The 111,168-nt window shown below is 71.8% G+C and carries 108 protein-coding genes and 2 pseudogenes (1 of these 110 only partly in view); 61 read left to right on the top strand and 49 right to left on the bottom strand.

The genetic code is table 11. The features are described 5' to 3' along the window. Together QIS96_RS15465 and QIS96_RS15460 are read right to left on the bottom strand one after the other, a co-directional pair. Nucleotides 1-288 carry the 5' portion of a branched-chain amino acid transporter permease gene (locus QIS96_RS15465; RefSeq protein WP_282543156.1) on the bottom strand. 42 nt of this gene lie to the left of the window's left edge, so 288 of the gene's 330 nt are visible here — the first part of the coding sequence; it begins with the start codon at nucleotides 286-288; its stop codon lies beyond the left edge, outside the window. Further along, nucleotides 281-1,243, bottom strand: coding sequence for an AzlC family ABC transporter permease (locus QIS96_RS15460; protein WP_282543155.1), 963 nt, complete (start codon nucleotides 1,241-1,243; stop codon nucleotides 281-283). Before QIS96_RS15460 ends, QIS96_RS15465 begins: the two co-directional genes overlap by 8 nt. Before the next feature lie 62 nt (nucleotides 1,244-1,305). Between QIS96_RS15460 and QIS96_RS15455 the strand changes: the two genes are divergently transcribed. Next, nucleotides 1,306-1,764: an Lrp/AsnC family transcriptional regulator gene (locus tag QIS96_RS15455; protein WP_282543154.1), complete on the top strand. Its 459-nt coding sequence runs from the start codon at nucleotides 1,306-1,308 to the stop codon at nucleotides 1,762-1,764. A gap of 93 nt (nucleotides 1,765-1,857) precedes the next feature. Here QIS96_RS15455 and QIS96_RS15450 read toward each other — a convergent pair whose 3' ends face one another. Both QIS96_RS15450 and QIS96_RS15445 read right to left on the bottom strand, forming a co-directional pair. Further along, the gene (locus QIS96_RS15450; protein ID WP_282543153.1) at nucleotides 1,858-2,451 is read right to left on the bottom strand and encodes a 3'-5' exonuclease; all 594 of its coding nucleotides are present in this window, start codon (nucleotides 2,449-2,451) and stop codon (nucleotides 1,858-1,860) included. A 233-nt stretch (nucleotides 2,452-2,684) separates the two neighbouring features. Further along, nucleotides 2,685-3,338: an HdeD family acid-resistance protein gene (locus QIS96_RS15445; protein WP_282543152.1), complete on the bottom strand. Its 654-nt coding sequence runs from the start codon at nucleotides 3,336-3,338 to the stop codon at nucleotides 2,685-2,687. A 157-nt stretch (nucleotides 3,339-3,495) separates the two neighbouring features. Between QIS96_RS15445 and QIS96_RS15440 the strand changes: the two are divergent. Beyond that, a pseudogene (locus QIS96_RS15440) lies at nucleotides 3,496-4,076 on the top strand (sugar O-acetyltransferase). Nucleotides 4,077-4,089: 13 nt separating this feature from the next. Further along, nucleotides 4,090-4,638, top strand: coding sequence for a TetR/AcrR family transcriptional regulator (locus tag QIS96_RS15435; protein WP_282543151.1), 549 nt, complete (start codon nucleotides 4,090-4,092; stop codon nucleotides 4,636-4,638). A gap of 142 nt (nucleotides 4,639-4,780) precedes the next feature. Here the strand turns inward: QIS96_RS15435 and QIS96_RS15430 are convergent, their stop codons facing one another. After that, nucleotides 4,781-5,800, bottom strand: coding sequence for an LmeA family phospholipid-binding protein (locus QIS96_RS15430; RefSeq protein ID WP_282543150.1), 1,020 nt, complete (start codon nucleotides 5,798-5,800; stop codon nucleotides 4,781-4,783). Nucleotides 5,801-6,156: 356 nt separating this feature from the next. Further along, complete coding sequence (locus QIS96_RS15425) at nucleotides 6,157-6,921, bottom strand: TioE family transcriptional regulator (RefSeq protein ID WP_282543149.1); 765 nt, start codon at nucleotides 6,919-6,921, stop codon at nucleotides 6,157-6,159. A 70-nt stretch (nucleotides 6,922-6,991) separates the two neighbouring features. On the opposite strand from QIS96_RS15425, the gene QIS96_RS15420 reads away from it, so the two are divergent. Next, nucleotides 6,992-8,269 carry an erythromycin esterase family protein gene (locus tag QIS96_RS15420; RefSeq protein WP_282543148.1) on the top strand — a complete coding sequence of 426 codons (1,278 nt, stop codon included), beginning with the start codon at nucleotides 6,992-6,994 and terminating at the stop codon, nucleotides 8,267-8,269. Between the two features lie 49 nt (nucleotides 8,270-8,318). Here QIS96_RS15420 and QIS96_RS15415 read toward each other — a convergent pair whose 3' ends face one another. Continuing rightward, nucleotides 8,319-9,446: a sugar ABC transporter substrate-binding protein gene (locus tag QIS96_RS15415; RefSeq protein ID WP_282543147.1), complete on the bottom strand. Its 1,128-nt coding sequence runs from the start codon at nucleotides 9,444-9,446 to the stop codon at nucleotides 8,319-8,321. A gap of 239 nt (nucleotides 9,447-9,685) precedes the next feature. On the opposite strand from QIS96_RS15415, the gene QIS96_RS15410 reads away from it, so the two are divergent. Further along, nucleotides 9,686-10,312, top strand: a complete 627-nt coding sequence (locus tag QIS96_RS15410; protein ID WP_282543146.1) for a dihydrofolate reductase family protein — start codon at nucleotides 9,686-9,688, stop codon at nucleotides 10,310-10,312. A 315-nt stretch (nucleotides 10,313-10,627) separates the two neighbouring features. Here the strand turns inward: QIS96_RS15410 and QIS96_RS15405 are convergent, their stop codons facing one another. From QIS96_RS15405 to QIS96_RS15395, 3 genes are all read right to left on the bottom strand, one after another. Beyond that, nucleotides 10,628-11,122: a hypothetical protein gene (locus QIS96_RS15405; protein WP_282543145.1), complete on the bottom strand. Its 495-nt coding sequence runs from the start codon at nucleotides 11,120-11,122 to the stop codon at nucleotides 10,628-10,630. A gap of 140 nt (nucleotides 11,123-11,262) precedes the next feature. Then, nucleotides 11,263-12,276 carry a mechanosensitive ion channel family protein gene (locus QIS96_RS15400; RefSeq protein ID WP_282543144.1) on the bottom strand — a complete coding sequence of 338 codons (1,014 nt, stop codon included), beginning with the start codon at nucleotides 12,274-12,276 and terminating at the stop codon, nucleotides 11,263-11,265. 519 nt (nucleotides 12,277-12,795) lie between these two features. Next, on the bottom strand, nucleotides 12,796-13,695 hold the full coding sequence (locus QIS96_RS15395) for an inositol monophosphatase family protein (RefSeq protein ID WP_282543143.1): 900 nt from the start codon (nucleotides 13,693-13,695) through the stop codon (nucleotides 12,796-12,798). Nucleotides 13,696-13,763: 68 nt separating this feature from the next. Between QIS96_RS15395 and QIS96_RS15390 the strand changes: the two genes are divergently transcribed. The 5 genes from QIS96_RS15390 (at nucleotide 13,764) to QIS96_RS15370 (ending at nucleotide 17,343) form a co-directional block, all read left to right on the top strand. After that, nucleotides 13,764-14,573 carry a metalloregulator ArsR/SmtB family transcription factor gene (locus QIS96_RS15390; protein WP_282543142.1) on the top strand — a complete coding sequence of 270 codons (810 nt, stop codon included), beginning with the start codon at nucleotides 13,764-13,766 and terminating at the stop codon, nucleotides 14,571-14,573. A 155-nt stretch (nucleotides 14,574-14,728) separates the two neighbouring features. Further along, a complete protein-coding gene (locus QIS96_RS15385) occupies nucleotides 14,729-15,301 on the top strand; it encodes a dihydrofolate reductase family protein (protein ID WP_282543205.1) in 573 nt (190 codons plus the stop codon). Between the two features lie 72 nt (nucleotides 15,302-15,373). Beyond that, nucleotides 15,374-15,667: a hypothetical protein gene (locus QIS96_RS15380; RefSeq protein ID WP_282543204.1), complete on the top strand. Its 294-nt coding sequence runs from the start codon at nucleotides 15,374-15,376 to the stop codon at nucleotides 15,665-15,667. A gap of 144 nt (nucleotides 15,668-15,811) precedes the next feature. Continuing rightward, nucleotides 15,812-16,852 carry an NAD(P)-dependent alcohol dehydrogenase gene (locus tag QIS96_RS15375; protein WP_282543141.1) on the top strand — a complete coding sequence of 347 codons (1,041 nt, stop codon included), beginning with the start codon at nucleotides 15,812-15,814 and terminating at the stop codon, nucleotides 16,850-16,852. Between the two features lie 62 nt (nucleotides 16,853-16,914). Continuing rightward, on the top strand, nucleotides 16,915-17,343 hold the full coding sequence (locus QIS96_RS15370) for a DUF6892 domain-containing protein (protein WP_282543140.1): 429 nt from the start codon (nucleotides 16,915-16,917) through the stop codon (nucleotides 17,341-17,343). Between the two features lie 9 nt (nucleotides 17,344-17,352). Here QIS96_RS15370 and QIS96_RS15365 read toward each other — a convergent pair whose 3' ends face one another. Next, complete coding sequence (locus QIS96_RS15365) at nucleotides 17,353-17,895, bottom strand: MOSC domain-containing protein (RefSeq protein ID WP_282543139.1); 543 nt, start codon at nucleotides 17,893-17,895, stop codon at nucleotides 17,353-17,355. Between the two features lie 275 nt (nucleotides 17,896-18,170). Here QIS96_RS15365 and QIS96_RS15360 point away from each other — a divergent pair, with 275 nt between their 5' ends. After that, the gene (locus QIS96_RS15360) at nucleotides 18,171-18,542 is read left to right on the top strand and encodes a hypothetical protein (RefSeq protein ID WP_282543138.1); all 372 of its coding nucleotides are present in this window, start codon (nucleotides 18,171-18,173) and stop codon (nucleotides 18,540-18,542) included. Here the strand turns inward: QIS96_RS15360 and helR are convergent. Beyond that, nucleotides 18,539-20,683, bottom strand: coding sequence for an RNA polymerase recycling motor ATPase HelR (helR, locus tag QIS96_RS15355; RefSeq protein WP_282543137.1), 2,145 nt, complete (start codon nucleotides 20,681-20,683; stop codon nucleotides 18,539-18,541). The two genes, QIS96_RS15360 and helR, sit on opposite strands and share 4 nt — an antisense overlap. 256 nt (nucleotides 20,684-20,939) lie before the next feature. Here helR and QIS96_RS15350 point away from each other — a divergent pair, with 256 nt between their 5' ends. The 3 genes from QIS96_RS15350 (at nucleotide 20,940) to QIS96_RS15340 (ending at nucleotide 23,955) form a co-directional block, all read left to right on the top strand. Beyond that, nucleotides 20,940-21,788 (top strand): alpha/beta fold hydrolase, encoded by an 849-nt coding sequence (locus QIS96_RS15350; RefSeq protein WP_282543136.1) that lies wholly within the window; start codon nucleotides 20,940-20,942, stop codon nucleotides 21,786-21,788. Between the two features lie 85 nt (nucleotides 21,789-21,873). Next, complete coding sequence (locus QIS96_RS15345; RefSeq protein ID WP_282543135.1) at nucleotides 21,874-23,079, top strand: family 43 glycosylhydrolase; 1,206 nt, start codon at nucleotides 21,874-21,876, stop codon at nucleotides 23,077-23,079. 39 nt (nucleotides 23,080-23,118) lie between these two features. Beyond that, on the top strand, nucleotides 23,119-23,955 hold the full coding sequence (locus tag QIS96_RS15340; RefSeq protein WP_282543134.1) for a hypothetical protein: 837 nt from the start codon (nucleotides 23,119-23,121) through the stop codon (nucleotides 23,953-23,955). Nucleotides 23,956-24,107: 152 nt separating this feature from the next. On the opposite strand, the gene QIS96_RS15335 is transcribed toward QIS96_RS15340, so the two are convergent. After that, nucleotides 24,108-25,472, bottom strand: a complete 1,365-nt coding sequence (locus tag QIS96_RS15335; RefSeq protein WP_282543133.1) for an FAD-dependent oxidoreductase — start codon at nucleotides 25,470-25,472, stop codon at nucleotides 24,108-24,110. Between the two features lie 279 nt (nucleotides 25,473-25,751). Continuing rightward, nucleotides 25,752-26,150 carry an arsenate reductase ArsC gene (locus QIS96_RS15330; RefSeq protein WP_282543132.1) on the bottom strand — a complete coding sequence of 133 codons (399 nt, stop codon included), beginning with the start codon at nucleotides 26,148-26,150 and terminating at the stop codon, nucleotides 25,752-25,754. 120 nt (nucleotides 26,151-26,270) lie between these two features. Between QIS96_RS15330 and QIS96_RS15325 the strand changes: the two genes are divergently transcribed. The 3 genes from QIS96_RS15325 to QIS96_RS15315 all read left to right on the top strand — a co-directional run bounded on the left by QIS96_RS15325 (nucleotide 26,271) and on the right by QIS96_RS15315 (nucleotide 29,175). Next, complete coding sequence (locus QIS96_RS15325; RefSeq protein WP_282543131.1) at nucleotides 26,271-26,579, top strand: ArsR/SmtB family transcription factor; 309 nt, start codon at nucleotides 26,271-26,273, stop codon at nucleotides 26,577-26,579. After that, on the top strand, nucleotides 26,576-27,661 hold the full coding sequence (arsB, locus tag QIS96_RS15320) for an ACR3 family arsenite efflux transporter (RefSeq protein ID WP_282543130.1): 1,086 nt from the start codon (nucleotides 26,576-26,578) through the stop codon (nucleotides 27,659-27,661). Before QIS96_RS15325 ends, arsB begins: the two co-directional genes overlap by 4 nt. Nucleotides 27,662-27,807: 146 nt before the next feature. Further along, the gene (locus QIS96_RS15315; RefSeq protein WP_282543129.1) at nucleotides 27,808-29,175 is read left to right on the top strand and encodes an FAD-dependent oxidoreductase; all 1,368 of its coding nucleotides are present in this window, start codon (nucleotides 27,808-27,810) and stop codon (nucleotides 29,173-29,175) included. A gap of 49 nt (nucleotides 29,176-29,224) precedes the next feature. Here QIS96_RS15315 and QIS96_RS15310 read toward each other — a convergent pair whose 3' ends face one another. From QIS96_RS15310 to QIS96_RS15300, 3 genes are all read right to left on the bottom strand, one after another. Beyond that, the gene (locus tag QIS96_RS15310) at nucleotides 29,225-29,584 is read right to left on the bottom strand and encodes a hypothetical protein (protein ID WP_282543128.1); all 360 of its coding nucleotides are present in this window, start codon (nucleotides 29,582-29,584) and stop codon (nucleotides 29,225-29,227) included. Next, entirely contained in the window at nucleotides 29,581-30,321 is a 741-nt protein-coding gene (locus QIS96_RS15305) for a hypothetical protein (RefSeq protein WP_282543127.1), read from the bottom strand. The genes QIS96_RS15310 and QIS96_RS15305 overlap by 4 nt, the downstream gene beginning before the upstream one ends. Before the next feature lie 100 nt (nucleotides 30,322-30,421). Beyond that, complete coding sequence (locus QIS96_RS15300) at nucleotides 30,422-31,150, bottom strand: MBL fold metallo-hydrolase (protein ID WP_282543126.1); 729 nt, start codon at nucleotides 31,148-31,150, stop codon at nucleotides 30,422-30,424. Nucleotides 31,151-31,403: 253 nt separating this feature from the next. On the opposite strand from QIS96_RS15300, the gene QIS96_RS15295 reads away from it, so the two are divergent. Continuing rightward, nucleotides 31,404-32,420 carry a hypothetical protein gene (locus QIS96_RS15295; RefSeq protein ID WP_282543125.1) on the top strand — a complete coding sequence of 339 codons (1,017 nt, stop codon included), beginning with the start codon at nucleotides 31,404-31,406 and terminating at the stop codon, nucleotides 32,418-32,420. A gap of 160 nt (nucleotides 32,421-32,580) precedes the next feature. Here the strand turns inward: QIS96_RS15295 and QIS96_RS15290 are convergent, their stop codons facing one another. Continuing rightward, nucleotides 32,581-33,171 carry a TetR/AcrR family transcriptional regulator gene (locus QIS96_RS15290; RefSeq protein ID WP_282543124.1) on the bottom strand — a complete coding sequence of 197 codons (591 nt, stop codon included), beginning with the start codon at nucleotides 33,169-33,171 and terminating at the stop codon, nucleotides 32,581-32,583. Between the two features lie 278 nt (nucleotides 33,172-33,449). Here QIS96_RS15290 and QIS96_RS15285 point away from each other — a divergent pair, with 278 nt between their 5' ends. The 3 genes from QIS96_RS15285 to QIS96_RS15275 all read left to right on the top strand — a co-directional run bounded on the left by QIS96_RS15285 (nucleotide 33,450) and on the right by QIS96_RS15275 (nucleotide 35,166). Continuing rightward, complete coding sequence (locus tag QIS96_RS15285) at nucleotides 33,450-33,788, top strand: hypothetical protein (protein WP_282543123.1); 339 nt, start codon at nucleotides 33,450-33,452, stop codon at nucleotides 33,786-33,788. Nucleotides 33,789-33,823: 35 nt separating this feature from the next. Further along, entirely contained in the window at nucleotides 33,824-34,405 is a 582-nt protein-coding gene (locus QIS96_RS15280; protein WP_282543122.1) for a S1 RNA-binding domain-containing protein, read from the top strand. A gap of 74 nt (nucleotides 34,406-34,479) precedes the next feature. Further along, entirely contained in the window at nucleotides 34,480-35,166 is a 687-nt protein-coding gene (locus tag QIS96_RS15275) for a DUF899 domain-containing protein (protein WP_282543121.1), read from the top strand. Between the two features lie 63 nt (nucleotides 35,167-35,229). Here QIS96_RS15275 and QIS96_RS15270 read toward each other — a convergent pair whose 3' ends face one another. Further along, nucleotides 35,230-35,832, bottom strand: a complete 603-nt coding sequence (locus tag QIS96_RS15270; RefSeq protein WP_282543120.1) for a TetR/AcrR family transcriptional regulator — start codon at nucleotides 35,830-35,832, stop codon at nucleotides 35,230-35,232. A gap of 168 nt (nucleotides 35,833-36,000) precedes the next feature. On the opposite strand from QIS96_RS15270, the gene QIS96_RS15265 reads away from it, so the two are divergent. The 4 genes from QIS96_RS15265 (at nucleotide 36,001) to QIS96_RS15250 (ending at nucleotide 39,382) form a co-directional block, all read left to right on the top strand. Continuing rightward, entirely contained in the window at nucleotides 36,001-37,650 is a 1,650-nt protein-coding gene (locus QIS96_RS15265; protein WP_282543119.1) for an amidohydrolase, read from the top strand. Nucleotides 37,651-37,725: 75 nt separating this feature from the next. Further along, entirely contained in the window at nucleotides 37,726-38,346 is a 621-nt protein-coding gene (locus QIS96_RS15260; protein ID WP_282543118.1) for a TlpA family protein disulfide reductase, read from the top strand. After that, nucleotides 38,343-38,957, top strand: coding sequence for a hypothetical protein (locus QIS96_RS15255; RefSeq protein WP_282543117.1), 615 nt, complete (start codon nucleotides 38,343-38,345; stop codon nucleotides 38,955-38,957). The genes QIS96_RS15260 and QIS96_RS15255 overlap by 4 nt, the downstream gene beginning before the upstream one ends. 176 nt (nucleotides 38,958-39,133) lie before the next feature. Beyond that, nucleotides 39,134-39,382: an SCO4226 family nickel-binding protein gene (locus QIS96_RS15250; protein ID WP_282543116.1), complete on the top strand. Its 249-nt coding sequence runs from the start codon at nucleotides 39,134-39,136 to the stop codon at nucleotides 39,380-39,382. Nucleotides 39,383-39,479: 97 nt separating this feature from the next. Here the strand turns inward: QIS96_RS15250 and QIS96_RS15245 are convergent, their stop codons facing one another. Beyond that, the gene (locus QIS96_RS15245; protein ID WP_282543115.1) at nucleotides 39,480-40,073 is read right to left on the bottom strand and encodes a helix-turn-helix domain-containing protein; all 594 of its coding nucleotides are present in this window, start codon (nucleotides 40,071-40,073) and stop codon (nucleotides 39,480-39,482) included. Between the two features lie 117 nt (nucleotides 40,074-40,190). Here QIS96_RS15245 and QIS96_RS15240 point away from each other — a divergent pair, with 117 nt between their 5' ends. The 3 genes from QIS96_RS15240 (at nucleotide 40,191) to QIS96_RS15230 (ending at nucleotide 43,018) form a co-directional block, all read left to right on the top strand. Further along, nucleotides 40,191-41,333: an aminotransferase gene (locus QIS96_RS15240; RefSeq protein WP_282543114.1), complete on the top strand. Its 1,143-nt coding sequence runs from the start codon at nucleotides 40,191-40,193 to the stop codon at nucleotides 41,331-41,333. A gap of 97 nt (nucleotides 41,334-41,430) precedes the next feature. Then, nucleotides 41,431-41,727 (top strand): hypothetical protein, encoded by a 297-nt coding sequence (locus tag QIS96_RS15235; protein WP_282543113.1) that lies wholly within the window; start codon nucleotides 41,431-41,433, stop codon nucleotides 41,725-41,727. 58 nt (nucleotides 41,728-41,785) lie between these two features. Next, complete coding sequence (locus QIS96_RS15230) at nucleotides 41,786-43,018, top strand: hypothetical protein (RefSeq protein ID WP_282543112.1); 1,233 nt, start codon at nucleotides 41,786-41,788, stop codon at nucleotides 43,016-43,018. 13 nt (nucleotides 43,019-43,031) lie between these two features. On the opposite strand, the gene QIS96_RS15225 is transcribed toward QIS96_RS15230, so the two are convergent. The 5 genes from QIS96_RS15225 to QIS96_RS15205 all read right to left on the bottom strand — a co-directional run bounded on the left by QIS96_RS15225 (nucleotide 43,032) and on the right by QIS96_RS15205 (nucleotide 46,739). Further along, on the bottom strand, nucleotides 43,032-43,382 hold the full coding sequence (locus QIS96_RS15225; protein ID WP_282543111.1) for a hypothetical protein: 351 nt from the start codon (nucleotides 43,380-43,382) through the stop codon (nucleotides 43,032-43,034). A gap of 30 nt (nucleotides 43,383-43,412) precedes the next feature. Beyond that, on the bottom strand, nucleotides 43,413-43,826 hold the full coding sequence (locus QIS96_RS15220) for a VOC family protein (RefSeq protein WP_282543110.1): 414 nt from the start codon (nucleotides 43,824-43,826) through the stop codon (nucleotides 43,413-43,415). Next, nucleotides 43,823-44,407, bottom strand: coding sequence for a dihydrofolate reductase family protein (locus QIS96_RS15215; protein WP_282543109.1), 585 nt, complete (start codon nucleotides 44,405-44,407; stop codon nucleotides 43,823-43,825). Before QIS96_RS15215 ends, QIS96_RS15220 begins: the two co-directional genes overlap by 4 nt. 191 nt (nucleotides 44,408-44,598) lie before the next feature. Continuing rightward, complete coding sequence (locus tag QIS96_RS15210; protein WP_282543108.1) at nucleotides 44,599-45,918, bottom strand: MFS transporter; 1,320 nt, start codon at nucleotides 45,916-45,918, stop codon at nucleotides 44,599-44,601. 143 nt (nucleotides 45,919-46,061) lie between these two features. After that, the gene (locus QIS96_RS15205) at nucleotides 46,062-46,739 is read right to left on the bottom strand and encodes a metalloregulator ArsR/SmtB family transcription factor (protein ID WP_282543107.1); all 678 of its coding nucleotides are present in this window, start codon (nucleotides 46,737-46,739) and stop codon (nucleotides 46,062-46,064) included. A gap of 231 nt (nucleotides 46,740-46,970) precedes the next feature. On the opposite strand from QIS96_RS15205, the gene QIS96_RS15200 reads away from it, so the two are divergent. The 3 genes from QIS96_RS15200 to QIS96_RS15190 all read left to right on the top strand — a co-directional run bounded on the left by QIS96_RS15200 (nucleotide 46,971) and on the right by QIS96_RS15190 (nucleotide 49,701). Then, complete coding sequence (locus tag QIS96_RS15200) at nucleotides 46,971-47,111, top strand: hypothetical protein (protein ID WP_282543106.1); 141 nt, start codon at nucleotides 46,971-46,973, stop codon at nucleotides 47,109-47,111. Next, nucleotides 47,108-48,268, top strand: coding sequence for a C45 family autoproteolytic acyltransferase/hydolase (locus QIS96_RS15195; protein WP_282543105.1), 1,161 nt, complete (start codon nucleotides 47,108-47,110; stop codon nucleotides 48,266-48,268). Before QIS96_RS15200 ends, QIS96_RS15195 begins: the two co-directional genes overlap by 4 nt. Nucleotides 48,269-48,414: 146 nt before the next feature. Next, nucleotides 48,415-49,701, top strand: coding sequence for a lipase family protein (locus QIS96_RS15190; RefSeq protein WP_282543104.1), 1,287 nt, complete (start codon nucleotides 48,415-48,417; stop codon nucleotides 49,699-49,701). Nucleotides 49,702-49,832: 131 nt separating this feature from the next. On the opposite strand, the gene QIS96_RS15185 is transcribed toward QIS96_RS15190, so the two are convergent. Then, nucleotides 49,833-50,456: a TOPRIM nucleotidyl transferase/hydrolase domain-containing protein gene (locus tag QIS96_RS15185; protein ID WP_282543103.1), complete on the bottom strand. Its 624-nt coding sequence runs from the start codon at nucleotides 50,454-50,456 to the stop codon at nucleotides 49,833-49,835. Nucleotides 50,457-50,674: 218 nt separating this feature from the next. Here QIS96_RS15185 and QIS96_RS15180 point away from each other — a divergent pair, with 218 nt between their 5' ends. Both QIS96_RS15180 and QIS96_RS15175 read left to right on the top strand, forming a co-directional pair. Further along, nucleotides 50,675-51,046, top strand: a complete 372-nt coding sequence (locus QIS96_RS15180; RefSeq protein ID WP_349017383.1) for a hypothetical protein — start codon at nucleotides 50,675-50,677, stop codon at nucleotides 51,044-51,046. A 142-nt stretch (nucleotides 51,047-51,188) separates the two neighbouring features. Further along, nucleotides 51,189-51,893 carry a PepSY domain-containing protein gene (locus tag QIS96_RS15175; protein ID WP_282543102.1) on the top strand — a complete coding sequence of 235 codons (705 nt, stop codon included), beginning with the start codon at nucleotides 51,189-51,191 and terminating at the stop codon, nucleotides 51,891-51,893. 183 nt (nucleotides 51,894-52,076) lie between these two features. On the opposite strand, the gene QIS96_RS15170 is transcribed toward QIS96_RS15175, so the two are convergent. Beyond that, nucleotides 52,077-52,907, bottom strand: a complete 831-nt coding sequence (locus QIS96_RS15170; RefSeq protein ID WP_282543101.1) for a M55 family metallopeptidase — start codon at nucleotides 52,905-52,907, stop codon at nucleotides 52,077-52,079. A 133-nt stretch (nucleotides 52,908-53,040) separates the two neighbouring features. Between QIS96_RS15170 and QIS96_RS15165 the strand changes: the two genes are divergently transcribed. Beyond that, nucleotides 53,041-54,909 (top strand): hydroxysqualene dehydroxylase, encoded by a 1,869-nt coding sequence (locus QIS96_RS15165; RefSeq protein ID WP_282543100.1) that lies wholly within the window; start codon nucleotides 53,041-53,043, stop codon nucleotides 54,907-54,909. A gap of 26 nt (nucleotides 54,910-54,935) precedes the next feature. On the opposite strand, the gene QIS96_RS15160 is transcribed toward QIS96_RS15165, so the two are convergent. The 3 genes from QIS96_RS15160 to QIS96_RS15150 all read right to left on the bottom strand — a co-directional run bounded on the left by QIS96_RS15160 (nucleotide 54,936) and on the right by QIS96_RS15150 (nucleotide 57,486). After that, nucleotides 54,936-55,505 (bottom strand): NlpC/P60 family protein, encoded by a 570-nt coding sequence (locus QIS96_RS15160; protein WP_282543099.1) that lies wholly within the window; start codon nucleotides 55,503-55,505, stop codon nucleotides 54,936-54,938. Nucleotides 55,506-55,669: 164 nt separating this feature from the next. Beyond that, nucleotides 55,670-56,344, bottom strand: a complete 675-nt coding sequence (locus tag QIS96_RS15155) for a response regulator (protein WP_282543098.1) — start codon at nucleotides 56,342-56,344, stop codon at nucleotides 55,670-55,672. Next, nucleotides 56,341-57,486 (bottom strand): sensor histidine kinase, encoded by a 1,146-nt coding sequence (locus QIS96_RS15150; RefSeq protein ID WP_282543097.1) that lies wholly within the window; start codon nucleotides 57,484-57,486, stop codon nucleotides 56,341-56,343. The genes QIS96_RS15155 and QIS96_RS15150 overlap by 4 nt, the downstream gene beginning before the upstream one ends. Before the next feature lie 215 nt (nucleotides 57,487-57,701). Here QIS96_RS15150 and QIS96_RS15145 point away from each other — a divergent pair, with 215 nt between their 5' ends. After that, entirely contained in the window at nucleotides 57,702-58,151 is a 450-nt protein-coding gene (locus tag QIS96_RS15145; RefSeq protein WP_282543096.1) for a DUF6223 family protein, read from the top strand. 221 nt (nucleotides 58,152-58,372) lie between these two features. Then, a complete protein-coding gene (locus tag QIS96_RS15140) occupies nucleotides 58,373-59,782 on the top strand; it encodes a nucleobase:cation symporter-2 family protein (protein WP_282543095.1) in 1,410 nt (469 codons plus the stop codon). Nucleotides 59,783-59,987: 205 nt separating this feature from the next. Here QIS96_RS15140 and QIS96_RS15135 read toward each other — a convergent pair whose 3' ends face one another. Beyond that, entirely contained in the window at nucleotides 59,988-60,377 is a 390-nt protein-coding gene (locus tag QIS96_RS15135) for a winged helix-turn-helix transcriptional regulator (protein ID WP_282543094.1), read from the bottom strand. Nucleotides 60,378-60,528: 151 nt separating this feature from the next. Here QIS96_RS15135 and QIS96_RS15130 point away from each other — a divergent pair, with 151 nt between their 5' ends. Next, on the top strand, nucleotides 60,529-61,374 hold the full coding sequence (locus QIS96_RS15130; protein WP_282543093.1) for an NAD(P)H-binding protein: 846 nt from the start codon (nucleotides 60,529-60,531) through the stop codon (nucleotides 61,372-61,374). A 226-nt stretch (nucleotides 61,375-61,600) separates the two neighbouring features. Beyond that, nucleotides 61,601-61,969, top strand: coding sequence for a DUF4345 family protein (locus QIS96_RS15125; RefSeq protein WP_282543092.1), 369 nt, complete (start codon nucleotides 61,601-61,603; stop codon nucleotides 61,967-61,969). Between the two features lie 21 nt (nucleotides 61,970-61,990). On the opposite strand, the gene QIS96_RS15120 is transcribed toward QIS96_RS15125, so the two are convergent. Beyond that, a complete protein-coding gene (locus QIS96_RS15120) occupies nucleotides 61,991-62,902 on the bottom strand; it encodes a helix-turn-helix transcriptional regulator (RefSeq protein ID WP_282543091.1) in 912 nt (303 codons plus the stop codon). Nucleotides 62,903-63,089: 187 nt separating this feature from the next. On the opposite strand from QIS96_RS15120, the gene tkt reads away from it, so the two are divergent. The 6 genes from tkt to gnd all read left to right on the top strand — a co-directional run bounded on the left by tkt (nucleotide 63,090) and on the right by gnd (nucleotide 71,473). Further along, nucleotides 63,090-65,198, top strand: a complete 2,109-nt coding sequence (gene tkt / locus QIS96_RS15115; RefSeq protein WP_282543090.1) for a transketolase — start codon at nucleotides 63,090-63,092, stop codon at nucleotides 65,196-65,198. A gap of 85 nt (nucleotides 65,199-65,283) precedes the next feature. Then, entirely contained in the window at nucleotides 65,284-66,414 is a 1,131-nt protein-coding gene (tal, locus tag QIS96_RS15110; protein WP_282543089.1) for a transaldolase, read from the top strand. Further along, complete coding sequence (zwf, locus tag QIS96_RS15105) at nucleotides 66,411-67,958, top strand: glucose-6-phosphate dehydrogenase (RefSeq protein ID WP_282543088.1); 1,548 nt, start codon at nucleotides 66,411-66,413, stop codon at nucleotides 67,956-67,958. Before tal ends, zwf begins: the two co-directional genes overlap by 4 nt. After that, nucleotides 67,955-68,896, top strand: coding sequence for a glucose-6-phosphate dehydrogenase assembly protein OpcA (gene opcA, locus QIS96_RS15100; RefSeq protein ID WP_282543087.1), 942 nt, complete (start codon nucleotides 67,955-67,957; stop codon nucleotides 68,894-68,896). The genes zwf and opcA overlap by 4 nt, the downstream gene beginning before the upstream one ends. Continuing rightward, the gene (gene pgi / locus QIS96_RS15095; protein ID WP_282543086.1) at nucleotides 68,889-70,544 is read left to right on the top strand and encodes a glucose-6-phosphate isomerase; all 1,656 of its coding nucleotides are present in this window, start codon (nucleotides 68,889-68,891) and stop codon (nucleotides 70,542-70,544) included. Before opcA ends, pgi begins: the two co-directional genes overlap by 8 nt. 53 nt (nucleotides 70,545-70,597) lie before the next feature. Then, entirely contained in the window at nucleotides 70,598-71,473 is an 876-nt protein-coding gene (gnd, locus tag QIS96_RS15090) for a phosphogluconate dehydrogenase (NAD(+)-dependent, decarboxylating) (protein ID WP_282543085.1), read from the top strand. Nucleotides 71,474-71,565: 92 nt separating this feature from the next. Here gnd and QIS96_RS15085 read toward each other — a convergent pair whose 3' ends face one another. Continuing rightward, nucleotides 71,566-71,916, bottom strand: a complete 351-nt coding sequence (locus QIS96_RS15085) for a DoxX family protein (protein WP_282543084.1) — start codon at nucleotides 71,914-71,916, stop codon at nucleotides 71,566-71,568. A 214-nt stretch (nucleotides 71,917-72,130) separates the two neighbouring features. On the opposite strand from QIS96_RS15085, the gene QIS96_RS15080 reads away from it, so the two are divergent. Then, nucleotides 72,131-73,246, top strand: coding sequence for an alkene reductase (locus QIS96_RS15080; RefSeq protein ID WP_282543083.1), 1,116 nt, complete (start codon nucleotides 72,131-72,133; stop codon nucleotides 73,244-73,246). Here QIS96_RS15080 and QIS96_RS15075 read toward each other — a convergent pair. The 3 genes from QIS96_RS15075 to QIS96_RS15065 form a co-directional block, all read right to left on the bottom strand. Further along, a complete protein-coding gene (locus tag QIS96_RS15075; RefSeq protein WP_282543082.1) occupies nucleotides 73,180-74,607 on the bottom strand; it encodes an IclR family transcriptional regulator domain-containing protein in 1,428 nt (475 codons plus the stop codon). The genes QIS96_RS15080 and QIS96_RS15075 overlap by 67 nt on opposite strands. Before the next feature lie 118 nt (nucleotides 74,608-74,725). Beyond that, a complete protein-coding gene (locus tag QIS96_RS15070) occupies nucleotides 74,726-75,790 on the bottom strand; it encodes an alkene reductase (protein ID WP_282543081.1) in 1,065 nt (354 codons plus the stop codon). A gap of 211 nt (nucleotides 75,791-76,001) precedes the next feature. After that, complete coding sequence (locus tag QIS96_RS15065; protein WP_282543080.1) at nucleotides 76,002-76,430, bottom strand: hypothetical protein; 429 nt, start codon at nucleotides 76,428-76,430, stop codon at nucleotides 76,002-76,004. A gap of 88 nt (nucleotides 76,431-76,518) precedes the next feature. Between QIS96_RS15065 and QIS96_RS15060 the strand changes: the two genes are divergently transcribed. Beyond that, nucleotides 76,519-77,208: a helix-turn-helix transcriptional regulator gene (locus tag QIS96_RS15060; RefSeq protein WP_282543079.1), complete on the top strand. Its 690-nt coding sequence runs from the start codon at nucleotides 76,519-76,521 to the stop codon at nucleotides 77,206-77,208. A gap of 178 nt (nucleotides 77,209-77,386) precedes the next feature. Then, nucleotides 77,387-78,487 (top strand): NAD(P)/FAD-dependent oxidoreductase, encoded by a 1,101-nt coding sequence (locus QIS96_RS15055; protein WP_282543078.1) that lies wholly within the window; start codon nucleotides 77,387-77,389, stop codon nucleotides 78,485-78,487. 146 nt (nucleotides 78,488-78,633) lie between these two features. On the opposite strand, the gene QIS96_RS15050 is transcribed toward QIS96_RS15055, so the two are convergent. Genes QIS96_RS15050 through QIS96_RS15040 form a run of 3 tightly spaced genes read right to left on the bottom strand, consistent with a single transcriptional unit; the run spans nucleotide 78,634 to nucleotide 83,272 of the window. After that, nucleotides 78,634-80,208, bottom strand: coding sequence for a GMC family oxidoreductase (locus QIS96_RS15050; protein ID WP_282543077.1), 1,575 nt, complete (start codon nucleotides 80,206-80,208; stop codon nucleotides 78,634-78,636). Between the two features lie 44 nt (nucleotides 80,209-80,252). Next, complete coding sequence (locus QIS96_RS15045; protein WP_282543076.1) at nucleotides 80,253-81,806, bottom strand: APC family permease; 1,554 nt, start codon at nucleotides 81,804-81,806, stop codon at nucleotides 80,253-80,255. Then, the gene (locus tag QIS96_RS15040) at nucleotides 81,803-83,272 is read right to left on the bottom strand and encodes an aldehyde dehydrogenase family protein (RefSeq protein ID WP_282543075.1); all 1,470 of its coding nucleotides are present in this window, start codon (nucleotides 83,270-83,272) and stop codon (nucleotides 81,803-81,805) included. Before QIS96_RS15040 ends, QIS96_RS15045 begins: the two co-directional genes overlap by 4 nt. Before the next feature lie 577 nt (nucleotides 83,273-83,849). On the opposite strand from QIS96_RS15040, the gene QIS96_RS15035 reads away from it, so the two are divergent. Together QIS96_RS15035 and QIS96_RS15030 are read left to right on the top strand one after the other, a co-directional pair. Beyond that, nucleotides 83,850-87,824: an amino acid adenylation domain-containing protein gene (locus QIS96_RS15035; protein WP_282543074.1), complete on the top strand. Its 3,975-nt coding sequence runs from the start codon at nucleotides 83,850-83,852 to the stop codon at nucleotides 87,822-87,824. A gap of 51 nt (nucleotides 87,825-87,875) precedes the next feature. After that, nucleotides 87,876-88,364 carry a GNAT family N-acetyltransferase gene (locus tag QIS96_RS15030; protein WP_282543073.1) on the top strand — a complete coding sequence of 163 codons (489 nt, stop codon included), beginning with the start codon at nucleotides 87,876-87,878 and terminating at the stop codon, nucleotides 88,362-88,364. Between the two features lie 123 nt (nucleotides 88,365-88,487). On the opposite strand, the gene QIS96_RS15025 is transcribed toward QIS96_RS15030, so the two are convergent. Continuing rightward, nucleotides 88,488-89,471, bottom strand: coding sequence for a helix-turn-helix domain-containing protein (locus QIS96_RS15025; RefSeq protein ID WP_282543072.1), 984 nt, complete (start codon nucleotides 89,469-89,471; stop codon nucleotides 88,488-88,490). Nucleotides 89,472-89,625: 154 nt separating this feature from the next. On the opposite strand from QIS96_RS15025, the gene QIS96_RS15020 reads away from it, so the two are divergent. Then, nucleotides 89,626-91,050, top strand: coding sequence for an aminopeptidase P family protein (locus QIS96_RS15020; RefSeq protein ID WP_282543071.1), 1,425 nt, complete (start codon nucleotides 89,626-89,628; stop codon nucleotides 91,048-91,050). Nucleotides 91,051-91,155: 105 nt separating this feature from the next. Here the strand turns inward: QIS96_RS15020 and QIS96_RS15015 are convergent, their stop codons facing one another. The 3 genes from QIS96_RS15015 to QIS96_RS15005 form a co-directional block, all read right to left on the bottom strand. Further along, nucleotides 91,156-92,301, bottom strand: coding sequence for a Rieske 2Fe-2S domain-containing protein (locus QIS96_RS15015; protein WP_282543070.1), 1,146 nt, complete (start codon nucleotides 92,299-92,301; stop codon nucleotides 91,156-91,158). After that, nucleotides 92,298-93,947, bottom strand: a complete 1,650-nt coding sequence (locus tag QIS96_RS15010; RefSeq protein ID WP_282543069.1) for an FAD-dependent oxidoreductase — start codon at nucleotides 93,945-93,947, stop codon at nucleotides 92,298-92,300. The genes QIS96_RS15015 and QIS96_RS15010 overlap by 4 nt, the downstream gene beginning before the upstream one ends. A 193-nt stretch (nucleotides 93,948-94,140) precedes the next feature. Next, complete coding sequence (locus QIS96_RS15005; RefSeq protein WP_282543068.1) at nucleotides 94,141-94,755, bottom strand: PadR family transcriptional regulator; 615 nt, start codon at nucleotides 94,753-94,755, stop codon at nucleotides 94,141-94,143. 170 nt (nucleotides 94,756-94,925) lie between these two features. Between QIS96_RS15005 and QIS96_RS15000 the strand changes: the two genes are divergently transcribed. From QIS96_RS15000 to QIS96_RS14985, 4 genes are all read left to right on the top strand, one after another. Next, nucleotides 94,926-95,471, top strand: coding sequence for a VOC family protein (locus QIS96_RS15000; RefSeq protein WP_282543067.1), 546 nt, complete (start codon nucleotides 94,926-94,928; stop codon nucleotides 95,469-95,471). A gap of 109 nt (nucleotides 95,472-95,580) precedes the next feature. Then, entirely contained in the window at nucleotides 95,581-96,642 is a 1,062-nt protein-coding gene (locus QIS96_RS14995; protein ID WP_282543066.1) for a 2,3-butanediol dehydrogenase, read from the top strand. 515 nt (nucleotides 96,643-97,157) lie between these two features. Continuing rightward, nucleotides 97,158-98,438 (top strand): kynureninase, encoded by a 1,281-nt coding sequence (gene kynU, locus QIS96_RS14990; protein WP_282543065.1) that lies wholly within the window; start codon nucleotides 97,158-97,160, stop codon nucleotides 98,436-98,438. Then, nucleotides 98,435-99,871, top strand: coding sequence for an amino acid permease (locus QIS96_RS14985; protein ID WP_282543064.1), 1,437 nt, complete (start codon nucleotides 98,435-98,437; stop codon nucleotides 99,869-99,871). The genes kynU and QIS96_RS14985 overlap by 4 nt, the downstream gene beginning before the upstream one ends. A 13-nt stretch (nucleotides 99,872-99,884) precedes the next feature. On the opposite strand, the gene QIS96_RS14980 is transcribed toward QIS96_RS14985, so the two are convergent. Next, nucleotides 99,885-100,742 carry a PaaX family transcriptional regulator gene (locus QIS96_RS14980; protein ID WP_282543063.1) on the bottom strand — a complete coding sequence of 286 codons (858 nt, stop codon included), beginning with the start codon at nucleotides 100,740-100,742 and terminating at the stop codon, nucleotides 99,885-99,887. A 134-nt stretch (nucleotides 100,743-100,876) separates the two neighbouring features. Here QIS96_RS14980 and QIS96_RS14975 point away from each other — a divergent pair, with 134 nt between their 5' ends. Both QIS96_RS14975 and surE read left to right on the top strand, forming a co-directional pair. Continuing rightward, nucleotides 100,877-101,683, top strand: coding sequence for an aminoglycoside 3'-phosphotransferase (locus QIS96_RS14975; protein ID WP_282543062.1), 807 nt, complete (start codon nucleotides 100,877-100,879; stop codon nucleotides 101,681-101,683). Nucleotides 101,684-102,013: 330 nt separating this feature from the next. After that, nucleotides 102,014-102,979, top strand: a complete 966-nt coding sequence (surE, locus tag QIS96_RS14970; RefSeq protein WP_282543061.1) for a 5'/3'-nucleotidase SurE — start codon at nucleotides 102,014-102,016, stop codon at nucleotides 102,977-102,979. Nucleotides 102,980-103,075: 96 nt separating this feature from the next. Here the strand turns inward: surE and QIS96_RS14965 are convergent, their stop codons facing one another. Next, nucleotides 103,076-103,273 carry a hypothetical protein gene (locus QIS96_RS14965; protein WP_282543060.1) on the bottom strand — a complete coding sequence of 66 codons (198 nt, stop codon included), beginning with the start codon at nucleotides 103,271-103,273 and terminating at the stop codon, nucleotides 103,076-103,078. Nucleotides 103,274-103,559: 286 nt separating this feature from the next. On the opposite strand from QIS96_RS14965, the gene QIS96_RS14960 reads away from it, so the two are divergent. After that, on the top strand, nucleotides 103,560-104,159 hold the full coding sequence (locus tag QIS96_RS14960) for a hypothetical protein (RefSeq protein ID WP_282543059.1): 600 nt from the start codon (nucleotides 103,560-103,562) through the stop codon (nucleotides 104,157-104,159). A 132-nt stretch (nucleotides 104,160-104,291) separates the two neighbouring features. Beyond that, nucleotides 104,292-104,942 (top strand): TetR/AcrR family transcriptional regulator, encoded by a 651-nt coding sequence (locus QIS96_RS14955; RefSeq protein ID WP_282543058.1) that lies wholly within the window; start codon nucleotides 104,292-104,294, stop codon nucleotides 104,940-104,942. Nucleotides 104,943-105,009: 67 nt separating this feature from the next. Here QIS96_RS14955 and QIS96_RS14950 read toward each other — a convergent pair whose 3' ends face one another. Further along, nucleotides 105,010-105,690: an NAD(P)H oxidoreductase gene (locus QIS96_RS14950; RefSeq protein WP_282543057.1), complete on the bottom strand. Its 681-nt coding sequence runs from the start codon at nucleotides 105,688-105,690 to the stop codon at nucleotides 105,010-105,012. 116 nt (nucleotides 105,691-105,806) lie between these two features. Between QIS96_RS14950 and QIS96_RS14945 the strand changes: the two genes are divergently transcribed. Continuing rightward, nucleotides 105,807-106,739: an AraC family transcriptional regulator gene (locus QIS96_RS14945; RefSeq protein ID WP_282543056.1), complete on the top strand. Its 933-nt coding sequence runs from the start codon at nucleotides 105,807-105,809 to the stop codon at nucleotides 106,737-106,739. 34 nt (nucleotides 106,740-106,773) lie between these two features. On the opposite strand, the gene QIS96_RS37855 is transcribed toward QIS96_RS14945, so the two are convergent. Next, nucleotides 106,774-107,409, bottom strand: a complete 636-nt coding sequence (locus QIS96_RS37855; RefSeq protein WP_408907190.1) for a MurR/RpiR family transcriptional regulator — start codon at nucleotides 107,407-107,409, stop codon at nucleotides 106,774-106,776. On the opposite strand from QIS96_RS37855, the pseudogene QIS96_RS37850 reads away from it, so the two are divergent. Both QIS96_RS37850 and QIS96_RS14935 read left to right on the top strand, forming a co-directional pair. Continuing rightward, nucleotides 107,296-107,706 (top strand): annotated as a pseudogene (locus QIS96_RS37850) (amidohydrolase family protein); the annotation flags it as partial. The gene QIS96_RS37855 and the pseudogene QIS96_RS37850 sit on opposite strands and share 114 nt — an antisense overlap. A gap of 181 nt (nucleotides 107,707-107,887) precedes the next feature. Continuing rightward, on the top strand, nucleotides 107,888-109,843 hold the full coding sequence (locus QIS96_RS14935) for a WD40 repeat domain-containing protein (RefSeq protein WP_282543054.1): 1,956 nt from the start codon (nucleotides 107,888-107,890) through the stop codon (nucleotides 109,841-109,843). 62 nt (nucleotides 109,844-109,905) lie between these two features. On the opposite strand, the gene QIS96_RS14930 is transcribed toward QIS96_RS14935, so the two are convergent. Continuing rightward, complete coding sequence (locus QIS96_RS14930) at nucleotides 109,906-110,565, bottom strand: DUF1326 domain-containing protein (protein ID WP_282543053.1); 660 nt, start codon at nucleotides 110,563-110,565, stop codon at nucleotides 109,906-109,908. Nucleotides 110,566-110,694: 129 nt separating this feature from the next. Next, nucleotides 110,695-111,168 (bottom strand): DUF2182 domain-containing protein (locus QIS96_RS14925; protein ID WP_282543052.1); only part of this gene is annotated, 474 nt, incomplete at its 5' end.

Here is a 111,168-nt window from a genome sequence, read left to right as displayed (position 1 = left end):
GGTGCCGCCGAGGATGCTCAGGAGCGCGTTGCGCCGCCACAGGTGCAGTCCGACCGTCACGGCGAGGGCGATGACCGGGGCCAGGGCGCGGGTCTCGGTCAGGAGCAGATCGCGCAGGCAGTACACGAGCAGGATCACCATGATCCCCGCCGGCATCCGGGTGCTCAGGTATTGCACGGTGCTGCTCGCCCGCAGCGGCGCGAGGGCGGCGAACGGCAGGGCGCGCAGGGCCCACGTGACGGCGGCGGAGACCGCGACGGCGGCCAGCAGGTAGGGCGTGTCAGGCATGAGGGTTCCTTGCGCGGTCAACGGGGCGCCGCTCAACGGAGCGCCGGTCAGCCGGACTGTCGTCGGCGGGGATGAGGTCCGCAGGACGTTCGTCGGCGGGGACCAGGGCCGCGGGCATTTCGTCGGCCGGTATCAGGTCCGCGGGGCGACGGTCGGCCGAAAGCCGGTCATCAGGCTGCCGCTTGGCGAAGTGCCGGCTCGCGAAGTGCCGTACCACCAGCGCGACGGCGAACAGGGAGCAGGCGGCCAGCATCATCTGGGAGGGGGTGAGCACCCGGGCGATCACCGCACTGAGCAGGGCGAGCGCGGGTGTGGGCAGATCGTGGAGCCGGTCCCGGATCGCGTCGAGGGCGAGAACGGTGAACAGCGCGGTGAGGGCGAAGTCGAGCCCCGTGACCCCCTCGGGCACCAGCGAGCCGAGCAGCCCGCCGAGGGTCGCGCCGCCCACCCAGTACAGGTGCATGTACAGCTGCAGGAACACGATGCGCCGCCCCGGCCAGGCGCGGGCCCGTGCACCGGTGGCGAGCGCGAACGCCTCGTCGGTGAGGGCGAACGTGCTGTACGCCTTGGCCGTCCTGCCCTGTACGCGGTGCAAGGGGAAGGACAGCGCGTAGAAGACGTGCCGGATGTTGACCAGGAACGCGGACAGGGCCACGGTCCCCAGCGGCGCGACTGCCACGACGAGCCCGATGAGCAGAAACTCGAACGAGCCGGCGTAGATGAACGCGCTGAACGCCGTCGCCCACCACCAGGCCAGGTCGGCCTGCGTCACGAGGACGCCGAAGGCGAGCCCGAGCGGCACCAGGGCCAGGCCCACGGTGGCGGAGTCCTTGAGCGCGGAGAGCGCCGGCGGCGTGACGGCCCGCGGGGGCGCGACGGGGGCCGGAATCGTGGCGACCGGCAGCGGGTCGACGGGTCGGTCAGGAGCACCGACGACCGGTGTACGTATGGGCATGCCGCAATTTTAGAAAAGATTCGACCTAATTTGGTTGCTGATAATGGCCGTATGATCTCTGTATGGGCAATGAAGTGCATGTGGATGAGATCGACAGTGAAATCTTGTTTCAGCTGAGCCAGGACGGTCGGCTGACCAACGTCGAACTGGCCAAGCGGGTCGGGCTGACCCCGCCGCCCTGCCTGCGCCGGGTGAAGCGCCTGGAGGAGAGCGGAGCCATCTCCGGGTACCGGGCCGTGATCGACCCCGGGGCGCTCGGCCGCGGACTCGAAGTGCTCATCGACGTCGAGGTCAGCGCGAACGACCGCAAGACGTTCCTGGAGTTCGAGGAGACGGTGACGTCCTTCGAGGAAGTCGTGGAGTTCCGCCGCATGTTCGGCCGCCCCGACTACTTCATCCGCGTGGCGGTCGCCGACCACGCGGCCTACGAGGTCTTCCTCACCGACAAGTTGAGCGCCCAGGCGTGCGTACTGCGGGTGGTGTCCCACCTGACGATGAAGCGGATCAAGGGCGGTCCTTGAGGCCGGTCCGCTCAGCCCGCCGCCGACAGTCATGCCGATCCACCGGCGGCCCTGCGACATGCAGTACGGGCTGCGACTCGGCCCCTTCGGCGGCTAGAGGAAGCCGTCCGGCAACGTCGCGCCCGTGGAGCGCAGGTGCCGCAGTGCGGCCGCCAGGGAGTGGCAGTCGAAGAGCGCCGAATGTTCCTGCCCCGAGCCGGGCCGCGGCAGGCCGAGCACCCGCCACAGGCGCCCCACGTTCGCGGTGGCCGTCGTGGGGGCGACATGGTTCAACCACGGCCGTACGTTCAGGAATCGCGCCGCGAGCCAGCTGTGCTGCAGCTCCTCGCCGCGGGCCCGCGCCCAGCCGACGTTCTCGCCGAGCACCACCATGTCATTGCCGTACGACAGCACGGACTGGTCCTGGCAGAAGCCGAGGAGATCGCTGAGCGCACGCGCCGGAGCGACGCCCTCGCGGTCCACCTTCTCCTGCTGGATTCCGGTGAGTTCGGTGAAGTAGGGGGAGAGCCGGGGGTTGGTCACGGGGCGGACGAGCGTCTCGTACTCCTCGACCACGGCGTACCGATCGTCCAGGCGCAGCGCGCCGATCTGCACGATCTCCCGCAACTGGCCGGGTTCCTGCCAGTCCCCCTCCAGCGCGCCGGGCCATGAAGTGAACTCCAGGTCGAACAGTACGAACGTCGTCACAGTCTCCATGCTCCTTGAATCTGCGCGGCGGCGTCGGTCGCGTCGGCGGTGGACATCGTCCGTTCCAGGGAAGCACGGTCCGTCGCCGCACGCCGTGCATCCACCGTCACCAGGACGAAGGTCGTACGGAAAGGCCGCCGTCCCCGGGCGCGTACCGGAAAAGGCGGCCAACAGCCGGTGAAGCAACGGGACTTCACGCCCGGCCCCGGGGAATCGCGACCCCTACACGCCCTCTACACCCCCTCGGGAATCCGCTTCGCGCGGGAGCGGACCTGGAACGCCGTGACGATCTCGACCACGCCCATCACCACCAGCCACACCCCGCCCCACAGTGTGAGCACCGCGACCGACTCGAACGGCGACACGATCAGGACCACACCCGCGAGCGCGCTGACGACGCCGAGGAACACCTGCCAGCCGCGCGCCGGCATGCCCGGCTCGGAGAGCGCCACGACGGTCTGCGTGATGCCGCGGAACAGCCAGCCGATGCCGATCCACAGCGCGAGCAGCAGCAGCGACTGCATCGGCCCCCGGAAGCAGAACAGGCCGAGGAGCACCGACACGGCGCCGCTGATGAACGCAAGCACCCGCATCGCCACGGACACATGCGAACCGAACGCCGACACCAGTTGGAAGACGCCGCTCACCACGAGATACAGGCCGAAGAAGACCCCGGCCGCCAATAGCGAAGCGCCGGGCCACACCAGGACGAGGACGCCCAGGGTCAGCGAGGCCAGACCGGCGAGCAGCACGGCCTGCCAGGCCGACTTGGCGAGGAGGCCGAACACGCCGAGCGGCCCCGGCGGCGGCGACCGCCGCCCCTCGCGGTGCCGCTGCGTCGGGTCTGGCGCCTGAGGAGCCTGCGATTGGTGCGGAGCTTCAGTCATGTTCGACTGTTCGTTCAGCCGCAGACCCGTCGCGACCGGGCTTGGGCTGTACGGGTTACGCGTACGGGTTACGCGTACGGGTTATGAGTCACGAGCCGAACGGGACGCGTACGACAGTGAGTGTACGGTCGTACCTTCTCGGGTGTACGGTCGCCCCATGTCGAAGGATCACTTTGCCGACGACCCCAGGACCAACCTGGAGCGGATGCTCGCGGGCGACCTCTACATCGCCGACGACCCGGAGATCGGCCGACGCCAGCAGCGCGCCATGCGCCTGGCCGCCCAGTACCAGGAGCTGTACCTGGAGGACCGGGCCAAGGCCGGGCCCGTACTGGAGGAACTGCTCGCGGAGGTCGGCGAGGACGTCGATCTGCGCCCGCCGCTCCACGTCGACTACGGCAGCAACATCACCATCGGCGCGCGCACCTTCGTCAACTACTGCCTGACCGCCCTGGACGTCGCCGCGATCACCATCGGCGAGGACTGCCAGATCGGCCCGAACGTCCAACTCCTCACCCCCACCCACCCGGTGGAGCCCGAGGCCAGGCGCGACAAGCTGGAGGCGGCGCTCCCCATCACCGTCGGGAACAACGTCTGGCTCGGCGGCGGGGCCATCGTCTGCCCGGCGTGACCATCGGCGAAAACAGCGTGATCGGCACCGGAGCGGTGGTCACCAAGGACATCCCCGCCGACGTCGTCGCCGTGGGCAACCCGGCCCGGCCGATCCGCGGCGTCTGAGGAGGCGGCGACCATGGCCACCGGACACACGGACCCGCAGCGGCGCGCACGCATCCTCGCCGCCACCCTCGACCACATCGCCGAGGAAGGCGTCGCGGGCGTCTCGCACCGCAAGATCGCCACCCGCGCCGGGGTGCCCCTCGGCTCGATGACGTACCACTTCTCCGGCATCGACGAGCTGCTGCGCGAGGCCTTCACCGGCTTCGCGGACCACATCGTGACCGTCTTCGCGGAGCACCTCGACCGCGCCGGCACGCCCGACGAGGCCTGCGAGGCCGTCACGGACCTCGTGCACGCGCTGTCCGAAGGGTCCCGCCGCGACCTGGTCCTCACCCAGGAGCTCTACACCCTGGCCGCGCGCCGCCCCGAGTACCGGGAGCTCACCCAGGCCTGGATGCGCCGCAGCCGGCAACACCTGGAGCGGCACTTCGACCCGGACACGGCACGCCAACTCGACGCGCTGATCGAGGGGTTGACCCTGCACCGCGCCCTCGACCCGGCTCCGCACGACCGCGCCCTGACCCGCCGCGCGATCCACCGCATCACCACAGCGGACAGCTGACCGGCCGCCCCCCCCCGCAAAGCGGCCCATGAGAACGGCCCATGAAAACGGCCCGTGGGGCGCGGACCTGACACCGCGCCCCACGGGCATGAACCTTCGTATGCGCAGCCGTATGCGCGCGCCGCACGCGTCGTGGTGCGGGCTAGCCCACCTCGACCTCGTCGCCCGCCAGCTGCGCGAGCACGCCGTCCTTGGTGATGGACAGATCCTCGAGGCGCAGGTCGACCGGCATGTCGTCGGGCAGCTGGGCCGAGAACTCCATGGCCTCCGCGACCTTCGGCTCCTGGACCTTCTGCAGGCCCGCGATCAGCGACGGGTCGATGCCCGTGGGCTTCAGGAGCGACGGGTGCGCGACGAGCGCGTCCAGGGCGCGGCCCTTCAGGAGCTGGTCGGGGCGCGTCCGCTGCCCCGTCGCCTGCTGCAGCTCGCCCGCGTCCACCTTGCCCGCCGCGGGCGCCGCCAGCTGCAGGCCGCCGCCCTTGCCGGGGGTGTACGTCAGCAGGCCCGGCACGACGAGCCGGGCGTTCTCGACCTTCATCCGCACGCCGTGGTCGCCGGTGCGCTGCACCTCGGCGTCGGCCCGTACCTTGACCTGCTTGCCGGCCACCGGCATGTCGCCGTGCGCGAGCACCGTGTTCCGCTGCTTGCCCGGCTCCAACTTGACCTGGGAAGCGCCCACTTCACGGTTCAGGTCGGCGAACTCCAGGAACACCTCACCGCGCACCCGGCCGAGCACGGCGCCCTTCACCGAGCTGGGCAGGCTGCCGACGAGCCGGATGTCGTCCACGCCGACCTTCACCTGCGCCACCGACACCGGGCCCGCGGCCACATCGGGAACATTGACCTCGACGTGGTCCAGGTCGCCCATCGCCACCTGCGCGAGGAACGGGAAGCTGTCGATGTGCACCTCGGGCTCGGCCCGCAGCTTCAGGGCCTTCTGCACCTCGTGCGCCGCGAGGTTCTCCGCGTAGAGCACCGCCCAGCGGTCCCCGAGCGCGAGGAACGCGAGCAGCACGACGAGCGTCACGACCGTCTTGCGGATCCTGCGCGCGGCACGCTTGGGCTTCCGCTGCCCCTTGCCCTGCGCCGCGTCCCCGTCCTTCTCCTCGCCGTTGTCCGCGTCCGCCCACTGGTCGTCGTCGGCCCAGGAGGTGTCCGGCATGTCGGTACCGGCGCCCTCCTTCGAAGTGCGGGCCCCAGGCATCCGTGTCCTGGCGGCGTCGTCGGGCTTTCCTTGTCCGTTCACTGTCACCGCCACATGCGATCACAGGGCGGCCGTCCCGTTCAAACGCGGCGGTCGCCCTAGGCCGTGTCCGGAAAGTCCCGCCTGCCCCGCGACGCCTGGCACGCGCCCCCAAGCTCTCGGCTTCGCTCGAGCAGGGAGGTGCCCCCTTCGCCGCACCGGGCAAACGCCCAAGTGCATCCAGTACGAGGGCGTGTACCCGGCACGCCGAGAGCGCGCACCAGACGCCGCAGGGCCCGCCCTCCGGGCGGACGACGGGACTTTACGGACACGACCTAGCCCCCGCCCTCCCGTTCCCGGTCGCGCTCGCGCACGTACGCGTCCAACTCGGCGGCGCCCGTGAGCATCGCCCGGCCGCGGGCGGACAGTCTGGCGCGCCAGTCGGACAGCGCGCCTTCGAGCGGCCCGACCCCGCCGGCCGCCCGCACCTGCTCGATCAGCGGGGCGATCTGCTCCAACAGGTAGCCGCCGCGCCGGAGTTGATGCGCGAGGCGCGCGTCGCGCACGGCGGCCTCGTCGTAGACGCGGTACCCGGTTCGCGGGTCGCGGCCCGGCTGGATCAGCCCGGCGCGCTCCCACTTCCGAAGCGTCGCGGGCCGGACGCCGAGCTGGTGCGCCAACGGGCCGATGAAGGCGGCCCCGGAGGAGGACCCGGATGCGGTGTCGCTCTTCTCGCCGTCGGTTTCCGTGGGCCTCAGGTCGCGCAGGGCTTCCGCCACCGCCCGCAACGTACCCCGGTCGCCCAGGAGTTGGGAGTGGCTCTCGTCGATCAGGCGGTACGCCTCGTCGTCGGCGTCCTCGTTCACCGCCCGCATGATCGCCGAGGCCGTGGCGTGACCGTGGCCGGGCAGCAGCGCGAGGAACGCGCGCAGGGCACTCGCGTGCAGCGGGGTGTACGCGCGGTAGCCGGAGGCCGTGCGGTCCGCGGCCGGGAGGATGCCCGACTCCTCGTAGTTCCGCACCGCCTGCGTGGACAGACCGTGCCCACGCGCCAGATCGACGGGCCGGAGCCGCACCCGCGTTTGAGGCTTGTCCGCCATGCTTCAGCTGTCCCCACGTGTGACATCACAGAAAAGTTTCCACCGAAGGTTCAACGATAGCGTCGAAGGCATGGCAATCGACCGCAAGGAATTCGACGACAAGCAACTCGACGACAAGCAACTCGACGACAAGCAATTCGACCCCATCGACCCCAGGCGACTCGACGCCGCCTCCGTCCTGGCGCTGCTCCCGAACCGCCCCCGGATCCTCGGGCTCGGCGAGCCGACCCACGGCGCGGACACCCTCCTGGACCTCCGCAACGACCTCTTCAAGCAGCTGGTGGCGGAAGAGGGCTACCGGACGATCACGCTGGAGACCGACTGCATGGCGGGCCTGCTCGTGGACGCCTACGTCGCCTCCGGCGCGGGCGACCTCGACGACGTGATGGCGCGCGGCTTCAGCCACGGCTGGGGCGCCTCCGCCGCCAACCGCGCACTGGTGCGCTGGATGCGGGAGTACAACGACCGCGCGGACAGCGAGGGCCGGCCCGACGCCGACCGGCTCCGCTTCGCCGGCTTCGACGGCCCGCTGGAGATCACCCACGCCGAGAGCCCCCGCCGCCCCCTCACCGCACTCCACGGCCACCTCGCGGCACACCTGGACGAGAACCTCCTGCCGTGCACCGCGGACACCCTCGACCGCCTCCTCGACGCCGACGACCGCTGGGCCGAGCCCGCCGCCATGACAGACCCGGCGCGCTCCGCCGGACAGTCGGCCGACGTCCGCCAACTCCGGGCGTACGCAGACGACTTGGCGGCCCTGCTCCAAGCCCAGGCTCCCCATCTGACGGCGACGGCAGGGCGGGACGCGTACGACCGGGCGCGCCTGCACGCGCGTACCGCCGTGGGCCTGCTGCGCTACCACCACTGGATGGCCGACGCCTCACCCTCCCGTATGTCCCGGCTCATCGGTGTGCGGGACCAGATGATGGCCGACAACCTCCTCGCACTCGCCGCGCGCGGACCGGTCCTCGCCCACGCCCACAACTCCCATCTCCAGCGGGAGAAGAGCTCGATGCGCATGTGGGAGCAGCCGTCGGTGGAGTGGTGGAGCGCCGGCGCCCTGGTCAGCGAGCGGCTCGGCGAGGAGTACGCCTTCCTGGCCACGGCCCTCGGCACCATCAGGCACCAAGGTGTGGACGCCCCGTCCCCGGACACCCTCGAAGGGCGGCTCTACGGCCGCTTCGAGAAGCCGTGCCTCGTCGACGCCGCACGCCTGGCCGCCGCCCTCGGGGACGACCGCCCCCGGCCCCGGGTCTCCCCGTGGTTCGGCTACGCACCGCTGGACCCGGGCCACTTGGAGAGCATCGACGGCGTCGTGTTCGTCAGAGACATCCCCGAGAGCTGACGCAGTGCGGCGCCGGGGCAGAGGGGGCAGAGCCAGAGAGGGGGCGCGATCAGTCCTCCGTCAGCCCCGCCTCCGCGCACGCGACCGCGTACTTCGGTGTGCAGATGTCCGACACCTTGAAGATGCCGTCCTTGACGACGGTGCTCTCGATGTTCTTGCGGGTCATCGGCTCCACCACCACCGTGTGGGCACGCACGTCCTTGGCGGTCGGGCTGTCCACGCGGTCGGCGGTCATCGCCTCGAACTCGATGTTGCGCCCCTGCGAGATCCGCACCGCCATCTCGGCCGCGGTCGCGGCCTCCTCCGTATAGGGCTTGTACACGCTCATGTACTGATCGCCCGTCAAAATCCGTCGTACGGCGGCGAGTTCGGCGTCCTGGCCGGTCACCGGAGGAAGTTCCGTGACGCCCGCCTCCTTCAAGGCCTGGACGATGCCGCCGGCCATGCCGTCGTTCGCGGAGTAGACCGCCGCGATGTTCTCGACGCCGAGGTCGGAGATCGCCCGCTCCATGTGGGCCTTGGCGTTCTCCGGCTTCCAGCCCGCGGTGGCGTACGACTTGGCGATCGTCACGGTGAGCGCGAGGCGGCTGCGCGCGCCCTCCTTGTACTGCGCGCTGTTCGGGTCGGTCGGTGAGCCGTTCACCATCACGACCTTGCTCTTCTTCGTCGCGTCGTCGCCGAGCGCGTCCAGGATCGCCTTCCCCTGCACCTCGCCGACCAGCTCGTTGTCGAAGCCGATGTACGCGTCGATCGGGCCCTCCGCCAGGCGGTCGTACGCGATGACGTGCACACCCGCGGCCTTGGCGGCCCGTACGGAAGGGGCGATGGCGTGGGCGTCGACCGGGTCCACGAGGATCGTGTCCACCTTGTCGTCGACCATCGAACGCATCTGACTGCTCTGCCGCTTCGCGTCCTGGTCGGCGTTGGCGTACACGACCCGGCCCTGGCCGCCGGTGAGCTCTTTGACCTGCTGCTCGATGATCGGCCGGTCGAACTTCTCGTAGCGGGCCGTGTCCTTCTCCGGGAGCAGCAGTCCGATCGTCACGTCGTCGCCCTTGCGTGCGGCCGGGCTGCTGGGGCTCTCGCCGCCGGGCAGCAGGCTCCCGCAGGCCGTGAGCGTGACCAGCTGGACGGATGCGATGCAGGTTGCGGCGGTGCATCGCATGCGCGGGTTCATGTAGGCGCCTCCCTGACCAGGCCGCGACGGTGCGGCCGAATGGAGGGCAGCAAACTCGGTCGCCCCACCCGAGTCAAGAGCTGAAGCCACACCGCAACCGGCCCGAGGCTGCTCGGTGTTCCCCGCCGATGAGTTACGCCTCCTGCGGCAGTCCACCCTCGGACGGGCGCCCGTGGTACGGCCCCGTCCGGGAAAGCTCAGCAAGCATGAGTACGCACGCACGAGCCGAAGGAGACCAGATGACCCACCCCACGACACCGCCGCGCCGGGAGCCGCAGGCCGCGCACACAGGGCAGCGGGTGTTCGCGTTCCAGTTCTGCTCGCTCGACGGCTATCACGAGGGGCCGGGCGGCGAGCTGGGCTGGGGCCTGTACGACGAGGAGTTCTTCGACTGGAACCTGCGCCAGACCCGCGAGGTGGGCGCCCTGCTCCTCGGCAGGCGCACGTACGAGCACTTCGCGGAGGTCTGGACGTCGCAGGAGGCGGCCGCGCGGATGCCCGAGGTGACGGCGTTCATGAACGCGGTGCCCAAGACGGTGGTGACGAGCCGTACGACCGTCCCGCCCTGGCAGGGCAGCCGCACCGTCGACGGCGCCGACCTGCCCGCCGAGGTGGCCCGGCTGCGCGCCGAGACACCCGAAGGCGACGTCGCGGTCTTCGGCAGCTCGGGCCTCACCGCGAGCCTCCTCGAGCAGGGCCTGGTGGACGAGCTGCGGATCCTGGTCCACCCCGTCCTCCTCGGCGAGGGCCGGAGCCTGTACGCGGGGCTCAAGGACCGCGTCGACTTGGAGGCCGGTGCCGTGACCGCGTTCCGCTCGGGCAACGTACTGCTGCGCTACCGGCCGAAGGCCACGGGTAACGCCTGAGGGAGGCGGGGCACGCGCGTGCCAGGGCCGGCGCCCCCGGCGAGATCCGAACGACAGGTCCTAGGTCGTGTCCGTAAAGTCCCGTCGTCCGCCCGGAGGGCGGGCCCTGCGGCGTCATGGGGGTCCCCCCTGCTCGAGCGGAGCCGAGAGCTTGGGGGAGCGTGCTCTCGGCGTGCCGGGTACACGCCCTCGTACTGGATGCACTTGGGCGTTTGCCCGGTGCGGCGAAGGGGGCACCTCCCTGCTCGAGCGGAGCCGAGAGCTTGGGGGCGCGTGCCAGGCGTCGCGGGGCAGGCGGGACTTTCCGGACACGGCCTAGGTCTTCGAGCGCAGCCCCAGCGCGCTGTGCTCGAAGGCTGCCGCCGCGCCGGGTCGGCTCAACTCCTTCAGCTGGGCGCGGAGTTCGGTGGCGGGCTCGCCCAGGACGATCGCACTGACGACGAGCTCCAGCATCAGACGGTCGTACGCGTCGCCCATCGACCTGTAGCGCTTCGGGTCGCCCTCGACCAGGGCGGAGGCGATCCGCAGGCCACCCTCGGGCACGGGCGCGAAGGTCGCCTCGTACATGCCGCGGCCGGTCGTGCTCCGGTGCAGGAAGAGGGTGTGGCCCTCGGCGAAGACGTTCCACTTCTCGTCCATCGACCAGGCGTGGTAGCCGCGTCGGATGCGGTCCCACTCCGTGTCGGTCCATACCCGCTCGGGCGGGACCGGCAGCGGCCTGGGCTCACTGATGGGGTGCAGACGCCGGAACGCGTCGCGCGTGAGCGGCGCGGCGTCGGGGCGGGGGCGGGGGCTGTGGTCGGCGGTCATGCGGTGGAGCCTACGTACCCCCACAACAGAGCCGGTCCCGGCTCCCCCCTTCCGCCGTCGTACGAGGGCGGGCAGGGAAGCCGGGACCGGGAGAGCGGGTCAGCCGCAGCCGTCGACGGGGACGGCAGGGGGCCGGAGGCTCAGCGGGAGTGCGGGATCGAGGGCCGCTCGCCCTCGGCCTCGTCGCCGCCGCCACCGCGCACCCAGACCGTGCGCTGCGGGAACGGCATCTCGATGCCGGCCTCGTCCAGGGCGCCCTTGACGCGGCGGCGCAGCTCACGTGTGACGGCCCACTGCTTGAGCGGCGCGGTCTTCACGACGAGGCGCACGACGACACCGTCGGGGTTGAGGGACTGCACGCCCCACACCGACGGGTCCTCGAGCAGCACGCCCTCGTACTCCTTGTCCTCGCGCAGCGCGAGGCCGGTCTCCTCCAGGACCTGGAAGACCTTCTCCAGGTTGGAGTCGTAGGCCACGGACACGTCGAGGACCGCGCGGGCCCACTCCTGGCTGTCGTTGCGGACGCGCATGATCTCGCCGTTGCGGATGTGCCACAGGCCGCCGTTGAGGTCGCGGACCAGGGTGAGGCGCAGGCCGACGGACTCGACCTCGCCGACGGCCTCGCCCAGGTCGACCGAGTCGCCGACGCCGTACTGGTCCTCGACCATGATGAGCATGCCGGCCAGGTAGTCCGCGACGAGGCTCTGCGCGCCGAAGCCGATCGCCAGACCGACCACACCGGCGCTGGCGAGCAGCGGGCCGAGGGCGATGCCGATCTGGTCGAGGACCATGGCCAGGGCCATGACGGCGACGACGATGGTCACGATGCTGCTGAGCACCGAGCCGATCGTGCGGGCGCGCTGCTCGCGGCGCTCGTCCGCGCGGGACGTGTCACGCTGCAGCACCGCGGGGCCGCGGGTGGACCGGCGGGGACCGTCGCCCTCGCCGTTGGCCTGGAGCACGCGCTCCACGACGCGGGTGATGGCCCGCTTGGCGAGTGCGCGTACCACCATCGCCCCGAGGACGATCAGGAGGATGCGCAGCGGAACACCCACGAGCGTGCCGAGGTTGTCCTTCAGCCAGGCCGGGGCGGCGAGGTCCGGGGTGACGCTGCTGCTCAGGAGGTACGACGCGGACGCGTCGACGGATGACACGGGGTAGCTCCGTTCGATCGAGGGGTGCGGGGGTGTGGGGGAGTAGGGGATGTGGTGCTCAGGTGGTGCTCAGGCAGTGCTAGGGGATCGAACCTATTTACGCCGCTCCGCCGAGGTCAAAACTGTGAAGAGGGCGTACGGACGAGGTGAACACCTCACGCACCCGCCCGCCGCAGGTCAGCGGGCACCTCGGCCGCCCCTGTCACCTCGGTCACGTCGATCGCGCCGCGCGCTTCGACTGCCGCTTGACGAACAGTCAGTCCACCGGTCCGTACGCATCGACCAATAGGTACGGATACTGCCTCGCGCCCACCAGGAGTACCGGGTCCAACTCACCCACCCTCGCTGCCAGTTCGGGCGAGCGCCGACGTACGGATCTTCCGGTCGAACGCGCACGACATGGACCGTCGACTCCGGGCGCGGGATGTCGACTTCCGTGCTGCCTCACAGCCCACCCGCCCCGGGCTCCGGCAACGCGCCTTCCTGGACGCCCGACTGTCACCGCGCCAGGAGCGCCCGTCACCGCCTGCCACCGAGCCAGGAGCGTCCGTCTCTCCGCCCCTCGCGGATCATCGAGAGCAGCAGCCCATGCGTCTCGGCGTCCGCGGCGGCCACGAGCCCGTTGCCCGCCCGGCCGGCGGGGGAGCCGGAGCTGGGGGAATCGGTGACGTGGGATTCGTGGAGCGAGGAGCCGTGGACGGGGGAGCCGTCGAGGGCGGTGACGACGCAGCCCGCGGCCCGGCACAGCGCTGTTCCGGCCGCGAAATGCACGCTCCCGCCCAGGTCACGGCCATCGGTGACGTACGCGGCCCGCTTCCCGGCCGCGACCCAGGCGAGGGCGAGCGACGTGGACACGACCCGCGGCCGGAACCGTTCCGCGAACCCGGGGTGGGCGAGCAGGTCGACCGCCCGGAATCCGGGCGCGCTCGGGAACGGCGGATCCAGGTTCACGTCCACCAAACGCGTGCCCGCCGTGGGCGTCAGCCGTGTGTCGCCTCCGTCGCGCCGAACCCAGGCTGCCGCACCGTCCGTGCAGAACACCTCGCCGCTGAACGGATCGGCCACCGCGGCCGGTCCGTCGCGCAGGGCCACGTTGACGGCGACCAGCATCCCGCCGACCGCGTAGTTGAGGGTGCCGCACAAGGGGTCCACCAGCCACTCGCGCGCAGCGTCGGCCGCGCCCCGCCGCCCGCCCTCCTCGCCGAGCACGGCGTCGTCGGGGCGCGCGGCGCGCAGGACGGCGCGGATCGCCTCCTCGGCGGCGAGGTCGGCGTCGGTCGCGAAGTCCCCGGCGCCCTTGTCGATGCGGTCGAGCGGCTTCCCGTACCGGGCCTTCACGGCCTCCGCGCCGGCGCGCGCCGCGGCCGCCGCCACCTCTGCATCGTCTGAACCGGCAAGGCCCGCAGTCGAGTTGATCACGTGCGGCAGCGTAGCGGGGGCCGAATATTCCTTGACAGGAATATTCTCAGGCGGGAATACTCGTATCCATGGACGCACTCCTCTCGGCCCTGGCCGACCCCGTGCGCTGGCGGCTCGTGTGTCTGCTGGCCGAGAAGCCCCGCTCCGTCGGGGTCCTCGCCCAGCTCGCCGAAGCGCGGCAGCCGCAGACCACCAAGCACCTCCAGACCCTGGAGCGGGCCGGCTTCGTCACCGCCGAGCGCATCGGGCAGCGCCGTATCTACACCCTCCGGCCCACGCCGCTGCGGGAGCTGGCGACCGCCCTCGCCGGCCTGGCGGACACCGTGGAGCGGGAGGGCGGGGCGCACGAGACGTACGAGCGCCACGGGCGCAGCGTCGCCGCGGAACGCAGCGCGGCCGAGCGGCAGGGCTGGGCGGACGGCCGGACCTTCGACTTCCACCGGTCCCTCGCCGCGAGCCCCGAGCTGGTCTGGCGCCACCTGACCGAGCCCGAGCTGCTCCGCCGCTGGTGGACGCCGGCCGACCTGAAGGTGTCCGAGCTGGTCTTCGAGGCGCGGCCGGGCGGGCGGGTCGTCCTGGAGTACCGGGACGTGGAGGACGCCGACGGCACCGACGCGGTCGCCGGACGCGGTGAGGGGGCCGTCGAGGAGGCCCGCCCCGGCGAGCGCCTCGCCTACCGGCTCTCCCCGCACCTGCCCGACGGCGGCACCGCCTTCACCGCCCACGTCGACCTCGCCCTCACGCCCACGGACGCGGGCACCGACCTCGACGTCCGCTACCGCATCACCGACAGCGCGGTCGACTCCGCGGACTTCGTCGCCGGCATCGAACTCGGTTTCGGCCAGAGCCTCGACAAGCTCGCGAGCAACCTCGACTGAAGCACTGCCTACGACTCGACAACTCGACAACTCGACGACCCAGGGAGCACGGAATGTCACGCGAGACCACACAGCAGTCCCAGCAGCCCCAGCAGTCCCAGCAGCCCGAGCAGTCCCAGGAGCCCCGGCAGCACGGCCGCCGCATCGTCACCAACATGAGCCTCTCCCTCGACGGCCACTACGCGGCGCCCGACAACCCCCTCGACATGAGCTGGGTGCTGCCGTACGCGCACACCGACGTGGCCCGCGACCTGATGGTCAGCCTCTGCGAGCCGGCGACGACGGCCCTGCTCGGGCGGGTCAACGCCGAAGGGTTCCTGGGGTTCTGGCCCGGCGTCATCGGCATGGAGGGCGCCGACCCGCGCGACGAGGCCTTCGCGAAGTGGCTCGTCGGCGCCGACAAGGTCGTCCTGTCCTCCACCCTCAGCGAGGCGCCCTGGCAGCACACGACGATCGTCGACAAACCGACCGCCGAAGCGGCCGACGACCTCAAGGCCACCGAGGGCGGCGACATCCTCGTCCTGTCCAGCGCCAGCGTCATCAAGGCGCTGCTCGCCGCGGACAAGGTCGACCGCATGGCGCTCACCGTCTTCCCGCTCTTCCTCGGCGGCGGCCCCCGCCTCTTCGACGACGGGCTCCCCGCAGGCAAGTGGGAACTCGTCAGCCAGACCGCCGACGCACACGGCACCCTCGCGCTGATCTACGACCGGATCGACCGGATCCGCTAGCCGTATCCGGGAAGTCCCGTCGTACGGCCGAGGGCGTTGTCATTGGTGGCTGCGACGCTGGGGCGCATGGACATGGACAGGATGGACGAGGGCGAGGAGCTGCTCCGCGGCCGGGTCTACGGCCAGGACCACGACGACCCCCGCCGAGGACCCCAACCCGGCCGGACCTACGCCCAGTTGGTGGGCGGCCCGCTGGACGGACTGCTCCTGGACGTCACGGGCCGGCCGCCGGAGGAGACGGAGACGGGTGTCGCGCTCGAGACGGAGCTCGGCCGGTTCGGGGCCGCGGGCCGGGCGCTCTACGACCCACGCCCCGGCGACCCCGCCCACTGGGACTGGGCGGGAGACGCCCGTGACACCCCATGAGGCCCCCGGGTCCGGATTCAGGTCGTCCGGCTGATCGCGGGAGGGGGCTTGTCACCGGCTCACAGTGCGGCGCGTCCCGGGGTGCAACATCATGAACTGGGCCGTGTCCGTAAGGCCTGAGGCAACTGCCGGAAGGAACGCGTCATGAAGGCACTGCAGTACCGCGCCGTGGGCGCAGCCCCCGAAGTCGTCACCGTCGCCGATCCCGAGCCCGGCCCCGGCGAGGTGCTGCTGAAGGTCACCGCGGCCGGTGTCTGCCACTCCGACATCGCCGTGATGAGCTGGCCCGCCGAACAGCTGCCGTTCCCGCTGCCCCTCACCCTCGGCCACGAGGGCGTCGGCACGGTGGCGGCGCTCGGCGACGGCGTGACGGGTTTCGCGGTCGGCGACGCCGTCGCGGTCTACGGGCCCTGGGGCTGCGGCAGCTGCCACATGTGCGCCCAGGGCAAGGAGAACTACTGCCTGCGGGCCGCCGAACTCGGCATCAGACCGCCCGGACTCGGCGCCCCCGGAGCCATCGCCGAGCACATGATCGTCGACAGCCCCCGGCACCTCGTCCCGCTGGGCGGCCTCGACCCCGTGCAGGCCGTGCCCCTGACCGACGCGGGCCTCACCCCGTACCACTCGATCAAGATGTCCCTGCCCAAGCTGCTGCCCGGCACCACGGCCGTCGTCATCGGCACGGGCGGGCTCGGCCATGTCGCCATCCAGCTGCTGCGCGCCATGACCGCGGTGCGGGTTGTCGCCCTCGACGTCACCCAGGAGAAGCTCGACCTCGCCCGCGCCGTGGGCGCGCACGAGGCGGTTCTGTCCGACGCCGCGGCCGCCGCAGCGGTGCGCGAGCTGACCGGCGGCCAGGGCGCGGAGGTCGTCCTGGACTTCGTGGGCGCCCAGCCGACGGTCACCTCGGCGGGCGCGATGGTCGCCGTGGAGGGCGACGTGACGATCGTCGGCCTCGGCGGCGGCGCCCTCCCGGTCGGCTTCGGTGCGGTCCCTTACGAGGCCAGGGTCTGCTCGCCGTACTGGGGCACCCGGGCCGAGCTCGTCGAGGTGCTCGACCTGGCCCGCGCGGGAGCCGTCGAGGTGCACGTGGAGAAGTACGGCATGGACGACGCGCCCGAGGCGTACGAGCGGCTGCACGCAGGGAAGATCAACGGCCGCGCGGTGATCCTGCCCAACGGCTGAGCGAGCGGCGGCCGTTCACCGCAGCCGGGGGCGTTGTCAGTGGCGTCGTCTACGTTTGCGGCATGAACGGGTTCAAGGACTTCAACTTCAAGCTGATCGTCATCGAGCAGCTCATGTACATCGACGAGACGCTCACACCGCGGTTCGACCTCGGAGAGCTGCTGCGGCAGCAGGGCCTCGGCGACGACCCCTGGGAGTACGCCTACGAGAACGACCTGGCGTACAAGATCGTCCCCGAGGCCAGGAGCCACTTCGAGTCGCTGGAGATCAGCGCGGAACTCCTCGCCGGCGTCGAGGAGTTGTGCATGGACGGCGGCAACCAGGTGTATCAGGAGTGCGCGCCGGTCTGGGACGGCGAGGACGACCTGTTCGACGTGGCGTCGCTCGACGACCTGGCGCTGCTGCCCAACCTGCGGCGCGTCCTCGGCTCGGAGTTCCTCGGGCCCGAACTGCTGGGCGTGCTTGAGGCGAAGGGGATAGCGGCCGACTGACGGGGCCCCTCAGACCCGGTCCAACGGCCGGTGCGGCCCGGCCGGGAGCTCCACCGCGATCGGATCGCCTGGGCGCACGGTTCCGCCCGTCCGTACGACGCTCATTATCCCGGCCTTGCGTACGAGGTTCCCGGCCTCGTCGTGGCCGACGACCCGCTTCAGGAGTCCTTCCCGGAAGCCGTCGATCTGTACGCACGGATTGCGCAGCCCCGTCACCTCGACCACCGCCGCCCCGCCGATGCGCAGCAGCGTGCCCACCGGCAGGGCCAGCAGGTCGAGGCCACTGGTGGTGATGTTCTCGCCGAGCTCGCCGGGCGCCACCTCGAACCCGTCCGCGCCGACCTCGGCGAACAACTCCTCGTGGATGAGGTGCACTTGGCGAAGGTTCGGCCGGGTCGGATCCTGGGCGACCCGCGAGCGGTGCTTCACGGTCACCCCGGCGTGCACGTCCCCCTCCACGCCGAGTCCGGCGAGCAGCGTGATGCTGTCCCGGTTGGGCTTCGTGAACGAGTAGACGCTGTTGCTGCTGACCGCGGTGACGGTGCCGTCCATCGTCGTTTCCCCCTGGTGTCCGCGACTGTGACCGTGGCGGTGAGCCTAGCGCCCGGCCTCGGTCGGCTCGTCGAAGAAGCGGACGATGCGCGGCAGGGCCTCCCGGACCGTGCCGTTGTGGTCGAGGTCGCCGAGGTCCGTCAGACGGTGGGCCGCCCGACGACGGCGAGCCGCCCCGCCCCGCCGACCCCCTGCGCGGCTTTCTGCACGGACTGCTCACCCTGGACCCGCCTTTCGCGGCCGGCGGAGTGCGCGTCACGGACACCGCGGCAGGCGTGACGCTCGTACCGGGCTGCTGCAACAGCATGGACGAGCGCACCGGCTGGGAGCACGTGGTCGCGGGCGGCAGCGCGGGCTTCGGCCACGACCCGTGGCCGCTGGCCGAACGGCGCGGCGACACCGTCCGCATGACCGTCGACGCCGAGGCCCAGGACAGCCCGGCCATCGAGCTCCCGGCGACGCACCTGCCCGGCCTCCTCGCGGCCGTGGAACACGACCTCCTCGCCTTCCACGACCTGGCCGCCACCTGGTGCGCCACCCAACTCCCCGAGAAGGCAAAGGAGTTGAGTGACGCACTCGCCCGCGCCCTGGTCATCGACCGACCCGAAGAAGGTGGTCCCTCAGATTCGCGCAGGCGGAACGGCTAACTCCGCAGAATCACCATCCGCTGAGTAGCCCGAGTCATCGCCACATAGCGGTCCACCGCACCCTCGATGCCCGTGCCGAACGACTCCGGATCCACCAGAACCACCAGGTCGAACTCAAGCCCCTTCGACAGGCCGGGCGTCAGCGAGCGCACCCGCGGCCGCTCCGCGAAGCGCTGATCGCCGATCACACACGCAACCCCCTCCGCGTGCTCCGCGAGCCACCCGTCCAGGACCGAGTCGAGCTCCGCGACCGTCCCGTACGCGACGGGGATGCCGTTGCTGCGGATCGACGTCGGGACGTTCGCGTCCGGCAGAGCCTCCCGGATGGCGGGCTCCGCCGCCGTCATCACCTCTTCCGGCGTGCGGTAGTTGATGCTCAGCGACGCCACCTCGACCCGGTCGAGGCCGACCCGTTCGAGCCGCTCCCGCCACGACTCCGTGAACCCGCGTCTGGCCTGCGCCCGGTCCCCGACGATCGTGAAACTCCGCGAAGGGCAGCGAAGCAGCAGCATCTGCCACTCCGCGTCGGTCAGTTCCTGCGCCTCGTCCACCACCACATGCGCGAACGGGCCGGCCAGCAGATCCGGTTCGACGCTCGGCAGCGCGCTCTCGTCGATCAGGCTGTCCTGCAGATCCCTGCCGCGCAGCATCGTCACCGCGCCCTCGCCGTCGGCGTCGGACGCGATCACGTTCTCGATGACCCCCGCCATCCGCTCCCGCTCGGCCGCCACCGCCGCCTCGTGCCGATGCCTGCGCCGCGACGCCTCCGGATCGCCGAGCTGCTGCCGTGCCGCGTCGAGCAGCGGTAGATCCGACACCGTCCACGCCTGCGGTGCGGAACGCTGCAGCCTGCGCACTTCCTCCCGCTGCAGCCACGGCGCGCACATCCGCAGATACGCGGGCACCGACCACAAGTCGCCCACCACATCGGTGGGTTCGAGCAGCGGCCACGCACCGTTCAGAGTGTCCACAAGCTCCCGGTCCTGCCGCAGCGCACGCCGGAACTGCTCCGCCGGAACGTCCTCGTCCTGCTGGTCGAGCAGGATCGTCACCAGCTCGTCCCAGATCACGTCCCGCGCCTCGTTGTGCGGCGTGCCGGGCCCGGCCGCACGGAACGCCTCCGCCCAGTCGTCGGCCGTCAGGCGTACGTCGGACCAGGGCGTCGTGACGGTCATCGGCTCCGTCGGCGGCTCCTCGTAGAACCGCACGGCCGTCTCGATCGCCCGCACCATGTCCGCGGACGACTTCAGCCGCGCCACCTCCGCATCGATCTCCTCCGGAGCGCCCGCACCCTCCGCGACGAGATCCCGCACCGTGCAGGTCTGCACGCCCTCCTCGCCGAGACTCGGCAGCACATCGGAGACGTACGCGAGATACGGCTCGTGCGGGCCGACGAACAGCACGCCGCCCTTGCGGTGCCCGAGGCGCGGGTCGGAGTAGAGCAGGTGCGCCGTGCGGTGCAGGGCGACCACGGTCTTGCCGGTGCCGGGACCGCCGTCGACGACGAGCGCGCCCCGCGAACCGGCCCGGATGACGGCGTCCTGGTCGGACTGGATGGTGGCGAGCACGTCCCGCATCCGGCTCGACCGCTCACCGCCCAGGCTCGCCACGAACGCCGACTGGTCGTCGAGCGCCGCATGCCCCTGAAGGCCCTCGGCGGTGAACACCTCGTCCCAGTAGTCGCTGACCCGCCCGCCCGACCAGCGGTAACGGCGGCGGCTCACCAGGCCCATCGGGTCGGCGTGCGTCGCCGCGAAGAACGGCTCGGCGGCGGGGGAGCGCCAGTCGACCAGCAGCCGGCGCCCCGAGGGGTCGGTGAGGCCAAGCCGCCCGATGTAGACGGGCTCCGCGTCCCCGGCGGTGACGATGCGGCCGAGGCACAGGTCGAGGCCGAAGCGGCGCAGTGTGCGCAGACGGCCGGTGAGCCGCCGCACCTGCACGTCCCGCTCCATCGCCTCGCGCCCGACCCCGCCGGGCGCGGCGAGCTGGGCGTCGAGCTGCCCGGACAGCTCGGCCACCGACTGCGCCAGGCCCTCCTCCACGGCCGCGAAGTGCTTCTCGTCGGCGGCGATCAGGGTCGGGTCGGCCTTGGCTGCGAGGTTCTCCGAGAGGGCGAACGCGCTGGTGGTCAGTGGGGTCATAGCTCCCATATCCGCAGGTGGGGGAATCAAGGGAGTGATTGTGCGGCAAGAAGGGGGCCTTGCCGCAAGGCCCCCACTCGGCTATAAGTTGTAAGTGGCAAGGAGAGGGTTCGCCCCCTTGCCTCCCCGCCCGCTCCGACCGGGCCCCTCCCTTTCGCCTCCGGCGTCAACACCCCTTGTTCTGCGATGACTTGATCTCCCGCGACTTGCTGTGCCATGACTTGGGCTCTGTTCCCGCCTGGAGCCAGGAGCCCTGATGCCGGAGTCCCCCGAGCCCTTCCTTGTCGCCTACGAAGCGCTCCTCGACCGCTGGGGGCCCGGTGTGGAGCAGCTCGACATCCCCACACCTCACGGCACCACCCACGTCAACTGCCTCGGCCCGCACACCGCCCCGCCCCTGCTCCTGCTGCCCGGCGGCGGGGACAGCTCGGCCTCCTGGTACGCCAACGCCGCCGCCTGGGCCCGTACGCACCGCGTCCTCGCCGTCGACCTCATCGGCGACGTCGGCCGCAGCACTCCCGCCGTCGACGGTCACCGCATCGCCACGGTCGCCCAACTCGGCGGCTGGCTGGACGCGTTGCTCGACGGGCTCGGCGTGGACAGCACCGCCCTCGTGGGCCACTCCTACGGCGCCTGGATCGCCCTGCACCACGCCCTGACCTCGCCGCGCGTCGAACGCCTCGCGCTGCTCGACCCGACGGGCTGCTTCGCCGGGTACCGGCCCGCCTACCTGCTGCATGCGCTGCCGATGCTGCTTGCGCCGAGCCCCACGCGCGTACGGGTGTTCCTGCGGTGGGAGAGCGGCGGCGCCTCGTTCGACCCGGCGTGGCTGCGGCTGCAGGAAGCGGCGGCCGGTGTGAAGACGGCCCGGCCGGTGACGGGTCCGCGCCCGGCCGCGGATGCGCTGCGGGCCCTCGACGTACCGGTGTCGATCGTCCTCGCGGGCGACACCCGCCCGCACGACGCGCGCCAACTGGCCGATACTGCCGCCCAGTTGCTGCCACGAGCCGAGATCACCGTCCTGCCCGGCCACGGCCACCACGGCTTCCAGCACCGGGCCGCGGACCAACTCAACGTATTGGTAGGGGAGTTCCTGCGTAAGTGAGGCCCCGTGCGGGCGGAGCTGAGTAGTGTGTGCCGCTGTACTTCCCGGTAACTGACGCCATTGGTGTGCCTGAGGAGGAACAGCCATGGGGGAACGAAGAGTTGGGCTCTGCAGGCTCCGCAGAGCCCGGAGGCTCCGGAGGAGAGGATCCCTGATCGCGGGGAGCGGCCTCGCCCTCGTCGTCGCGGTGGCGGGCGCGCTCACCGCACCGAGCGCCCTGGGCGCGGCGACCAGCGACGACCGACAGCAGACCGCCGCCACCGCGCACGACCGACAACAGGCCTCTGCTCCGAACGAACCCGCGCCGTACGAACCCGCCGCTCACAGATCCGCCTTCCCGGTGGCCGACCCGGACACGGTGCGGGCCGAGAACGGCAAGTACGTCACGTACGGCACGACCGTGCCCGCCGGGCGCGGGAAGCGCTGCGAGGGCGCCACCGGCAAGCTGTACGTCCCGGTCCTCGTGCACGGCTCGGGCAACAGTGTCGGCCTGACCGACTGCGCGTCCGACGACGCGCTGCCCGGCGGTCCCGGCGGCTGGGCCGAGCCCGGCGGCGCGGTGTGGGCGCCGGGAGTCGTGCGGTTCGGCGACCGGTACGTCATGTACTACACCGCCTCCCGCAAGGGCTCCGGCCAGAAGTGCGTCGGCCGGGCGGTCGCCGCGTCCGCACGCGGGCCGTTCCGCGACGCCGGCGGCTGGGCCTGCCCGCCCGGCGGCCGCTGGGCCATCGACGCCAACCCCTTCGTCAGCGGCGGCAAGCTGTACGTGACGTACCGGGACGACGCGATCACCTCCGGCGCCGAGACGGGCCTCTCGACCGTGCGCACCGACAGCGCGGGCCGGGCGGTGTGGAGCACACGACGGGACGTCCTGAAGAGCACCGACATCACCTGGGACACCCGCAAGAGCAACAGCTCCACGCACGTCGTGGAGAACCCCTCCATGTGGCGAACACACACCGGCGACTGGTACTTGATGTACTCCGGCAACAACTGGGACAGCCCCCGGTACGCGACGGGCGTCGCCCACTGCGGCAAAACGCCACTGCCCGCCTCGCGTTGCAAGCCCGTCCGGCGGGGCGTCGAGCGCCCGTACTTCGGCTTCACCGGCAGCACCGGACTCGGCCCGTACAAGGGCCTGCCGGACAACCGGCGCGGGCCCGGCGGCATGGACGTCTTCAAGGCGGCCGACGGCAGCCCGCGCGTGGTCTGGCACTGGTGGGACGGCGCGCTGCGCCGCCCCATGACCGGAGCGCTGAGCCGCGGCGCGGACGGCTTCACGGTCCGCTGAGGCACTTCTGAGCCGTAGCCACTTCAAGGGGGAAACACCATGGAAGCGATCAACCGCAGACGCACCCTCGCCCTCGCGGGCGGCGCCCTCCTCGGGACCGCCGGGGCGCTCGCCGCCGGCGGGCGCGCGGGCGCGGCCACCGAGTGGCGGCGCCTCGTCGTCGTCACCGCCAACATCGGCCGCGACCGCCTCGACCGCCGCGAGCAGGCCATCCGCGACGTACGGCACGCCGTCACCGTCGACGGCGAGCTCGCCCGGCCCCTCGTCGGCTGGCAGGAGATCGGCGAGGGCGACGACGACGGCCGCGAACCCCGCTGGATCGACGAGCACTTCGGCGGCGCCTACCGCAACCTCTACACCCGCGACAGCACCGCGCACCGCGTACCCATGTCGATCCCGAAGGCGTACGACGTCGTCGAGCGGCGCGTCACGCGCGTGCACGGCGGGAAGGCCGGGGTGTCGCCGCACCGGGTCATCACCCAGGCGCTGCTGCAGCGGGCCGACGACCCGAGGCTGCGGTTCGTCTTCGCCAACACGCACTATGTGGCCGGGGCCTGGAACGGCGAGCAGGACAAGCACGAGGTGTGGCGCGACGACATGTGGCGGCTGCACTTCCGCAAGCACCGCGAGGAGGTGCTCGCCCACTGGCGCTCCCGCGGCTTCCCCGTCATCTGGACCGGCGACGTCAACCGCAACCCGATGCCGCTGCTGCTTCCCGGCCACGAGAAGCGCGCGTTCGCCCGGGGCATCGACCAGATCGGCTGGGTCCCGGGGACCAACGGCACGCAGATACGCCTGAGTCGGACGAAGACCGTGCCCATGCACGTGGACGGGCACGACGCCCGCGTCGCCGTCCTGCAGGTGCGCCGCGCCTGACCGCGGACATGCGAAGTGCCCCGGTCCGGGACCACACCCGGACCGGGGCACTCAGCTCAACTCCCGCGTGCGTACGCGCGGTTCAGCCCACGCGTGCGTACGCGCTTCAGTTCACGCGTGCCTACGAGCCTCGGCTCGCGCGTGTACGCGACTCAGGCGCCGCTGGCGTTGAGCATGTCCTCGCGCTCGACGATCTTCACGCGCTCACGGCCCTCCGGCTCGCCGAGCGCCTTCTCCGCGGCGTCGAGCTTGTACCAGCCCTCCCACGTCGTGAAGCGGACGCCGCGCTCGCCGAGGAACGCCTCGACGGCCTCGGGGGCGGGCTCCGACGGGGTCTGCAGGCGGCCCTCGGCGTGGTCCTCCAGGAGGTTGGCGATCGTCTCGTTGGCGTCGCCCTTGGTGTGGCCGATGAGGCCGACGGGGCCGCGCCGGATCCAGCCGGTGACGTACGTGGACGACATGTGCGCGCCGCCGTCCTCGATGACACGGCCGCCCTCGTCGGGGACGGTGCCGGACGCCACGTCCCAGGGCAGCTTGGGCAGTTCGTCCGACAGGTAGCCGACGGCGCGGTAGACGGCGCTGACGTCCCAGTCGGTGGTCTTGCCGGTGCCCTTGACGTTGCCGGTGCCGTCCAGCTCGGTGCGCTCGGTGCGCAGGCCGGCGACCTTGCCGTCCTCGCCGAGGATCTCCTGCGGGGACTCGAAGAAGTGCAGGAACAGCTTGTGCGGGCGGTCGCCGACGTCGCGGATCGCCCAGTTCTCCAGGGTCTTGGCGACCATGTCGGTCTGCTTGTTCTTGCGGCGCTCGGCGATCGAGCCCTCGTCGTAGTCGATGTCCTCGGGGTTGACGATGACCTCGATGTTCGGCGAGTGGTCCAGCTCGCGCAGCTCCATCGGGCTGAACTTGGCCTGGGCCGGGCCGCGGCGGCCGAAGACGTGGATCTCCTTGGCGCGGTTGGCCTTGAGGCCCTCGTGGACGTTCGGCGGGATCTCGGTCGGCAGCAGCTCCTCGGCGGTCTTGGCGAGGATGCGCGCGATGTCGAGGGCCACGTTGCCGACGCCGAGGACGGCGACCTTCTCGGCGGACAGGTCCCAGTCGCGCGGCACGTCCGGGTGGCCGTCGTACCAGGAGGCGAAGTCCGCGGCGCCGAGGGAGCCGTCCAACTCCACGCCGGGGATGCGGAGTTCGCGGTCGGCCATGGCGCCGGTGGAGAAGACCACGGCGTCGTAGAAGCTGCGCAGCTCGTCGAGGTCGATGTCGTTCGGGTAGTCGACGTTGCCGAAGAGGCGGACCTGCGGCTTGTCCAGGACCTGGTGCAGGGCGTTGACGATGCCCTTGATCCGGGGGTGGTCGGGGGCGACGCCGTAGCGGATCAGGCCGAAGGGGGCCGGCATGCGCTCGAAGAGGTCGATGGACACCCCCGGTTCGGCAGCCGCAGCGGACTTCAGCAGAGCGTCGGCGGCGTAGATGCCGGCGGGACCGGCTCCGACGATGGCTACCCGCAGAGGGCGCGGCATGTTCAGGTTCCCTTCGAGTGACGGTTGGTGCTCAAGGGGAAGCCTAAAGTAAGGCAAGCCTAAGTCGGTAGGCGGGTCCGGTTTATGAGCTCATAAGGCAGGGTTATGGCTTCGCCAAGCATGCCTTTGGGGCCCGGGGAGGGTCCACCGTACCCGCATCGCGGGGCCTCCAGATTCCGGATGCGGGCCTCGGGGCTCCGGATGTGGGCCTCGGGATTCCGGATGCGGCCTCAGGGTTCCGGGTGTGGGCCTGAGGATTCCGGATGTGGGGCCTCAGGGTCACGGTCGAGCGTCGATCTCGGCGATGAGCGCCTCGATGCGACTCCGGATCTCGTCCCGGATCGGGCGTACAGCCTCGACGCCCTTGCCCGCGGGATCCTCCAGGGTCCAGTCGAGGTACTGCTTGCCGGGGAAGACGGGGCAGGCGTCGTCGCAGCCCATGGTGATGACGTAGTCCGACGCCTCCACGGCCTCCGTCGTGAGTATCTTGGGTTCGGCCGCCGAGATGTCGATCCCGAGCTCGGCCATGGCCGTGACGGCGGCCGGGTTGACCCGCTCGCCGGGCAGTGAACCGGCCGAGCGGACCTCGATCCGGTCGCCCGCGAGGTGTGCGAGGAAACCGGCGGCCATCTGTGACCGCCCGGCGTTGTGCACGCAGACGAACAGCACGGAGGTCATGGGGTCTTCCTTCTCTGAGGGGGCGATGGTCTGCGAGTCGGCCTGCGAGTAGGTAATGGTCTACGCGTCGACATCAGTGGCTGCTGACGTCACCGGCGAGTGATGTGAAAGTATCAGCCCATGATGACGTCAGTCGACGCTGACCTGATCCGGGTCCTGGCCGACCCGCTTAGGCTGCAGATCGTGACCCTGCTCGCCCGCGAGACGCTGTGCACCACCCACCTCGTGGAGGAGACCGGCGCCCGGCAGACCGACCTCTCCAACCATCTGAGAGTCCTGCGCGAGGCCGGGTTCGTGGACACCGAGCCCTGCGGCCGCTTCACCTACTACCGGCTCCGCCCGGACGTCATCGCCCAACTCGCGGGCGAGTTCGCCGAGTTGGTAGAGACCGCCCGTGCCGCCGCCGAGAACAAGAGGGCCTGTCCGTGACCCGCACCGAACCACTCGCGACCACCGCCGAAACGCCCTCGGTCGTCGCGAAACTGTCGACCCTCGACCGCTTCCTCGCCGTCTGGATCCTGCTCGCCATGGCTGTCGGCCTCGGCCTCGGCCGGCTGATCCCCGGTCTGAACGACGTTCTGGCGAAGGTGGAGATCGGCGGCATCTCGCTGCCCATCGCCGTCGGCCTGCTGATCATGATGTACCCGGTCCTGGCCAAGGTCCGCTACGACAAGCTCGACGCGGTCACCGGCGACCGCAAGCTGATGGTGTCGTCGCTCGTCATCAACTGGCTCGTCGGCCCGGCGGTGATGTTCGCGCTGGCCTGGATCTTCCTGCCGGACCTGCCCGAGTACCGCACCGGCCTGATCATCGTCGGCCTCGCCCGCTGCATCGCCATGGTGATCATCTGGAACGACCTGGCCTGCGGCGACCGCGAGGCGGCGGCGGTCCTGGTGGCGTTGAACTCGGTCTTCCAGGTCCTGGCGTTCGGCCTGCTCGGCTGGTTCTACCTGGACCTGCTGCCCGGCTGGCTGGGCCTGGGCGAGGGCGAGCAGCTCGACATCTCGATGTGGAAGATCGCGCTGAACGTCGTCATCTTCCTGGGCGTCCCGCTCGTCGCCGGCTTCCTGACCCGCCGCATCGGCGAGAAGAAGCTCGGCCGCGAGTCGTACGAGTCCAACTTCCTTCCCAAGATCGGGCCTTGGGCCCTGTACGGCCTGCTGTTCACGATCGTCATCCTCTTCGCTCTCCAGGGGAAGACGATCACCTCGCAGCCGCTCGACGTCGCCCGTATCGCGCTGCCGCTCCTCGTCTACTTCGCGCTGATGTTCTTCGGTTCGTTCCTGCTCGGCAAGGCGATCGGTCTGTCGTACGAGCGCAGTACGACGCTCGCGTTCACGGCGGCGGGGAACAACTTCGAGCTGGCCATCGCCGTCGCCATCGCCACCTTCGGCGTCACCTCCGGCCAAGCCCTGTCCGGCGTCGTCGGCCCGCTGATCGAGGTGCCGGTCCTGATCGCCCTCGTGTACGTGGCGCTGGCCCGGCGGAAGAAGTTCGCGCCGACGGTCTGACCCGCGGGGGCCCTTCTGTTCCTTTCTCGGTCCCTCCCTCCACCCCTCCTCTGTTTCGACAGATGTCTATCTTGACGTACGTCTAATCAGGTGCCAGCCTGGCCGTAGTACAAGGCATCGATGCATGTCGAAACAGAGGGGTCGCCGTGAACGCGCCGAGGACTGCCGCCGAACTGCCCGTCGTGGTCGTGGGGGCCGGTCCCGTCGGCCTTGCCGCTGCCGCTCACCTCGTCGAGCGGGGCCTGCGGCCGTTGGTCCTGGAGCGCGGCGCGGCAGCGGGCGCCGCCGTACGCGAGTGGGGGCACGTACGGCTCTTCTCCACCTGGGCCGAACTCACCGACGAGGCGGCCGAGAAGCTGCTCGCCCCGACCGGCTGGTCCCGCCCCGACCCGGCCGCGTACCCGACCGGCGGCGACTGGGCCGAGCGGTACCTCCAGCCCCTGGCCGACGCCCTCGGTGACCGGGTCCGCTACGGCACCGCCGTCACCGGCGTCTCCCGCGCGGGCCGCGACCGCCTCGTGGACGCCGACCGCGAGGGCCGGCCGTTCGTCGTCCACGTCGCCACGGCCGACGGCGGCGAGGCGCGTCTGCATGCCCACGCGGTGATCGACGCGTCCGGCACCTGGACCACCCCCAGCCCCGCCGGAGCGAGCGGGCTGCCCGCACTCGGCGAGCGCGCCGCCGCCGACCGCGTTTGCTACCGCGTCCCCGACCTGGACGACCCGGCCGTCCGCGCCCGGTACGCCGGCCGACGCACCGCCGTCATCGGCTCGGGCGCGTCCGCGTTCACCGCACTCGCGGGGCTCGCCGAGCTGGCGAAGGCGGATGACGGCGCCGGAACGCAGGCCGTCTGGATCCTGCGCCGGGGCCTGTCCGGCGCGACGTACGGCGGCGGCGAGGCCGACCGGCTGCCCGCCCGCGGCGCCCTCGGCCTCGCCGCCAAAGCCGCGGTCGACCAGGGCCACGCCGAGGCCGTCACCGGCTTCCGCGCCGAGGGCGTCGAACGCGACGGCGACGGACGCCTGATCCTGGTGAGCGAGGACGGGCAGCGCCTGGACCCGGTCGACGAGGTCATCGTCCTCACCGGCTTCCGCCCTGACCTGTCCTTCCTCTCCGAGCTCCGCCTCGACCTCGACATACGCCTCCAGGCCCCGGTCGAACTCGCCCCGCTCATCGACCCCAACCAGCACTCCTGCGGCACCGTCCGCCCGCACGGCCACCGCGAGCTGTCCCACCCCGAACAGGGCGTCTACCTGGTCGGGATGAAGTCCTACGGCCGTGCCCCGACGTTCCTCGCCCTCACCGGGTACGAGCAGGTCCGCTCCGTCGCCGCCGCCCTCGCGGGAGACCTGGAGGCGGCGGACCGGGTCCAGCTCACGCTGCCGGAGACGGGGGTGTGCAGCGGCGGCGGCCTCCCGGCGCGCACCGAGTCCTCCGCCTTCTCCGCTCGCTCCCTGGTCACCGTTGGCGGGGCCGTGACGGAGGCGGGAGGGGGCGGTTGCTGCGGCAGCTAGTCGGCTCCGTCGTCGCCGTCCGTGATCGCGCCGTCCTGGCCGCACTCCTTCAAGGCCTTGCGGGCGGCGAGATACCCCGCGACGCGGAAGGCCCGCGCATGGGACCCGAAGGTGTCGGCGCGCGCGCCTCTCTGAGGACGACGTGGGCGGCGATCTCCAACTGGCCCTCGGTCAGCCGCAGTTGCTCCTGAAGGCCGGCGGCGACGGCGGTGAAGAAGCCCGGAAGGTCCTCGGCGGGTTCGTAGTCGACGCCGAGGCCCGCCGCCACTTCGAACGTGAACCCGGCGGCGGCCGTCGGCTCGAAGTCCACGGTGATCGCGGCGAATTGGGGCGCACAGTTCATCCGCTGATGCAGCACCCGCACGCCACGGATCGGATACGGCGGAAACCGGCGGAGCGTCGACGTCATCCCGGCTCCTTGTCGAAGCGGGCCGCGCCGACTCCGGCGAGCTTCGCGAGCTGCGCGTGCAGCACGTCGTCCGGTGTGGAGTACGCCCGTTCCTCCGCGTAGTGCCAGGCCCGGAACACCACGACCAGCGGGCCCTCGCGCACGACCGTGTACGTCTCGCGGCGCAGCGGCACGCCGTCCGGCGCACCGTCGCCCTTCGTCAGGCGGAAGACCAGCGCCTCGTCGCCGACCTTCGGCGCGGGCAGCGGGCGGACCTGCGGATACTCCTCCGGAGTCCCGCCTTCCGCGCTCTCCTGGTCCTTGACGGCGAACCCGTCGCGACAGTCGTCCACCGCCGTGCGCAGCCGCGCCACGGTTCGCCCCGCAGCGCGCCCGCCGCCGTACGCGGAGAGCGTCGGGTCGTACGAGACGCCGGTGACCTCGCCGGACGCGTCGAGCGGGCTCACCTCGCGGGCGACGAGGGCCTCGGGTGCGGGCTGCAGGCCGTTGACGAGGAGCCCGGCGATCGGGTCGCAGGCACGCCGGTCGGCGTCGTGGCGGGCCCCGGTGTCGGTGACCCGGCCGGCCGGGTTGCCGTACACCTGATGGCCGGGCAGGTCGGCCGGGGTGAGCGCCAGGCGGTCCAACTGGCGTGGTGACAGGGCCTGTTGGGGCTTGGCCGAGCGGCCGGCGTCGGCGCGATCGTCGACCCGGCCGCCCGCTGTGCCGGATCCGCCGCAGCCCGTCGACAGGGCCAACGCCACGGCTCCGACCGCTCGCCCCGCTGCCGGAAGCGCGGCGCGCCGCGACCGCCGGAACCGTTGCAAGCGCCCCCACCGCTGCACCGCCATGGCGACCTCAGCTCCCCGCGCGCACGACCGGGAACGCGGCGCCGGGCGCGGCGTGTTCGACCGGGCCGCCGAACCGGGCGGAGGCGCGGTCCACCGCCTGGCCAGGCGTGAGCGCGGGGCCCACGTGCGTGACGATCAGCCGTCCCACCCCGGACGCGCGAGCCGTGTCGCCTGCGTCCTCCGGGGTGTGGTGGACCTGTTCCCCGCCGGGGACAGGCGGCTCGGCGAGGTCGGCCTCGCAGAGCAGCACGTCGCAGCCCTCGGCGAGCTCCGTGAGGGCGTCGCACGGTGCGGTGTCCCCGGAGTACACGAGCGACCCGCCGCCGGACTCGAACCGCACCGCGAAGGCCGGCATGCCGTGCGCCACGGCCCGGCTGGTCAGGGCGAGCCCGCCGACGCGCGCCTCGTGTCCGTCGCGCAGTTCGCGTACGTCGAAGGCTGACTCGACCGGGCTGCGCACCGGCCCGTTGGTGAGGAAGTGCGCCAGCCGGTCCGCGATGCCGGGCGGCCCGAACAGCGTTATCGGCGCGGCGAGTTCGACGTCGGCGTAGAGCGCGCCGTAGTACGCGGTCAGGAGGTCCGCACAGTGGTCGGCGTGCAGGTGCGAGATCCAGATCGCGTCCAACTCGCCGAGCCCTACATGCCGTTGCAGCTGAGTCAACGTCCCGGTGCCCGCGTCCACCCACACCCGGGCGCCGCCGCCCGACACCAGATAGCCGGAACACGGATTGTCCACGCTCGGACAGGGCGAGGCCGAGCCCAGGACCGTGAGCCGCAGCTCCTGACTGCACCCCGCGTCAAGGAGTCCCCCGGCGTTCACAACAGCGTTCTCGATCACGCTTCTTACGACGTCCGGGCGCGGCGCGGAGTTCCCCGCCGTGCGCCCCCGCCCGCTGGCTGCCACCGCGCCGTGCTTGATACGAAGTACGAGGCACGGAGAAGCGCGGAACGAGGAACGCGGAACGCGGAGCGAGCAACGAGGAAGAGAAGTGAGCACCCTGATCGAGCTGATCGAGCTGAACGACGCCGACTGGGCCGGTGCGGGACACGCCTACGGCGACGGCGCGGACACCCTGAAGTGGCTGCGCGAGGCCTGCGGCGGCGACCCGCAGAGCGCGGCCAGGGCCGTCGACGTACTGCACAACTGCCTGGTCCACCAAGGCACCGTCTACGAGGGTTCCGCGCGGGCGTACCCCGTACTCGTGCGACTGCTGCTCGACCCCGCGGCGCCGAGGCGCGAACAACTCGCGGACCTGCTGCTCGCCATCGGCACCGGGGGAGCGGCGACCGACGCGGTGCGCCACGAGATCCGCACGGCGCTCGCCGCGTCCGCGCCCTCGCTGCTCCCGCTCCTCGCCGATCCGAGGCGCGAAGTGCGGCACCGGATCGCCTACTTGACCGGGATCTGTGCCGGGCTCAGCGCCGGGACGCAGACCGGGTACGAGAAGGGGGCGGCGCTCGCCGCGCTGCGTGAACGCGCCCTCGCCGAGCCGGATCCGCTCGTCGCGGCCGTCATGGTCGGCGCTGTGGCGGTGCGCGACGCCGAGGGCTCCGCGCAGTGGCTGTACGGCGCGCTGTCGCCCGCGCACTCGCCCGGCGTACGCGCGGCGGCGGCCTGGGGCATCGCGCGGGCCGGGCTGTCCTGGCCGGTGGAGGCGACGGCCGCCGCGACCGAGGCGTGGGCGCACGGCGACGTGCTCAACGGCGATGTCATCGCGGGCGAGGAGTGGCGCTGGTCCGACAGCCCGCTCGCCGAGACCCTCGCCGCCATGGGCGACCCGGAACGCGCGGCCGCGATCTGCCTCCGCCTGGTCCGCTCCGAGGACGAGGACACCGCCGAGTGCGGCGCCCTGGCGGCCCTTGACCTCCTCGACGAACACCCCGACTCCTACCGGGAGTTGGCCCTGCTGGCCGAGCCCCTGCGGTCACACCCGGACTCCGGCATCCGCTCGTACGCCGACGACCTCGAAGAACTGCTGCCGCGTCAGGATCCGTCCTCCGCGTGACCGTCGACCTGCCGGCGGGCGTCGCGTTCCGCGGCGGCGTGCCACCAGACGGGCGGGGACGGGCCCGTGCCCTCGGACGCGGACTGGTCCGGGCTTCGGAGCCGCCGGAGCGCCCGCCTCGGAGCCCCGCCGGAGCGCCCACCGCAGAGCAACCCCCTGCTCACGCGCTGACCGACCGCCAGATCCGTTCCGGCAGGGAGTCCATCGCGACGTCCAGGTCGACGTCCCCGATCGACAGCCAGCGGCGGGCGACCGCGACGACCGGGCCGAGGACGAGGGACTCGATCAACGGGGCCGGGAGCGGGGCGAGTTCGCCGGAGGCGACGTGGGCGTCGATCCATACGGCGACCGGGGAGAGGCGGGCCTCCTGGGAGTCGCGGACCTTCTCGACGGCGGCCATCGTGTGCTTGTCCACGGTGGCCGAGTGCAGGAGCCGCGCGGCGTCCGGGTGCGTACGCACGAAACCGAGGTAGGCGTGCACCACCCCGTCGACGGCCGCGCGCGCCCCGCTCGCCTCCGTCAGGGTCGTGACCAGCTCGCCGAGGAGCCGGCCGAGCCAGCGCTCGGCGAGGGCGAGGACGACGCCGTGCATGCTGCCGAAGTGGTGGTAGATGCTGCCCGAACTGACCCCGCTGGCCCGAGTGATCGCCTCCACGGTGAGGCCGCCCTCGCCCGATTCGCCGTAGATCCGCAGCGCGGCGTCGAGGACCTGCTCGACGGTGGCCTCTCCACGCTTCTGCTTGGTGCTCATCGAAGGGCGTCCTCGGGGTCGGTGCGGCTGGGCGGGCAGGTACGCGGAGCAGGGTGTACGCCGTAACCGAAGCCTAGAGGACCCTTTCCGGAGAGGTTTGTGCAGGAACGTGCGTCCGGAGCGGGATCCGGTCAACTGCCGTGTCCGAACTGGCCAGTTGTGGGCCGGTGGAAGGGCCCTCCGGCACGTCCGCCGCACACTTCAGGGAGCGGTTGCTGTAGCTGACACGTCGACGTAGCCCCTGTTCGCCCCTGTTCCGCCGACAGCGGAGGACGACAATGAGTGACCTCAACGACGTCGCCCCACGCCTCCTGCGGAGGCTGGAGAGCCGGAACCTCTTTCTCCGGGCGCCGGAACCCGCCCCAGCCGACCCGCCCCACCAGATCGTCATCCAGGTCTGCTGGAAAGACGGCATCGACGAGTACGGCCTGCCCGTCGGCCATATGATCCGTACCCGCTACCGCCGCGGCCTCATGGGCCGCATCGTCGAGCACTGGGCCGCCCACGCGACGACGGACCCCCGCCTCTCCGGCCGCCCCGAGGTCGCCGCCCGCCTGCACGACATCAACGACGCCCTGGGCGCGGTCCTGGACCACATCCACCCCCGCTACAGCTAGGCGAACCCTGGAGGGCGTGTGTCAGGGTGGCCGGCATGGACTGGCAGTCTGAGAGCCCGGAACTCTGGGCGTTCCTCGAGTCATTGGAGTACGGCGAGACCTTGACCGGCACGGTCGCGGCGATCGAGCAGTACGGGGTGTTCGTCGCCCTCGACGAGGGGCCCGAGCACCCCTTGTTCCCCGGCGTCGGCTTCGTCACCGTCGCCGAACTGTCCTGGTGCCGCTTCGCCGCCCTCACCGAAGTCGTCCAGGTCGGACAGCATGTCTCCGGCATGTTCCTCCAGTTCGACACGCGCCACGCCGAGGCCAGGCTGTCCCTCAAGGCGCTCCGGCCCGACCCCTTCCCGGACTTCGCCGAGCGCACCGAGGTGGGGCAGACCCTGCGCGGGACGGTCGCCAAGGTCGTGCACTTCGGGGTGTTCGTCACGATCGAGGACTGGGGCTTCGGCCTGGTGCGGGCCGGGGAGAGCGACGGCCGGCCGGCTCTCACGTCCCAGCTCCCGGAGGGCGTGGAGCTGGGGGCCGAGGTGTCGGTCGTCGTCACCCACATCGACCGGCCGAACCGCAGAGTGTCCCTCGACTGGCCTTCCGCGACGCCCTCGCCCGGCCACCGATGAGTTGAGCACGCTCGCGCGGTCTACCCCTCGAAGCCGTACGGGACCGTACGCAGCGAACCCTGGAGGAGAGCCCCATGAGCGCCAAGGCACTGCCCGACGTCGTCGACGCCGAGACCTGGCAGCGGCATCTCGACGAGCTGCGGGTGCGGGAGAAGGCCGCGACGCGGGAGCTCGACGCGATCGCCGCCCAGCGCCGCCGGATGCCGATGGTCGAGATGCCGGACTACACCCTGGAGGGCGAGGCGGGACCCGTCCGCCTCGCCGAGATCTTCGACGGCAAGTCGCAGCTGATCGTCTACAACCACATGTGGTTCCCGGGCAAGGACTGGCAGTGCCCGGGTTGCACGGGCTTCACCTCCCAGTTCACCCGGCAGGAGTTCCTCGACGCCTACGACGCCCGCTTCGTGATCGTCACCCAGGGCCCGATCGACGAGGCCCTCGCGTACAAGCGCCGCGTCGGCAACAAGCTGCCCTGGTACTCCACCGCCGACAGCCCCTTCGGCGCCGACGTGGACGCGCCTCCCGGCGGCGGCTTCGCCGTGAACGTCTTCCTGCGGGACGGCGACACCGTCTACCGCACCTGGCACACCGGCAGCCGCGGCGTCGAACAGCTCGGCCACACCTTCGGCCTGATCGACACACTCCCGTACGGGCGCCAGGAGGAGTGGCAGGACGTACCGGAGGGCTGGCCGCAGTCGCCGACGTACAGCCGCTGGCCCGGCTCGAAGGAGATCGCCGCGTGGTACGGGTCCGAGGAGTGACGATCAACTTGCCCTGAAGAACGGCGAGTCGGTCGGCTCAACTCCTCGGCTCAGTTCCTCGGCTCAGTTCCTCGGCACGAGCGCCCGCGCCGCCTCCCGCGCCCGGTCGAGGGCGCCGGTGCGGTCCGCGCCGCGCAGGCCGAGGACCACACGGGTGCTCAACCCGTCGAGCAGCGCCAGGAGTTGGGCGGCCGCGGCCTCCGTGTCGTGCGGTGCGAAGCGGCCCTGCCGGACCCCGCGTTCGAGCAGGGCCGCCAGATCCCGCTGCCAGTCCGCGTCGAGCTCGTCCTGCGGCGCGCGCAGCGCCTCGTCGGCCGGAGTGCGCGCCCACAGCTCGATCCAGAGCACCCAGCGCGGATCGCGCGGGCCGAGCGGCAGATACAGGCCCAGGAACTGGTCGAGCTTGCGGTCGGCGGGGACGCGGCGGGCGAGCAGCGCGCGCCGCTCCTCCGCGAGCCTCCCCTCGCTCCAGCGCAGCGCCTCCAGGAAGATCCGGTCCTTGCTGCCGAAGTAGTACAGGATGTGGCCGCCGCTCATGCCGAGGCGGCGGCCGAGCGAGGCCATCGTCAGCTCCGCCAGGCCGTGCTCGGCCACGGCTGCCATGACCTCTTCCAGGATCCGCTCCGGCGACGGCCGCCCGTCGCGCTCCCGCGCTCGCACCGTCACCTCGGCGTCCTTCCTCCTGTACGTGCACTGCCGTTCTGCCTGCCCGTAGACCTTAACCGCGGCTCCAGGGCTTGACGTCGGCCGAGGCGCCCCTCATCTTGAATGGCGTTCCAAAAAATTGAACGTCATTCAAAGCAGGACATCACAGCAGCTGGAGAGGGTCACCCGATGACGCACCCCGCCCCCGCCGACCTCGTCTTGCGCGGCGCCCGTATCCACACCGTCGACCCAGAGCTGCCCGAGGCGCAAGCCATGGCCGTGACCGGCGGGCGGATCGTCTGGCTCGGGGACGACGCGGCAGCGGCGGACTGGACCGGCCCCCGCACCCAAACCCTGGACGCCGCGGGCAAGTTGGTCCTGCCCGGCTTCATCGACGCCCACAACCACGTACGCCTCGGCTCCGACGACGCCAGCGCCCAACTCGCGGGCGCCGACACGCTCGCCGAGGTGCACGAGCGGATCCGGGCCTGGCGCGCGGCCCACCCGGAGGCCGAGTGGATCGAGGGCGAGGCCTTCGACTACGCGGCGCTCGGCGGCGGCCGCCTGCCCACCGCCGCCGACCTCGACCCGGCCACCGGCGACGCCCCCGCCTTCGTCCTCAGCTACGACGTCCACACCGCCTGGCTCAACACCGCCGCCCTGCGCCGCCTCGGCATCAGCCGCGACCGCACGGAACTGCCGTACGGCACCGCGCACACCGACCCGGAGACCGGCGAACCCACCGGCCTCGTCAAGGACTTCGCCGTCAAGGGCCTGTCCCGCGACGGCCACCGGGCGCTGCAGGAGCTCGGAGTGCCGTGGGCCTCCGCGGAACGGCAGTACGGGCGGCTCGCCAAGTCCCTCGACGACGCGATCGGTTACGGCATCACGACCGTCGTCGAACCACAGAACTCCCTCGACGACCTGGCTCTCTTCGAGCGCGCCCGCCGCGAGGGCCGCCTCGCCTCGCGCCTCGTCGCCGCCCTGTTCCACCCGCGGGGCACGACCGACGCCGACCTGGACGAGTTCGCCGCCGCTGCGGGACGGCACGCGGACGACCGGCTGCGGGTCGGCCCCCTCAAGCTGTACATCGACGACGTGGTGGAGCCCCGCACCGCCGCACTCCTGGAGCCGTACGCGGGCTGCCGCCACCACAGCGGGGACACGTACTACCCGCCCGAGGAGTTCGCGGAACTGCTCGCGAAGCTGGACGCGCGCGGCTTCCAGTGCTTCGTGCACGCCACCGGCGACTGGGGCATCCGCGTGGCCCTCGACGCGTTCGAGCACGCCCGCCGGGTCAACGGGGCGCGGGACGCCCGCCACCAGATCGTGCACGTCGAGTGCCTCGACCCGGCGGACACGGCGCGCTTCGCGGAGCTCGGCGTGGTCGCCTGCATGCAGCCGCGGCACTGCGCCCCGGACGTGGCCGGGCCGGGCAAGGACTGGGCGGAGAACGTCGGCCCCGAGCGGTGGGCCAAGGCCTGGCCGATGCGCAGCCTGCACGAGGCCGGGGCGCGGCTCGCGTTCTCCAGCGACTGGAACGTGGCGGAGATGGACCCCATGGCCGGCATCTACACGGCCGTCACGCGCCGGCCGCTCACCGGCGGGGAGCCGTGGCGGGCGGAGGAGACCGTCGACGTGGCGACGGCCGTGCACGGCTACACGATGGGCTCGGCGTACGCCAACTTCCTTGAGCACGAACGGGGTTCGCTGACCGTCGGAAAGGCGGCCGACTTCGTGATCCTGTCCCGCGACATCCTGCGCGTGCCCGCGCAGGACATCCCGGGGACGATCGCGGAGACCGTGGTGGTGGGCGGGGAGGTCGTGCACCCCCGCTGACCCGGAGGCCTGCCGGGCGCTGCTCGGGCCCGGCCCCTGCGGACCGCCCACGACACCCCTGCGATACTCCGGGCCATGCGCCCCGCCCCACCCGCGTCGGTCCGAGTCCTCGCCTCCCTCACCGCCCTCGCCGCCGTACTGGCCCTCACGGCGTGCGAGGGAGGGGCTCAGGGCACGAAGGCGACCGGAGCGGGCGCGGGCGGCGACGGCTTCGTCCTGCGTGACAGCGGCATCGCGACCGTCGCACGCGGCGAGCGCCGCCCCGCACCCGAGCTGCGCGGCGAGACGGTCGGAGGAGGTCAACTCGACCTGGACAGCGGCGAGTTCAGGGGCAAGGTCGTCGTCCTCAACCTCTGGGGTTCGTGGTGCGGGCCGTGCCGTGCCGAGGCGAAGCACCTGGTCGAGGTGGCCGCCGAGACGGAGTCCGACGGGGTGGCGTTCGTCGGCATCGACACCCGCGACTTCGACCGGCGTGCGGCCCGCCGCTTCGAGCGGGAGTTCCAGGTTCCGTACCCGAGCTTCTACGACCCGCAGGGCCGGCTCCTGCGGCGCTTCCCCGCGGGCACGGTCTCCCCGCAGGGCATCCCGTCGACCGTCGTGATCGACAAGGACGGCAGGATCGCGGCCCGCAAGATCGGCGAGCTGAACGACCGGCATCTGCGGCAGATGATCGCGCCGGTGGCGGCGGAGCGGTGAACGCTCAGGGCGAGCCCGTCGACGTGGTCGAGCTGCTCCAGGCCGCGTCCCTGCTGGTCCCCGAGGCGCGGGCGGGCGCAGGCGACCTCACGGTGAGCGACGTGTGGGAGTACCTGCGCGACGACGCGTGGGAAGTGGCCGTCGGAATGCTGGAGGAGCTCGCCGACGCGCCCCCGCTGGCGGCCGACCGGTGGCGGGAGCTCGCCCTCGCCGCCGAGCAGCTGTGCCTGCCCAGGAGTGCGGCCTGGTGCCGTTGGCGCGGCGGCGAGGCGCGCCACGGGGTCGTACGGGCCGAGCTCACGCTCGCGCCCGCAGCCGAGTCACGACGCCGGACGTCGCTGCCCGGCGCCGGGGTGCTGCGCCCGATGTGGGGCATCGGCAACCGCGCTCCGGACGGCGGGCCGGCCTTCGACGTCGCCGCACTCTGGGTCGAGCACCTGCCGCACCTGGAGCCCGGCGGCACGGCCACGGTGCGGCTCGCCCCGCTCGTACCGTCGCACTGGCGGCGGCTGCGGCCCGGACAGGTGATCACGCTGCACGAGGACCGGACCGCGGGCGGCACGGCTGTCGTCCTCGACGTGCGCGACCTGCGGGACCCGCCCGCGCCGTAAGGGAGTTGAAGCGTGAGCGGCCGCAGCCGAGCACGCGACGCGACCTGCCCGCCGGGCGGGAGCACGCGTCGGCTCGCCGTCCCCGGGGGCATGGGAGGACGATGGAAGGTGCGGCGGCAGGCGGACTCGGCCCGACCGGTGCCGGGACGCGTGCCTCGCTGAGGAGGTGCTGATCCGTGACGCAGTTCATGGACGTTCACCACGGCATGCAGGGCCTCACGGCCGAAGGGCTGAAGGAGGCGCACCAGGCGGATCTGGCCATCGAGAAGGAAGAAGGCGTCCACTTCGAGAAGGCCTGGGCGGACCCCAAGTCCGGTACGGTCTACTGCCTTTCGGAGGGCCCGTCGGCCGAAGCGGTCCAGCGTGTGCACGAGCGCGCCGGCCACAAGTGCGACGAGATCCACCCGGTCCCGCTGACGGTCTGACCGCAGGCCCTCGACCGACCCCTTACTGACGGCCACCTGGAACCAACCCCGGGTGGCCGCGCCGTGCCCCGCACCGCAGTGGCGGGTCTCGATGGGCTCACGCGCCGGTGACGACCCGCATGAACACGGCCGGCTCCGCGCCCTCGTTGCGGTACGCGTACTCCTGGTCGCTGGGGATCACAGCGCTCTGCCCGGCCGCGAGCGTCCGAGGGCCCGCGGGCAGTTCGAGGGTGAGCCGGCCGGAGAGGACGTGGTGGATCTCCTGCGCGCCGGGCCGGTCGGGCTCGGCCTCGTACCGGCCGCCGGGGGAGAGCGTCCAGCGCCACAGCTCGGCGCGCGGATGCTGCGTCGCGCCGATCAGCAGGGCCCGGCTGCCGTCCTCGGACTGCCAGACGACCGTCCCGTCGACCTGCGGCTCCGCCGGGTCGCCCGCGGGCAGGGCGAGCGCGGCGAAGTCGGTGTCGAGGGCGCGCGCGATCCGGTCGACCGTGGCGAGGCTGGGGTTGGCCTGGCCCAACTCGACGTCCGTGAGCATCCGTCGACTGATCCTCGCGGCCTCGGCGAGCCGCTGCACGCTCCAGCCACGCCCCTTGCGCAGGGCGCGGATACGGCCGCCGACGCGGGTGACGAACTGCTGGGTGGCGGACTGCTGGGTGGTGGCGGGGCTGGAGCCGTCTGCCCGGGTGCTCATGGCTGAGCAGCATAGTGCGCAAGATCGTTGCCCCGGCCACGAGTGAGCAATATATTGCCCATGCCGAGTGTGTCGTAGCCGAATGTGTCGTAGTCGTACGAGGAAGGGACGCCCGACGTGAAGATCCGCCCGTTCGCGGTCGAGCAGTGGATGAACGAGTACGAGGAGACCTGCCGGTACAACCTCGCCGAGACCTGCGTACGCTCTCTCACCACCGGCGAGCTCCTCGCCCTGACCGGCCGCCGCGACGAAGTCCTCGCCGAGCTCGAAGCGACCCCGCTCACCTACGGCCCTATCCCCGGCAGCCCCCGCCTGCGCGCACTGGTCGCCGGCCTCTACGCGAACCAGGACGCCGAGAACGTGCTGGTCACGCACGGCGCCGTCGGCGCGAACGCACTCGTCCACGCCACCCTCGTCGAGCCCGGCGACCACGTCGTCGCCGTCGTCCCCACCTATCAGCAGCACTACTCCATCCCCGACAGCATCGGCGCCCGCGTCGACCTGCTGCCGCTGCGCGAGGCCGACGGCTGGCTGCCCGACCTGGACGCCCTCGACCGCATGGTCACGCCCGACACCAAGCTCATCGCCGTCAACAACCCCAACAACCCCACCGGCGCGCTGATCGACGAGCGCGGCCTCGCCCGTATCGCCGAGATCGCCCGCCGCGTCGGCGCGTGGGTGCTCTGCGACGAGGTCTACCGGGGCGTCGACCAGAGCGGCGACGGCTTCACCGCCTCCGTCGCCGACCTGTACGAGCGCGGCGTCTCCACCGGCAGCATGTCCAAGCCGTACTCGCTCGCGGGCCTGCGCCTCGGCTGGATCGTCGGCCCGGCCGCGCTCCTCGAAGCCGTCGCGACCCACCGCGACTACACCACTATCAGCGTCGGCCGGATCGACGACCTCTTCGCGAGCGTCGCCCTGGAGCACAAGGACGCGATCCTCGACCGCGCCCACCGCATCACCCGCACCAACCTCGCCGTGCTCGACGCGTGGGTCGCCGGCCGCGACGACATCTCGTACGTCCGACCCGCCTCCGGCACCACCGCACTCCTGCGCTACCGACTGCCCGCCGAACTCCCCATGGGCTCCTACGAGTTCTGCACCCGCCTCCTCGAGGAGACCGGCGTGATGTTCACCCCCGGGGCGGCCTTCGACATCGAGCACACCGTCCGCATCGGCTTCGCCGACGACACCGAGACGCTGCGTACCGGCCTGCAGTTGGTCGGCAAGTTCCTCGACGGCCTCGCGTCCGGGCGGTGACGGAGAGAACGGGGGAAGCCGGCCGGAACGGGAAGAGCAGACGCCCGAATCGGTGAGGGTAGGGATAAAGCATGACAATCCTGGACAGCGTCACGGCATGATGACCGACGTACCGCAGTCCATGACGAGGGCGGCCGCCGCCGCACTCGACCGTCACGCCACCGGCGGCCTCAACGCCCGTATGGGATCGCGCCTTTGGGTCGAGTTCGCCCACGAGGACGCGAGCGTCGTCCTGCGCGCCATGGCCGACTACCTCGACCGCTGCACGGACACCCCGGCCGCGATCTCCCTCGACCTCACCGATCACCCGTCGACCGAACCCGACTCGGGCGTCACGCACTACGACGAGGTGGAGTGGACCGGCACGCTGTATGTCGACGTCGAGAAGCACTGAGGCCACGGGACCCTCAAATCCAGGCATTAGCACCGGAAATACGGGATACGGTGCTGATGTGGCGATCACAGGGGAGGACACGGCACCGGGGACCGCGCTGCTGCTCGCGGCGGCCCCGGTCGGCAGAGGCGCGCTCGTCGACGCGGCGGGCGTCCTGCCCGCACTCGCCGCCGTACCGCCGAGCACCCTGACCGGCACACCGGCCGCGACCGTCGTCGAACTCGCCGACCCGGCGGACCCGCAGACTGTCCTCACCCGGATCCGCGCCGCGGCCGCCGCACCCGGACCGCTCACCGTCCTGCTCGCCGGACAACTCCACCTCGACGGCAAACAGCACCGCCTGCACCTCGCACTCGCCCGTACGACCCCGGCGACGCTGCGCTACACCGCCCTGCCCTGGCACTGGCTGGAGACCGAACTCGCCGTCCGCCGCCCGGGAACCACCACACTCGTCGTCGACCTCGTCGCGACCCCCGAGGCCTGGCGGCGACTCCACACCGACCGGAGCCCCGACGCCGGGACGCACGGAATCCACGTGCGCGGCACCCGGCTGTACGGGCGCATCGCCCCGCCACCGCCCCGACGCCGCCTCGCCCAGCCGACGTACCTGAAAGCCCTGACCGCCCTGTGGCGCAGCGGCAGCCGCGCGCCGCTCGGCCACCTCCACGAACAGGTTGTGAACCAGGGGGAGTTCGGCGACGCGCTGCTCCTCGCCGTCGAGGGAGACACGGCCCTCATGGCACGTCCGACGCCGCCGCCCCAGGCGCCTCCGGCTCCCCGATATCCCGAGTCCGCGCCGCGCATCCCGGAACCCGGTGGCGAGGACCCGCTGCCCGCGATCCTCGCCGCCGCGCACGCCGGGCGGCACAGCGAGGCCGCCGCGCTCGCCGCGGTGGGGGAAGGGCGTGCACTGCGCACCCACGGGGCAGGGTCCGCGCAGGCCGTGCACTGGCTGGAGGTCCGCGCCGACCTCGCCCGGCTCGACGGCGACCCGGCCCGCAGCTGCGCACTCTGGATGGCCGCCGCCGACGCCCGCCTGGCCCGGCAGGAGGCCCCGGACTCAGCCGTCGTCGAGGCCGCCGTCGACCGCGCCCACCACCAGTGGCAACAGGTCGTCGAACCGGTGCGGGCCCGCGAACTCGGCGCTCTCCTCGTCGCGTTGCGCCGCCACGTACCGGGCCGTCGAGCCGGAGCGGCGGACGCCGTCGAGCACCGCATGCACCTCCTGCACACCGACCGGCCTACGGCCGCCACGGACCCCACGAACGCCGACCGTACGACGGCCACTTGAGCCCCCCCTCATGTCAGCGCTTCGGCGTCCGCTCCAGCCATTCCACGTACCAGGCACGGAACCCGGAGGCCAGGGGCACGAAGCCGCCCCAGTCCGGATCGATCTGCCACACCTCGCCGGCGCGCGGGCCCGTGACGACCAGCCGGTCGAAGATGCCGCAGCCCTGCTCGCTCAACACCAGGGTGCCCAGGGTCAGTTCGTCGACCGGTACGGCCGAACGGCCACCGAGCCGGCCGGGCAGGGGTTCGGTGAGGGGGAACGCTGCGGCGGCCCGGCCGGGCGACCGGTCCGTCGCCCACTCGGGGTCAAGGGCCGCCAACTCCCGCACCCGCGCCCGCACACCCTCGACATCCCACTCCGCCACCCGACGATCGTAGAGCTTGGTGCGAATGGTTCAGGAGAAGTCCGCGGCGGTGATGCCGTCGGGGTGTCCGGGCGGCCACTCGACCAGCTCGATCCGGTAGCCGTCCGGGTCGGTGAGCCACGAGGTCTTCGGGCCGTCGGGGCCGCCCGGGTACTGGACGGGCTCCGGCTCCAGGCCCGCGTCGGTCAACCGGTCGAGGGCGGCGGCCAGTTCGTCGACCTGGACCGCGAGGTGGTCGAAGCCGCTGCCCACCTCGACGCGGCCGTCCATGGGGCGGTGGACCAGTTCGAGCGAGGCCGCAGGTTCGCCGGGGAAGGCGAGGAGCACGAGGCGATTCCCCTCCCCGATGTCGACCCTGCCCAACGCGACGTAGCCCAGGGCCGTGTAGAACGCGAGCGAGCGGTCCAGGTCGGACACGCGGTACGAGACGAAGAGCGTCTTCATGCGGCCTCATCGGGTCGGCGCACCCGGTAGCGGAGGTGCGTGGCGTCGCGGTTCTCCAGGAGGCGTACGAGTTCCAGTTCCACAGGGGCGCCGCCGAGGTGGTCGAAGAGCCGCCTGCCGTCCCCGAGGAGGACCTGGACGAGGGTGATCTCCAGCTCGTCCAGCTGCCCGGCCCGCAGCAGCGCCTGAGCCGCACCCGCCCCGTGGACCAGGACCGGCCGGTCCCCGGCGGCCGCGCGAGCCTTGCGGGCGCAGTCCTCGACGTCGGTGACGAACCGCGCGTGACCGGGCGGCACGTCCCCGTCGTCGACCTGGTGGGTGAGGACGAAGATCGGCACACCGTCATGATGGTCGCCCTGCCAGCGCCCGGCGAGTTCGAACGTGCGACGGCCCGAGATCACCGCACCGGTCGCCAGCGCCTCGCGGTAGACCTGCCCGCTGGGGCCGCCGGACTCCCGGTCGTCGAGCCAGTTGAAGAGCCGCCCGCCGTTGCGCCCCATCTCCTGGCCCGGCCGATCGTCCGGACCGGCGATGTAGCCGTCGAGCGACATCGACATGTACAGCCGAATGGGATTGCTCATGCTGTCCTCCGTCTCTCCCAGTGGAGACTGCGGCCAGCGGCCGAACTCATCGCGAGGCGCGGTCCCGGACCTGGGGCGCGGTGCGGCGGGCAGGGGTGGGCCTCGGCCCCGGCTCGTAGCCGCACCCCGAGCCGAGCCCGAGCGGCCGTACCCGTACCGCCCGGACCCTGGGCCCCGTACCGCCCGTTGGATCAGCGGGCGCGGGCCGAGGCCGCGATCGCCGGAAGGATCGCGAGGGACAACACGCCCCCGGTCAGGGCCAGTACGGGATAGCTGGCCGCCGAGACGACGAGGCCGGAGGCGAGGCCGCCCGTCGCGCCGGCGATCGCGATCGCGACGTCGACCGTGCCCTGCGTCTTGGCGCGGGTGGCGAGCGGCACCGCATCGGTGATCATCGCGGTGCCGGAGACGAGGCCGAAGTTCCAGCCGAGCCCGAGCAGCCCGAGTGCGAGCGCGAGCAGGACCACGGAGTCGCCCGGCGCGACCGCGGCGACGAGCCCCGCGACGAGCAGCGTCACACCGGAAGCGCCCGCCACCGCGATCCGCCCGAACCGGTCGACGAGCCAGCCGGTCAGCGGCGACGGCAGATACATGGAGCCCACGTGCACGGCTATGACCAGGCCGGCGGCCGCGGTGCCGTGACCGTGGTCGTGCATGTGCACCGGAGTCATCGTCATGATGGAGACCATCACCAGCTGCGTGAGGATCATCGTCAGCGAGCCCAGCATCAGCCCGGACCCGCGACGCGAAGCCGCCGCACCCGCACGCGCACCCGCGCTCGCACTCGCCTGAGTCGTACCCGCCTCGTCCGGAGCCTTCTGCTCTGCCTCTACCGCCGTCGCCTCCGCAGCCCGCTCCTGAAGATCGAGCTTGCGCGCGAGGAGCAGCGGGTCGGGCCGCAGCCAGACGACAAGGACCAGCGCGGCGAGCGCGTACGCGACGCCCCCGAGCATGAACGGCCCGGTCAGCGCCGGGAGTTGGAGGCTCTCCGCCAGATGCCCCGTCGGAGCGGCCAGGTTGGGCCCGACGACCCCGCCCAGCGTCGTCGCCACCAGGACGCTCGACACGGCACGGGCCCGGTGCGCGGGCGAGGCGAGGTCGGCCCCCGCGTACCGCGCCTGCAGATTCGTGGCCACGCCCGCCCCGTACACGAACAGCGAGACGAACAGCAGCACCGGGTTGTGGACCGCGGCCGCCACGATCACCCCCGCACTGCCGATCGCGCCCGCCACATATCCGGCCGCGAGCCCCGGACGGCGGCCGCGGGACTGCGAGATCCGGCCCACCGCGACCGCCGCGAGCGCCGACCCGGCCGTGAACAGGGCGCTGGGCAGCCCCGCGAGATCGGTCGAGCCGAGCATGTCCTCGGCGAGCAGCGCCCCGACGGTCACACCCGCGGCCAGCCCGGCGCCGCTGAGGATCTGGGACGCGACCAGCACGGCCAGGACGCGGCGCTGCACATCGGTCTGCGGTGGTATGCCGGTGGCCTCGCCCGAGGCGGTACTCGTCACGTTCGGACTCCTTACGGTTCACTTCGTACGGGCAGTGCGTGCCCGTCTCGTACGGGCGGACCTGCGCCCGGCGCTGGCCCGCCCCCCCCCGCAGCGCGGAACGCCGGGGGATCAGGTGCGGCGCGCACCGTCAGGACCGGGCCTCACCCGAACTCCCCGGCATCGACAGGCAGTTCGGCGACCCGCCACTCCAGCATCCCGTCGTTGAGCCGCACCGCGCGACGCCCCAGGTCGGTGAGGAGCCGCACCGCGTCGTACGCGAGCACGCAGTACTCGCCGCGGCAGTACACGACGATCTCGCACTCCTCGGGCAACTCGCCGATACGCTCGGCGAGTTCGGCCACCGGGATGGAGCGCGCCCCCGGGATGTGCCCGGCCGCGTACTCCTCCGCCGGCCGCACATCGAGCAGGACCACGTCCCCCGCCTCGACCCGTGCGCACAGTCCCGCACGGGAGACCTCTGCCGAGGCGTCCTCCCCGAGATAGGCGTCGCGGGCGGCGGACACCCCGGTCTGATGGTTCGCGGCGACCTCGAGGAGCAGCGCGAGGAGCCGGGCGACATCGTCCCCGGCGAGCCGGTAGTGGATGCGCACACCCTCCCGGCGCGTGGCGACGAACCCGGCCTGCTTCAGCGTCTGCAGATGCGCGGACGCCGTCGTCAGGTTCAGTCCGGCCGCCTTCGCCAGGGCGTCCACGGTCCGCTCGCCCTGAGCGAGCAGGTCGAGCAACTCCAGACGCTTTCCGCTGGCCAGAGCCTTGCCGCTGACTGCGAACGCGTCGTACAGCTCCGCCTTGGGGCGCGGGCCGATCGTCTCCGCCATGGTTTCCTCCATAAATCCATGGAGGACGCTAGATGAGTCGCGACGCGATGAACAGACGTCTGCACGCAGCCCCCGTCGCAGCACGCTGTATATGCCATGTAATTCCCGGAAAGTCTTGACGCCGAGCCGGCGCACCGCTATTAGATCGCCCTATTGGGCGTGCGGCCAATAGGGGTGATCCAATAGCGGTGCTGGTGCCGCCGGATGCGCCCGGAGTTCTTGGGAGGACTGTTGGCGACCAGAGACGTCGAGGCCACCGCCGCCGACCCGCTGCTGCTCGACCCCGAGGCGCAGGCCGCCAACCCCGTCCTCGCCACCGCCGTCGGCGGCGAGTTCCAGTACCACACCCAGCCCCGTGAAGGACGCCCGTGACCAGCCCCGACACCAACCCCGACACCAACCCCAGCGCTCTGCCCGGCCGCGTCGAGCACCCCATCGACCGCCCCGCAGAGCGCCTCCACATCGCCGTCGATGCCCCCGACGCCTTCGCGCGCGGCGCCGCCCGCGGCGAGCGGCTGCGCGCCACGCTGCCCGGCGGCATCGCCGGCTACGACCGCTTCTTCGAGCTGGGCGGCATCAGCCCGCAGCAGGCGCGCGACGACGCCGAACGCGCCCTCGACGTCGTCGGCGCGTTCCGCCCGCAGGCCCGCGCAGAGATCGAGGGCATCGCCCACGGCGCGGGCGTCGACACCTGGCGCGTCGCCGCCCTGAACGCCCGCACCGAGATCCTCGCCCGCAGCAGCACCGTCCCGCCCGGCGAGTGCTCCACGATCGTGCGCCGCCTCGCCCGCCCCGACATGGGGGAGGCGCGCACCTTCGGCATTCAGACCTGGGACTGGCACGTCAAGCTCAACCCGTTCTGGCACACCCTCGAATCCCGCGGCGGCGCCCACGACTTCGTCGGCATCACCGAGCACGGCATCCTCGCCAAGATCGGCGTCAACAGCGCGGGACTCGCCCTGCACTTCAACATCCTCGGCCACCGTGCCGACGGCGTCGGCGGCATCCCCATGCACGTACTCGCCGCGCTCGTCCTCGAAGAGGCGGGCAGCGTACGGGAGGCCCTGGAGCTGATCCGCAGCGCGCCCGTCGCCTCGTCCGGCTCCTTCTCCCTCTTCGACCCGGACGAGGCCGTGCTCCTCGACCTCAGCCCGGACGGCGTCTTCCCCGTCGACCTCGCCCCTGAGCACGGCACCCTCGTCCGCACCAACCACTTCCTCACTCCCACCCCTGCCGCCCAGGAGAAGTCCTGGCTCTACCAGCCCGACTCCGGCCGCCGCTACGACCTGATCCGGGACCGCCTCGCCGCGTCCACCCCGCCGGCCACGCCTGACGACCTTGTCGCCTTCCTCCGGTCCGGCGCCGGGGAGGCCCCGCTGACCTGCATCCCCGACATGTCCCTGCCCCAGGGCGAGCGCTGGGCCGGCCTGGCCACGGTCATCCTCGAACCGGCCGCCCGTACGGCCCGCGTCCTGGACGGCACCCCCGTCGACGCCGACACGCGGCCGTGGCGTCGGCTCTCGGCGTAGGCCGACCGGCTCAGGCGCAGCCGACCGGAGCCCGCCAAACGGCGCACACACATGGCCACATCGGCGCACAGCTCTGGCCGTATTACTGACGCGTCAGTACGGTGCTGCCCAACCCCCCATCCCCACAGGAGAGTTGGGAGAGCCGCATGACGTCAGCGTTACGCAGGCGACCACTTGCCACCGGCGCGGTCCTCGCGGTGGCGGTCCTCGGAATCCCCGGGGCCGCCGCCGCGCAGGGCACCGCCGAGGCGCCCGACGCCACCCCGCGCAGCACGACCACGCCCACCGAAGCCAAGGCCGCGACGAAGGCTGAAGCGCAGGCCGCAGCGAAGAAGGCGAAGTCCAAGGGCAAGAAGAAGGCCGCACCGGGGGAGATCCTCACCTCTGAGCCGTCCTCCTTCCAGTACACCCCGGGCGTGCCGACCCCCACCAAGGCCTGGAAGATCACCTACCGCTCGACCTCCGCCGACGGGCAGGCCAACGCGGTCTCCGGCACCGTGATCGTCCCGGACGACGGGAAGACCACACCCCGCCCGCTGATCACCTACGCCGTCGGCACGGTCGGCATCGGCGACAAGTGCGCCCCGTCGGCCGGCTTCCCCGGCGGCACCACGGCCGAGGCTCCGCTGGTCAACGCCGCTCTCGTACGCGGCTACGCCGTCGTCGTCACGGACTACGAGGGACTCGGCACCCCCGGCGACCACACCTACATGGTCGAGGCGGCCCAGGGCAGCGCCGTCCTCGACGCCGCCCGCGCGGCCCAACGGCATTCGGACGCCGCTAAGTTCGGGGTCAGCCCCGAGGCTCCGGTCGGCATCATGGGCTACTCGCAGGGCGGCGGAGCGAGCGCCAAGGCCGCCGAGATGGCGGCGACGTACGCGCCGGAACTGAAGGTCAAGGGCACCGCGAGCGGCGGCGTCCCGGCCGACCTCGCCAAGGTCGCCGAGTCCCTGGAGGGCGGCGACAGCGCGGGCTACCTGCTGATGTCCGCCGTGGGCCAGAACGCGGCGAAGCCGTCCCTGAACCTGGACTCGTACCTCAACGACGAGGGCCGCGAGCTCACCGAGGTCGTCCGCAACGAGTGCGTGGGCACGGTCCTGGAGGCGGGGCGCGGCAAGGCCATCGAGGACGTCACGACCTCCAACCCCCTGGACCGCCCGGAGTGGCAGCAGGCCATCGGCGAGCAACTCATCGGAACCGTACGGCCGTCGGCGCCGGTGTTCCTCTACCACGGCGACGCGGACGAGACGATCCCGTACGCGGTGGGGCAGAAGCTGCGTGCCGACTGGTGCGGGCAGGGCCACGCCGTGGAGTGGAAGACGTTCCCCGGCCAGTCCCATGTGGGCACGGCCATCCAGGGCAACGGCCCGGCGCTCGAATGGCTCGGCCAGCGCTTCGCGGACCAGCCGACGACGGGCAACTGCGGTACGTGAACGGGTAGTTGAGGGGCTTGGTCGGGGCCTCATCGGGACTTCGTCGGGACCTCGTCGGGGCTCGCGGGCCCCGACGAAGTCCCGCCCGCTCTCCGGAATCCTTCAGGAGCCCTCAGGAATCCCGGTGGTCCTCACAGGCTGTCGAGGAGCTCCCGGAGCGGGGCGGGTGTGCGGTCGGGCGGCAGGGCTCCGGTGAGGACGCGGCCGTACTGGATCTTGCGGCCCTTCTTCGTGCCGAGGAACCGCCGCACCTGCTGCTCCGGGGTGCGGCCCTGCTGCGCGGGTTGCCGCTGAAAGGTCTGCAGGGAACGCAAGTCCCCCTGTTCCTCGACGAGTTGCTCCACGCGGCCCACGCCGAGCGCGCGAATCAGCTCGTCCTCCAGGTCCGCCGTGCACACGAAAAACGCCGCCGCACCGCCGTGCTCCGCCAACCCCCTTGCGTAGTACGGGCGTTCCCTCTCGTCGCACAGCCCGGTCAGGCGCAGGCCGAGCCCGGCGGGCCCGAGGATGCGGGCGAACCGCCGGATGCTCATCGCTCCGCCCATCGGCAGTACGCACACCCCTTCGGCGGCCAGATCCCGACCGCGGCCGGCGGCCAGCGCGTCCACCGCCGCGAGGTCGCTCGGCCCTTCGAGCAGCACCACGGTCCGCACGCCCTGCCCGACAGCCAGCGCCCGCGCCCGCTCACCCGCCTCGTCCGCCCCGCCGGCGGCCCACGCCGCAACCGCTTCCCGGAACGCTTCCATGTCCGTCACACGTCAAGTCTCCGCCCTGCGACCCCGCACGGACAGTGAATTTCCACGGCGAGCCGCGCCGCTGCGACGTACGGCGCCGCACTTTCGACGGGCACCGCAGGTTCGCAGGGGCCAGAGACGCGTACCGGCCGAGTCCGTCTACTGGCGCTGCTTGGCCTGGAGTTCACCGGTTTCGGTGCCCCCGGGCCTGGAGGCCGTTCCCGCGCACGGTCCAGGGCTTGAACCCGATACCGTCCGCCCGCCCGACCTCCACCCCGCCGCAACTCCACCGCACCGGGGAGCGGCGAACCGTCACCTTCCAGCTCTGGCACTGGCACGAGGACGGCGAGCACTACGACCTGGAGCACTTCCAACTCCTGCCCGAAGGCGCGGACTGGCGAGTCCGGACCCGTCGCGCCACCTACTGGGCGCTCGGTCAGGACCGCCTGACCGCCCTCGCGGCCGAGGCGGGCTTCGCCGACCCCGAGTGGCACACACCCGCGGAGTCCGGCTTCTTTCAGCCGCTGCTCACCGCCACAAGAGGCCAGACCCCACCCCCGCGCCGGCCGCAGCAACCTCACCCGAAGCACCGTCACCCCGGCATGGATTAACCGCCTACGTCACGGAATGCGCGTTTTAGTAGTGATGGCTAATTTGGGGCGCATGGAGACTGAAAACGGATCGGCGCTGGTTCGAAGCAATCGTGCGCCGCGCAAGCTGCGCGCTGTCGGGATTCTGTGCACGGTAGCCGCCTTGGGCGCTCTGGCGACCGGCTGCGGAGGCAACGAAGACAGCGACGCCGCGAAGAAGACGTCCAAGGCCGCCGAAGCCAAGAAGGCCGCAGCCCAGACCGAATCGCCCTACCAGTCGGAGTCCCCGTCCGCGTCCCCCTCCCCGACCGGGTCCCCGACCGCGTCCGCATCGCCGTCCCCGACCGGGTCCGCGTCGCCGAGCCCCGCCAACACGCTCACCGACGACCAGGCCGAGCGCAAGGCCCTCGTCCCCAAGGTCAAGGTGCAGTACGACAAGGCGCTTACCGCCGCTGTGGCCGCCGTACCGGACTCCAAGCCGGTGTCGATCGAGCTGCAGAGCAGCCAGGACGGTACGCCCTGGTGGGAGGCCGGCGTCGCGAAGGCCGATGGCAGCATGTCCACGGTGCGCGTCGACGCGGTCTCCGGCAAGGCGGAGAAGCCGAAGCCCGAGACCGACCAGGACGCCGAGGACAAGAAGCAGCTCGCCGATCTCCTCGGCAAGGCCAAGATCACGCCGGAGGACGCCGCCGCCGTCGCCACCGGCCAGACCGAGGGCACGGTCAGCTCCGTCGAGCTCGACGACAACGACCAGGGCGCGACCATCTGGTCCGTCGACGTGATCAGCCCGAAGGACTGGAGCAAGACGTCGTACGACATCGACGCGACGACCAAGAAGGTCCTCAAGCAGGACGTGGACCGCGACTGACCGCACACCGCTGACCGCTGACCCGCTCGCAGGGCCCCGGAGTCTCCCCGACTCCGGGGCCCTGCCACGTCACCGAACGACCGGTGACCGGACGACCGGCTGTCGAACCACCGGCGGCCATACCACCGAACCACCGAACCACCGAACGGCCGAATGACCGAACGGCCCCCGGCGCGCCCCGCCCTACCCGGGCACGATCCCGGCGAGCTGCACGAGCAGCAGCACAAGCCGGTAGGCCTCCGCGAAGTCGGCGGCGCGGAACGCGATCGTGCGGCCCGCCGCGGCGCGGGTGACGCCGGGGACGAGGGCCGCGAGGTCGAGCATGTGCGGGAGGGCGAGGTCGACCTCGACGTCGAGCGGCCCTCGCAGGGCCAGCGGCGCGACCTCGCGGTGCCGCGCGACCGCTCGGCCGGCCGCACCGCGCAGCTGCTCCCGGGCCTCCTCCGGGTGCAGTACGGCCGCGGCGCCCTGCCCGAGCGCCTTCTTCACCTCCACGGTGACCGCCGCCGGAACCAGCTCGCGCAGTTCGGCGCAGGCCGCGTCGTCGCCGCTGAGCAGCGCGACCCGTACGCCCATGTGCCCGGCCATGGCGGCGTTGAGGCCGATCTCGCCGAGGGAGCGGCCGTCGACGCGTACATCCAGGATCGCGTCGCTCATGGTGTGCGCGAGGACGGCCGGGCCGCTGCCGGCGCGGGCGTGGTAGCCGACGAACAGCACGGCGTCGAAGCCCGCGTCGAGCCCGCCGAGCATGCCGAGGGGGCGCGGCTTTCCGCGCACCAGCCGCGCCCGCCGGTCGAGTTGCTCCGGCAGCAGGTTGCGGAACGGCCCGTGTGCGTCCGCCACCCACACCTCGGCGTCCGGTTCCGCGTCCAGGACGCCGCCGATCACCGCGTTCGCATCGGCCGTCATCAACGCCCGGCCGCGCTCGTAGTCGTAGCGGTCGGGTTTGGTCTCGCTGGGATGCACGATCCCCGAGACCCCTTCCATGTCGACAGAGATCAGCACCTTCGTCATCCGGGGAGTGTACGGGCCGCTCCCGCGCCGTTCCGGTCAATCCACGTACGTACAAGGCGAGTTGAGGCACTTCCCTTTACTCTGGCGCAGCCAGCCATGCCCTGTCCGCGCCCCACGACGAGGAGAGGCCGCCATGCCGACGAAGCCGAAGCCGGAGCCGAAGCCGAAGCTCCACATCGGGGCGAACCCCGAGCAGGTCCGTCCCGCCCCCACCCCAAACCCCAGCCGCAGAGGCGTCCTCGCCGCGACCGCAGGCGCCGCCGCCGTGGCGGGCCTGAGCCGTCCCGCGCCGCCCGCCGCGGCCGCGGCCCGAACCCGCGTGGCCGTCCTGGGCGGCGGCGTCTCCGGACTGTCCGCCGCACACGAACTCGCCGAGCGGGGCTACGCGGTGACGGTGTACGAGTACTACGACGTCCTCGGCGGCAAGGCGCGGTCGATGGACGTGCCCGACTCCGCCGCCGACGGCCGCCGCCCCCTGCCCGGCGAACACGGCTTCCGCTTCTTCCCCGGCTTCTACCGCAACCTCCCCGACACGATGCGCCGCATCCCGTACGAGGGTTCCGCGGACGGCGTACGAGGCAACCTGCGCAACGCCACCGAGGAACTCTTCGCCCGCCACCAGGGCCGCCCCGACCTGCACTTCCCGCTGCGCCGCGCGACCAACCCGCCGCGCGTCGGCGACCTCACGACGACCTGGCTGCGCGACCAGATCACCGCGGCCCTGGACACGGCGACCAAACTGCCCGCGCACGAGGTGGCGTACTTCGCGAACCGGCTGCTCGTCCACCTGACCAGCTGCGACGCCCGCCGCGAACGCGAGTGGGAGGCCACGCCATGGTGGGACTTCATCCGCGCCGGCGACTTCAGCGAGGAGTACCGCACCGTCCTCGGCATCGGCCAGACCCGCAACCTGGTCGCCACCCGCGCCCAGGAGGCGTCCACCCGGACCGTGGGCCGCGTCATCATCGAGGCGCTGATCCTGTGGAGCCTCCTCGGCCGCGGCCTGGACGGGCCCGACGCGGACATCGACCGCGTCCTCAACGCCCCCACCAGCGAGGCCTGGATCGACCCCTGGCGGGCCCATCTCACCTCCCTCGGCGTCGAGTTCGCGTTCTCCAGCGACGTACGGGAGATCCGCTACGACGACCGAGCAGGCCGCGTCACCGGAGTGCGCATCACCGACCCCGACGGCGGCGCCGAACGCGTCGTCACCGCCGACCACTACGTCCAGGCCATGCCCGTCGAGCACGCCCGCCCCACCTGGGGCCCCGAACTGCGCGCCGCCGACCCGCAGTTGGCGCGCTGCGACGAGCTCCGCACGGACTGGATGACCGGGATCATGTTCTACGTACGGCGGCCCGTCCCGCTGGTGCACGGGCACGTCAACTGCCTCGACTCGCCCTGGGCGGTGACCGCGATCGGGCAGGCCCAGTTCTGGGACGGCCGCGACTTCCCCGCCGACTACGGCGACGGGCGGGCCGCCGACTGCGTCTCGACCATCGTCTCCGAGTGGGACGTGCCGGGCGTCCTGTACGGCAAACCGGCCCGCGCGTGCACCCGCGAGGAGATCGTCGAGGAGTGCTGGGCCCAGCTGAAGGACGCCGTCAACGACAGCGGGCGCGCCCTGATCACGGACGACGACCGGCTCTCCTGGTTCATGGACCCGGCCGTCACCGGCCTCGGCACCCCGAACCCGCAGAACCGCGAGCCGCTCCTCATCCACCCCACCGGCACCTGGCGGAACCGCCCCACAGCCCGCACCGCCGTCCCGAACCTCTTCCTCGCCGGCGACTACGTCCGTACGGACGTCGACCTCGCGACGATGGAGGGCGCCAACGAATCGGCCCGCCGAGCCGTCAACGCCCTTCTGGAGCAGGACGGTTCGAGCGCCGAGCCCTGCCGGATCTGGGAGCTCTACCGCCCGCCCGAGCTGGAGCCCCTGAAGCGGGTCGACGAGACCCGCTTCAGGCTCGGCCTGCCCAATACGTTCGACCTGGGCTGAAGGACCGTGGCGCCAGCGCCTCTGGCTCAGCCGTACTTCTTCGGTCGGTAGGCGTCGTACTCGTCCGCACCGATCCCGTAGCTGCGGATGCTGTGGTCGGTGCCGTAACTGCCGCGCTGCTCGTAGGCGTAGTACGCCTTGTGCGCACTGCTCGTCCACCGGACGAAGATGACGACGTGGCGGGTGGTGTTGGTGCCGTTGGCGTCGATGACCAGGTCGCCCTTGCGCAGCGAGGACATCTTGATCTTCCGGGTGTACGTGCTGGACGCGAGACCGACCGTGTTCGGCCCCGGCTTGGGCAGCGAAAGGGCCATGCTGACGTAGCCGGAGCAGTCGGTGCGGTAGCCGCCCCAGGTCTTCGTCTGGCTGTACGGGACCTGGCGGCCGTCGTTCGCGGTCAGCCAGCGCTTGGCCCGGTTGATCGTGGTGTCCCGGTTGTACGCGGCCGCCCCGACCTCGCCCTCGGACACGACGCGGGTGGCGGGTGCGGTCTCGGTCGCACCGTGCGCCTGCGTCGCGAACTGCGGGGCGAGGAGCGGAGTCAGGAGTGCCGCCGCGATGCCGACGGGCAGAGCGGCGCGAGTGGTTCGCTTCATGAGTGTCCTCGTGGGGGGTGGTCGGACCCCGCCGGGCACGCACTGGCCACCGCATCCCCCGACGGAGCAGAGGCCGGCGGCAGCCGCTTGTCCGTGCGTGCGGACCACTCTCCAGTCACGTCATGAACGCGTCAAGATGCGCGTCGGTCGTCGAGCGGAACACCTCAGGACCCGGAGGCGCGCGGGGTCACGAGGCCCGACTCGTAGGCGAGGACGACGAGTTGGGCCCGGTCGCGGGCGCGGAGTTTGGTCATGGCCCGGTTGACATGGGTCTTCGCCGTGACCGGGGTGATCACCATGCGCTCCGCGATCCGGTCGTTGGACAGCCCCTTCGCGACCAGGGCGACCGCCTCGCGCTCCCGCCGGGTCAACTCCTCCAGGCCGACGCCTGTTCCGGTGTCGCCGGGGTGCGGCCGGGACACGTACGTGCCGATGAGTCTGCGGGTGATCGCGGGGGAGAGGAGGACGTCGCCGCGCGCGGCCACCCGGACGCCGTGCAGGAAGTCCTCCGGCAGCACGTCCTTGACGAGGAACCCGGCCGCGCCCGCGCGCAGCGCGTCGAAGACGTACTCGTCCAGGCCGTAGTTGGTGAGGATCACGACGTGCACGCGGTCCAGGCCCGGGTCGGCGGCGATCCGCCGGGTCGTCTCGATGCCGTCGAGCACCGGCATCCGGATGTCGACGAGAGCGACGTCCGGCAGATGCTCCCTGGCCAGGGCGATGCCCTCCTGCCCGTCGGCGGCCTCGGCCACCACCTCGATGTCGTCCTCCAGATCGAGGAGCGCACGGAACCCGGAGCGCAGCAGCGGCTGGTCGTCGACCAGGAGCACACGGATCATGCGCTCTGCTCCACGGGAAGTTCGGCCTGGACGGTGAAGCCCCCCTCGCCGCGCGGCTCGGCCCGCAGCCGCCCGCCGAGCGCGGTGACGCGTTCGCGCATGCCGAGCAGCCCGACACCGGGCGCGGGGGAGCTGCCGGGCACGGCCCTGCCGTCGTCGTCGACGCGGACGGTGAGGAGGTTCGGGCGGCAGTCGATCCGTACGGTCGCCGTGGCGGCGTCCGCGTGCCGGGCGACGTTGGTCAGCGACTCCTGGACGATCCGGTAGACGGTCCGGTCCACCGCGGCCGGCACGTCGTGCCGCCCCTCGACCGTCAGCTTCGCGTCGAGCCCCATGCCGCGCGCCCGCTCCACCAGCTCGGGTACGTCGGCGAGGCTGCGCGGCGGGGCCGTGTCGTCGTCGCGCAGCGCCTCCAGGGTCGCGCGCAGCTCCCGCGCCGCCTCGCGTCCCGCCTCCTGGATCGCGAGCAGCGCTTCCGGCACCTCTTCGCCGCGCCTGCGGGCGACGTGCACGGACACCTCGGCCTGCACCTTGACGACCGAGATCTGGTGGGTGAGCGAGTCGTGCAACTCCCTTGCGATCCGCAGCCGTTCCTCGTCGGCGCGGCGCTGCGCCGTCTCCTCCCGGGTGCGTTCCGCCTCGTCCGCCCGCCGCTCGGCCTGCCGCAGCGCCTCGCCCGCCGCGCCGGCCGCGACCAGCCAGGCGATCTCCAGCGCGCCCCGCGCCTGCGCGAACGCCGCGCCCGTGTCCTGCCCGGACACCATGGCCGCCACCGGGAGCGCGGCGAGCACGGCCACGCTCACCGCGACGGTCGCCGCGCGGTGCCCCTCCCGTACGGCCGCGTACACCGCGAACAGGAACGCGACCGCCGGTACGTCGAACCCGGCCGCCTGGTAGCCCACCGCGCACAGGCCGGTGACGGCCAGAACGGGAAGGCAGGCCCGGCGACGCCAGCACAGGGCCAGGCCGCCGGCCGTGAGCAGCGCGCCGCCGAGCAGCGCGAGGCCTGTGCCGTGCCGGGCCCCGTCATCGTCCGCGCCCCCGTCCAGGGACAGGCCGGTGACGAGCAGCGCCGCCGCCACCCCGAGGGCGATCGCCCCGTCCCGCACACCCGCCGGAACCCCGGCCCACCCTGCGCTCATGGCCGCACCTTAGCGGGGTGCGGCGGGCGCCAACTCCCGCTGGGGGACGAGCCGTTGACTACCGCGTACGCAGTAGTCACGCGCCAGCTGCGCCGTCCGCGGCAGCGCGAAGTGTCTGCGCCCGCCGGACGACCCGGCGGGGCTGGTGCGGCCATGCTCGGCGCCGAGAAGTCACTCACGTACAGGAAGTCACTCACGTACTGAAGGAGCACCTCATGCCAGTCCGTACCGCGTCCGCCGTGTCCGGCGCCGTCCTGATCGGTCTGCTCGGCCTCCTCGCGCTCGCCGGACCCGCCGCCGCGGACGCCTCGCTGCAGCCGGTCGCCGCGAGCGTCCACACCGTCAGCGCCGGCCGGGCCGGCTCGGCGCTGGCCGCGCTTGTCGGCCTCATCGGCGCGGTCGCCGGGGGCCTGGCCCTGGCCCGCTCCACCGGCCGGGGGCGCATCCACGGCTGCGCCCGACGGTACGGAGCCGTCACCGCACTCGTGGCGGGGCCGGTCGCCCTGGCCGTCGGGGCGGTGGTCGCGCTGACCGCCGAAGGAGGCCTCGGCACCGGCAACGGACTCGGCGGCGCGTACGTCGCCATGCTCTTCGGGCTCGTCTCCGTCGGCCTGGGCCTGCGCGCCCGCTCCCTCGGCCGGACCCCCGGGCAACGCTTCAACTAACTGTTGACGGTGACCCACGTCACGTGCCACGCTTTTGCAGTACGGGATGTTAATTCCGTTATGCGGAAGCTTGTCGGAGTCGGTCGTACGGCTCGGGTGGGCCGCCCTCGCGAACGAGCGGTGGGCCGCCGTGTCTCGCAAGCTGGGCACGTGCGCGCCGGAGCGGCTGCAGTCGTCGAGCCGGGGCTGCGTCTTCGTCTTCCGCCGGAGGAGGGACCGCCATGAGACCGTCCAGGAAACCCGGCGCCGCGGTACCCGCAGCACGCCCGGAGGGCGAGAGGTATCCGCCCGGCCGACTGCTGGCCTACGGCACCCAGCACATCCTCACGATGTACGGCGGCGTCATCGCGCCCCCGCTCATCGTCGGCGGCGCGGCCGGGCTCTCGACGGCGGACATGGCACTGCTGGTCACGGCCGGACTGTTCGTCTCGGGCCTTGCGACGCTGCTGCAGACGCTCGGCGTCGGCCCGGTCGGCAGCCGGCTGCCCATCGTTCAGGGCATCTCCTTCGCGAGCGTGTCGACGATGGTGACGATCGCGGGCGAGGGCGGTCTGCGGCCGGTGTTCGGCGCGATCATCGTGGCGGGCCTGATCGGCCTGGTCGCGTCCTCGTTCTTCGCTCAACTGGTGCGTCTTTTCCCGGCGGTGGTGACGGGCACGATCATCACGGTGATCGGCCTCTCCCTCATGCCCGTGGCGTTCCAGTGGGCGATGGGGAACGATGAGGAGGCGCCCGACTTCGGCTCGATGGCGAACATCGGCTACGCGGGACTCACCCTGGTGATCATCCTGGCCGTCAGCCGGCTGTTCCAGGGCGCGATCTCCCGCCTTTCGATCCTCATCGGCCTGGTCGCGGGCACCGTGATCGCGACCATCGCCGGGAAGGCCGACTTCTCGGAGGTCGGCGAGGCCAAGCCGCTGGCGCTGCCCGCGGTGCTGCACTTCGGGTCGCCGACCTTCGAGGTGGGGGCCATCGTGTCGATGACGGTCGTGATCCTCGTGATCATGACCGAGACGACGGCGGACATCCTCGCGATCGGCGAGATCGTGGAGACCGACGTCGACGAGAAGCGGGTGGCGGCCGGGCTGCGCGCCGACATGGCGTCGACGGCCGTGGCCCCGGTGTTCGGCACCTTCCCGTGCAGTGCCTTCGCGCAGAACGTCGGCCTGGTGGCGCTGACCGGCGTCAAGAGCCGCTTCGTCGTCGCGACGGGCGGTCTGGTGCTTCTGCTGCTCGGCCTGCTGCCGGTCGTCGGCGCGGTGGTGGCGGCCATTCCGTATCCGGTGCTCGGCGGGGCGGGGATCGTGCTGTTCGGCTCGGTCGCCACGAGCGGGATCCGGACGCTGGCCCGCGTCCGCTACCAGGACAACCTGAACATGGTCATCGTGTCGGTGGCCCTCGCCGTGGGGCTGATCCCCATCGCGGCGCCGACGTTCTGGGACGCGTTCCCCGACTGGCTGGGCGTGATCATGCACTCCGGGATCAGCGCGACGGCGGTCGTGGCCGTGCTGCTCAACTACCTGTTCAACGAGGTGACCGTCGGCAACCGGCCGGGCGCCTCGGTGCTCTCCGCCTCCGCGGACCGACGCGGCGAGGTGGCAGAGCAAAAAGGGCCCGAGAACGGGCCCTGAACAAAACAGTCCCCGGAGTCCTCACCGTTTCCATCTACCTCAGTCGTCGCTGAGGCTCCGGTAGCGAGGGGGCTTCGGGGGCCTGGCCAGAGCCTTCAGAATCTCTTGCCAAAGGACGTCTCATTTGGCGGTGCGATCCTTCGGTTTTCTGGTGTAAGAACCAGTCTCCTCCCCATATGTCCCATGTCAAGGGGGTACGGGGAATTTATGCGTCGTAGTCGTGCCGTGCCTGCTCGACCTTCTCCAGATTCTCCGCCGCCCACTCCGCCAGGTGCGCGAAGAGCGGGGCGAGACTGCGCCCGAGGTCGGTGATCTCGTACTCGACCCGTGGGGGAACCTCCGCGTGGTACGTGCGCCGGACGAGGCCGTCGCGTTCCAGTTGCCGCAGCCGCTGGGTGAGCACCTTCGGCGTGATCCGGGCGATGCGGCGTTCCAGCTCGACGAAGCGCTGCCGCCCGTGCGTGTGGAGGGTCCACAGGATCGGCGTGGTCCACCGGCTGAACACCAGGTCCACCACCGGGCCGATGGGGCAGGCGAGTTGGGGATCGGTCTGCGTGCTCGCCGTGGCCGACGTCCACGTGGAGTCACCGGCCATGCGCACCTCTTCGGCAGAGTCACTTTCCTGTAGGTACCTACTGTATCCACGGTGTTAGCGTCCCCGTCGTCGCCCGGAGAGCAGTGCTCTCCGGGGCGGCTCCGCCCACTCGGGCGATGTCAACCATGCTGAGAAGACAGGGGAGTTGCTCATGTTCGTAGTGACGGGGGCGACCGGCAACGTAGGCCGTTCGCTCGTACGGGTTCTCGCGGCGGCCGGTGCACAGGTGACCGCGACCTCGCGCGGAATCACCGGGGCGGATGTGCCGGAGGGCGTCCGCTGCCGGCGGGCGGACCTCCTCGACCCGGAGGGCCTGCGTCCCGTTCTCGACGGCGCCGACGCGCTGTTCCTGCAGAGCGCAGGTCCCAGCGCGCACCTGCTGCGCCCGGCGGAGATCCTCGACGCCGCAAAGGCGGGAGGCGTCGAACGGGTGGTGCTGCTGTCCTCTCAAGGGGTCGCGACCCGGCCGCAGTCGGGGTCCCACGGCGACACGGGGCGCTCCATCGAGGACGCCGTCCGGCGGTGCGGTCTGGACTGGACGATCCTGCGACCCGGCGGCTTCGACTCCAACGCCTACGCCTGGGCCGATGCGGTACGCGCCCGACGAGAGGTCGCGGCGCCGTTCGCCGACGTCGGCCTGCCGACCGTCGACCCGGACGACATCGCGGAGGTCGCCGCCGCGACCCTGCGGGAGGACGGTCACGCGGGGAAGATCTACGAGTTGACCGGGCCGGCCCTCAGCACGCCGCGCGGCCGGGCCGAGGCGATCGCCGAGGCCCTGGGTGAACCGGTCCGCTTCGTCGAGCAGACGCGCGCCGAGGCCAGGGCGCAGATGCTGCAGTTCATGCCGGAGCCCGTCGTCGAGACCACGTTGGCCATCCTCGGCACGCCCACCCCTGCCGAGCAGCGCATCAGCCCCGACGTGGAGCAGGTCCTCGGCCGCGCGCCGCGTACGTTCGCGCAGTGGGCCGAGCGGTACGTCTCCGCGTTCCGGTAAGTCCCTTGCCGGGGCGTCGACTTGAGGGGGCGCGCCTCGTCCGGACACCCTCCCGGGGCCGGGCGACACCGCCCGGCCCCGGTGGAGCGGGCCTCAGCAGTCGCGGACCGGGTCGGTCTCGCTGGAGGTCGGAGCGTACTGCCTGGTCCCACCTGACTGCCTGCGCCGACGTCCGTTACCCGAGAGGTAATTGAGCCCCCGCCCGGCCGCCGGAACACTCCCCGGCATGTCCTCCCTCGTCACAGGCCTCGTCGCACTCTTCTTCCTGGGGATGGGGCTCTACGGCCTCACCGCTCCCTCCGCGCTCGTGCGGCCCTTCGGGGTTGCTCTCTCCGGGCCGGAGGCGCGGGCCGAAGTGCGGGCCGTCTACGGCGGGTTCGGGGTGGGCGTCGGCTGCATTTCGGGGTGGGCGGCGTTCGAGCCGGGCGGCGGGTTACAGCGTGGGGTGGTGCTCGCGGTGGGGGTGGCGCTCGCGGGAATGGCGGCGGGGCGGCTCGTGGCCCGCGCGGTCGAGCGGCCACGGGCCTTCTACCCGGCGTGGTTCTACTTCTGGGTCGAGGCGGTGGGCGCCGCGGCCCTGCTCGCCGGTGTCTAGGCCGTTTCCTTCGGATCAGGCCTAGATCTGCTCCGCCCGGAACGCCATCGGCGTCATCCCCGTGTGCAGTTGGAAGAACTTGGAGAAGTTCGCCGAGTCCGTGAAGCCGATGGCCACGCCGATGCGGCCGACCGGGAGCTCCGTGTGCGCGAGGAGCCGTTTCGCCTCCAGGATCACGCGGCGGTCGATGAACGCCTTCGGGGTCTGGCCGGTCGCGGCGCGCACCGAGCGGACCAACGTGCGGCGTGAGTAGCCGAGTTGCTCCGCGTACGCGCTGACGCTGTGGTTGGTCGTGAAGCCCTGCTCGACCGCCGTACGGAAACGCGTGAACGTGGTGTCCGGCGGCGGCTCGCACGCGTCGGCCGCCGCCTGCGCCGACACATGCGCGACGCGCAGCATGAACGCCGTGAGCGAGTGCCGGAGCACCGCCGTGTGCAGGCTCTGCGGCAGGGTCTCGGTGTCGCAGTACTCGCGCTCCAACTGCTCCAACGAGGCCTGCAGCGCGGTGAGTTGGGCCGCGTCCGGGTGGAGCAGCGGCGGCCGGTCGTAGCGGTAGAGGCCGGTCGCCTCGACCGTCGCGCGCGGCAGGAAGCCCGGCTGCATCGTGAGCGCCGTACCGACGTAAGGGTCGGTCGTGGAGAAGCCGTGCACCTGGCCCGGCCTGATCCAGAGCACGTCCCCGGCGCCGGCCTCGTAGTCCATGAAGTCGACCATGTGGTGCACGGGGCCCTCGCGGAAGAACAGCAGTACATGGAAGTCGATGCGGTGCAGACGCCGCGACAGGCCGAGGCCGCCCGGCCAGGCGGAGTCCGCGCCCATCGGCCCGATCTGCATCCCCACCCCGGACACGCTGCCGCTCCGGTCGAACGGGTACGTACGGATGCGCTCAGCGGGTTCCAGATGTGCGCTCGGATGCGCGCCGCCCTGCTCCATGGTGAACACTCCTCGCTTTCAGGGTCTCCCGGTGTCCCACTTTCACCGAAGCCTGGCGCGGGGGCACCTCGCTCTCCAAAAGTATGACCTTTAATGTCACCAGTGGTTCCACCAGGGGCTTTGGCTCTCGGTGGCCGGTGCCCTTCGGCACCTAGGACAGGTAACGGATGCGAAGGAAGGCCCACAGATGAGCACGCAGACACCGAACAGCCTCGATCCCGTCGAGGGCCTCGTCGAGCGCCCCTTCGAGTGGACCGAACTCGACCAGCGTGCCGTCGACACCGCCCGTCTGCTCGCGGCCGACGCCGTGCAGAAGGTCGGCAACGGCCACCCGGGCACGGCCATGAGCCTCGCCCCCGCCGCGTACACCCTCTTCCAGAAGGTCATGCGGCACGACCCCGCCGACCCCGAGTGGACCGGTCGCGACCGCTTCGTCCTCTCGCCCGGCCACACCAGCCTCACCCTCTACACCCAGCTCTTCCTCGCCGGGTACGAGCTGGAGCTCGACGACCTGAAGGCGTTCCGCACCCAGGGCTCCAAGACCCCCGGCCACCCCGAGTACGGCCACACCGCCGGCGTCGAGACCACCACGGGCCCGCTCGGCCAGGGCGTCGCCAACGCCGTCGGCATGGCCATGGCCGCCCGCTACGAGCGCGGCCTCTTCGACCCCGAGGCCCCCGAGGGCGCGAGCCCCTTCGACCACACCGTCTGGGCGATCGTCTCCGACGGCGACCTGGAGGAGGGCGTCTCCGCCGAGGCCAGCTCCCTCGCCGGCCACCAGAAGCTCGGCAACCTCGTCTTCGTCTACGACGACAACCACATCTCCATCGAGGGCGACACCGCGACCGCCTTCTCCGAGGACGTTCTCAAGCGCTACGAGGCCTACGGCTGGCACGTCCAGCGCATCGAGCCCAAGGCCGACGGCGACACCGACGTGCAGGCCCTGTACGAGGCGCTCGCCGCCGCCAAGGCCGAGACCGAGCGCCCCTCGATCATCGCGATGCGCACGATCATCGCCTGGCCCGCGCCGAACGCGCAGAACACCGAGGCTTCGCACGGCTCCGCGCTCGGCGCTGACGAGATCGCCGCGACCAAGCGCGTCCTCGGCTTCGACCCCGAGCAGACCTTCGCCGTCGAGGACGAGGTCATCGCCCACAGCCGCAAGGCCCTCGACCGCGGCGCCGAGGCGCACGCCGCCTGGGACAAGCAGCTCGGCGCCTGGCGCACCGACAACCCCGAGCGCTCCGCCCTCCTCGACCGCATCCTCTCCGGCCGCCTCCCCGAGGGCTGGGAGGACGCCGTCCCGTCCTTCGAGGCCGGTACGAAGCTCGCCACCCGCGCCGCGTCCGGCAAGGTCCTCCAGGGCCTCGGCCCGGTCCTGCCCGAACTCTGGGGCGGCTCCGCCGACTTGGCGGGCTCCAACAACACCACCATCGACAAGACCAGCTCCTTCCTGCCGAAGGGCAACCCGCTCCCGGAGGCCGACCCGTACGGCCGGACCGTGCACTTCGGCATCCGCGAGTTCTCGATGGCCGCCGAGATGAACGGCATCGCCCTGCACGGCAACACCCGCGTCTACGGCGGCACGTTCCTCGTGTTCTCCGACTACATGCGCAACGCCGTCCGCATGTCGGCCCTCATGCAGCTCCCCGTCACGTACGTCTGGACGCACGACTCCATCGGCCTCGGCGAGGACGGCCCCACCCACCAGCCCGTCGAGCACCTCGCCTCGCTGCGCGCCATCCCGGGCCTCAACATCGTCCGCCCGGCCGACGCCAACGAGACCGCGATCGCCTGGCGCGAGATCCTGCGCCGCGGCTCGGCCAAGCCCGCCCCGCACGGCCTGGCGCTGAGCCGCCAGGGCCTGCCCGTGTACGAGCCCAACTCCGAGGCGGCCAAGGGCGGTTACGTCCTCGTCGAGTCCTCGAAGAGCACCCCGGACGTCGTCCTGATCGCCACCGGCTCCGAGGTGCAGCTCGCCGTCGCCGCCCGGGAGCAGCTGGAGGCCGAAGGGGTCGCCACGCGCGTCGTGTCGATGCCGTCCGTCGAGTGGTTCGAGGAGCAGGACCAGGCCTACAAGGACGCCGTCCTGCCGCCGTCCGTGAAGGCCCGCGTCGCCGTCGAGGCCGGCATCGGCCTCACCTGGTACCGCTACGTCGGCGACGCCGGCCGCATCGTCTCCCTGGAGCACTTCGGCGCCTCCGCCGACGCGAACGTCCTCTTCGCCGAGTTCGGCTTCACCGCCGAGAACGTCGCCGCGCAGGCCCGCGAGTCCCTGGCCGCCGCCCGCGCCTGAGCCGTACACCCTTGATCCGTACGGGCCCGGCCGCACCGCGCCCCGTACGCCCCACTCCGTACCGAACGAGCCGCACCGAAAGAAGATGAAGAGCATGAGCAACGCCGTCGCACCCCTCAAGTCCCTCTCCGACGAAGGCGTTTCCATCTGGCTTGACGACCTGTCCCGCAAGCGCATCGAGTCCGGCAACCTCGCCGAGCTCATCGAGAACAGCCACGTCGTGGGCGTCACCACCAACCCGTCGATCTTCCAGGCCGCCATCGGCTCCGGCGAGGGCTACGAGGACCAGCTCGCCGACCTGGCCGTCCGCAAGGTCACCGTCGACGAGGCCGTCCGCATGATGACCACGGCCGACGTCCGCGCCGCCGCCGACATCCTGCGCCCCGTGTACGAGGCGACCGAGGGCCGCGACGGCCGCGTCTCCATCGAGGTCGACCCGCGCCTGGCGCACGAGACCGAGGCCACGATCGCCGAGGCCAAGCAGCTGGCATGGCTCGTCGACCGGCCCAACGTCATGATCAAGATCCCGGCGACCCTCGCGGGTCTCCCGGCGATCACCGAGGTCATCGGCCTCGGCATCTCCGTCAACGTCACGCTGATCTTCTCCCTGGACCGCTACAAGGCTGTCATGGACGCCTACCTGGCCGGTCTGGAGAAGGCCCGCGAGCGCGGCGTCGACCTGGCGACCGTCCACTCCGTGGCGTCCTTCTTCATCTCCCGAGTCGACGCCGAGATCGACAAGCGCCTCGGCGCACTCGGCACCGAAGAGGCCGCCGCCCTCAAGGGCAAGGCCGCCCTCGCCAACGCCCGCCTCGCGTACGAGGCGTACGAGCAGGTCTTCGCCACCGCGCGCTGGACCGCCCTGGAGCAGGCCGGCGCCAACCGCCAGCGCCCGCTGTGGGCCTCGACCGGCGTGAAGGACCCCGCGTACAAGGACACCCTGTACGTCGACGACCTGGTCGCGCCCGGCACCGTCAACACCATGCCCGAGGCCACCCTGAACGCCACCGCCGACCACGGCGTGATCACCGGCGACACCGTCACCGGCGGCTACGAGCAGGCCCGCGCCGACCTCAAGGCCGTCGACGCGCTCGGCATCTCCTACGACGAGGTCGTGACGCAGCTGGAGGACGAAGGCGTCGCCAAGTTCGAGGCGGCGTGGAACGATCTCCTTGCCACCGTCACCACCCGCCTCCAGGGAGCTGAGGTCAAGTGAGCGGCACAGCCCGGCAGAACCCAGCCCGGCAGAACCCGCTGAGGGATCCCCGCGACCGGCGTCTGCCGCGCATCGCGGGCCCCTCGGGGCTAGTCATCTTCGGCGTCACCGGCGACCTGTCCCGCAAGAAGCTCATGCCGGCCGTGTACGACCTCGCCAACCGGGGTCTGCTGCCGCCGGGCTTCTCGCTCCTCGGCTTCGCCCGCCGCGAGTGGGCGGACCAGGACTTCGCGCAGGTCGTCCACGACTCGGTGCGCGAGCACGCCCGCACCCCCTTCCGCGAGGAGGTCTGGCAGCAGCTCGCCGAGGGCATGCGCTTCATCCCCGGCGACTTCGACGACGACACCGCGTTCGAGCAACTGCGGTCCGCCGTCGATGAGTTGGACGAGAAGCGCGGCACCAGCGGCAACTACGCCTTCTACCTGTCGGTGCCGCCGAAGTTCTTCCCGAAGGTCGTCCAGCAGCTCAAGAAGCACGGCCTCGCCGACGCCCCCGAGGGGTCCTGGCGGCGCGCCGTCATCGAGAAGCCCTTCGGCCACGACACCGCCTCGGCCCGTGAGCTGAACGCGATCGTGCACGAGGTGTTCGCGCCCGAGCAGGTCTTCCGTATCGACCACTACCTCGGCAAGGAGACCGTCCAGAACATCCTGGCGCTCCGCTTCGCCAACCAGACGTACGAGCCGGTCTGGAACCGGAGTTACGTCGACCATGTGCAGATCACGATGGCCGAGGACATCGGCATCGGCGGCCGCGCCGGGTACTACGACGGCATCGGCGCCGCCCGTGACGTCATCCAGAACCACCTGCTCCAACTCCTCGCGCTCACCGCGATGGAGGAGCCCGCCTCCTTCGACGCCGAGTCGCTCGTCAACGAGAAGCTCAAGGTCCTGAAGTCCGTGCGGCTCCCCGCGGACCTGGGGGAGTCCACGGTCCGCGCCCAGTACCTCGGCGGCTGGCAGGGCGGCGAGCAGGTCAAGGGCTACCTGCAGGAAGACGGCATCGACCCCGCGTCGAAGACCGACACGTACGCCGCCGTGAAGCTGGAGATCGACAACCGCCGCTGGGCGGGCGTGCCGTTCTATCTGCGCACCGGCAAGCGCCTCGGCCGCCGTGTCACCGAGATCGCCGTCGTCTTCCAGCGCGCCCCGCACTCCCCGTTCGACTCGACCGCCACCGAGGAGCTCGGCCAGAACGCCATCGTCATCCGCGTCCAGCCGGACGAGGGCATGACGGTCCGCTTCGGCTCCAAGGTGCCCGGCACGTCGATGGAGATCCGCGACGTGTCGATGGACTTCGCCTACGGCGAGTCCTTCACCGAGTCCAGCCCCGAGGCGTACGAACGCCTCATCCTGGACGTGCTGTTGGGCGACGCCAACCTCTTTCCGCGCACCGAGGAGGTGGAGGAGTCCTGGCGCATCCTCGACCCCGTCGAGCAGCACTGGGACACACACGGCAGGCCCGCCGGGTACGCCTCGGGCAGCTGGGGGCCGAAGGAGGCGGACGAGATGCTCGCACGAGACGGACGGAGCTGGCGCAGACCATGAAGATCGACCTGACCGACACCACGGCAAGCAAGATCAACAAGGCGCTCGTCGACGGGCGCAGGGCCATCGGGACCCCCGCCGTGGGCATGGTCCTCACGATGGTGATCGTCACCGACGAGGAGAACGCCTACGACGCGACCCGGGCCGCCCAGGAGGCGTCCCGCGAACACCCCTCGCGCACCCTCGTCGTCATCAAGCGCACCGCACGCTCGCCCCGCGACCGCCAGGGCAACCGCCTGGACGCCGAGGTCCGCGTCGGCACCGACGCCGGCACCGGCGAGACGGTGATCCTGCGCTTCTACGGCGAGGTCGGCCGGCACGCCGACTCGGTGGTCCTGCCGCTGCTCCTGCCGGACGCCCCGGTCGTCGTGTGGTGGCCGGTCGACGCCCCCGAGGTGCCCGCCAAGGACCCGCTCGGCGCCCTCGCCGCCCGCCGCATCACCGACACGTACGCGGTCGAGGACCCGCTCGCGGCCCTCGCCCAGCGCGTCACCTCGTACGCGCCGGGCGACACCGACCTGGCCTGGACCCGTCTCACCCCGTGGCGCTCCATGCTGGCCGCCGCCCTCGACCAGGCCCCCGTGGACGTCACGTCGGCCGCCGTCGAGTCCGAGGCCGAGAACCCCAGCGCCGAACTCCTCGCGCGCTGGCTCGGTGCCCGGCTCGACGTCCCGGTCGAGCGCGTCACCACGGCAGGGCCCGTGGTCACCGCCGTACGCCTCGGCACGGCGCGCGGGGAGATCGTCATCGACCGCCCCGAAGGCCCCCTCGCCACCCTCACCCTGCCCGGCCAGCCGGAGCGCACCCTCGCCCTGAAGGTCCGCTCGACCGCCGAGCTGATCGCCGAGGAGCTCCGCCGCCTGGACGCGGACGAGATGTACGCCCTCGCCCTGCAGGCGGGCCCCGACGGCGCCAAGGAGTCTGTTCAACATGCCTGACAACGCAACCCCGTTGACGCACCGCCCCGAGTGGACCGCCCTGGAGGACCACCGCGCCAAGGCCGAGGGCACGCACCTGCGCGACCTGTTCGCCGCCGACCCGGACCGGGCCGAGCGCTACACCGTGCAGGTCGGCGACCTGCACATCGACTACTCCAAGCACCTGGTCACGGACGAGACCCTCGCCCTGCTCCGCGAACTGGCCGCCGCTGCCTACGTGTTCGGCCTGCGCGACGCCATGTTCCGCGGCGAGAGGATCAACACGACCGAGGACCGCGCCGTCCTGCACACGGCCCTGCGCGCCCCCGCGGACGCCGTGATCGAGGCCGACGGCGAGAACGTCGTGCCCGAGGTGCACGCCGTACTCGACAAGATGGCCGCCTTCGCGGACAAGGTCCGTACGGGGGAGTGGACCGGCCACACCGGCAAGCGCATCCGCAATGTCGTCAACGTCGGCATCGGCGGCTCCGACCTCGGCCCGGCCATGGCGTACGAGGCGCTCCGCCCGTACACCGCACGGGAGTTGACGGTCCGCTTCGTCTCCAACGTGGACGGCGCCGACCTGCACGAGGCGGTGCGCGACCTCGACCCGGCCGAGACGTTGTTCGTCATCGCGTCGAAGACCTTCACCACGATCGAGACGATCACCAACGCCCAGGCCGCCCGCACCTGGCTGCTCGACGGGCTCGGCGGCGACGCGGACGCGGTGGCGAAGCACTTCGTCGCCCTGTCGACCAACGCCGAGAAGGTCGCCGAGTTCGGCATCGACACGGCCAACATGTTCGAGTTCTGGGACTGGGTCGGCGGCCGCTACTCCTTCGACTCGGCCATCGGCCTCTCCCTGATGATCGCCATCGGCCCGGACCGGTTCCGCGAGCTGCTCGACGGCTTCCGCCTGGTCGACGACCACTTCCGGACGGCCCCCGCCGAGGCCAACGCGCCTCTGCTGCTGGGCCTGTTGGGCGTCTGGTACGGCAACTTCCACGACGCCCAGTCGCACGCGGTGCTCCCGTACAGCCACTACCTGTCGAAGTTCACCGCGTACCTGCAGCAGCTGGACATGGAGTCCAATGGCAAGTCCGTGGACCGCGAGGGCCGGCCGGTGCAGTGGCAGACGGGTCCAGTCGTCTGGGGCACCCCGGGTACCAACGGACAGCACGCGTACTACCAGCTCATCCACCAGGGCACGAAGGTGATCCCGGCGGACCTCATCGGCTTCGCCAAGCCGGTCGACGAGCTGTCGCCCCAACTCGCGGACCAGCACGACCTGTTGATGGCCAACCTGTTCGCGCAGGGCCAGGCGCTCGCGTTCGGAAAGACGCCGGACGAGGTGCGCGCGGAGGGCGTCACCGAGGAGCTCGTGGCCCACAAGACGTTCCAGGGCAACCACCCGACGACCACGATCCTCGCGAAGGAACTGACCCCCTCGGTCCTCGGCCAGCTCATCGCCCTCTACGAGCACAAGGTGTTCGTCCAGGGCGCGATCTGGAACATCGACTCCTTCGACCAGTGGGGCGTGGAACTGGGCAAGGTCCTCGCCAAGCGCGTCGAACCCGCCCTCACGGAAGGCGCTGAGGTCCCCGGACTCGACGCCTCCACCCGGTCCCTGGTCGACACGTACCGCGCCCTGCGCGGCCGTACCGCCTGACCGCCCCCATCCCTGACGCACCCTCAAGAACCCCCGAAGGTAAGTGAACTGACATGCAGCTCGGACTGATCGGCCTCGGCAAGATGGGCGGCAACATGCGCGAGCGCATCCGCCGCGCGGGCCACGACGTCATCGGCTACGACCGCAACCCCGAGGTCTCCGACGTGGCGTCCCTCGCCGAACTCGTCGACAAGCTCGAAGGCCCCCGCGTCGTCTGGGTCATGGTCCCGGCCGGCGGAGCCACCCAGTCGACCGTCGACGAACTGAAGGAGCTCCTGTCCGCGGGCGACATCGTCGTCGACGGCGGCAACTCCCGCTGGACGGACGACGAGAAGCACGCCGCCGAGCTCGCCGAGCGCGGCATCGGCTTCGTCGACGCGGGCGTCTCCGGCGGCGTCTGGGGCCTGGAGAACGGCTACGCCCTGATGGTCGGCGGCTCCGACGAGCACGTGGCGAAGGTCAAGCCGGTCTTCGACGCGCTCAAGCCCGAGGGCGACTTCGGCTACGTCCACGCCGGCAAGGTCGGCGCCGGGCACTTCTCCAAGATGGTCCACAACGGCATCGAGTACGCCATGATGCAGGCCTACGCCGAGGGCTGGGAGCTCCTGGAGGCCGCCGACTCGGTCACCGACGTGCGCGAGGTCTTCCGCTCCTGGCAGGAGGGCACGGTCATCCGCTCCTGGCTGCTCGACCTCGCGGTCAACGCCCTGGACGACGACGAGCACCTGGACCAGCTGCGCGGCTTCGCGGCCGACTCCGGCGAGGGCCGCTGGACCGTCGAGGCGGCCATCGACAACGCCGTACCGCTGCCCGCCATCACGGCCTCGCTGTTCGCGCGCTTCGCCTCCCGCCAGGAGGACTCGCCGCAGATGAAGATGATCGCCGCGCTGCGCAACCAGTTCGGCGGCCACGCGGTCGAGAAGAAGTAACTCCGCGTACGCGACACGAAGGGGCCCGGCCAGTACGTCGACTGGCCGGGCCCCTTCGCGCGTTCCTCCGTACCGCTCACACGGTGGACTGCTCACACGGTGGCGGCGGCGAGCGCCAGCGCGGCCGCCGAGACCACGAGCAGGACACCGGCGCCCGGCGTCCCCTTGACGTCCTTCACGCGCAGGTGGGCGACCACGGCACCGAAGAAGTACAGCACCACGCCCACCGCCGCCGCGACACCGAGCGGCCGGAAGCCGATGCCGATGAGCAGGCCGAGGGCGCCCGCGAACTCCAGCGCGGCCAGTACGGGCAGCATCCCGGCCGAGACGCCGACGGTCTCCAGGGCGGGCATCACCTTGGGGTCCCGCACGAGCTTCCCGCGCCCGGAGACGACGAGCATCAGGGACAGCAGGACGGCGAGGACGATGTACGCGACAGACATGGGTTCTCCGGTGTGGGACGGGGCGCCGTGCCGTGGGGGACGAGCCGACGCGGTTAGTGGCCAGCCAATGATGTCTGACCCAAATACTTGCGGAGTCAACTATAACGTGGGCCAGATTCATTCCTCGCTCCGGGAATGAAGGCCTGATGTGGCATGTTCCCTGGTCGTGATATTTGGTCGGCCAAAGGGTTGGCCTGTGAAGGAGCGATGCCGTATGTCCCTGTTCGAACCCGTCCGGCACGGCCGCCTCGACCTGCCCAACCGCCTGGTGATGGCCCCCATGACGCGCAGCCGCGCCGGCCTCGACGGCGTGCCCACGCCGAGCATGGCCACGTACTACGCCCAGCGCGCCTCGGCCGGGCTGATCCTCACCGAGGGGACCCAGCCGTCACCACAGGGCCAGGGCCACCCCATGACGCCGGGCATCCACACCGACGAGCAGGTGGCGGGCTGGCGCGCGGTCACGGACGCGGTGCATGCCGCCGGCGGGCGGATCTTCCTGCAGATCCAGCATGCGGGCCGCGTCGGCCACCCGAGCGTGCACGGCCTCACGCCGGTCGCCCCCTCGGCGGTCCGCGCCGACGGGCAGATCTTCACGCCCGAAGGCCCCAAGGACCTGGTCGAGCCGCGCGCGCTCACCACCGCCGAAGTCCCGGACGTGGTAAGGGAGTTCGTGCGCGCCGCCGAGCGGGGGATCGAGGCCGGCTTCGACGGCGTCGAGCTCCACGGCGCGATGGGATTCCTGCTGCACCAGTTCCTCGCGGCCAACAGCAACCGGCGCACCGACGCGTACGGCGGCCCCGTCGAGAACCGGATCCGCTTCGCCGTCGAGGTGGTCGAGGCCGTGGCCGCCGCGATCGGCGCGGACCGGGTGGGCCTGCGGATCTCGCCCGGCAGGGAGCTGAACGACATCGCCGAGGGCGACAGCATCGCCCTGTACACGGCACTCCTGGACGCGCTCGCACCGCTCGGCCTCGCCCACCTGCACCTGGCCGCATCGGACGACGAGGAGCTGAACGACAAGATCCGCGCCAACTGGCCGGGCACCCTCGTCGTCAACCCGCTCAACTCGTTCCCGCAGCCGCCCGCCGACGCCGGCCTGGAGAACGCCGAGCGCTGGCTGGAGCGGGGCGCCGACCTGATCGCGTTCGGCCGCGGCTTCCTCGCCAACCCGGACCTGGTCGCCCGCTTCCGCACGGGTGCGCCGCTCAACGAGATCAACCCCGAGGGCCTGTACGGGGGAGGGGACGAGGGCTACACCGACTACCCGGCGCTCGCCGCCCCGCCGCTCGATCCGCCGGCCGGCCCCGCGGGCGACCCGGTGGCCTGACTCAGGCCCTGCTCGATCCGGCCGAGGAGACGGGTGGCCGTGCTCGTCTCCTCGGCGGTCAGCAGCCGGACGGAGCCCTGCTCCAACTCGCCCCAGAGCTCGGCGACCTGGCCCTGCAGCGCCCGTCCGGCCTCGGTGAGCGAGACGATCGAGGCCCGCCGGTCGGTCGGCGACGGGGTACGGGTGACGAACCCCGCCTGCTGGAGCCGCTGCAGCATCTTCGTCACCGTGGACGCGTCCAGGGCGAGCGCGCGGATCAGGTCGGCCTGCGGGCGGTCGTCCTCGTCCCACAGCAGCATGAGCAGGATCTCCTGGCCCGGGTAGAGGCCCGCGCGGCGCAGCAGGTTGCCCGCGAGGACACGGTGCAGTCGCCCGGCGCGGAACAGGGCGTGGCTGACCGGGCCCCAGGTCGCGCCGGACGGAGCGGTGCCCGTCGCACACAACTCCCCTGAGATGGCGGGCTGTTGGGCGACGCACGCCTCGGCGTCGGCGGGCTGCGCGACGCGGCACGCGTCGACACCGGCCGCCTCGGCGGACGTTCCAGCCTCCTCCCGCGCCGCCGCGCTCCCGCCGATCGCGCGCGAGGCGTCCGCCGCGGCGGCCACTACGCGGGCGGCCAACTCCGGTACGTCGGCGGGGGAGAGGCGCTGCACGGGGGCCACGACGCCCAGTACGGCCACGAGTTCGCCGTGCACCCCGAAGACCGGCGCGCTCACCGAGCCGCAGCCGGGGTCGAGTTCCTCGAACGACTCGGCGTACCCCTGACGCCGCACGGCCTCCCGCTGCCGGTCAAGCTCCGCCGCATTCGTGCCCGTCTGTCCAGCGACCGTCTGCCCCTTGGCCGTCTGTCCGGTGACCGGCGGCAGCCCCGCCTCGCGTGCCTCGTGCCAGGCCGTGTCGTCGTACGCGAGGAACACCTTGCCCGCCGAGTCCGCGTGCAGCGGCGCCGTCATGCCCAGGGCGACGGTGCGCTTGACCGCGTGCCGGGTCTCGGCGAGCTCCACGACGCTCTGCCGCAGCCCGTCCCGTACGTACAGGCAGGCGGTCTCGCCCGTGCCGTCGCGCAGCTCGTCGAGGAACGGCTGCACCTGCCGCAGCGGGTCGAAGCCGTGCACGCCGGCGGCGGCCATCCGCACCAGGGACAGCCCGATGCGGTAGCCGTCGCCGGAGCGGTCGAGGAAGCCCTCGTGCAGCAGGTTCTGCACCAGGCGCTGGCAGGTGCTGGCGGGCAGCCCGGTCCGCTGCCTGATCTGCGGCAGCGTCAGTTCCGGCGTCTCGGGGGCGAAGCTCTCCAGGATGGACCGGATCTTGCCCAGGACGAGGAGCGGGGACCGCCCCTGCGGGGCCTCCTCGTTCACCACTGCTGACCTCCTGTTTCGGCGTCCCGCCCGCGCACGGACGGCTACGCCGACAGTACCGGAGCACCGGGCCGGGGCCGTGGCCGGAGGAGCCGCCGCGAGCGGGCCCCGGCCCGAGGCGTCAGAGCGCGGGGTAGTCGGTGTACCCCGCGGCCCCGCCGCCGTAGAAGGTGGACGGGTCGGGCGAGTTGAAGGGGCCGCCGGCCTGCAGACGGGCCGGCAGGTCGGGGTTGGCGAGGAAGAGCTGGCCGTACGCGACGACATCGGTGGTGCCGTCCTCGACGAGGGCGAGGGACTCGGGACCGGTGGGGCCCTCGGTCGCCGGGCTGAGCACGAAGACGCCGCCGAACCGCTCGCGCAGCACGGCCGTCACCTTGCGGGCCTGCGGCTCGACCTCGACCACGTGCAGATAGGCGAGCCCCAGCGGCGCGAGGGCGTCGACGAGCGCGGTGTACGTGGGCTCGGGCTCCGGCTCCACGATGCTGTTGAACGGGTTGCCCGGCGAAAGCCGGATCGCCGTACGGCCGGGCCCGATCGCCTCGGCCACGGCCTTGACGGTCTCCACGGCGAACCGGATGCGGCCGGCCACCGAACCGCCCCAGTCGTCGCCGCGCAGATTGCTGCCGGGGGAGAGGAACTGATGGATCAAGTAGCCGTTGGCGCCGTGCAGTTCGACCCCGTCGAACCCGGCCTCGACGGCGTTGCGGGCGGCCGCGGCGAAGTCGTCGACGGTGGCGCGGATCTCGGCGTCGGTCAGCTCGCGCGGGGTGACGAACTCCTTGGGCCCCTCGTGCGTGTACACCTGGCCGTCGGCGGCCACCGGGGAGGGCGCGACGTTGACGACTCCCTCGGGCAGCAGATCGGGGTGGCCGATGCGGCCGGTGTGCATGAGCTGGGCGAAGATCCGGCCGCCGGCCGCGTGCACGGCGTCGGTGACGGTGCGCCAGGCGGCGATCTGCTCGGCCGTGTGCAGGCCGGGGGTGTTCGGGTAGCCCTGGCCGACGACGGAGGGCTGGACGCCCTCGGTGACGATCAGCCCGGCGGAGGCCCGCTGGGCGTAGTACTCGGCCGTGAGCGCGGTGGGCAGCGCCTCCGCGGTGGCGCGGCTGCGGGTCATCGGGGCCACGACGATCCGGCTGGCGAGGCGGATTCCGGGCAGGTCGATCGGGTCGAACGCGGTGGTCACAAGGTCTCCAAGAACAGCTTGATGGGCGGGGCAAGTAACTCCTGTGGGCCTCACCTTACTGAATACTTGGCTGACCAATTACAGCGAGGGTGCGACGGACCGCGGCCAGTGCGGGTGCGGCGGAACGCGGCCCGCCCGCACGGCAGGTCGGTCGATGCCGTGCGGGCGGGGGTCGGGGCGGGGGAGCGGAGTCTTCCGGTGGCCCCTCGCGTCATGCGCGGTGGTAGCGCTGGGCGAGCCGGGCCAGGGCGACCGCGCCGAGCAGCAGGCCGAAGTCGCGCAGCGCGATGTCGTAGTGCCCGGGGATGGTCAGCAGGTTGACGATGATGCCGCCGAGCCAAGCGGCGACCAGCCAGCCCCCGAACCGAGGGGCGAACGCGACGACGAGCCCGGCGATGATCTCGACCACTCCGACCGCGTACATGACCTGCTGAGCCGTGCCCGGCAGGAGGTCGTCGACCCACGGAGCGAGGTAGACGGGCCAGTCCACGAGCAGGTTGAAGAACTTGTCGAGGCCGAACAGGATCGGCGCCACGGTGAATCCGACGCGCAGGATCGCGAAGGCCTGATAGCCGGGATCGGTGAGCGCGGCCCGCCGCGTTCCGGCGGACGGGGTGGTTGCGGTGATCGGGGACGACATGACGCCCTCCTTCTATCAACAACTCTTACTAACGATAGAAGCGCGGAATTTTTCTTTAGTCAATGCTTATTGGTTTTACAATGAGGGCGTGGACCGCCCGCCCGAACCACCCCGCCCCGACGTCTCCGCCGTCGCCGCACTCGGCGAACCGAACCGCAGGCGCCTGTACGAGTACGTCGTGCGCATGGCCGCCCCCGTCAGCCGCGAGGAGGCCGCCGAAGCACTGGGCCTCACCCGCCAGACGGCCGCCTTCCACCTGGACCGCCTGGCCGAAGCGGCGCTGCTCGACGTCGTCTACGAACGCCGCACCGGCCGCAGGGGGCCGGGCGCCGGCCGCCCCGCCAAGCACTACAAGCGCGCCGCCGCTCAGGTCACCGTCAACCTCCCCGAGCGCCACTACGAACTGGCCGGGCACCTCCTCGCGCGCGCCATGGAGGAGTCGGAGGCCTCCGGCGAACCGGTCCGGGTGGTCCTGCACCGCAACGCCCACAAGCTGGGCGCGCAGTTCGCCGCACAGGGCGCGACAGGCGACGGCGTGCGCGCGGTGCTCGCCGTACTGGAACGCAACGGCTTCGAACCCCGCGAGGACGGCGACGCCCTCGTCCTCGGCAACTGCCCGTTCCACGCCCTCGCCCGGGAACACACCGAGACGGTGTGCGGCATGAACCTGCACCTCGTCGAGGGTGTACTCGAAGGGCTGGCGGAGGGCGGCCTGCGGGCGTGCCTGGCGCCGGGCGAAGGCCGCTGCTGCGTCCGCCTGGAGCCGGCGTCCGGGTGACGTCGGACACCCTCAACAGCCCTTGTCCGCAAGGTGGTTGGCGGTGAGGCTGACACCTTGGAAGCAGCCTTCGCCCGTACGGCCTGGCATGTCCTGCCCTTCCCCAACCCCATGGGTCTCCCGGCCCGCCGGCCGGGGAAGTGACCGGAGGACACCAGCGTCGAACTGGGAGGTACGCATGCGAGTCGTGGTCGTCGGCAGCGGCATCGTCGGGGCGGCAGCCGGATACGCACTGGCCCGCGCCGGAGTGGACGTGGTCCTCGTCGACTCCGGCGCCCCGGGCCGCGCGACATCGGCCGGTGCGGGCATCGTCTGCCCGTGGTCCTCGCGGACGGACGACGACCCGGACTGGTACCGGATCGCGGTCGCCGGGGCCGAGCACTACCCGGAACTCCTCGCGCAGTTGGCGGCCGACGGCGAGACCGAGCTCGGCCACCGCCGCGTCGGCGCCCTCTGCCTGGTCACCGAGGCGGACGCCGAGCAGCGGCTGCACACCGTCGCCGAACGCGCCGCGAAGTCCCCGGCGGCGGGAGAGGTGGAGCTGATCGACGGCCGCCGCGCCCGCGAGCTCTTCCCGCCTCTGGGTCACGAAGGCCCCGCGATGCGCATCCCCGGCGCGGCCCGCCTCGACGGCCGCGCCGTCCGCGACGCGATGCTCCGCGCCGCCGCCCGCCACGGGGCCCAACTCGTCGAAGGAACCGCCGAGTTGGTCGCGGACACCACCGTGCGCGGAGTGCGCGTCGGCGACCGGTTCCACGGCGCGGACGCCGTGATCGCGGCGGCCGGCGCCTGGTCGCCGACCCTCCTCGAACCCTTCGGCGTGCACGTACGCGTCACCCCGCAGCGCGGCCAGATCGTCCATCTGCGCCTGCCCGGCACGGCCACCGCGGACTGGCCCGTCGTCCTCCCGCAGTCCCGCCACTACCTCCTCGCCTTCGACGACTCGCGCGTCGTCGTCGGCGCCACCCGCGAGGACGACGCCGGTTTCGACCACCGGGTGACCGCCGCCGGTACGGCCGAAGTCCTCGGCGAAGCCCTCGCGGTGGCCCCCGGCCTCGCCGACGCCACCCACATCGAGACCCGCGTCGGCTTCCGCCCCACCGGACCCGACAGCCGCCCCCTGCTCGGCCCGGTCCCGCGGCTCCCCGGTCTGATCGTCGCCAACGGCCTCGGCCCGAACGGCCTGACGACCGGCCCGTACGTGGGCACGGTCGCGGCCCGCCTCGCCCGCGGGGTCGCCCCCGGCCTCGACCTGAGCCCGTACGACCCACTGCGCTGAGCTCCGACGCCCCCCGAAACGGGCCCCGGACGAACCCTGCTGATCCTGACCGACTTCCGCCCGAGCCGCCTCATCGGGCGCACCCGGCTCCCGACCCTGCAACCCGCCCGCTGCGCCGGCCGGCAGTGACCCCGTAAGAGAGACGCTCAAGAACGCTTGATCATGTCCGAGCACTTCTCGCCGATCATCATCGTCGTGATGCACGGGTTGACCGCAGGAAGGAACGGCATGATCGACGCGTCCGCCACCCGCAGCCCCGAGACGCCCTTGACCCGCAGCTCCGGGTCGAGCGGCGAGTCCAGGTCGCCCGGGTCGCCCATGCGGACCGTGCCCGCCGGGTGGTAGACGGTGTTGTGGGTCTGGCGGATGTACGAGAAGAGCTCGTCGTCGGTCGTGGCGTCCGGACCGGGGGCGAGCTCGGCCCCCGCCCAGTCCGCCATCGGGGCCTGCGCGGCGATCTCCCGGGCGAGCCGCAGCCCGTACGTCATCACGCGGATGTCGTGCTCGTGCGTGAAGTAGCGCGGGTCGACCTTCGGCTTGTCCCGGAAGTCGCGGGAGCGCAGCCGGACCGTGCCCATCGAGCGGGCTCGCGTGACGTTCGGGGTGAGGCAGAAGGCGTTGTCGGTGGTCGGATAGCCGCGCCGGTACGTGTTCAGGTCGAACGGCACCGAGCCGTAGTGGAACATCAGGTCGGGCCGGTCGAGGCCCGGCTCGGTGTCCGCGAAGATGCCGATCTCCCACCACTGCGTGGACTTGGTGACCATGGGCTGCTTCGCCGCCCACATGATCACGCCCTCGGGGTGGTCCTGCAGATGCGAGCCGACCCCGGGGGAGTCCACCCGCACCTCCACGCCGCACTCCCGCAGATGCCCCGCCGGGCCGATCCCCGACAGCATCAGGAGCTTCGGCGAGTCGATCGCCCCGCACGAGACGATCACCTCCCGGCGCGCCCGGACCGTACCGCTGTGCACCGTGTCGGGAAGCAGGTACTCGACGCCCGTGCAGTGCCGGTTGTCGTCGAGGAGCAGCCGCTTGGCCTGCAGGCCCGTACGCACTTCGAGGTTGGGCCGCTTGCCGAGCACCGGGTGCAGGTACGACACCGACGCGGACGAACGGGTGCCGTCCGTACGGGAGTTGATCTGGAACCAGTGCGCCCCGCGCACCACCGTCTTGCCCGTGTTGAACGGTGTCGTGGGGATGCCGGAGGCCGCGCACGCCTCCAACAGGGCCGCGCCGCAGGGGTCTTCGGGCGGGACGGTCATGATGTTCACCGGGCCGGAGCGACCGTGGTGGTCGCCGGGCGCGTCGTTGGTCTCCAGGAGCCGGTAGAGCGGGAAGCAGTCGGCGGCGCTCCAGCCGGTGCAGCCCAGCTTGCCCGACCACTCGTCGAGGTCCTCCGCGGGTGCCCAGAACGCGATGCACGAGTTGTGCGAGGAGCAGCCGCCCAGGACCTTGGCGCGGGCGTGCCGCATGAAGCTGTTGCCGTTCTCCTGCGGCTCCACCGGGTAGTCCCAGTCGTACCCGGACTCCAACAGGGCCATCCAGCGCGTGAGTTGGAGGATGTTGTCGTCGCCCACGTCGCTCGGCCCGGCTTCCAGCACGCACACGCTGACGTCCGGGTCCTCGGTGAGGCGCGCGGCGACGACGGCGCCTGCCGTGCCGCCGCCGACGACCACGTAGTCGAACTCGGCCGGGTCGGACAGGGGGCTCTCTTCAGGCATGACGTCTCCAGGGCGACGGATTTCAGGGAGCGGGAGGAGCGGATTCAGGCGGATTCAGGGGCGGCCACCGCGGCGCGGTGCTCCTCCAGTACGCCGGTCTTGTGCCGTTGCACGAACCAGTAGTAGGTGAAGCCGCCGAGCGCGACGACGCCGACGAACAGGAACGCGCCCCAGCGCAGATACCAGTGCTGCGGGCCGGTCGCGTTGTAGACCTCGGCACGCGGCCAGGCCAGGTTCAGGGACATGGCCGCGCCCCACAGCACGGCCAGGATGTTGACGGGCAGGCCGAACCTGCCGAGCGAGAACTTGCCCCGGACGGGCACCCATTGGCCGCGCAGCCGCTTGATCAGCATGGGCACGGTGACCAGGAGATACGCCACGTAGATCATGATGATCGCGATGCTGGTGATGACCGAGAAGATCTGCGGCTGGTTGATGTTGATGACCAGGATGCCGACGCCGACGAGCCCGATGACGATCGCCGGCACCACCGGGGTCTGGAAGCGCGGGCTGACCCGGGCGAGCAGCGAGGACGCCGGCAGGCAGTTGTCCCGCGCCATGGCGAACGCGAGCCGGATGCCCGCCGCGTGCACGGCCAGTTCGCACACGGTGATGGCGACGACCACACACCACAGCACGATCTCGCCCATCGTGTCGCCGAGCGTGCTCAGGACCACGTACTGCAGCCCGTCCACCGACAGTTCCTTCGCGTGCAGGTCCGGTACCGCGAGCAGCGCGAAGAGCAGGATGAGGCCGCCGAGGAGGAAGGAGAAGAACAGCGCCCGCAGGATCGCCCGGGGCGCGTTCCGGCTCGGGTCGAGGGACTCCTCACCGAGCGACGAAGCGGTGTCGAAGCCGTACATCACATACGCCGACGCGAGCGACGCGGTCAGGAACGCGCCGAAGTAGCCGAGGTTCTGGCCCGCGCCGAGGCCCCCGGTCTCCGTGACGGCGCTGGGCCCGCGCGTGATGTTCGCGGCGAGCAGCACGATCAGGACGACGGCCGCGATCAGCTCGATCATGACGCCCGCCGAGTTGATCCGGGCCATCAGCTTCACCCCGTACGCGTTGACCAGGGTGGTGAACAGGATCAGCACGGTGCCGAGCAGCACGGCGTTCTTCGCCGCGTCCGTCGTCCCGCTGCCGTCCCCGATGAACTGGAAGCCGTCGGAGATCTGCGGCAGCGTGATCTGGTACGCGAGGGCGACCGCCGCCAGGGACACCATGGTGGCCGTCAGCATCATCCAGCCGCCGAGCCAGCCGACGTGCTTGCCGCCGAGCTGCTTGGCCCAGTTGTAGACGGAACCGGCGACCGGATAGCGGGCCGCCAGCTCGCAGAAGCACAGCGCCACCATCAACTGTCCGACGAACACCATCGGCCACGACCACCAGTAGGCGGGCCCGCCGAACGTGACGCCGAAGTAGAACAGCTGGAACGTGCCCGTCAGGATCGAGATGTAGCTGATCCCGGCGGCGAACGTGTGGAAGTTGCCGAGGGTGCGCTTGAGTTCGGGCCGGTAGCCGAGCGCGCCGAGCGCCGCATCGTCGTCGTCCTGCAGCTGGGCCGCGTCCCGCTCGGGACCGGTCTCCGTGCTCACTCGAACCACCGTTGCGGCACCGGCGAGAGATTGCGCCAGACGTGCTTGGCCTCCTGGTACTCGGCGAGCCCCGCCGGGCCCAGCTCACGGCCGAAGCCGGACTGCTTGAAGCCGCCCCACTCCGCCTGCGGCACGTACGGATGGAAGTCGTTGATCCACACCGTCCCGGCGCGCAACCGGGACGCCACCCGGTGTGCCTTGCCGGTGTCCTGTGACCAGACGGCGCCCGCGAGCCCGTACACGGTGTCGTTGGCCAGGGCGACCGCCTCGTCCTCGTCCCGGAACCGCTCCACGGTGAGCACCGGACCGAACGACTCGTCCGTCACCACAGACATGCCGGGCGCGCACTCGTCGAGGACCGTCGGCAGGTAGTAGTAGCCGTTCCGCAGCGCCGGGTCGTCGGGCCGCGCGCCGCCGCAGCGCAGCATCGCACCCTCGGCGAGACCGGCCGCCACGTACGCCTCGACCTTGGCGCGGTGCGCGGCCGAGATCAGCGGGCCGGTGCGGGCGTGGTCGTCGAACGGGCCGCCGAGCGGGATCCGCCGGGCGCGCGCGACCACCTCGTCGACGAACGGGTCGTGCAGCTCGTCCTGGACCAGGAGCCGCGCCCCGGCCGAGCAGACCTGCCCGGAGTGCAGGAAGACCGCCATCAGGGCGTAGTCGACGGCCGCCTCGAAGTCGGCGTCGGCGAAGACGATGTTGGGGTTCTTGCCGCCCAGCTCCAGGGCGACCTTCTTCACGGTGGGGGCGGCGGCGGCCATGATGCGGCGCCCGGTGACCAGGCCGCCGGTGAACGACACCAGGTCGACCCGCGGATCCTCGCTGAGCGGCGCGCCCGCGGTCGGGCCCGCGCCGAGGACCAGGTTGGCGGCCCCGTCCGGCAGCCCGGCCTCGGTGAGCAGCCGCATCAGGATGATCGCCGTGTGCGGGGTCAGCTCGCTGGGCTTCAGGACGAACGTGTTGCCCGCGCCGAGCGCGGGAGCGACCTTCCAGGCGGTCTGCAGGAGCGGATAGTTCCACGGGGTGATCAGCGCGCACACCCCGACCGGCTCGTGCACCACCCGGCTGTCCACGTCCGCGCTGCCCGCGTCGACGATCCGGTCCGTGCCGCCCGCCGCCGTCAGATGGCCGAAGTAGCGGAAGCAGTTCGCGATGTCGTCCATGTCGTACTCGCTCTCCACGAGCCGCTTCCCGGTGTCCAGGGATTCGGCGCGGGCCAGCGCGTCCTTGTCGCGTTCGAGGAGGTCGGCGACGCGCAGCAGCAGCCGGCCGCGTTCCGCCGCGGGGGTGCGGGGCCACGGGCCGGTGTCGAACGCCTCGCGCGCGGCGGCGACGGCCGCGGCGGCGTCCTTCGGCCCGGCCTCGTCGACGGTCGCGACGAGGGTGCCGTCGGCCGGGCAGCGGATCTCCCGCACCTCCCCGTCGACAGCGGTGGTCCACTTCCCGCCGATGAACAGCTCCGGCATGACGGCTCCTCCGGGTCGGATGCGCGGAGGCGGTCCGACCGGGACGGCCGGTTCCGTCTCGACCTCGCCGTTCGGCGGAACGCGCTTCATCGCAGACGATAAGGAGCCCTGGGCGCCCTCGCACTGCGGGAGCCGCCGGGCGACCCACGGTAAGCGGGCGCGCGTGCGGGGGCTCAGGGTGCGCGAGCCGGGGTGCCGGGAACGAGGGTGTGCGGACCGAGGGTGCGCGGTGCGTGCGCGCCGCTCGGTGATCACCCGGTGATCAACGGCTCGTGCCCGTCGCCTCCGACCAGCCGCACGCCCGTCGAAACGTCCACGTCCGAGTCGACCGGCCGTTCGAGGCGACACCGGACCGACCCCGCGCACGGGACGAGCGGACCGCGAACCAACTCCCCACCGCCGCACGCCACTTCACCGCAGAACCCGCCGGCGCCCCCGCCCGCACCGGCCGCACCCCACCTCCGTGATCGTCACCGGAACCCCACCCGCTCGTTGACCCACGCAAGGCCTCGCCAGCCGCGGGGCCCGCACCACACGGCGCGGTCAAGCGCCGGAGCGAATACGGGAGTTGACGGCCATGGAGAGCAAGCACGACGGCGCTCGAGGTCTGCCGCTGACGAGCGCCCAGATGCTCTTCTGGCTGGCGCAGGAGCGCGACCCGCGCAGTCCGGCGTTCCTCTGCGCCGAGTACGTCGAACTGCTCGGCCCCGTCGACGTCGGCCTCCTGGAACAGGCGCTGCGCCGGACGCTCGCCGAGGCCGAGGCCACCCGGGTACGGTTCCGCACCACCGCCGACGGCGACGTACGGCAGGTCGTACAGGCCCTGGACGGCTGGACGCTGCCGGTGCACGACCTGCGGGCCGAGGCCGAGCCCGAACGGGCCGCGGACGACTGGATGGCGGCCCACGGGCACCCCTCGTTCGACCTGGAGCACGACCACGCCTTCGCCTTCACCGTGCTGCGCACCGGGGACGAGCGGTTCCTGTTCCACCTGGTGATGCACCACATCCTGCTCGACGGCTACGGCTTCTCCCTCTTCCTCCACCGGACCGCCGCCGTCTACACCGCCCTCTCCGCGGGCCAGGACGTACCGCCGTGCCCGTTCGGCACCCTGGAGGACGCCGTCGCCGACGACCTCGCGTACCGCACGTCCGACCTGATGGCCCGCGACCGGGAGTACTGGCGCGGCCAACTCGCCGACTGGATCGACGAGTCAGGGCCCGCGCACCGCCCCGACGAGGTCTCGTACACCTTCGTCCGCGAGACCGGCCACCTCGACCCGGAGGCCGCCGCCGGACTGCGCGCCCTGGCCCGCACCGCGCGCACCGGCCTGGCGACGGCCGCGATCGCGGCGCTCGGCCTGTACGTCCACCGCCTCGGCGGCAGCGACGACCTCGGCCTGCAGCTCACCGTCAGCGGCCGCAGCCCCGCCTCCCGCACCGTCCCCGCCGTCCTCGCCAACGTGCTCCCGCTCCGGCTGCGCACCACCCCCGAGACCACCGTCGCCGACCTGCTCCGGCACACCGCGGACCAGGCCAAGGGACTCCTCCGGCACCAGCGGTACCCGTATCTGCACCTGGAGCGCGAGCTGCACGTACGCCACAACAGGCCGGGCCCGCTGGGCAGTTGGGGCGTCAACGTGATGACGTACGACGGCGACGTGTGCTTCGGCGAGATCCCGGCCGTGATCCACAACCTGTCCAACGGGCCCGTCGCGGGCTGGGCCGTGAACGTCTACGACCGGCCGTCCGACGGCTCGCTCCGCATCGACCTGCAGGCCGACCCCGACCACTGCTCGGCCGCGGAGGTCGCCGCCCACCACCGCCGGTTCCTGCACCTGCTGCGCACCCTGGCCACCGCCGACCCCGCACTGCCCGTCGGGGACCTCGACCTGCTCACCGCCGCCGAGCGGACCCACGTCCTCGCCGCCGGCCGCGGACCGGACCGGCCTGCACCCACGGCGACGCTCCCCGAGCTGTTCCAGGAGCAGGCACGGCGCGCGCCCCGGGCCAGGGCCCTGGTGTGCGGCGCGAAGGAGCTGACCGCCGCCGAGCTGAACGGCCGCGCCAACCGCCTCGCCCACCTGCTGCTCGCCCGCGGCGCCGCCCCCGAGACGTACGTCGCGGTGGCCCTGCCCCGCACCGAGGACTACATCGTCGGACTCCTGGCCGTACTCAAGACCGGGGCCGGCTGTGTGGCGCTCGACCCGGAACACCCGGACGCCCGCACCGAGTTGATGCTCGATGACACCCGGCCCCTCTGCGTCCTCACCACCGCCGAGCCCACGACCGCGGCCGAAGGGCCGGCCGTGCTCTGCCTCGACGACCCCGAGACCGAGCGGGCCCTCGCCCTGCAGCCCGAGACCGACCCCACCGACCAGGACCGGGCGCACCCGCTCGCCCCGCACCACCCGGCGTACGTCAACTTCACCTCCGGCACCTCGGGACGCCCCAACGGCGTGGTCGTCGAACACCGGCAGCTCGCCCAGCTCTTCGCCGACCACGAGGCCGAGTTGATCCGCCCGGCCGCCACCGCCGCGGGCCGTCCGCTGCGTGCCGCGCTCACCGCCTCCTTCACGTTCGACACCTCCTGGGAGGGCTTGCTGTTCCTCGCGGCGGGCCAGGAACTGCACCTCATCGAAGAATCGGTTCGGCGAGACCCGGCCGCCCTCGTCGCCCACGTACGGGAACAGCAGCTCGACTTCCTCGACATCACCCCCTCCTACCTGCGGCAACTCCTCACCGCCGGACTCCTCGCCGACGGCGCGCACCGGCCAGGACCGCTGATGGTCGGCGGCGAGGCCCTCGATGCCGACCTCTGGCAGCGGCTCCGCGAGAGCCCCGGCACCGCCGCGTACAACTACTACGGCCCCACCGAATGCACCGTGGACGCCGTCTACTGCCGCCTGGACGAGCAGGGCGACCGCCCCGTCATCGGCCGCCCCGGCCACAACACCCAGGCCTACGTCCTCGACCGCGCCGGACAGCCCACCCCGCCCGGCGTCCCCGGCGAACTGCACCTGGGCGGCGCGCAGGTCGCCCGCGGCTACCTGAACCGGCCCGAGCTCACCCGGCAGCGCTTCCTGCCCGACCCGTACGGCCCGCCCGGCGCCCGCATGTACCGCACCGGGGACGCCGCACGCTGGACCGAGGACGGCGTACTCGAATACCTCGGCCGCACCGACGAGCAGGTCAAGGTGCACGGCGTGCGCATCGAGCCCGGCGAGATCGAGGCGGTCCTCGCCGGCCATCCGCACCTCGCCCAGGCCGCGGTCACGGTGCACACGGCCGAGCGCGGGGAGCACACCCTGACCGCGCACGTCGTCACCGGCAGCGAGAGAGCGGCGGACGCCGCGTCCCTGCGGGCCTGGGCGGCCGAGCGGCTGCCCGCCGCGATGGTCCCGGCCGCGGTGCTGTGCCACACCGCGCTGCCCCTCACCGCCCACGGCAAACTGGACCGCGCGGCCCTCGCCGCCGCCCACGCCGCCACACCCCGGGCGTCCTCGACGCGACGCTCACCCCGCGACGCCCGCGAGCAGGACCTCTGCGCCCTCTTCGCCGAAGTCCTGGACCTGCCCGCGGACGGCGTCGGCATCGACGACGACTTCTTCGCCCTCGGCGGCCACTCCCTCAAGGCCGCACAGCTCGCCGCCCGCATCAGCGCCCGCCTCGGCGTCGAGGTCCCGCCCGCCGCGCTCTACCGCGCCCCGACCGTCGCCGCCCTCACCGAACTGGCCGAGCAGACCCGCGAGGGCGGCCGACTCCCGGACGCCTTCGGCCCGCTGCTGACGCTGCGCCCCGGCGACGGCGGCCCGCCGGTGTTCTGCCTGCACCCCTCCGGCGGCCTCGGCTGGTGCTACGCCACGCTGCCCCGGCACCTTCCCGCCGACGTGCCCGTGTACGTCCTGCAGGCCCGCGGACTGCGCGGCGCCGAGCAGGTGCCCGGCAGTTTCCCCGAGATGATCGACGACTACGTCCGGCAGATCCGCTCCGTCCAGACGACCGGCCCGTACCGGCTGCTCGGCTGGTCCCTCGGCGGCTCCCTCGCCCACGCCGCCGCCGTCCGCCTGCAGGCCGAGGGCGAGCGGGTGGAGCTCCTCGCCATGCTCGACGCCCAGCCCATCGACCCGGACGAGGCACGGCGGATCGAGGCCGACCCCGAACTGACCCGCACCCTCGTCCTCGAAGCCGCGGGCCGCATCCCCATCCCCGCCCAGGCGACCGGCCCCGCCCACGCACCCGACGGCACCCGCCTGCTCGCCGAACTGCAGGCCGAGTTGGCCGACGAACACCTCGTCGCCGCCCTCGACGTCCTCGCCCACCAGGCCTCCCTCGCCCCGACCTACCACCCGGAGGTCTTCGACGGCGACCTGGTCTACTTCCACGCGAGCCGCGGCAAGCCCTCGGGCGCCCCCGCAGGCCAGGCCTGGCGCCCCTGGATCACCGGCAGCATCACGTCGTACGACAACGACTGCACGCACCACACGATGATGCAGCCCGACCACATCGCCCCCATCGGCAAGGTCATCGCCGCCCGCATCAGCGCGGAGTGAGGCCGGGCCCGGCCGACTCGCCCAGGCGGGACGCCCCTTAGGGTCTGCGTCATGACCGCCGAACCCGCCCCCGTCCTCACCCTGCGCCCCGCCACCCGCGGCGACCTGCCGTGCGTGCTCGCCCTGCTCGCCGACGAGGAGCGGGTCGTGGACCCGGGCACGGTCGCGGTGACGGAGGCGTACGAGCGGGCCTTCGCGGCGATCGAAGCGGACTCCCGCAACGAGATGCTGGTCCTCGTCGAGGACACGGCCGGCGAAGCCGAGGGTGGGACGGTGGTGGGCTGCCTGCAGGCGACCTACATCCCCGGCCTCGGCAAGGGCAGCGCCGAGCGGGCCCTGCTCGAAGCGGTACGCGTCCGCGCCGACCGGCGGGGCGGCGGCCTGGGCCGCACGCTCATGGAGCGCGCGATCGAGCGGGCCCGCGCGCGTGGCTGCCGCCTCGTCCAGCTGACGAGCAACAAGCAGCGGCAGGACGCCCACCGCTTCTACGCGCGGCTCGGCTTCACCCGCAGCCACGACGGCTTCAAGCTCGGCCTGTAGGGCCAAGTCCGCCCAGCGCGAGGGGGATTCGGCCGCGCGCCGACGCACCGTCCCCCGGCTCTCAGCTCCACCACAGGCCCAGAACCGGAGCCCGAAGCCCGAAGCAGTCGGCCGGACGGCCCCTCACAACCACCCCGCCCGCTGCGCCTGCAGGGCCAGTTGGAAGCGGTTCGCGGCGCCGAGGCGGGCCATCAGGATCTGCAGGCGGCGGAACAACGTACGGCGGCTGACGCCCAGTTCGCGGGCGATCACGTCGTCGGCCACGCCCCCGGCGAGGAGCCGAAGCAGGCGCCGGTCGGCGGGTGCGAGCCCGGCCGGGCGGGCGGTGCGGCCGTGGAAGGGGAGGGCGCCGCGCCAGCACTGCTCGAACAGGGCCACGAGCGCGGAGAGCAGCCCGCACGGCTGCACGACCAGCATCGAGTCGTGCACGTCGGACTCCCGGATCGACGACGACACCAGCGCGTACGCCTCGTCGATGATCACGAGCTTGACCGGCACCGAGTCGAGGACCCTGGCCTGCTCGCCGGCCTCGACGCACGGCTCGACGACCGTGGCCAGCTGGCCCGGATGTTCGAGCGACTCCCGCGAGTAGACGACACGCTGCGTCACCCCGCGGGCGATCGTGGCCAGAGCGTCGTCGATGGCCCCGGGGATGGGGAAGTACGGGGGCGACTCCAGCTGCCGGATCTGCTCGCGCGCACTGGCCCACGCCTGCCGGATCCGGGGGCCGATCGCCTCGCCCGTGACCACCTCGACCAGGTCGTCGGTGTGCGCGGCGAGCCGCAGCCGGCGGAACGAGTCGAACGCGCCGCCGACGGCGATGCGCGACTCGGCGAGCTCCGCCGCCCGGTGCCGGGCGAGGATCTCCAGGCCCGCGGCGGGCGGCACAGGGACCGCCAGATCCCCGTCCCGGCCGACGGCGCCGGCAAGACCCGCGTCCACCAACTCGCCGTAGGCCGCCGTGAGTTGGGCACCGCTCAGGTCCGCTGCCGCGCCGACCGCGGCCAGCGGGGCGGGGGCCCGTTCGAGGAGGGCCAGATAGGCCCGGCCCGCCGCCGGCCCGATGCCCAGGAGCCGGAGCGCCTCACCGATCTTCTCGTTCGCCATACCCCGCATTATCGAGCGTCCTCGCCGGACGGTGGCCGATTAGTGCCACTGGCACTCTGCGGCCCCGAACCCCGCCACGCACGGAGTACGGTCCCAGCGAACTCGACGACCAGACCTGGTCCCCCAGCCCTCTCAGCGGAAGAAGGTGCACGACGTGGCAAAGCGTCGCAAGAACGGCCTCTACTCGGGGATCTCCGAGGAACTGTCCGCCCTGATGCGGACCGGCTGGGCGGACACCGAACAGCACGACCTCGAACTCGCCGAGCAGGCCCCGTACGCGGCCGTCCGCCGCGCCGCGCTCTCCGCGCGCTTCCCCGGCGAACGCCTCGTGGTCCCCTCCGGCAACCTCAAGGTCCGCTCCAACGACGACACTTACCCCTTCCGCCCGTACTCCGGCTACGTCCACATGACCGGCGACCAGGCCAGGGACGGCGCGCTCGTCCTCGAACCCCGCGCGGACGGCGGCCACGACGCCTACTGCTTCCAGCTGCCGCGCGACAGCAGGGACGACGACGAGTTCTGGACCGGCTCGCACGCGGAGCTGTGGACCGGCCGGCGCCGCTCCCTCGCCGAGTCGGAGCGCGTCCTCGGCCTGCCCTGTCGTGACGTCCGCACGGCCGCCGCCGACCTGGCCGCGGCCCGTACGAAGAACCCGGGCGCGGCGACCCGCATCGTCCGGGGCGTCGACCCGGCCCTCGAAGCCGCCGTCGCCACCGACGAGGAGCGCGACGCCGAGCTGGAGGCCGCGCTCAGCGACCTCCGCACCGTCAAGGACAGCTGGGAGCTGGCCGAACTCCGCAAGGCCGTGGACTCCACGGTCCGCGGATTCACCGACGTCGTGGGGGAGTTGTCCCGCGCGATCGCCTCGTCCGAGCGCTGGATCGAGGGCTCGTTCTTCCGCCGGGCCCGCCTGGAGGGCAACGCCGTCGGCTACGGCACGATCTGCGCGGCCGGCGAGCACGCCACGATCATGCACTGGCAGGACAACGACGGCCCGGTACGCCCGGGGGACCTGCTCCTGCTCGACGCCGGGGTGGAGACCCACACCCTCTACACCGCCGACGTCACCCGCACCCTCCCGATCAGCGGCACGTTCACGCCGCTGCAGCGCGAGGTCTACGACGCCGTGTACGCGGCCCAGGAGGCGGGCATCGCGGCCGTCAAGCCGGGCGCCGCGTACCGCGACTTCCACGAGGCGGCCCAGCGGTACCTCGCGGCCCGGCTCGTCGACTGGGGCTTCATCGAGGGCCCCGCCGAGCGCGCGTACGAACTCGGTCTGCAGCGCCGCTTCACCATGGCCGGCACCGGCCACATGCTCGGCCTCGACGTCCACGACTGCGCCCAGGCCCGCACGGAGGAGTACGTCGACGGGGTGCTGATGCCGGGCATGTGCCTGACCGTCGAGCCGGGCCTGTACTTCCAGGCGGACGACCTGACGGTGCCCGAGGAGTGGCGCGGCATCGGCGTCCGCATCGAGGACGACCTGGTCGTCACCGAGGACGGCCACGAGAACCTGTCCGCGGGCCTGCCCCGCTCGGCGGACGAGGTCGAGGCGTGGATGGCGCGGTTCGCGGGCTGATCGACCCGCGTCGTCGACCCGGCACCGGCCCCCTCAGCGCCCGAGGGGGCCGGTGCCGGGAGACCGGGGCCGGGCCTTCGGCCTCAGGAGGAGCTCAGGAGGAGCTCAGGAGATCGTCGAGGTGTGGGACACCACGCGGCCCGCCGCCAGGTTCTCGGCGACCTCCTCGCGCCACACCTTGTCGGCCCGGCTGGTGTCCAGCTCGAACTCGAAACGGTTGGTCATCTCCGGGGTGATGTCCTCCACATCGACGTAGAACTGCTGGTACCAGCGCCGGAGTTGGTAGATCGGCCCGTCCTCCTCGGTGAGCAGCGGGTTGTCGACGCGGGCCTTGTTCTGCCAGATCTCCGCGTCCTGCCGGAAGCCGATCTCCACGCCCGCGCCGAACTGCTGGGCCGCCGCGTTCGCCGCCTCGTTGTCCATGCCGGGCAGCTTCTTCACGATCACGCCGAACTGCAGCATGAACGCGTCCTGCCGCACCGGATAGTGGCTGTTGATCAGCACAGCCTCCAGCTCCTGGCCGCCGCCGACCGGGCTCCACAGGTAGTCGATCATGTAGGAGGGCCCGTAGTACGCGGCCTCGGAGCGGTTGACCGCGGGTTCGGTGCCGGGCGGGACCATGCCGAGGTCGTAGTCCTGGCGGTACTCGAAGTTCATCCGCTGGGCCGCGGTGTGGCCTTCGAGGACGTTCTGGAAGTACGTGGGGAACGAGTAGTGCACGTAGAAGAAGTGCGCCATGTCGGAGTTGTTGTCGATGATCTCGCGCGGGTGCGAGCCCTCGATCAGGATCTGGTTCCAGGTCCACTGGCTCCATTCGTCGCTGAACGCGCCCTCGATCCGCGGGATCGCCTGCTCCGGGATCGGCGGGTTGCCCTGCGGGTCGTGCCAGACGAACAGCTGCCGGTTCTCCTCCAGCGTGGTCCAGCTCCGGGTCTTCGCGGCCCGCGGCACCCGCCGGGCGTACGGGATGCCGGCGCAGCGCCCGTCGCCCGACCAGCGCCAGTCGTGGAACGGGCAGGCCACCGCGTCGCCCTTGACGGTGCCCTGGCTCAGGTCGCCGCCCATGTGCGGGCAGTAGGCGTTGAGGACGTGCAGCTCGCCGCTCTCGCCCTGGAACACCACGAGCTTGGTGCCGAACGCCTCGATCTGGTGCGGCTTGCCGTCCTTGAACGACTCGGCCAGGCCCAGGCAGTGCCAGCCGCGGGCGAAACGGTCCGGCATCGCGCCGGTCTTGATCGCGTGGAAGCTCATGACGCGTCCTTCATGTGGGTGGCGGCGACATAGCCGAAGGTCATGGAGGGCCCGATGGTCGAGCCGGGGCCGGGATAGGTGTCGCCCATCACGGCCGCCGAGCAGTTGCCGGTGGCGTACAGGCCGCCGATCGGCGTGCCGTCCTCACGCAGCACGCGCGCGTGCTCGTCGGTGAGCAGCCCGCCCTTGGTGCCCAGGTCGCCGGGTTTCACCGGCAGCGCGTAGTACGGGCCCCGGGTCAGCGGATGAAGGTTGGGGTTGGGCAGCGTGGGGTCGCCGTAGTAGCGGTCGTACGTGCTGTCGCCGCGCCCGAAGTCGGCGTCCCTGCCCTGCTCGGCAAGGGAGTTGAAGCGCTCGATTGTCTGCTCAAGCGCTTCCGCGGGGACGTCGATCTGCGCGGCGAGTTCCCGCACCGAGTCGGCGGTCTTGAGGATGCCCTCGTCCTCGAACGCCTTCGGGAACTTCTGGCCCGGCACCAGGCCGACGAACGGGTAACGCTTGCGCGTGACCGAGTCGATGATGATCCAGGAGTTCTCGGGCGCGCTCGGGCTCGCGTACATCGCGTCCACGAACTCGTGGTACGGGGCGGCCTCGTTGACGAAGCGCTTCCCCTCGCCGTTCACGATCACCATGCCGGGCACGGCGCGGTCCGCGACCAGGAAGAACAGCCCGCCGCCGGGAACCGGCGTGGAGGGCGCGCCCCACACCTTGTCCATCAGGGCGAGCGCGGCGCCCGCGTCGACCCCGGCCGTGAGCACGTCCCCGATCTGTCCCGGCGAGGAGTGCGTCCAGGACGCGGACGTGGGCCGCGGCAGGTACTTCTCCCGCAACTCCTGGCTGTGCGAGAAGCCGCCCGCGGCGAACACCACACCCCGCCTCGCCCGTACGGTCACCTCGCGCCCGTCCCTCTCGACGCGCAACCCGACGGCCTTGCCGTCCTCCAACACCAGCTCACGGAAAGGGGAGTTGAGCCACAGGCCGCCGCCGGACGCGGCAAGGGCGAGCCGCAGACGACCGACCAGGGCGGTGCCGAGCGCCGCCATCTTCTTGCCGGTGAGCAGATTCTTGGCGGCCGCCGCCGCCATCTTCGCCGCAGTCCTGCGGCCCTTCCACGTACGGGCCGCCATGTTGAGGAAGCGGAAGTCGTACTGCGTGATCGTCAATCCGTACGTGGGCAGCTCGTTGGTCCGCAGATTCGCCTGCTCCGGGCCGAGCTTGCGCAGGTCGAGGGGGTCCGGCTCGATGGTCCGGCCCGCCGGCTTGCCGCCCTTGCGCTCGGGATAGTAGTCCGCGTACCCCGGCACGTACTTGAACCGCACCCAGTCCGTGCGCTCGTGCAGAAAGCGCAGCATCTGCGGGCCCCGCTTCAGGTAGGCCGCCTTGCGCTCCTCGCTGACCTGGTCGCCGACGGTGGCGTCCAGGTAGTCCATGGCGTTGTCGAACGAGTCGCGCTGCCCGGCCTGTTGGAGGTAGAGGTTGTCCGGTATCCACAGCCCGCCCCCGGACAGCGCGGTGGAGCCGCCGTACCGGTCGGTCTTCTCCACCACCAGGGCGGACATGCCGTGCAGCTGCGCGGTGATCGCGGCGGTCAGGCCGCCCCCACCGGAGCCGACCACCACCACGTCGTACTCGTGATCCCAGTCCACTGTGACTGTTCCCTTCGCCGAAGCCAGAGCGATAGCCGAAGCCGAAGCTGGGCGTGGACCCGGTCCGATCCGTACCGGCACAGCCGGTCGTGCGCCCTCTCTCCCGGGCCCCTCGGGAGTGACTGCACGCTCCAACCTGGCCGCCCCGGCGGACAAGCCGCGCTTCCCACTCAGTGGGAGCACGACCCTCGGATCACCGGCTCCCGGCCGCGCCGTCCAGTGCCTTTTCGACGGCATCGCACCAGGTCAGGCCCGCCCGAGCCATGGTCAGGGCGTACGAGTGGAGGAGATCGGCGGGTTCGTCAGGGGAGGACGGCGGCCCCTCGGGTGTGAACCGGGCGATCCACTCCTCGAACTCCCGGCGCTTGGCGCGGATCAGCGGCAGCGCCTGGGCCGGGCTGAGCGACTGCACGAACTGCAGCTTCAGCAGGGCCTCGTCGCGCAGCTGCGGCGGCGCGGGCGGTCTGACGAGCCACGCGTCCAGGGCCCGCCGACCCCGTTCGGTCACGTGCCACACCACCTGGCGGCGCCCGCCCCCGCTCTCCTCACCCGTGATGAACCAGGCCTCGCGCAGCCGCTTGAGCTGCGGATAGAGCTGGGCGTAGCTGACACCCCAGAAGGCGTCCACGGTCTCCGCGCAGGCCTGCTTGATCTCGTACCCGGACCGCGGCCGCACCGCGATGAACCCGAGCGCGGTCCACGCGGTCGCCGTCAACTCGACCTGCTCCGGCTGGACCTGTTCCGGCTCGGCCTGCTCCGGCTGGACGTTGTCCGGCTCGGCGTCGTCCGGCGGATCGATCTGCTTCAAGGGGCTTGCCACCTCCATCTATCTTCCATATATATGGGCAACCTATCCGGCTGCCGGTCGTCGAAGTACCGGCAGCGGCCCCTTCCTCGGGGAGCGCCCGGTCCGGCGCATTCCCCCTCCGCCTCGCGAAGCCTCGTACCCCCTCGCGAACCCATGTCCCTGGAGGACAGATGGCACCCTGGATCGGATCGATAGACCAACTCGGCTATGTGGTACGGGACATCGACGCCGCGATGCGGCACTGGACGGCGAACCTCGGCGTCGGCCCGTTCTTCCACTTCCCGCAGGCCGCCATCGCCCGCACCTTCTACCTGGGCGAACCCACCGATGCCCGGATCGCCGTCGGTATCGCCCAGGCGGGCGACGTACAGATCGAACTCATCCAGCAGCTCAACCCCGAAGCGCCCAGCGCCTACCGCGACTTCCTCAAGGAGCGCGGCGAAGGCCTGCACCACGTGGGGCACTTCGCCACCGGCCAGGGCGACGACACCTACGACGCGTTCCTCGCCCGCTTTGCCGAGGCCGACGTCGAGCCCTACCACCACGGCGACTCCGGGCCCGGCAGCCGCTTCGCCTATCTGCCCACCGAGGAGCACGGCGGCACCGTCGTCGAGGTCATCGAGACCGCGCAGTGGGGCGGCTTCTTCGACACGATCCGGGAGGCGGCCCGCGGCTGGGACGGCAGCGACCCCGTACGCGAGATCACCGTCCCCTGACCGTCCCCGATCCCCCTGACCGCCCCCGATTCCGCTGCCCGTGCGAGCTCCTTGCCCGTACGAGACCTTTGACGTACGAGACCCTCCGACCGGAGAGGACCGACCGACCATGCGCGCACTGCGCCTGCACGGACCCGAGGACCTGCGCCTGGACGACGTGCCGGAGCCCGAACTGCGGCCCGGCACCGTCAAGATCAAGGTCGAGTGGTGCGGGATCTGCGGCTCCGACCTGCACCTCTACCAGGCGGGCCCGGCCGCCTTCGGCCTCGACGCCCCGCACCCGATCACCGGCGAGGGCGCGCCGGTGATCATGGGCCACGAGTTCGCCGGCCGGATCACCGAGGTCGGCGCGGGCGTCACCGGGCTCGCCGTCGGCGACGCTGTCTGCGTCGAGCCCGAGCTCTACGACGACACCTGCGCGTACTGCCGCCGGGGCGACTACAACCTGTGCCTGCAGTCGGGCTTCGTCGGCATCAACGGCTGGGGCGGCGGCCTCTCTGAGTACGCGGTGCTGCCGCGGCGGATGGTGCACCGGCTGCCGGACGGCATCGGCACCGACGTCGGCGCCCTCGTCGAACCCCTCGCCGTGGCCTGGCACGCCGTGCGCCGGGCGGAGCTTCCGCCCGGGGCCACCGCCCTGGTCGTCGGCGCCGGGCCGATCGGCCTCGGCGTGCTGTCCGCCCTCGGCGCGACCGGTGCGCGACTGGTCGCCGTCAGCGAACCCAGCACCGCCCGCCGGGAGCTGGCCGCCCGCCTCGGCGCCGACACGGTGCTCGACCCGACGCGGGACGACGTGCCCGCGCGGGTACGGGACCTCATGGACGGCCTGGGCGCGGACGTCGCCTTCGACGCGTCCGGCCTTCAGGTCACCCTGGACACCGCGCTCGGCTCGCTCCGTAAACGCGGCACCGCGGTCAACCTCGCGGTGTGGGAGCAGCCCGCGCAGATCGCGCCCACCCAGCTGATGCTCACCGAGACCTCCCTCACCTCCACCATCGGCTACTCCGGCGCGGACTTCCCCGCCGTGATCGCCGCCCTCCGCCGCGGCGTCCTCGACGCCGCGCCTTTCATCACCACCCGCATCCCGCTGGAACGGGCGATCCAGGACGGTTACGAGGCGCTGCTCGGCGCGGGACGCGAGGAACAGGTGAAGGTGCTGGTCCACCCCTGAGGCCGGCCCGGGTGCGGTCACGGCCCCGGGGGCCTGTCGTCCACAGGCCCCAGGCCCCCACGCCCCCAGGCCCCACGCCCCCAGGCCCCAGGCCTCCTGGGCCCCAGGCCTCCTGGGCCCCAGGCCTCCTGGGCCCCAGGCCTCCTGGGCCCCAGGCCTCCTGGGCCCCAGGCCCCAGGCCTCCTGGGCCCCCGCCTCCCGCCGAGGGGAAACAGGGTCTTGCAACTTGGTGACGGTCGTCCAATAATCGACTGGACGCCGCGGTCGGTCGTGCTCGCCGACCGTGCTGCGCGTCTGCCGTCGTGCGCCCCTAGGGGGCGTCTCCCCGATCTTTGCTGGTCCGCGACGCCTGGCACGCACTCTCGCCGCACGCCCGAATCACCCAAGTACGTCCAGTACGAGGGAGATCCGGTCGCACGCCGAGAGCACGCACCAGACGCCGCGGCCTGATCCGCAAAGATCGGAGAGACACCCCCTGGGGCCGCCGGACGAACCACCCTGAAAGGCGCCCCATCGTGACCGACCCCGTGACCTCATCCGCACGCACCCAGGACGACCTGGCGCGACGTGCGCAGGAGCTGGACGCCGCAGACCCGCTGCGCGCCTACCGCGACCACTTCCTCACCCCGGAGGGCGGCGATGTGATCGCCTACCTCGACGGCAACTCGCTCGGCCGCCCGCTCGCCGCCACCGCCGAGCGGATGGAGCGCTTCGTCGCCGAGGAGTGGGCGGGCCGCCTGATCCGCGGCTGGACCGACGGCTGGCTTGACTGGCCGCAGTCCGTCGGCGACCGCATCGCCGCCGCGGCCCTCGGTGCTGCCGCAGGCCAGACGGTCGTCGCGGATTCGACCACCGTCATGCTCTACAAGCTGGCGCGCGCAGCCCTCGACCTCACACCCGGCCGGCACGAGATCGTGCTCGACACGGACAACTTCCCCACCGACCGCTACGTACTCGAAGGCATCGCCGCCGAGCGCGGACTGCGGCTGCGCTGGATCGAGGCCGACCCGGCGGCGGGCGTCACGGACGAGCAGGTCGCCGCGGCCGTCGGCCCGGACACCGCGCTGGTCGTCCTCAGCCACGTCGCCTACCGCTCAGGACACCTGGCCGACGGCGCCGCCATCACCCGCACCGCGCACGCCGCGGGCGCCCCGGTCCTGTGGGACCTGTGCCACTCCGCAGGCTCCGTACCCGTCCGACTGGACGCCTGGGAAGCCGACTTCGCGGTCGGCTGCACGTACAAGTACCTCAACGGCGGCCCCGGCGCGCCCGCGTTCGGCTACATCGCCCGACGCCACCAGGACGCCACGCAGCAGCCCGTCTGGGGCTGGATGGGGCGCAAGGACGCCTTCGAGATGGAGCAGGGCTACGTCCCGGCGCCGGGCGTGCGCTCCGCGCTCAGCGGCACCCCGCCGATTCTCGCGATGGTGCCGCTCCTCTCGAGCCTGGACATGCTGGAGGAGGCGGGCATCGAGGCGGTGCGCGCCAAGTCCGTCCAACTGACTGAGTTCTCCCTGGAGTTGGCGCACGCCTGGCTCACCGAGCACGGCGTCCGGGTCGCCTCGCCGCTCGCCGCCGACGAGCGCGGAGGTCATGTCACCCTGTGCCGTGCCGACTTCCGCGAGCTGACGCAGGAGCTGTGGAAGCGCGGCGTCGTCCCGGACTTCCGCGCCCCGGACGGCATCCGGATCGGCCTCGCCCCGCTCAGCACCTCGTACGACGAGGTGTACCGCGGCATGGCCGTCCTCGCCGACCTCGTGCGCGCCGGGGCGAAGACATCGGCGGACGCCCGATGACGGCCCCGACCGGGCCCGCAGCCCGGACCGCGACGGAACCTTCGGTGGCCGAAGAGCCCGAACTGCAGCGGAGTCTGACGCACCGCCAGATCACCATGATCGGCCTCGGCTCGGCGCTCGGCACCGGCCTGTTCCTCGGCTCCGGCTCGGCCATCGCCACCGCGGGCCCGGCCGTGATCGTGTCGTACGCGCTCGGTGCCACCCTCGTCGGCATCATCGGCCTGGTGCTCGGCGAGCTGACGATCGCGCACCCCGAGCGGGGCTCCTTCGGCGCCGTGGCGCGCCGCTACCTCGGGCCGTGGGCGGGCTTCCTCGTCCGCTGGCTGTACTGGCTGGGCGCCGTGGTCGCGGTCGGCGGCGAGGTCGTGGCCGCCGCCCTCTACCTGCAGTTCTGGTGGCCGCAGCTGCCGACGACCGTCGGCATCGTGCTGGTCGCCGGGATCGTGCTCGGCGTGAACCTGGTGAGCGTGAAGTCGTTCGGCGTCGCCGAGTTCTGGTTCTCCACCGTCAAGGTCACCGCACTCCTCGTGTTCATCGTGTGCGGCGCGCTCCTCGTCTTCTTCGGACTGCCGGGCACACCCGCCGCCGGGCTCGGGAACGTGACGGGCGACGGCGGCTTCTTCCCCGAGGGCTCGGGCGCGGTGTGGGTGGCGATGGCCGTGGTGATGTTCGCCTTCGCCGGGTTCGAGACCACGTTCATCTCGGCGGCCGAGACCTCCGACCCCGGCCGGTCCATCCGTACGGCCATGCGCTCCCTGGTGTGGCGCCTCGGACTCTTCTACGTCGTGTCGATCTCGCTGGTGATCGCGCTGATCCCCTGGCGGGACAGCGCCGCCGGCGACGGCAGTGTGCAGGCCAGCCCGTTCGTCCAGGTCTTCGCGGACATCGGCGTGCCGGCCGCGGCCTCGCTCACCAACGCAGTCGTCCTGGTCGCCGCCGTCTCCGCCGCGAACGCCAACCTCTACGGGGCCAGCCGGCTGCTGCACTCCCTGGGGCACGAGCGCCTCGCGCCGAAGGCGCTCGGCAAGCTGAACGGGCGGGGCGTGCCGGTCAACGCGCTGCTCGGCTCGGCCTGCGGCATCGCCGTCGCCGCCGGACTGGCCGGCTACGGGGTGGACAACGTCTTCGACGCCCTCGTGTCCATCGCGATCTTCGCGATCCTGCTGGTCTGGCTGCTGATCCTCGCTTCGTACCTGCGCTTCCGGCGCGGGCAGGACCCGGCGGTCGCGGGGGAGCGCGGCGGCCGGACGCCCGGCGGGCGGATCACCGCCTGGGTCGGCATCGCCGGGGTGCTCGCGGTCGTGGCCACGGCGGCCGTCGTACCGCCGATGCTCGACGCGGCGCTCGTCGGCGGCGGCTTCACGCTGCTGCTGTCCGCCGTGTACCTGCTCGGCATCCGGCGGCGAACGGCGCGTACGGCCGAAGCCGCCTGACCGGAGTGGCCGCTCAGCGGGACCGGACTCGCGTCACATGGCGTCGGGCCGGTCCCGCGAGCCGTGCGTGCAGCTCGTCGAAGACCTCGGAGGCCTCGGTGCCGCTCCACTTCGCGGGCAGCAACTCCCGGGCCACACCCGGGTCCAGGTACACGAGCCGGCGCCAGTCCGTGAGCACCCGCACATGCGCGACGAAGGCCTCCGCGTCGGACAGCTTCTCGCCCCGCTCCAGGCGCTCGACCACCGGTCGGTGGGTGGCGAGGAACCGGAGGTACAGCGCCTGCAGGCTCTCGGTGTCCCACCAGGTGCGCACCTTGGCCGACAGGTCGGGGGCCACCGCGAGGTAGTCGGACCGGAAGACGTCCGTGTACGAGCGCAGCTCGAGGCGGGCCAGCATCGCCTCCACCTCGTCGTGCACGTGTCCGGGCGCGATCCACACCCCGGAGGACACCGCGCCGAAGCCGAGCCGGGTCAACTCGGTGCGCAGCGTGTGCCGTTTGGCCCGCTGCGACTCCGGGACCGAGAAGACGACCAGGACCCAGCCCTCGTCGAGGGTGGCGCGGCGGGCCTGGAAGATGCGCTCCCGGCCGTTGCGCAGCATCGCCTCCGCACCTTCCGAGAGGCGGTAGCCGGCGGCCCCTTCGCGGGACTCGGACTCCAGCATGCCGTTGCGCTTGAGCCGGGAGACGGCGGAGCGCACGGCCGCCTCGTCGATCCCGAGGTCGGCCAGGAGGTGGACGAGGGAGGCCACGGACATCCAGTTCCCGCCGGACGCTCCGTAGAGACCGTAGATCGTCACAATGGACTGCCGCGGCGGCACATGCCCCGCCGGTCCCCAGTCCTCGTTCTCGCTGCCCGTCACCCTCGCCACGGCCCCATCCTAGGTCACCGTTTCACATGCTGGACGACCGTCATGGCAACGGCATTCGACACCGGTCAACGAGGCCGACGGCAACGGGAGTTGAAGTTGCCCGCGCCGCCGCTCTCCTCGGCGACAATGAGTCCATGATCGCCATGCCGCCCCAAGGGCCCGTGGATCCGCCACGCATCGTCACCGAGCTCGCGGCGGGGCAGCTGCCTGTACGAGCCGTCTGGCGGAACGAACTCGGCGGGCTGACCTTTCAGGTCGGCCTCGGCGACGCACGGCGGTTCGTGAAGTGGACGCCGGCGGGCAGCGGCATCGACCTGGCCGCCGAGGTGGCGCGCCTGCGGTGGGCGGCGGGGTTCACCGTGGTGCCGCGGGTGCTGGGGGAGGGGGCCGACTCCGCGGGCTCGTGGATCGTCACGCGAGGCCTGCCCGGACGTTCGGCGGTGGACGAGCACTGGCAGTGCGACCCCGGCACGGCGGTCCGCGCGGTCGGCTCCGGGCTGCGGGCGCTGCACGACGCCCTGCCCGTCGCCGACTGCCCGTTCGACTGGTCCGCCGAACTGCGCCTGCGGTGCGTACGGGAACGGGCGGCGGCGGGCCTGATCGACCCGGCGGACTGGCCGGAGGAACTGCGTCACTTCGGCACCCTCGATCAGGCGCTCGGCGTGCTCGCCGACATCCCGCCCGTCGACCGGCTCGTGGTCTGCCACGGCGACGCCTGCGCTCCCAACACCCTGGTCGGCGACGACGGCGCGTGCACCGGCCACGTCGACCTCGGCACGCTCGGCATCGCGGACCGCTGGGCCGACCTCGCCGCCGCCACGTGGAGCACCCGGTGGAACTACGGCCCGGGTTGGGAAGAGCCGCTGCTCGACGCGTACGGGGTGGAGCCCGACTGGAACCGGATCGGGTACTACCGACTGCTGTGGGAACTGTCGGACTGACCCCGCGCGCGCTCCCACACGGCCTGAACCCCGTCGACCGAACCGTTATCTCCATACCGACCAGTTGGATTGACGGTTCGTCAGGGATCCGCTGTGATGCATCGCACCCATCGCGCTGTTACCTCTGGAGGGCCCATGTGGAGTCCCGTACGAAAAGCGTTCGCAGTGCTAGGGGGTGTCTCTCCGATCTTTGCGGATCAGGCCGCGGCGTCTGGTGCGTGCTCTCGGCGTGCGACCGGATCTCCCTCGTACTGGAGGTACTTGGGTGATTCGGGCGTGCGGCGATGGGGGTACCTCCCTGCTCGAGCGCAGCCGAGAGCTTGGGGGAGCGTGCCAGGCGTCGCGGACCCGCAAAGATCGGGGAGACGCCCCCTAGGTACCGCGGTCGCGACGACCGTCCTCGTCACCGGATCGGGACCGGCCGTCGCCGGACAACCCCGGCTCGCGGCGGGGGCGGACGACCGGCCGCTGCGCATCCTGATCAGCAACGACGACGGCTACCGCCACCCGTACATACGGCAGTTGCAGGCCGCCCTGAAGGGGGCGGGGCACAAGGCGGTGATCGTCGCACCCGCCGAGGACCAGTCGGGGCGCGGCACCGGCCTGACCCTCTCCGCCAAGGCGACGATCCGCGCCGAGCAGGCCGAGCCGGACATCTGGTCGGTGACCGGCACTCCCGGAGACGCCGTCAACTTCGGCCTTGAGCACGTTTTCGGCAGCGCCGCACCGGACCTCGTCGTCTCCGGTGTCAACGCCGGGGCGAACGCGGGCACCGCCGTCAACCACTCCGGAACGGTGGGGGCCACGGTCGCCGCAGCGGATGCGGGCATACCGGCGATCGCCGTCAGCGCCGACGCCGACCTGACGAACCCGGACGACCGCTACCCGTCCGCACCCCAGGCGGCGGCGTTCGCCGAGCGGGTCGTCGAGCGCCTCGCGCGGACCGCCGACACAGGACCGCTGCTGCCGGCCGGCGCCACGCTCAACATCAACTATCCGGCGCACCCTGACGGTGGGGTCGCCTTCACCAACCTCGGCAAGGCGCGGAACTACACGTTCTCGTACGTCCCCGATCCGGCTTCCTGCGCGACCTGTTACAAGCCGAAGCTCGGCTACGACCCGAACGCACCGGAGTCCGTCCGCAACGCCGACACCAGCGCGCTGGCCGCGAACGACGTCTCTCTTTCGCTGCTCACCGCCGACTGGGGCGCGAACGGCTGGGCCGCCGGGGCCCGACCGCCGTCCACGGAGGACGTCCAGCGAACCAAAGCGCGCTTGACCGGACTGCGCCCCTGATCCACGGGCCTCGCGGCGGCCGACAGGGCGGGCCCTGCGACGGGCCGGTGTCGCGTGGTGAGGGGCGGGCGGCCGAGGGTGTGGGCCTCGGCCGCCTTACTCCGTCTCGGCCACCGCGGAGTGCGCGGGCCTGGGGCGGTCGTGGGGCGGGGTGGCGGTGGTGTCGTGGTCGCTGACCAGCCAACCGCCGACCACCAGGCCGACTATGAGCATGACCACGTGGCGGTTCTTCTTCCACCAGGTCGGCGGAGTCGGCTTGGCGAGCACGTACTGCACGGGTTGAGGCTTGGGCACGACGCAACTCCTTCCTCGAGCAGGCGGGATGAGCAGGGCGAGCAGGATGGGCCGGGCACATACGCCGCTCAACTGGCATGCGGTGAGCGCCCTCAGGTCTTCGGGATCCGGCTGCCCGTCTGATGCCAGTGTGGATCAGACGGCGGGTCCGCAGCCACAGAATTTCCCGCGGTGCGGTCGCGAACCAGGGTGTTGCGGAGGGCCATTGAAAACAAATGGCGAAACTGTTTTTATGGATCCTGGTCGGGTGGGGACTCAACTCCGCCCCGTTTCCCAGGAGTTCCCCATGGAACTGCTCCGCGACTTCCTCGACTGGGCCTGGCCCCGCCACCTCAACCCTGTGAGCTGGTACATCAGGCCGCTGTTCTTCCTGCCGATCGCCTACTTCTGCTGGACCAGGCGGCCCGTGGCCCTGACGGCGACGGTGGTCGCGATGCTGTCGAGCTTCTTCTGGTTCCCCGCGCCGGCGCCCGGCGCGATCGACCCGCAGATCCAGGGCGTACTGGACATGGAGGAGCGACTCTTCGTCGACCCCACCTGGATCACCTGGGTCACCCTGCCGACGATCCCCGCACTCCTCGCGGGCCTCTGCCTCGCGTTCTGGCGGCACTCCATCGGCTGGGGGCTGCTCGTCATCGACGCCGGACTCGCGTTCAAGATCGCCTGGGCGTACGCCAATTCAGGATCCGACGGCGGTGCCACACTCCTGCCGCTCGGCCTCGGCGGCGCCCTGATGACCGCAACCGTCCTGGTGATCGCCCGACGGCGCGGGCTGCGCATCAGCCTCCGCACCCAGGCCCCGGCGGCCGACGCCACCAGCGCGGGCACCACGCCTCCACCGGCCCCTCCTTCACCCGTACCTCGCCCTTCCACGGCATCATCGTGAAACCATGCGGCCGAACCATCCGCAGGGAAGCCCGCAGGGAAGCCCGCAGGGAAGCCCGCAGGGAAGCCCGCAGGGAAGCCCGCAGCAAAGGCTCCGGGGAAGCCCGCAGAGAAGCCCACGAGGAAGGCGCCCATGCCGCCGAAGTTCTCCGCCGAGGAGAAGGCCCGCATCACCCGACTCCTCCTCGACAACGGACGGCGCCTGTTCGCCACCCAGGGCCTGCGCAAGACCTCCCTGGAAGAACTCGTCGCGCCGGCCGGCGTCGCCAAGAGCAGCTTCTACGCCTTCTTCGACTCCAAGGAAGACCTCTACCTGGAGCTGATGCTGTGCCAGTCCGGCGAGGTGAAGCGCAAGGTCATCGACGGCGGCCTGGACGCCGGGACCGACACCCGTGACGCGCTGCGCCGCTTCCTGCGCGCCACCCTGGACGAGCTGGCCTCCAGCCCCTTGTGGAGCCGGCTGATGACCCACCCCGACGAGATGCAGGCCGTCGCCCGCAAACTCGACGCCGAACGGCTCGCCGCCCTGCAGTCCGGGGACAACCCCGTCACCGCCCTCGCAGGCTTCGTCGACGCACGCCGAGCAGAGGGCCAACTCATCGACGTACGGCCCGAGTTGATCGTCGGTGTGCTGCAATGCGTCCTGCTCGTCCCGCTGTTCGCGGAACGGCTCGGCACACCGGACGTACAGGCCCGAGTCCTGGACCTGCTCGTGGACATAGTCTCGGCGGGCCTGGCCCCCCGCCGAGACGCAGAACCTCTGACGTCCTCTGACGTTCTCTGACGTCCTGTCAGGGGCGGGAGCAGCCCGAACCGCCTCCCGCCCCGACGCACCCTCGTGGCAACCCTGTTCAGGCGGGAACGAGTTCGGCCGACAGGAACTCCGTCACGGCCTTGTCGGTGCGGCGGTCGAACTCGGCGTAGTGGGCCGCGCGTTCGGCTCCGGTCACGGCGTCGCCGACGAGGAGGTTGCCCTCGGCGTCGATGCGCTGGGGGCGCTCTTCGGCGTCGGGCAGGAGGGCGACGGAGGAGTGGGCGAACCCGCAGTAGTAGGCGATGCCTTCGTTCAGGTTGGTGTCGAGGACGGTCTGCATGCCCTCCGTGACGGGGTCGTCGGCGGTGGCTCCGGCCAGGCCGAGCCACAGCATGCGCTTGCCTGCGAGGCGCGGCTTGCTGTGGCCGTAGGCGAACCCGTAGTTCCACACCCGGTCGATCCAGCCCTTCAGCAGGGCGGGCACGCTCTGCCAGTACACCGGGAACACGGCGACGACGACATCGGCGTCGAGCACCCGCCGCATGTGCGCCCGCACCTCCTCCGAGTACGGCTTCTCCCGGTCACCCCACTCCGGCTGGTCCGCGACGTTCATCCGCGGATCGAACCCCTCGGCGTGCAGATCGAGCAGATCCACGGAGTACCCCGCGGCCTCCAACCGCTCGACGGTACGGCGGGTGGTGTGCGCGGTCAGCGAATCCGCGCGGTGGTGCGCCATGACGACAAGGGCGGTCCTGGCCGGGCTGTTGCGGTGCGGCATGGTTGTCTCTCCAGACGGTCGCGATCACTTGAACAACTCCAGTACAACCGCGGCGAGTTGGATGATCCATGGGAGAAACTCTCCACCGCATAGGAGATCGTCTACGCTGACTGCTCGTGGATCCCTTGAGCTCTCTCCTCAGCGGCATCCGGGCCGAAGGCTCGGTCGTCACCCACGCCGTGCTCGAAGCACCCTGGACCATCCGCTTCGCCGACCGCGCACCCCTCACCATGGTCAGCGTCCTGCGCGGCAGCGGCACCCTGCTGCTGTCCGACGGCACCACGCAAACCGTCGGCGTCGGCGACACCGCCATCGTCCGCGGCCCCGACCCCTTCCACCTCGCCGACCGCCCCGACTCCGTCCAACACCCCCACGCCCAGTACGAGATCGCCTGCTTCACGGAGCAGCCCGCCTGCACCGCCCAGAACCTCGACGGCATCCGCTGGGACAGCGACCCCGACGGCGCGACCGCACTCATCGTGGGCGCCTACCGCGCCTCCGGCCGCCGCCACGAACGCCTGCTGCGCACCCTGCCCCCCGTACTCGTGGTCAACGAGGGCACCGACGTCTGCGCCTGGCTGGAGACAGCCGCCGCCGACGCCGCCCGACGCAGCGCCGGCTCACAAGCGCTGATGGACCGACTCCTCGACTGGGGCCTCGTCTGCACCCTGCGCACCTGGTTCGAGCAGGCCGGACCCGAAGCCCCCAGCTGGTACCGCGGCCTGGCCGACCCCGTCCTCGCCCCCGCGCTCCGCGCCTTCCACGCCCGCCCCGCCGAGGGGTGGACGGTCGGAGCGCTCGCCGCCGAATCCGGCGTCTCCCGGGCCCTGTTCGCCAAACGCTTCTCCGAGACCATGGGGCGCCCGCCGCTGACGTACCTCACCGAATGCCGCATGGACGAAGCCGAGACGCTCCTGTCCGACACGGACCTCGCCGTCGCCCAGATCGCCAGGACCGTCGGATACGCCGACGCCTTCGGCTTCAGCGCCGCGTTCAAACGCCACCGCGGCCTGAGCCCCACCGCCTTCCGCAGCCAAGCCGCCGCCTGACACCGGCCCGCCCCGCCCCATCGCCCTCGCGGGCTCAGAGCTCTCTCGTGTCCGGGGCGAAGAAGTCCATGTCCTGCCAGAGCTCGTCGACATGGGAGATCGCCGACCGGCTCTTCGCCGGGTCGATGGCGCACAGCGCCGCGGCGAGCCCGTACGAGAGGCTCAACGCGGCCGTCATGGACGGGAGATGGGACACGCCCTCGGCCGGGACGACCAGCGCGTGGTCGGCCAGCTGCGCCGCGGGGGAGTGCTGGGTGTCGGTGATGACGCAGGTCGTCGCGCCCCTCCGGCGGCCGAACCGCAGCCCGGCCACGGTCTGCTTGTAGTGCTGCCAGAAGCTGAACGCCACAATGCAGTCGTCCGAGGTCAACCGCACCAGCGCATTGGCGAGTTGAGCGCCGCCGCGATCCTCCACGTCGATGTCGTACCCGCGGCTGGCCGCGATGATCGCCAGGGCCTGCGCCGGCAGGGCATGGGTGCCGCTCGCGATGACGACGGTACGCCGGGCCGCGCTGATCGCCTCGACGATCGCGGCGCCCTGCTCGAAGTCGAACGCGTGCAGGCACGAGTTGAGGTTCTCCGCGTCCTGCGCGAACGCCGAGGCGATGATCCCGGCGTGCCCCGAGGTCGGTGTGCTGGCCTCGACGTCGAAGCGGCGCACGACGTACATCGACCGGAACTCGGCCTGGAACGGAGGCCAGCCGGCGAATCCCAGCGACTGCGCGAAGAACAGGCCGGGCGAGCCGGCGTCCGCATCGGCTTCGGCACCGACCTGCACGGCGAGATGCACAGCTACCAACTGGCGGAGTTCACCCTCCGCGCCAAGCTCCAGGAGCCCGCCGACATCCTCCGGTCGGCGACCGTCGTGGGCGCCGAGATCGTCGGCATGCCGGGCGAGATCGGCGAGATCACCGAAGGAGCCCACGCCGACCTGCTCGTCGTCGAGGGCAACCCCCTCGACGACCTCTCGGTACTGACCGCCCCCGACCGGAACCTGCGCCTCGTCATGCGCGCCGGACACATCGTCAAGAACGAACTCAGCATCGGAGTTGGCGCCAACGAGCGCCACGTGAACGCGGGGGAGCGGGGCGCCCGCAGAAGGGGCGGGCGAACGCTCGCCCCGGCGGGAGCCCCCGTACGATGCCCGCGTGGAAGAGATCATCGACTACGGACAGTTCGCGGAGCGGCTCCACCGCCAACAGGGCCGATTTCGCTGGGAGTTGCTCGACGCGGTGCAGCGCGAGTGGGGGTACGAGGACCCGGGAGGCGAGCCGGTCGCCTCCCGCTGGGGCGGGGAGAACTCCACCGAAGAGATCGACGAGAGCCTGCCCGTCCCCGCGGCGCTCGCCGAATGGTGGGACTCCCCGGTCAACTCCTTCGCGTTCCGGCCCCGGTTGTACTGGACGCACACGCAGTGGCCGCCGGCCATCTGGGTCGACGAGTACGCCGACCTGGGCGATGACGAGGACGACTACGACGACGCGTACCTGGACCCGGCGCGGGCCGACGGACTGCCCGAGGACGACCCGCTCCTGCCGCCGGACGCCCCCGACCGGCGGATCTGCATCTTCATGTCCGAGTACCAGTACTGCAACCAGTGGGGCTACCTCGCCGCCGAGGCCTCCCAACCCGACCCCCGCGTACTGGTCAACAACGGCGGCTTCTGGGAACTGCAGAGCCGGTCGCTGTCCGAGTTCTTCCTCCACCTGGCCCTGGTACGCCTTCCGGGCACGTACGGCTGGACCCTCCGAGTGCCCCGCTCGCACGTCGAGGACGACCCGGCGGCCCTGGACCGACTGACGGCCTCGTACCGGGAGTTGGGGCTGCTGCCGTGGCAGGAGATGGGCTGCGATGCACTGATGTACGGCGGCCCGGATGCGCTCATCTCCCAATACCGCGCCCCGAGAACCGACTTCGCTCTGCTGATCCACGGCCGGACCCGCACCGCGCTGCTCCAGGTCGCCGAGACACTGGGCATCTCCTGCACCGACAAGGACATCGACCCGCCCAGCGAGATCCCCGAACCCCTGGAAGAACTAGGCCCGTTCACGCTCACCGACGGTGACACCGACGGCCGCGGACGCTGGCGGGCGACCTCCACCGACGGCGACGCCCCGGCCGCCGCCACTGTCCCGTCCGTGCTCCGCGCCCTGCCGGACCGCACCGCCACCGCCCTCGACGCGGACGCCACCCTGGCCGCCGCGGGCGACGCCTCAGGCCGCGTCCACCTGTCGTGGTCCACCACCGAAGCAACCACCGAAGCAACCGCCGAGGCGACCGCCGACGGGCCCTCCGCGGTGGCCGGTGAGCCGCTGCACCGTGCCGCGGTGACCGCCCTCGCCTGCGTCCGGCTCGACGACGCCCACCGGGCCGTGGTCAGCGGCGACGCCCACGGCGTCCTCCGCTACTGGCACACGGACCGCAACCCGCGGCCGCTCCCCTTCGACCGACGCCGCACCGCCGTCACCGCACTCACGGCCGCCGGCCTGACCACCGGCCCCGCGCTGGCCTGCGCCTGGGCCGACGGACTCGTCCGCATCTGGGACCTCAACTCCGACGCGGTGGCCCAACTGCGCCTCGGCACCGGCATCACGGCCCTCTCCCTGAACAGCGACGGCACGCTGTACGTCACCGGACCGTCCGGCCCGTTGGCACTGCACCTCGACACGGAAAAGCTCTGGCCGCACCGCGCACTCCAGTCCCGCCTCGACGACATCGACTGGGGTTCGTACTGGTCCGCACGAGGCCCCGCGCACGCGGTACCCGGCCTGATCGGCAAGGTGGCATCCGACGACAAGCAGACCGCCATGGACGCGGTCCACGACCTGTACCGGCTGCTGGTCTCCAAGAGCGCGGGGCTGACCGCCGCCGCACCCGCGGTGCCGTTCCTCGCCGAGCTGATGACCGACCCCGACAACCAGGCCCGCCCCACCCTGCTGCTCCTCATCGCGGACATCGCCGACTGCGACAGCCCGGAGAACAGAGCCGCGGTACGGGCGACACTGCCCGCCCTCCGCCACCTGCACGACGACCCACTGCCGTCGATCCGCTGGGCGGCTGCAGAACTGGAAAAGCACTGCGCACCACGGCAGGGAGAGAATTAGACGAGCCGACCTACGACGCGTCGCGCGAGCTGATCCACGACGCGTCGTGCGGGCTGCACCAGTCAGTCCGGACCGCCGCTCCAGTCGAAGGGGAAGTGCTTGCTCGACTTCCCGGAGCGATCCCAGGAGAAGCCGAACGCGTCGGCACGGTCGGTGGTGGCCCGCCCCCAGGTGGCGACCTGGCCCGGCCCGACCTCGGCGCCCGGCGCATTGAGCACCTGCACCCGTGCCCCGTCCGGAGTCGTCGGCCCGCTCAGCGCCTCGGCGGTCGCCGACACACGCCCGGGAACCTCGGCACGCCAGCCGCTCATGTCCTCGTCGACCTCGATACGGATCGGAGCGAACTCCATGCCCCGCATCTCGGCGCCGAACATTTCACCGAACTCCGCAGGCCAACCGCCTGCCTGGCCGCCGAAGATGGTCTGCAGGGCGGCGCGCTGACTGTCGTCCGCGCGCTCGTCGAGGAAGATCGCGGCGTACGCGTCGGTGTGCTTACGGGCCCAGACGTCGCCCACGAAGGAGCCGAGCATCAGCACGTTGAGATCGTCGAGCCGTACGTCCCCGAAGTTGCCTTCCCGGATGTGCCAGGCCAGCACGCCTTCGCAGTCGCCGTAGGTGGGGGGCTGGGCAAACGCGCAGGGGCACGGGATGGCGCACTTGCACACGTCGAACCAGTCGCCGGCCAAGTGCCAGCGCGTATCGGTAGTTACCCGTTCCGTCATCTCGCTTCCCTCCCGCCGTGAACCCACGAGGGCCCACTCGGAGTGGCGAGACCGCGCCCCGAGCCCGCTCCCGGGATCGCAAGCGGCCTCCCTTCCATCGTGCGCCTCACGGACCAGGGAAGCGAGCGCCTACATCGGCATCTGCGACTCGGACATCTCGAGGCCGGGAAGCAGCCCTTCCTGGAAGGGAGCGAGCACGGCCAGAACAAGGAAAGCGAGGCCGACCGTCCAACTGAGCCACGGCCCCCACCGCCACAACTTCTCCAAGAAGATCACCGCCGCAAGACCGGCCATGGCGGCCACGTTCATCACGCCGAGCGGGAGGAGGACGACCATCAAGCCCCAGCAACAGCCCACGCAGTACAGCCCGTGGTGCATGCCCACCCGCAGATCTCGGACGCCCGGCCGCCAACGCGCGTACTGCACCAGGTGCGCCAGCGGATTCCGACAGTGGAGCAGACACACCCGCTTCAGCGGCCCGAACTGATACAGCCCCGCGAGCAGGAAGGCGGCGAAGCCCAACCACCGCCCCGCACCGGGATGGTCGTCCACCAGCCTCCCGGTCGCAGCCAGTGCCCCGTACGCGACGAGACCGAACGCCGC

Origin of the sequence: Streptomyces cavernicola, assembly GCF_029968035.1 — a bacterium.
Taxonomy (GTDB): domain Bacteria; phylum Actinomycetota; class Actinomycetes; order Streptomycetales; family Streptomycetaceae; genus Streptomyces; species Streptomyces cavernicola.
Note: the sequence above shows the minus strand (reverse complement) of the source record. Positions and strands in the feature narration are given on the sequence as shown.

Excerpts from the sequence above, each read along its gene's own strand:
- QIS96_RS15460 (WP_282543155.1), bottom strand. The coding sequence starts at position 1,243 with ATGCCCATACGTACACCGGTCGTCGGTGCTCCTGACCGACCCGTCGAC.
- QIS96_RS15455 (WP_282543154.1), top strand. The coding sequence starts at position 1,306 with ATGGGCAATGAAGTGCATGTGGATGAGATCGACAGTGAAATCTTGTTT.
- QIS96_RS15445 (WP_282543152.1), bottom strand. The coding sequence starts at position 3,338 with ATGACTGAAGCTCCGCACCAATCGCAGGCTCCTCAGGCGCCAGACCCG.
- QIS96_RS15435 (WP_282543151.1), top strand. The coding sequence starts at position 4,090 with ATGGCCACCGGACACACGGACCCGCAGCGGCGCGCACGCATCCTCGCC.
- QIS96_RS15430 (WP_282543150.1), bottom strand. The coding sequence starts at position 5,800 with ATGCCGGACACCTCCTGGGCCGACGACGACCAGTGGGCGGACGCGGAC.
- QIS96_RS15425 (WP_282543149.1), bottom strand. The coding sequence starts at position 6,921 with ATGGCGGACAAGCCTCAAACGCGGGTGCGGCTCCGGCCCGTCGATCTG.
- QIS96_RS15420 (WP_282543148.1), top strand. The coding sequence starts at position 6,992 with ATGGCAATCGACCGCAAGGAATTCGACGACAAGCAACTCGACGACAAG.
- QIS96_RS15415 (WP_282543147.1), bottom strand. The coding sequence starts at position 9,446 with ATGAACCCGCGCATGCGATGCACCGCCGCAACCTGCATCGCATCCGTC.
- QIS96_RS15410 (WP_282543146.1), top strand. The coding sequence starts at position 9,686 with ATGACCCACCCCACGACACCGCCGCGCCGGGAGCCGCAGGCCGCGCAC.
- QIS96_RS15405 (WP_282543145.1), bottom strand. The coding sequence starts at position 11,122 with ATGACCGCCGACCACAGCCCCCGCCCCCGCCCCGACGCCGCGCCGCTC.
- QIS96_RS15390 (WP_282543142.1), top strand. The coding sequence starts at position 13,764 with ATGGACGCACTCCTCTCGGCCCTGGCCGACCCCGTGCGCTGGCGGCTC.
- QIS96_RS15385 (WP_282543205.1), top strand. The coding sequence starts at position 14,729 with ATGAGCCTCTCCCTCGACGGCCACTACGCGGCGCCCGACAACCCCCTC.
- QIS96_RS15380 (WP_282543204.1), top strand. The coding sequence starts at position 15,374 with ATGGACAGGATGGACGAGGGCGAGGAGCTGCTCCGCGGCCGGGTCTAC.
- QIS96_RS15375 (WP_282543141.1), top strand. The coding sequence starts at position 15,812 with ATGAAGGCACTGCAGTACCGCGCCGTGGGCGCAGCCCCCGAAGTCGTC.
- QIS96_RS15370 (WP_282543140.1), top strand. The coding sequence starts at position 16,915 with ATGAACGGGTTCAAGGACTTCAACTTCAAGCTGATCGTCATCGAGCAG.
- QIS96_RS15365 (WP_282543139.1), bottom strand. The coding sequence starts at position 17,895 with ATGGACGGCACCGTCACCGCGGTCAGCAGCAACAGCGTCTACTCGTTC.
- helR (WP_282543137.1), bottom strand. The coding sequence starts at position 20,683 with ATGACCCCACTGACCACCAGCGCGTTCGCCCTCTCGGAGAACCTCGCA.
- QIS96_RS15350 (WP_282543136.1), top strand. The coding sequence starts at position 20,940 with ATGCCGGAGTCCCCCGAGCCCTTCCTTGTCGCCTACGAAGCGCTCCTC.
- QIS96_RS15345 (WP_282543135.1), top strand. The coding sequence starts at position 21,874 with ATGGGGGAACGAAGAGTTGGGCTCTGCAGGCTCCGCAGAGCCCGGAGG.
- QIS96_RS15340 (WP_282543134.1), top strand. The coding sequence starts at position 23,119 with ATGGAAGCGATCAACCGCAGACGCACCCTCGCCCTCGCGGGCGGCGCC.
- QIS96_RS15335 (WP_282543133.1), bottom strand. The coding sequence starts at position 25,472 with ATGCCGCGCCCTCTGCGGGTAGCCATCGTCGGAGCCGGTCCCGCCGGC.
- QIS96_RS15330 (WP_282543132.1), bottom strand. The coding sequence starts at position 26,150 with ATGACCTCCGTGCTGTTCGTCTGCGTGCACAACGCCGGGCGGTCACAG.
- QIS96_RS15325 (WP_282543131.1), top strand. The coding sequence starts at position 26,271 with ATGATGACGTCAGTCGACGCTGACCTGATCCGGGTCCTGGCCGACCCG.
- QIS96_RS15310 (WP_282543128.1), bottom strand. The coding sequence starts at position 29,584 with ATGACGTCGACGCTCCGCCGGTTTCCGCCGTATCCGATCCGTGGCGTG.
- QIS96_RS15290 (WP_282543124.1), bottom strand. The coding sequence starts at position 33,171 with ATGAGCACCAAGCAGAAGCGTGGAGAGGCCACCGTCGAGCAGGTCCTC.
- QIS96_RS15285 (WP_282543123.1), top strand. The coding sequence starts at position 33,450 with ATGAGTGACCTCAACGACGTCGCCCCACGCCTCCTGCGGAGGCTGGAG.
- QIS96_RS15280 (WP_282543122.1), top strand. The coding sequence starts at position 33,824 with ATGGACTGGCAGTCTGAGAGCCCGGAACTCTGGGCGTTCCTCGAGTCA.
- QIS96_RS15275 (WP_282543121.1), top strand. The coding sequence starts at position 34,480 with ATGAGCGCCAAGGCACTGCCCGACGTCGTCGACGCCGAGACCTGGCAG.
- QIS96_RS15265 (WP_282543119.1), top strand. The coding sequence starts at position 36,001 with ATGACGCACCCCGCCCCCGCCGACCTCGTCTTGCGCGGCGCCCGTATC.
- QIS96_RS15260 (WP_282543118.1), top strand. The coding sequence starts at position 37,726 with ATGCGCCCCGCCCCACCCGCGTCGGTCCGAGTCCTCGCCTCCCTCACC.
- QIS96_RS15245 (WP_282543115.1), bottom strand. The coding sequence starts at position 40,073 with ATGAGCACCCGGGCAGACGGCTCCAGCCCCGCCACCACCCAGCAGTCC.
- QIS96_RS15235 (WP_282543113.1), top strand. The coding sequence starts at position 41,431 with ATGATGACCGACGTACCGCAGTCCATGACGAGGGCGGCCGCCGCCGCA.
- QIS96_RS15220 (WP_282543110.1), bottom strand. The coding sequence starts at position 43,826 with ATGAAGACGCTCTTCGTCTCGTACCGCGTGTCCGACCTGGACCGCTCG.
- QIS96_RS15215 (WP_282543109.1), bottom strand. The coding sequence starts at position 44,407 with ATGAGCAATCCCATTCGGCTGTACATGTCGATGTCGCTCGACGGCTAC.
- QIS96_RS15205 (WP_282543107.1), bottom strand. The coding sequence starts at position 46,739 with ATGGCGGAGACGATCGGCCCGCGCCCCAAGGCGGAGCTGTACGACGCG.
- QIS96_RS15190 (WP_282543104.1), top strand. The coding sequence starts at position 48,415 with ATGACGTCAGCGTTACGCAGGCGACCACTTGCCACCGGCGCGGTCCTC.
- QIS96_RS15170 (WP_282543101.1), bottom strand. The coding sequence starts at position 52,907 with ATGACGAAGGTGCTGATCTCTGTCGACATGGAAGGGGTCTCGGGGATC.
- QIS96_RS15165 (WP_282543100.1), top strand. The coding sequence starts at position 53,041 with ATGCCGACGAAGCCGAAGCCGGAGCCGAAGCCGAAGCTCCACATCGGG.
- QIS96_RS15160 (WP_282543099.1), bottom strand. The coding sequence starts at position 55,505 with ATGAAGCGAACCACTCGCGCCGCTCTGCCCGTCGGCATCGCGGCGGCA.
- QIS96_RS15155 (WP_282543098.1), bottom strand. The coding sequence starts at position 56,344 with ATGATCCGTGTGCTCCTGGTCGACGACCAGCCGCTGCTGCGCTCCGGG.
- QIS96_RS15150 (WP_282543097.1), bottom strand. The coding sequence starts at position 57,486 with ATGAGCGCAGGGTGGGCCGGGGTTCCGGCGGGTGTGCGGGACGGGGCG.
- QIS96_RS15145 (WP_282543096.1), top strand. The coding sequence starts at position 57,702 with ATGCCAGTCCGTACCGCGTCCGCCGTGTCCGGCGCCGTCCTGATCGGT.
- QIS96_RS15140 (WP_282543095.1), top strand. The coding sequence starts at position 58,373 with ATGAGACCGTCCAGGAAACCCGGCGCCGCGGTACCCGCAGCACGCCCG.
- QIS96_RS15135 (WP_282543094.1), bottom strand. The coding sequence starts at position 60,377 with ATGGCCGGTGACTCCACGTGGACGTCGGCCACGGCGAGCACGCAGACC.
- QIS96_RS15130 (WP_282543093.1), top strand. The coding sequence starts at position 60,529 with ATGTTCGTAGTGACGGGGGCGACCGGCAACGTAGGCCGTTCGCTCGTA.
- QIS96_RS15125 (WP_282543092.1), top strand. The coding sequence starts at position 61,601 with ATGTCCTCCCTCGTCACAGGCCTCGTCGCACTCTTCTTCCTGGGGATG.
- QIS96_RS15120 (WP_282543091.1), bottom strand. The coding sequence starts at position 62,902 with ATGGAGCAGGGCGGCGCGCATCCGAGCGCACATCTGGAACCCGCTGAG.
- tkt (WP_282543090.1), top strand. The coding sequence starts at position 63,090 with ATGAGCACGCAGACACCGAACAGCCTCGATCCCGTCGAGGGCCTCGTC.
- tal (WP_282543089.1), top strand. The coding sequence starts at position 65,284 with ATGAAGAGCATGAGCAACGCCGTCGCACCCCTCAAGTCCCTCTCCGAC.
- opcA (WP_282543087.1), top strand. The coding sequence starts at position 67,955 with ATGAAGATCGACCTGACCGACACCACGGCAAGCAAGATCAACAAGGCG.
- pgi (WP_282543086.1), top strand. The coding sequence starts at position 68,889 with ATGCCTGACAACGCAACCCCGTTGACGCACCGCCCCGAGTGGACCGCC.
- gnd (WP_282543085.1), top strand. The coding sequence starts at position 70,598 with ATGCAGCTCGGACTGATCGGCCTCGGCAAGATGGGCGGCAACATGCGC.
- QIS96_RS15085 (WP_282543084.1), bottom strand. The coding sequence starts at position 71,916 with ATGTCTGTCGCGTACATCGTCCTCGCCGTCCTGCTGTCCCTGATGCTC.
- QIS96_RS15080 (WP_282543083.1), top strand. The coding sequence starts at position 72,131 with ATGTCCCTGTTCGAACCCGTCCGGCACGGCCGCCTCGACCTGCCCAAC.
- QIS96_RS15065 (WP_282543080.1), bottom strand. The coding sequence starts at position 76,430 with ATGTCGTCCCCGATCACCGCAACCACCCCGTCCGCCGGAACGCGGCGG.
- QIS96_RS15055 (WP_282543078.1), top strand. The coding sequence starts at position 77,387 with ATGCGAGTCGTGGTCGTCGGCAGCGGCATCGTCGGGGCGGCAGCCGGA.
- QIS96_RS15050 (WP_282543077.1), bottom strand. The coding sequence starts at position 80,208 with ATGCCTGAAGAGAGCCCCCTGTCCGACCCGGCCGAGTTCGACTACGTG.
- QIS96_RS15040 (WP_282543075.1), bottom strand. The coding sequence starts at position 83,272 with ATGCCGGAGCTGTTCATCGGCGGGAAGTGGACCACCGCTGTCGACGGG.
- QIS96_RS15035 (WP_282543074.1), top strand. The coding sequence starts at position 83,850 with ATGGAGAGCAAGCACGACGGCGCTCGAGGTCTGCCGCTGACGAGCGCC.
- QIS96_RS15030 (WP_282543073.1), top strand. The coding sequence starts at position 87,876 with ATGACCGCCGAACCCGCCCCCGTCCTCACCCTGCGCCCCGCCACCCGC.
- QIS96_RS15025 (WP_282543072.1), bottom strand. The coding sequence starts at position 89,471 with ATGGCGAACGAGAAGATCGGTGAGGCGCTCCGGCTCCTGGGCATCGGG.
- QIS96_RS15015 (WP_282543070.1), bottom strand. The coding sequence starts at position 92,301 with ATGAGCTTCCACGCGATCAAGACCGGCGCGATGCCGGACCGTTTCGCC.
- QIS96_RS15000 (WP_282543067.1), top strand. The coding sequence starts at position 94,926 with ATGGCACCCTGGATCGGATCGATAGACCAACTCGGCTATGTGGTACGG.
- QIS96_RS14995 (WP_282543066.1), top strand. The coding sequence starts at position 95,581 with ATGCGCGCACTGCGCCTGCACGGACCCGAGGACCTGCGCCTGGACGAC.
- QIS96_RS14985 (WP_282543064.1), top strand. The coding sequence starts at position 98,435 with ATGACGGCCCCGACCGGGCCCGCAGCCCGGACCGCGACGGAACCTTCG.
- QIS96_RS14975 (WP_282543062.1), top strand. The coding sequence starts at position 100,877 with ATGATCGCCATGCCGCCCCAAGGGCCCGTGGATCCGCCACGCATCGTC.
- QIS96_RS14960 (WP_282543059.1), top strand. The coding sequence starts at position 103,560 with ATGGAACTGCTCCGCGACTTCCTCGACTGGGCCTGGCCCCGCCACCTC.
- QIS96_RS14955 (WP_282543058.1), top strand. The coding sequence starts at position 104,292 with ATGCCGCCGAAGTTCTCCGCCGAGGAGAAGGCCCGCATCACCCGACTC.
- QIS96_RS14950 (WP_282543057.1), bottom strand. The coding sequence starts at position 105,690 with ATGCCGCACCGCAACAGCCCGGCCAGGACCGCCCTTGTCGTCATGGCG.
- QIS96_RS37855 (WP_408907190.1), bottom strand. The coding sequence starts at position 107,409 with ATGTACGTCGTGCGCCGCTTCGACGTCGAGGCCAGCACACCGACCTCG.
- QIS96_RS14930 (WP_282543053.1), bottom strand. The coding sequence starts at position 110,565 with ATGACGGAACGGGTAACTACCGATACGCGCTGGCACTTGGCCGGCGAC.